At 71.4% G+C, this 114,527-nt stretch carries 103 protein-coding genes, 4 tRNA genes, 3 pseudogenes and 1 CRISPR repeat array (2 of these 111 running past the window's edge); of the genes and pseudogenes, 46 read left to right on the forward strand and 64 right to left on the reverse strand.

The features are described 5' to 3' along the window. The 3 genes from O7629_RS07030 to O7629_RS07040 form a co-directional block, all read right to left on the reverse strand. Positions 1-196, reverse strand: partial view of an L-rhamnose mutarotase gene (locus O7629_RS07030; protein WP_278168227.1) — the beginning only. 263 nt of this gene lie to the left of the window's left edge; only the first 196 of its 459 coding nucleotides appear in the window; it begins with the start codon at positions 194-196; the stop codon falls past the left edge of the window. Positions 197-246: 50 nt separating this feature from the next. Next, on the reverse strand, positions 247-1,290 hold the full coding sequence (locus O7629_RS07035; protein ID WP_278168228.1) for a substrate-binding domain-containing protein: 1,044 nt from the start codon (positions 1,288-1,290) through the stop codon (positions 247-249). Between the two features lie 201 nt (positions 1,291-1,491). Beyond that, positions 1,492-2,094 carry a TetR/AcrR family transcriptional regulator gene (locus tag O7629_RS07040; RefSeq protein WP_278168229.1) on the reverse strand — a complete coding sequence of 201 codons (603 nt, stop codon included), beginning with the start codon at positions 2,092-2,094 and terminating at the stop codon, positions 1,492-1,494. A 253-nt stretch (positions 2,095-2,347) separates the two neighbouring features. On the opposite strand from O7629_RS07040, the gene O7629_RS07045 reads away from it, so the two are divergent. The 3 genes from O7629_RS07045 (at position 2,348) to O7629_RS07055 (ending at position 2,612) form a co-directional block, all read left to right on the forward strand. Then, positions 2,348-2,420 (forward strand) — tRNA-Gly (locus O7629_RS07045). Positions 2,421-2,455: 35 nt separating this feature from the next. Then, positions 2,456-2,526 (forward strand) — tRNA-Cys (locus tag O7629_RS07050). An 11-nt stretch (positions 2,527-2,537) separates the two neighbouring features. Next, positions 2,538-2,612: transfer RNA gene (locus tag O7629_RS07055), tRNA-Val, on the forward strand. A 186-nt stretch (positions 2,613-2,798) separates the two neighbouring features. Here the strand turns inward: O7629_RS07055 and O7629_RS07060 are convergent. After that, positions 2,799-5,957, reverse strand: coding sequence for a WD40 repeat domain-containing protein (locus O7629_RS07060; RefSeq protein WP_278168230.1), 3,159 nt, complete (start codon positions 5,955-5,957; stop codon positions 2,799-2,801). 187 nt (positions 5,958-6,144) lie between these two features. Continuing rightward, complete coding sequence (locus O7629_RS07065; RefSeq protein WP_278168231.1) at positions 6,145-8,691, reverse strand: tetratricopeptide repeat protein; 2,547 nt, start codon at positions 8,689-8,691, stop codon at positions 6,145-6,147. Between the two features lie 143 nt (positions 8,692-8,834). Between O7629_RS07065 and O7629_RS07070 the strand changes: the two genes are divergently transcribed. Next, a complete protein-coding gene (locus O7629_RS07070; RefSeq protein ID WP_278168232.1) occupies positions 8,835-10,178 on the forward strand; it encodes a S1 family peptidase in 1,344 nt (447 codons plus the stop codon). Positions 10,179-10,509: 331 nt separating this feature from the next. Continuing rightward, positions 10,510-11,952, forward strand: coding sequence for a DUF3237 family protein (locus O7629_RS07075; RefSeq protein ID WP_278168234.1), 1,443 nt, complete (start codon positions 10,510-10,512; stop codon positions 11,950-11,952). Positions 11,953-11,967: 15 nt separating this feature from the next. On the opposite strand, the gene O7629_RS07080 is transcribed toward O7629_RS07075, so the two are convergent. After that, on the reverse strand, positions 11,968-12,699 hold the full coding sequence (locus O7629_RS07080; RefSeq protein WP_278168236.1) for a glycoside hydrolase family 11 protein: 732 nt from the start codon (positions 12,697-12,699) through the stop codon (positions 11,968-11,970). A 67-nt stretch (positions 12,700-12,766) separates the two neighbouring features. Further along, positions 12,767-13,147, reverse strand: a complete 381-nt coding sequence (locus O7629_RS07085; RefSeq protein WP_278168237.1) for a hypothetical protein — start codon at positions 13,145-13,147, stop codon at positions 12,767-12,769. Between the two features lie 87 nt (positions 13,148-13,234). Here O7629_RS07085 and O7629_RS07090 point away from each other — a divergent pair, with 87 nt between their 5' ends. Then, entirely contained in the window at positions 13,235-14,770 is a 1,536-nt protein-coding gene (locus tag O7629_RS07090) for a PQQ-dependent sugar dehydrogenase (protein ID WP_278168238.1), read from the forward strand. A 108-nt stretch (positions 14,771-14,878) separates the two neighbouring features. After that, positions 14,879-16,405, forward strand: a complete 1,527-nt coding sequence (locus O7629_RS07095; protein WP_278168239.1) for a family 43 glycosylhydrolase — start codon at positions 14,879-14,881, stop codon at positions 16,403-16,405. 32 nt (positions 16,406-16,437) lie between these two features. Here the strand turns inward: O7629_RS07095 and ribA are convergent, their stop codons facing one another. After that, the gene (gene ribA / locus O7629_RS07100; protein ID WP_278168240.1) at positions 16,438-17,145 is read right to left on the reverse strand and encodes a GTP cyclohydrolase II; all 708 of its coding nucleotides are present in this window, start codon (positions 17,143-17,145) and stop codon (positions 16,438-16,440) included. A 134-nt stretch (positions 17,146-17,279) separates the two neighbouring features. On the opposite strand from ribA, the gene O7629_RS07105 reads away from it, so the two are divergent. Beyond that, complete coding sequence (locus O7629_RS07105) at positions 17,280-17,972, forward strand: dihydrofolate reductase family protein (protein WP_278168241.1); 693 nt, start codon at positions 17,280-17,282, stop codon at positions 17,970-17,972. Positions 17,973-18,007: 35 nt separating this feature from the next. On the opposite strand, the gene O7629_RS07110 is transcribed toward O7629_RS07105, so the two are convergent. From O7629_RS07110 to tnpA, 6 genes are all read right to left on the reverse strand, one after another. Further along, positions 18,008-19,027, reverse strand: coding sequence for a lysylphosphatidylglycerol synthase transmembrane domain-containing protein (locus O7629_RS07110; RefSeq protein WP_278168242.1), 1,020 nt, complete (start codon positions 19,025-19,027; stop codon positions 18,008-18,010). A 146-nt stretch (positions 19,028-19,173) separates the two neighbouring features. Beyond that, a complete protein-coding gene (locus O7629_RS07115; RefSeq protein WP_278168243.1) occupies positions 19,174-20,001 on the reverse strand; it encodes a class I SAM-dependent methyltransferase in 828 nt (275 codons plus the stop codon). A gap of 33 nt (positions 20,002-20,034) precedes the next feature. After that, a complete protein-coding gene (locus tag O7629_RS07120) occupies positions 20,035-21,102 on the reverse strand; it encodes a glycosyltransferase family 4 protein (RefSeq protein WP_278168244.1) in 1,068 nt (355 codons plus the stop codon). Positions 21,103-21,107: 5 nt separating this feature from the next. Then, positions 21,108-21,506 carry a 6-carboxytetrahydropterin synthase gene (locus tag O7629_RS07125; RefSeq protein ID WP_278168245.1) on the reverse strand — a complete coding sequence of 133 codons (399 nt, stop codon included), beginning with the start codon at positions 21,504-21,506 and terminating at the stop codon, positions 21,108-21,110. Positions 21,507-21,509: 3 nt separating this feature from the next. Beyond that, positions 21,510-22,493 carry a zinc-binding alcohol dehydrogenase gene (locus tag O7629_RS07130; RefSeq protein WP_278168246.1) on the reverse strand — a complete coding sequence of 328 codons (984 nt, stop codon included), beginning with the start codon at positions 22,491-22,493 and terminating at the stop codon, positions 21,510-21,512. Positions 22,494-23,150: 657 nt separating this feature from the next. Beyond that, positions 23,151-23,567, reverse strand: a complete 417-nt coding sequence (tnpA, locus tag O7629_RS07135) for an IS200/IS605 family transposase (RefSeq protein ID WP_278168247.1) — start codon at positions 23,565-23,567, stop codon at positions 23,151-23,153. A gap of 25 nt (positions 23,568-23,592) precedes the next feature. On the opposite strand from tnpA, the gene O7629_RS07140 reads away from it, so the two are divergent. The 4 genes from O7629_RS07140 (at position 23,593) to O7629_RS07155 (ending at position 25,967) form a co-directional block, all read left to right on the forward strand. Further along, the gene (locus tag O7629_RS07140) at positions 23,593-24,822 is read left to right on the forward strand and encodes a transposase (RefSeq protein ID WP_278168248.1); all 1,230 of its coding nucleotides are present in this window, start codon (positions 23,593-23,595) and stop codon (positions 24,820-24,822) included. 46 nt (positions 24,823-24,868) lie between these two features. Next, positions 24,869-25,381 (forward strand): Ig-like domain-containing protein, encoded by a 513-nt coding sequence (locus O7629_RS07145; protein WP_278168249.1) that lies wholly within the window; start codon positions 24,869-24,871, stop codon positions 25,379-25,381. Positions 25,382-25,412: 31 nt separating this feature from the next. Beyond that, on the forward strand, positions 25,413-25,562 hold the full coding sequence (locus tag O7629_RS07150) for a hypothetical protein (RefSeq protein ID WP_278168250.1): 150 nt from the start codon (positions 25,413-25,415) through the stop codon (positions 25,560-25,562). Between the two features lie 171 nt (positions 25,563-25,733). Beyond that, positions 25,734-25,967, forward strand: coding sequence for a TM2 domain-containing protein (locus O7629_RS07155; protein WP_278168251.1), 234 nt, complete (start codon positions 25,734-25,736; stop codon positions 25,965-25,967). Positions 25,968-26,021: 54 nt separating this feature from the next. Here O7629_RS07155 and O7629_RS07160 read toward each other — a convergent pair whose 3' ends face one another. Continuing rightward, positions 26,022-30,848, reverse strand: a complete 4,827-nt coding sequence (locus O7629_RS07160; RefSeq protein WP_278168252.1) for a family 43 glycosylhydrolase — start codon at positions 30,846-30,848, stop codon at positions 26,022-26,024. 234 nt (positions 30,849-31,082) lie between these two features. Here O7629_RS07160 and O7629_RS07165 point away from each other — a divergent pair, with 234 nt between their 5' ends. Continuing rightward, positions 31,083-31,553: a DUF4878 domain-containing protein gene (locus O7629_RS07165; RefSeq protein WP_278168253.1), complete on the forward strand. Its 471-nt coding sequence runs from the start codon at positions 31,083-31,085 to the stop codon at positions 31,551-31,553. Between the two features lie 42 nt (positions 31,554-31,595). Continuing rightward, a complete protein-coding gene (locus O7629_RS07170) occupies positions 31,596-32,309 on the forward strand; it encodes a 4'-phosphopantetheinyl transferase superfamily protein (protein ID WP_278168254.1) in 714 nt (237 codons plus the stop codon). Here O7629_RS07170 and O7629_RS07175 read toward each other — a convergent pair. Continuing rightward, positions 32,281-32,895, reverse strand: coding sequence for a DUF1707 domain-containing protein (locus tag O7629_RS07175; RefSeq protein ID WP_278168255.1), 615 nt, complete (start codon positions 32,893-32,895; stop codon positions 32,281-32,283). The two genes, O7629_RS07170 and O7629_RS07175, sit on opposite strands and share 29 nt — an antisense overlap. Further along, complete coding sequence (locus O7629_RS07180) at positions 32,892-33,431, reverse strand: NUDIX domain-containing protein (RefSeq protein WP_278168256.1); 540 nt, start codon at positions 33,429-33,431, stop codon at positions 32,892-32,894. Before O7629_RS07180 ends, O7629_RS07175 begins: the two co-directional genes overlap by 4 nt. Positions 33,432-33,556: 125 nt before the next feature. Here O7629_RS07180 and O7629_RS07185 point away from each other — a divergent pair, with 125 nt between their 5' ends. Beyond that, the gene (locus O7629_RS07185; protein WP_278168257.1) at positions 33,557-34,276 is read left to right on the forward strand and encodes a hypothetical protein; all 720 of its coding nucleotides are present in this window, start codon (positions 33,557-33,559) and stop codon (positions 34,274-34,276) included. Positions 34,277-34,312: 36 nt separating this feature from the next. Continuing rightward, positions 34,313-35,239, forward strand: coding sequence for an acetamidase/formamidase family protein (locus O7629_RS07190; RefSeq protein WP_278168258.1), 927 nt, complete (start codon positions 34,313-34,315; stop codon positions 35,237-35,239). A gap of 16 nt (positions 35,240-35,255) precedes the next feature. On the opposite strand, the gene O7629_RS07195 is transcribed toward O7629_RS07190, so the two are convergent. Further along, positions 35,256-35,888, reverse strand: a complete 633-nt coding sequence (locus tag O7629_RS07195) for an NAD(P)H-binding protein (RefSeq protein WP_278168259.1) — start codon at positions 35,886-35,888, stop codon at positions 35,256-35,258. Positions 35,889-36,064: 176 nt separating this feature from the next. Here O7629_RS07195 and O7629_RS07200 point away from each other — a divergent pair, with 176 nt between their 5' ends. After that, entirely contained in the window at positions 36,065-36,415 is a 351-nt protein-coding gene (locus tag O7629_RS07200) for a helix-turn-helix domain-containing protein (protein WP_278168260.1), read from the forward strand. On the opposite strand, the gene O7629_RS07205 is transcribed toward O7629_RS07200, so the two are convergent. Further along, complete coding sequence (locus O7629_RS07205) at positions 36,369-36,827, reverse strand: hypothetical protein (protein ID WP_278168261.1); 459 nt, start codon at positions 36,825-36,827, stop codon at positions 36,369-36,371. The two genes, O7629_RS07200 and O7629_RS07205, sit on opposite strands and share 47 nt — an antisense overlap. 94 nt (positions 36,828-36,921) lie before the next feature. Between O7629_RS07205 and O7629_RS07210 the strand changes: the two genes are divergently transcribed. The 3 genes from O7629_RS07210 (at position 36,922) to O7629_RS07220 (ending at position 38,954) form a co-directional block, all read left to right on the forward strand. Next, a complete protein-coding gene (locus O7629_RS07210) occupies positions 36,922-37,869 on the forward strand; it encodes a helix-turn-helix domain-containing protein (RefSeq protein ID WP_278174442.1) in 948 nt (315 codons plus the stop codon). A gap of 66 nt (positions 37,870-37,935) precedes the next feature. After that, a complete protein-coding gene (locus O7629_RS07215; protein ID WP_278168262.1) occupies positions 37,936-38,289 on the forward strand; it encodes a hypothetical protein in 354 nt (117 codons plus the stop codon). A 32-nt stretch (positions 38,290-38,321) separates the two neighbouring features. Beyond that, positions 38,322-38,954, forward strand: a complete 633-nt coding sequence (locus O7629_RS07220) for a nucleotidyl transferase AbiEii/AbiGii toxin family protein (RefSeq protein WP_278174443.1) — start codon at positions 38,322-38,324, stop codon at positions 38,952-38,954. A 43-nt stretch (positions 38,955-38,997) separates the two neighbouring features. On the opposite strand, the gene O7629_RS07225 is transcribed toward O7629_RS07220, so the two are convergent. Continuing rightward, complete coding sequence (locus tag O7629_RS07225; RefSeq protein ID WP_278168263.1) at positions 38,998-40,053, reverse strand: acyltransferase; 1,056 nt, start codon at positions 40,051-40,053, stop codon at positions 38,998-39,000. A 173-nt stretch (positions 40,054-40,226) separates the two neighbouring features. Next, positions 40,227-44,282 carry a S8 family serine peptidase gene (locus O7629_RS07230; protein WP_278168264.1) on the reverse strand — a complete coding sequence of 1,352 codons (4,056 nt, stop codon included), beginning with the start codon at positions 44,280-44,282 and terminating at the stop codon, positions 40,227-40,229. 199 nt (positions 44,283-44,481) lie between these two features. On the opposite strand from O7629_RS07230, the gene O7629_RS07235 reads away from it, so the two are divergent. After that, positions 44,482-44,967 (forward strand): winged helix-turn-helix domain-containing protein, encoded by a 486-nt coding sequence (locus tag O7629_RS07235; RefSeq protein WP_278168265.1) that lies wholly within the window; start codon positions 44,482-44,484, stop codon positions 44,965-44,967. A 13-nt stretch (positions 44,968-44,980) separates the two neighbouring features. Here the strand turns inward: O7629_RS07235 and O7629_RS07240 are convergent, their stop codons facing one another. After that, positions 44,981-45,370: a MerR family DNA-binding transcriptional regulator gene (locus O7629_RS07240; protein WP_278168266.1), complete on the reverse strand. Its 390-nt coding sequence runs from the start codon at positions 45,368-45,370 to the stop codon at positions 44,981-44,983. A gap of 100 nt (positions 45,371-45,470) precedes the next feature. On the opposite strand from O7629_RS07240, the gene O7629_RS07245 reads away from it, so the two are divergent. Both O7629_RS07245 and O7629_RS07250 read left to right on the forward strand, forming a co-directional pair. Further along, entirely contained in the window at positions 45,471-46,019 is a 549-nt protein-coding gene (locus O7629_RS07245; protein WP_278168267.1) for an NAD(P)H-dependent oxidoreductase, read from the forward strand. Further along, a complete protein-coding gene (locus O7629_RS07250; protein WP_278168268.1) occupies positions 46,016-47,260 on the forward strand; it encodes an erythromycin esterase family protein in 1,245 nt (414 codons plus the stop codon). The genes O7629_RS07245 and O7629_RS07250 overlap by 4 nt, the downstream gene beginning before the upstream one ends. 5 nt (positions 47,261-47,265) lie before the next feature. Here the strand turns inward: O7629_RS07250 and cpt are convergent, their stop codons facing one another. Together cpt and O7629_RS07260 are read right to left on the reverse strand one after the other, a co-directional pair. Next, positions 47,266-47,796, reverse strand: a complete 531-nt coding sequence (gene cpt, locus O7629_RS07255) for a chloramphenicol phosphotransferase CPT (protein WP_278168269.1) — start codon at positions 47,794-47,796, stop codon at positions 47,266-47,268. A 188-nt stretch (positions 47,797-47,984) separates the two neighbouring features. Further along, a CRISPR array of direct repeats spans positions 47,985-48,383; the repeat unit is 36 nt; unit sequence GTTTCAATCCGGCTCGGTTTTCGTGTGCTCGGGGAC. A gap of 456 nt (positions 48,384-48,839) precedes the next feature. Further along, the gene (locus tag O7629_RS07260; protein ID WP_278168270.1) at positions 48,840-49,628 is read right to left on the reverse strand and encodes a GntR family transcriptional regulator; all 789 of its coding nucleotides are present in this window, start codon (positions 49,626-49,628) and stop codon (positions 48,840-48,842) included. Between the two features lie 26 nt (positions 49,629-49,654). Here O7629_RS07260 and O7629_RS07265 point away from each other — a divergent pair, with 26 nt between their 5' ends. The 4 genes from O7629_RS07265 to O7629_RS07280 all read left to right on the forward strand — a co-directional run bounded on the left by O7629_RS07265 (position 49,655) and on the right by O7629_RS07280 (position 51,449). Further along, entirely contained in the window at positions 49,655-50,140 is a 486-nt protein-coding gene (locus O7629_RS07265) for a hypothetical protein (RefSeq protein ID WP_278168271.1), read from the forward strand. A 416-nt stretch (positions 50,141-50,556) separates the two neighbouring features. Then, positions 50,557-50,943: a hypothetical protein gene (locus O7629_RS07270; RefSeq protein ID WP_278168272.1), complete on the forward strand. Its 387-nt coding sequence runs from the start codon at positions 50,557-50,559 to the stop codon at positions 50,941-50,943. Continuing rightward, entirely contained in the window at positions 50,943-51,227 is a 285-nt protein-coding gene (locus O7629_RS07275) for a hypothetical protein (protein WP_278168273.1), read from the forward strand. Before O7629_RS07270 ends, O7629_RS07275 begins: the two co-directional genes overlap by 1 nt. A gap of 90 nt (positions 51,228-51,317) precedes the next feature. Then, on the forward strand, positions 51,318-51,449 hold the full coding sequence (locus O7629_RS07280) for a hypothetical protein (protein ID WP_278168274.1): 132 nt from the start codon (positions 51,318-51,320) through the stop codon (positions 51,447-51,449). 590 nt (positions 51,450-52,039) lie between these two features. Here O7629_RS07280 and O7629_RS33605 read toward each other — a convergent pair. The 4 genes and pseudogenes from O7629_RS33605 to O7629_RS07295 all read right to left on the reverse strand — a co-directional run. Continuing rightward, a pseudogene (locus O7629_RS33605) lies at positions 52,040-52,279 on the reverse strand (Fic family protein); the annotation flags it as partial. Between the two features lie 71 nt (positions 52,280-52,350). Then, positions 52,351-52,554 (reverse strand): Arc family DNA-binding protein, encoded by a 204-nt coding sequence (locus tag O7629_RS07285; RefSeq protein WP_278168275.1) that lies wholly within the window; start codon positions 52,552-52,554, stop codon positions 52,351-52,353. 167 nt (positions 52,555-52,721) lie between these two features. After that, on the reverse strand, positions 52,722-53,234 hold the full coding sequence (locus O7629_RS07290; protein ID WP_278168276.1) for a hypothetical protein: 513 nt from the start codon (positions 53,232-53,234) through the stop codon (positions 52,722-52,724). Then, positions 53,231-53,989, reverse strand: a complete 759-nt coding sequence (locus tag O7629_RS07295; RefSeq protein ID WP_278168277.1) for a GntR family transcriptional regulator — start codon at positions 53,987-53,989, stop codon at positions 53,231-53,233. Before O7629_RS07295 ends, O7629_RS07290 begins: the two co-directional genes overlap by 4 nt. A 199-nt stretch (positions 53,990-54,188) precedes the next feature. Between O7629_RS07295 and O7629_RS07300 the strand changes: the two genes are divergently transcribed. Then, entirely contained in the window at positions 54,189-55,856 is a 1,668-nt protein-coding gene (locus tag O7629_RS07300; RefSeq protein ID WP_278168278.1) for a tetratricopeptide repeat protein, read from the forward strand. 138 nt (positions 55,857-55,994) lie between these two features. Here O7629_RS07300 and O7629_RS07305 read toward each other — a convergent pair whose 3' ends face one another. The 9 genes from O7629_RS07305 to O7629_RS07345 form a co-directional block, all read right to left on the reverse strand. After that, a complete protein-coding gene (locus O7629_RS07305) occupies positions 55,995-57,134 on the reverse strand; it encodes an ABC transporter substrate-binding protein (protein ID WP_278168279.1) in 1,140 nt (379 codons plus the stop codon). Between the two features lie 76 nt (positions 57,135-57,210). Continuing rightward, positions 57,211-57,975 (reverse strand): ABC transporter permease subunit, encoded by a 765-nt coding sequence (locus O7629_RS07310; protein ID WP_278168280.1) that lies wholly within the window; start codon positions 57,973-57,975, stop codon positions 57,211-57,213. Then, complete coding sequence (locus O7629_RS07315) at positions 57,972-58,802, reverse strand: ABC transporter ATP-binding protein (RefSeq protein ID WP_278168281.1); 831 nt, start codon at positions 58,800-58,802, stop codon at positions 57,972-57,974. The genes O7629_RS07310 and O7629_RS07315 overlap by 4 nt, the downstream gene beginning before the upstream one ends. Continuing rightward, on the reverse strand, positions 58,799-59,716 hold the full coding sequence (locus O7629_RS07320; RefSeq protein WP_278168282.1) for an ABC transporter permease subunit: 918 nt from the start codon (positions 59,714-59,716) through the stop codon (positions 58,799-58,801). Before O7629_RS07320 ends, O7629_RS07315 begins: the two co-directional genes overlap by 4 nt. Next, positions 59,713-60,726 carry a TIGR03842 family LLM class F420-dependent oxidoreductase gene (locus O7629_RS07325; RefSeq protein ID WP_278168283.1) on the reverse strand — a complete coding sequence of 338 codons (1,014 nt, stop codon included), beginning with the start codon at positions 60,724-60,726 and terminating at the stop codon, positions 59,713-59,715. The genes O7629_RS07320 and O7629_RS07325 overlap by 4 nt, the downstream gene beginning before the upstream one ends. Before the next feature lie 41 nt (positions 60,727-60,767). Further along, complete coding sequence (gene hydA, locus O7629_RS07330; protein WP_278168284.1) at positions 60,768-62,174, reverse strand: dihydropyrimidinase; 1,407 nt, start codon at positions 62,172-62,174, stop codon at positions 60,768-60,770. A gap of 32 nt (positions 62,175-62,206) precedes the next feature. Then, a complete protein-coding gene (locus O7629_RS07335) occupies positions 62,207-63,049 on the reverse strand; it encodes a nitrilase-related carbon-nitrogen hydrolase (RefSeq protein WP_278168285.1) in 843 nt (280 codons plus the stop codon). 298 nt (positions 63,050-63,347) lie between these two features. Next, positions 63,348-64,433 carry a lytic polysaccharide monooxygenase gene (locus tag O7629_RS07340; protein ID WP_278168286.1) on the reverse strand — a complete coding sequence of 362 codons (1,086 nt, stop codon included), beginning with the start codon at positions 64,431-64,433 and terminating at the stop codon, positions 63,348-63,350. Between the two features lie 269 nt (positions 64,434-64,702). Beyond that, positions 64,703-66,157, reverse strand: coding sequence for an RICIN domain-containing protein (locus O7629_RS07345; protein WP_278168287.1), 1,455 nt, complete (start codon positions 66,155-66,157; stop codon positions 64,703-64,705). Between the two features lie 242 nt (positions 66,158-66,399). On the opposite strand from O7629_RS07345, the gene O7629_RS07350 reads away from it, so the two are divergent. From O7629_RS07350 to O7629_RS07360, 3 genes are all read left to right on the forward strand, one after another. Beyond that, positions 66,400-66,774: an SCP2 sterol-binding domain-containing protein gene (locus O7629_RS07350; protein ID WP_278168288.1), complete on the forward strand. Its 375-nt coding sequence runs from the start codon at positions 66,400-66,402 to the stop codon at positions 66,772-66,774. Between the two features lie 32 nt (positions 66,775-66,806). Beyond that, positions 66,807-68,804 (forward strand): glycogen debranching N-terminal domain-containing protein, encoded by a 1,998-nt coding sequence (locus O7629_RS07355; protein WP_278174444.1) that lies wholly within the window; start codon positions 66,807-66,809, stop codon positions 68,802-68,804. A 141-nt stretch (positions 68,805-68,945) separates the two neighbouring features. Continuing rightward, positions 68,946-70,037, forward strand: a complete 1,092-nt coding sequence (locus O7629_RS07360; RefSeq protein ID WP_278168289.1) for a Vms1/Ankzf1 family peptidyl-tRNA hydrolase — start codon at positions 68,946-68,948, stop codon at positions 70,035-70,037. A gap of 38 nt (positions 70,038-70,075) precedes the next feature. On the opposite strand, the gene O7629_RS07365 is transcribed toward O7629_RS07360, so the two are convergent. Together O7629_RS07365 and O7629_RS07370 are read right to left on the reverse strand one after the other, a co-directional pair. After that, complete coding sequence (locus O7629_RS07365) at positions 70,076-70,951, reverse strand: universal stress protein (RefSeq protein WP_278168290.1); 876 nt, start codon at positions 70,949-70,951, stop codon at positions 70,076-70,078. After that, on the reverse strand, positions 70,948-71,922 hold the full coding sequence (locus tag O7629_RS07370) for a nitroreductase family protein (protein ID WP_278174445.1): 975 nt from the start codon (positions 71,920-71,922) through the stop codon (positions 70,948-70,950). The genes O7629_RS07365 and O7629_RS07370 overlap by 4 nt, the downstream gene beginning before the upstream one ends. Before the next feature lie 217 nt (positions 71,923-72,139). On the opposite strand from O7629_RS07370, the gene O7629_RS07375 reads away from it, so the two are divergent. After that, positions 72,140-72,778, forward strand: coding sequence for a response regulator transcription factor (locus O7629_RS07375; RefSeq protein WP_123600861.1), 639 nt, complete (start codon positions 72,140-72,142; stop codon positions 72,776-72,778). A 108-nt stretch (positions 72,779-72,886) separates the two neighbouring features. Here O7629_RS07375 and O7629_RS07380 read toward each other — a convergent pair whose 3' ends face one another. The 5 genes from O7629_RS07380 to O7629_RS07400 all read right to left on the reverse strand — a co-directional run bounded on the left by O7629_RS07380 (position 72,887) and on the right by O7629_RS07400 (position 80,454). Beyond that, a complete protein-coding gene (locus tag O7629_RS07380; protein WP_278174446.1) occupies positions 72,887-74,518 on the reverse strand; it encodes a GAF domain-containing protein in 1,632 nt (543 codons plus the stop codon). A 164-nt stretch (positions 74,519-74,682) separates the two neighbouring features. Then, positions 74,683-75,561 (reverse strand): universal stress protein, encoded by an 879-nt coding sequence (locus tag O7629_RS07385; RefSeq protein WP_278168291.1) that lies wholly within the window; start codon positions 75,559-75,561, stop codon positions 74,683-74,685. Then, positions 75,561-76,676, reverse strand: coding sequence for a nitroreductase (locus O7629_RS07390; RefSeq protein ID WP_278168292.1), 1,116 nt, complete (start codon positions 76,674-76,676; stop codon positions 75,561-75,563). The genes O7629_RS07385 and O7629_RS07390 overlap by 1 nt, the downstream gene beginning before the upstream one ends. A 24-nt stretch (positions 76,677-76,700) precedes the next feature. Next, the gene (locus O7629_RS07395; protein WP_278168293.1) at positions 76,701-79,442 is read right to left on the reverse strand and encodes a cation-transporting P-type ATPase; all 2,742 of its coding nucleotides are present in this window, start codon (positions 79,440-79,442) and stop codon (positions 76,701-76,703) included. Then, positions 79,432-80,454 (reverse strand): nitroreductase family protein, encoded by a 1,023-nt coding sequence (locus tag O7629_RS07400; RefSeq protein ID WP_278168294.1) that lies wholly within the window; start codon positions 80,452-80,454, stop codon positions 79,432-79,434. The genes O7629_RS07395 and O7629_RS07400 overlap by 11 nt, the downstream gene beginning before the upstream one ends. A 218-nt stretch (positions 80,455-80,672) precedes the next feature. Between O7629_RS07400 and O7629_RS07405 the strand changes: the two genes are divergently transcribed. Both O7629_RS07405 and O7629_RS07410 read left to right on the forward strand, forming a co-directional pair. Next, complete coding sequence (locus O7629_RS07405; protein WP_278168295.1) at positions 80,673-81,206, forward strand: cyclic nucleotide-binding domain-containing protein; 534 nt, start codon at positions 80,673-80,675, stop codon at positions 81,204-81,206. 242 nt (positions 81,207-81,448) lie between these two features. Next, positions 81,449-82,759: an FAD-dependent oxidoreductase gene (locus O7629_RS07410; RefSeq protein WP_278168296.1), complete on the forward strand. Its 1,311-nt coding sequence runs from the start codon at positions 81,449-81,451 to the stop codon at positions 82,757-82,759. Between the two features lie 65 nt (positions 82,760-82,824). Here O7629_RS07410 and pflA read toward each other — a convergent pair whose 3' ends face one another. From pflA to O7629_RS07450, 8 genes and pseudogenes are all read right to left on the reverse strand, one after another. After that, a complete protein-coding gene (gene pflA / locus O7629_RS07415; RefSeq protein WP_278168297.1) occupies positions 82,825-83,556 on the reverse strand; it encodes a pyruvate formate-lyase-activating protein in 732 nt (243 codons plus the stop codon). A 1-nt stretch (position 83,557) separates the two neighbouring features. Further along, positions 83,558-85,801: a formate C-acetyltransferase gene (gene pflB, locus O7629_RS07420; protein WP_278168298.1), complete on the reverse strand. Its 2,244-nt coding sequence runs from the start codon at positions 85,799-85,801 to the stop codon at positions 83,558-83,560. Between the two features lie 106 nt (positions 85,802-85,907). Next, positions 85,908-86,780, reverse strand: a complete 873-nt coding sequence (locus tag O7629_RS07425; protein WP_278168299.1) for a universal stress protein — start codon at positions 86,778-86,780, stop codon at positions 85,908-85,910. 16 nt (positions 86,781-86,796) lie between these two features. Continuing rightward, positions 86,797-87,246, reverse strand: coding sequence for a universal stress protein (locus O7629_RS07430; RefSeq protein ID WP_278168300.1), 450 nt, complete (start codon positions 87,244-87,246; stop codon positions 86,797-86,799). 224 nt (positions 87,247-87,470) lie between these two features. Next, positions 87,471-87,758 (reverse strand): annotated as a pseudogene (locus tag O7629_RS07435) (winged helix-turn-helix domain-containing protein); the annotation flags it as partial. A gap of 72 nt (positions 87,759-87,830) precedes the next feature. After that, positions 87,831-88,268, reverse strand: a complete 438-nt coding sequence (locus O7629_RS07440; RefSeq protein ID WP_278168301.1) for a hypothetical protein — start codon at positions 88,266-88,268, stop codon at positions 87,831-87,833. Between the two features lie 61 nt (positions 88,269-88,329). Next, positions 88,330-91,023: a pyruvate, phosphate dikinase gene (gene ppdK, locus O7629_RS07445; RefSeq protein ID WP_278168302.1), complete on the reverse strand. Its 2,694-nt coding sequence runs from the start codon at positions 91,021-91,023 to the stop codon at positions 88,330-88,332. Between the two features lie 109 nt (positions 91,024-91,132). Beyond that, positions 91,133-91,993, reverse strand: a complete 861-nt coding sequence (locus O7629_RS07450) for a universal stress protein (RefSeq protein WP_278168303.1) — start codon at positions 91,991-91,993, stop codon at positions 91,133-91,135. 144 nt (positions 91,994-92,137) lie between these two features. On the opposite strand from O7629_RS07450, the gene O7629_RS07455 reads away from it, so the two are divergent. The 4 genes from O7629_RS07455 (at position 92,138) to O7629_RS07470 (ending at position 96,454) form a co-directional block, all read left to right on the forward strand. Continuing rightward, positions 92,138-92,803 (forward strand): HAD family phosphatase, encoded by a 666-nt coding sequence (locus O7629_RS07455; RefSeq protein ID WP_278168304.1) that lies wholly within the window; start codon positions 92,138-92,140, stop codon positions 92,801-92,803. A gap of 149 nt (positions 92,804-92,952) precedes the next feature. Continuing rightward, entirely contained in the window at positions 92,953-93,780 is an 828-nt protein-coding gene (locus tag O7629_RS07460; RefSeq protein WP_278168305.1) for an SAM-dependent methyltransferase, read from the forward strand. Between the two features lie 176 nt (positions 93,781-93,956). Next, positions 93,957-95,495, forward strand: coding sequence for an alpha-N-arabinofuranosidase (locus tag O7629_RS07465; RefSeq protein ID WP_278168306.1), 1,539 nt, complete (start codon positions 93,957-93,959; stop codon positions 95,493-95,495). A gap of 260 nt (positions 95,496-95,755) precedes the next feature. Then, on the forward strand, positions 95,756-96,454 hold the full coding sequence (locus O7629_RS07470) for a DedA family protein (protein ID WP_278168307.1): 699 nt from the start codon (positions 95,756-95,758) through the stop codon (positions 96,452-96,454). 31 nt (positions 96,455-96,485) lie between these two features. On the opposite strand, the gene O7629_RS07475 is transcribed toward O7629_RS07470, so the two are convergent. From O7629_RS07475 to O7629_RS07485, 3 genes are all read right to left on the reverse strand, one after another. Next, positions 96,486-96,926: an NUDIX domain-containing protein gene (locus tag O7629_RS07475; RefSeq protein WP_278168308.1), complete on the reverse strand. Its 441-nt coding sequence runs from the start codon at positions 96,924-96,926 to the stop codon at positions 96,486-96,488. 134 nt (positions 96,927-97,060) lie between these two features. Further along, entirely contained in the window at positions 97,061-98,455 is a 1,395-nt protein-coding gene (locus O7629_RS07480; RefSeq protein WP_278168309.1) for a cellulase family glycosylhydrolase, read from the reverse strand. Positions 98,456-98,712: 257 nt separating this feature from the next. Beyond that, the gene (locus tag O7629_RS07485; protein WP_278168310.1) at positions 98,713-99,924 is read right to left on the reverse strand and encodes a hypothetical protein; all 1,212 of its coding nucleotides are present in this window, start codon (positions 99,922-99,924) and stop codon (positions 98,713-98,715) included. Positions 99,925-100,060: 136 nt separating this feature from the next. Between O7629_RS07485 and O7629_RS07490 the strand changes: the two genes are divergently transcribed. Then, entirely contained in the window at positions 100,061-100,717 is a 657-nt protein-coding gene (locus O7629_RS07490) for a response regulator transcription factor (protein ID WP_278168311.1), read from the forward strand. Positions 100,718-100,764: 47 nt separating this feature from the next. After that, positions 100,765-102,219 carry an ATP-binding protein gene (locus O7629_RS07495; RefSeq protein ID WP_278174447.1) on the forward strand — a complete coding sequence of 485 codons (1,455 nt, stop codon included), beginning with the start codon at positions 100,765-100,767 and terminating at the stop codon, positions 102,217-102,219. 1,974 nt (positions 102,220-104,193) lie between these two features. Here O7629_RS07495 and O7629_RS07500 read toward each other — a convergent pair. Together O7629_RS07500 and O7629_RS07505 are read right to left on the reverse strand one after the other, a co-directional pair. Continuing rightward, positions 104,194-104,892: pseudogene (locus O7629_RS07500) on the reverse strand (tetratricopeptide repeat protein); the annotation flags it as partial. Between the two features lie 58 nt (positions 104,893-104,950). Next, positions 104,951-105,424, reverse strand: a complete 474-nt coding sequence (locus O7629_RS07505) for a MarR family transcriptional regulator (RefSeq protein WP_278174448.1) — start codon at positions 105,422-105,424, stop codon at positions 104,951-104,953. Positions 105,425-105,474: 50 nt separating this feature from the next. Here O7629_RS07505 and O7629_RS07510 point away from each other — a divergent pair, with 50 nt between their 5' ends. After that, positions 105,475-105,996 (forward strand): VOC family protein, encoded by a 522-nt coding sequence (locus O7629_RS07510; protein ID WP_278168312.1) that lies wholly within the window; start codon positions 105,475-105,477, stop codon positions 105,994-105,996. Between the two features lie 90 nt (positions 105,997-106,086). Beyond that, positions 106,087-107,052, forward strand: coding sequence for a hypothetical protein (locus O7629_RS07515; protein ID WP_278168314.1), 966 nt, complete (start codon positions 106,087-106,089; stop codon positions 107,050-107,052). Here O7629_RS07515 and O7629_RS07520 read toward each other — a convergent pair. From O7629_RS07520 to O7629_RS07540, 5 genes are all read right to left on the reverse strand, one after another. Continuing rightward, positions 107,003-107,554 carry a potassium channel family protein gene (locus O7629_RS07520; protein ID WP_278168315.1) on the reverse strand — a complete coding sequence of 184 codons (552 nt, stop codon included), beginning with the start codon at positions 107,552-107,554 and terminating at the stop codon, positions 107,003-107,005. The two genes, O7629_RS07515 and O7629_RS07520, sit on opposite strands and share 50 nt — an antisense overlap. A gap of 74 nt (positions 107,555-107,628) precedes the next feature. After that, the gene (locus tag O7629_RS07525; protein WP_278168316.1) at positions 107,629-107,808 is read right to left on the reverse strand and encodes a DUF4236 domain-containing protein; all 180 of its coding nucleotides are present in this window, start codon (positions 107,806-107,808) and stop codon (positions 107,629-107,631) included. A gap of 89 nt (positions 107,809-107,897) precedes the next feature. Next, positions 107,898-108,353 carry an Rrf2 family transcriptional regulator gene (locus O7629_RS07530; protein WP_123600883.1) on the reverse strand — a complete coding sequence of 152 codons (456 nt, stop codon included), beginning with the start codon at positions 108,351-108,353 and terminating at the stop codon, positions 107,898-107,900. Then, positions 108,308-109,294 (reverse strand): AraC family transcriptional regulator, encoded by a 987-nt coding sequence (locus tag O7629_RS07535; RefSeq protein WP_278168317.1) that lies wholly within the window; start codon positions 109,292-109,294, stop codon positions 108,308-108,310. Before O7629_RS07535 ends, O7629_RS07530 begins: the two co-directional genes overlap by 46 nt. 193 nt (positions 109,295-109,487) lie before the next feature. Next, on the reverse strand, positions 109,488-109,919 hold the full coding sequence (locus O7629_RS07540) for an SsgA family sporulation/cell division regulator (RefSeq protein ID WP_123600885.1): 432 nt from the start codon (positions 109,917-109,919) through the stop codon (positions 109,488-109,490). Between the two features lie 471 nt (positions 109,920-110,390). Between O7629_RS07540 and O7629_RS07545 the strand changes: the two genes are divergently transcribed. Then, positions 110,391-110,789: a TIGR02611 family protein gene (locus tag O7629_RS07545; protein ID WP_278174449.1), complete on the forward strand. Its 399-nt coding sequence runs from the start codon at positions 110,391-110,393 to the stop codon at positions 110,787-110,789. 60 nt (positions 110,790-110,849) lie between these two features. Further along, a tRNA-Val gene (locus tag O7629_RS07550) sits at positions 110,850-110,924 on the forward strand. 364 nt (positions 110,925-111,288) lie between these two features. Here the strand turns inward: O7629_RS07550 and O7629_RS07555 are convergent. Continuing rightward, entirely contained in the window at positions 111,289-111,582 is a 294-nt protein-coding gene (locus tag O7629_RS07555) for a type II toxin-antitoxin system Phd/YefM family antitoxin (protein ID WP_158632051.1), read from the reverse strand. 160 nt (positions 111,583-111,742) lie between these two features. Then, on the reverse strand, positions 111,743-112,594 hold the full coding sequence (locus O7629_RS07560; protein WP_278168318.1) for a hypothetical protein: 852 nt from the start codon (positions 112,592-112,594) through the stop codon (positions 111,743-111,745). A gap of 367 nt (positions 112,595-112,961) precedes the next feature. Here O7629_RS07560 and O7629_RS07565 point away from each other — a divergent pair, with 367 nt between their 5' ends. After that, positions 112,962-113,888: an SAM-dependent methyltransferase gene (locus O7629_RS07565; protein WP_278168319.1), complete on the forward strand. Its 927-nt coding sequence runs from the start codon at positions 112,962-112,964 to the stop codon at positions 113,886-113,888. A 149-nt stretch (positions 113,889-114,037) separates the two neighbouring features. Next, a protein-coding gene (locus tag O7629_RS07570) for a TIM barrel protein (RefSeq protein WP_278168320.1) crosses the window boundary here: on the forward strand, positions 114,038-114,527 show its 5' portion. It continues 299 nt past the right edge of the window; only the first 490 of its 789 coding nucleotides appear in the window; it begins with the start codon at positions 114,038-114,040; its stop codon lies beyond the right edge, outside the window.

The raw sequence follows: 114,527 nt of genomic DNA on the forward strand, positions 1-114,527 counted from the left end.
CCCGGACATGGCCGACCAGCAGGCCGTCGGGGTGCAGGAAGAGCGCGTAGTCATGCCAGCCGGCGGCGCGCAGCGCACGCAGCATCTCCGGCCAGACGGCCGCGTGCCGGGCCCGGTACTCGGCCAGTCGATCCGGTCGGACCCGCAGCACGAAGCAGTACCGCCGCACCGGCACCTCCCGAATGAACCGTTTCAACAGCCGACCCAAACATACGAGCGACCAAACCGGGCTGTCAAGGTCGTGGATCAGCCGTCCAACCGGGTGCCGCGAGTATCCTGACTGGACTCGCGGACCACCAGCTCCGGCTCGAAGACCACCTGCCGGTGGCGGTGCGAGTCCGGGCTGGTCGCCTCCTCCAGCAGCAGCGCCGCTGCGGTCTGCCCGAGCCGCTGCCGGGGCTGGCGTACCGAGGACAGCGGCACCGCCGCCGCCGCGGCGAACTCGATGTCGTCGTAGCCGACCAGCGCGATGTCCTCGGGTACCCGTACCTGCTGACGAGTCAGTCCCTGCAGCACCCCGAGGGCCAGCAGGTCGTTGGCGCAGAACACGGCGGTCACCCGGGAGGTGCGGGGCACACCGAGCATCCGCGCGGCGGCGTCCCTACCGGCGGCCACCGTCAGGCTCGGCGTGTCGAACCGGCGCAGCTGCCGTTCGTCGAGTCCGGCCTCGGTCAGCGCCCGGACCGCCCCGGCGTACCGGTCCCGGACCTGTTCCAGATGCCCGGGCCCGCCGACGTACGCGATCCGTCGGTGTCCGGCGTCGATCAGATGGCGCAGTGCCAGCTCGCCGCCGAGCCGGTCGTCGACCGAGACCGAGCAGAGGTCCGGCCGGCGGGACCGCCGGTCCAGCAGAATCACCAGTACGCCGCGATCGCGTAGCCGCAGCAGCCGGTCGCTGGCGTCGTCGACCGGGGTGATCAGCACCCCCTGCACCCGCTGCTCCTCCAGCAGGTCCAGGTAGGCGCTCTCCTTGCCGGCGTCGCCGTCGCTGTTGCAGAAGATCACCGGCATGCCGGCACCGCTGGTGGCGTCCTCGACGCCCCGGGCCACGTCGGTGAAGAACGGGTTGGCCACGTCCAGCACCACCAGGCCCAACGTGCGGCCCCGGCCCCGGCGTAGTTGCCGGGCCGCGTCGTTGGGGACGAAGCCGAGTTCGTTGATCGCGGCGAGCACCCGGGACCGGGTGCCGGCCGCGACGATGTCCGGCCGGTTGAGCACGTTCGACACGGTGCCGACGGAGACGCCGGCCCGCGAGGCGACGTCCCGGATGCTGATCCCTGCTCCCGGCACCCAGGCCTCCTTCTCTGCGGGCGGCGCGCGGTCACCGGTGGTAGGTCCAGGCCGCTCCCGGGGCGATTATCCGCCTACCGGCCGTCGCCGGACAGTGGCAGGTCGGCCGGTCGCCGGTTGCCGTTCCACCGGCCCGAGCGGGCCGGGTCGCCCGCCCAGCGGGTCAAGCGGCGGTTTGAACCGTTTCGACGCGGCCGACGATCAGGCCAGCTCCTCCGGCTTGCGGCCGATCTCGCGCGCCACGGCCAACCGGATCCACTCGGTGAGCTGCCGGCGGGAAACCACCCGGTCGTGCATCGCGGCCTGCACCGCCAGACCGTCGATCAGCGCGTTGATCCGCCAAGCCGCGCCCTTCGGGTCCGGGCACTGGAAGGTGCCGTCGGCACACCCGGTGGCGATCACCTTGATCAGTGCCTCTTTCCAGCGCAGGTCGAGGTTGCGGCACACCCGGTTCAAGGCGGGGGTACGCAGCGACTCCGACCAACCGTCGATCCATAGCGTCCACGCCTTGGACTTGCCGGTCGGGGCGTACAGCCGAATGATCTTCTTCAGTTTCTCCAGCGGCTCGGCGGACGACCGGACGACCGTGTCGAGCCGGGCCAGGTCCTGCTCGGCGGCGTACGCGAACGCCTCGGCGAGCAGCCGGTCCTTGGTGGAGAAATGGTAGAAGACCAGCGCCTGACTCACCCCGGCGGCTTCCGCCACGTCTGCGGTGCGGGTGTTGGCCAGGCCACGCTCCACGATCACCTCACAGGCGGTGCGCAGCAGCGAGTCAAGGCGTACTTCGGCCGAACGTCTTGTCACGGCGAACACGGTAACGCACTATCATCGATACGATGAGTTACCAGTCAATTTCCTGACTCAGGAAGAGGCTGGGATCAGGTAAGGCGAATCGATTTCACGGAGCCAGGCGGCTCGTGGGGTGATATAAGAACTTTGTCGGGTATCGTGCCGTGGGCGCGCCCGGACACCCCCCGAGTTGGCACTCTCGCGACGGCTGGGCTAAAGTTCTCATCCGTTGGCAGGAACGCCCGAGGGCGGGAAGGCCAGCAGACAAGCGGACGTAGCGCAGTTGGTAGCGCATCACCTTGCCAAGGTGAGGGTCGCGGGTTCGAGTCCCGTCGTCCGCTCGGAGATGCCACCACAGCACGTCGGGGGCAACCTCGGTGGAGTGGCCGAGAGGCGAGGCAACGGCCTGCAAAGCCGTGTACACGGGTTCAAATCCCGTCTCCACCTCGTCACAACGAGGGCGATTGGCGCAGTGGGAGCGCGCTTCCTTGACACGGAAGAGGTCACTGGTTCAAACCCAGTATCGCCCACCAGCTATACAAGCACGTCGCGTGGCCCGCTACCGGACATCCGGTAGCGGGCCTGTTTGCTGTCCCGGCCCTTACCGGGGGGAGCGCTGAGGGAGCGGACCCGCTCCCTCAGCGCTTCTCAGTTACCCCCGCATGGGCGTACTCGAACTGCGACCTGAAGGACCAGGCTGAACCGGAGGGCACTCTCGGTCAGCGGATCGCCCTGCCGGAGACCGCGTTCCAGATCTGTGGCGCAGTGTCCTCGAAGCCGTATCCGGCGACGACCGGTTCCCCGGCGACGACCGCTGCCGCGAGGGAGTACAGCCGCACCTCGGCGATGGGGTTCGGCGGGATCGCCTCACCGGTGCGGGGATCCCATCCCCGCAGGGTGCCAGCGCAGGAGCTGAAGACGACGGGCTGCCCCCGGTGCACCGACGAGGTAACCGCGTCCGCGTACTGCGAGTCGCCGCACTTGTGGTCGCGGAACGTCGCGCCGATCCGCTCGCCGGTGGCGAGGTCACGCACCTGGAGACCGCGCTCCGGTTCCTCCGCCTCATCGTCGGGATCGGAGTAGATGTCCTCGGTGAACACCGCTGCGGCTCGACCGTCCACCAAGGTAACCGCGAAGGCGGGGTGATCCTCCGCCAGGTACCCGTGGGTCGGTCCGACCCGCTGGCGGGTTTCGACGTCCCACGCCCACACGCCGCAGTCGCCCGGGATGTCGACCACGGCCGCCCCGATCAACGTCGCGGCGACGAACCTTCCGTCGACCACCGTCAGCTCCTGACGAACCAGGTGCCAGTACCTGGCGAGCCGCTGCGTCTCGCCGTACGGTTCGCCGGTGCCGAGATCCCAGCAGCGGAACACGGTGACGGGATTGGCGCTGTCGAAGAATTCGCTGTCGAATTCAACCTCGGACGAGATGCCGAAGGCGTCCTCGTCCTGGTCCTCCTCGACGCCAACGCCGATGTCGTCGCGGTGGTCCTCGTCGCTGCCTCCGGCCAGGACGAGGACGCGGCCGTCGTGCCTGGCCACGGACAGCTCATGGACGGGTCCGACGAACCGGCCCAGCGGCGGCAGCCGTTCACCACTGGCGGCGTCCCAGCACAGGATGTCGCCGCTCTTGTCGCCGGCCACGACGACGCTGCGGCCGTCGACTTCGGCCAGGGCCACACAGGTGATCGGAGCGGGGTGCGGGGTGCCTGCGGTGAGCGGCTCGCCGGTGAGCTGCCCCGTGGCCGCGTCCCACCGCAGCAGGCTCCCGTCCACGCTGCCGGTGACGAAGACGGCCCGGCCGGCGACCGTTCCGGCGGCGATGCACGTGATCTCCAGGCGGTGTCCGGTCGGGGCCGGCGGGTCGTTGAGGAACCACAGCACCGGCCCGTCCGTGGCGTGTTGCCGTACCGCCCGGGCCGCCAGCGCCGGCCGTCCGTCCCAGTCGGTGACCACCACGGCGTTGACCGCGTACCTACCGGCGTTGAATATCTCCTCACCCCATCGACCGGTCTGCGGGTCGCGGACCCAGTTGGGGTTGTGTCTGATTACGTACGGCTCGCCCAGCGGCGCTCCGCTCGCCAGGTCCCAGACCCGGGCGGTGCCGTCATGACCGCCGGTGGCGCAGACGGCGCGGGCGCCGACCCGGCCGATGCCGACGGCGGACACCGGTCCCGGATGGCCGGTGACAATGCACAGGTCGTCGCCGGTGGCCGCGTCCCACACCCGCACGCCCCGGCCCTCCTCGGCGGTCGCCACGACCGTCCGCCCGGCGACCATTCCCGCCGTGAGCGCGGTGACCTGGGTCCGATGCCGATCCTCACGGACCTCACCACTGGCCGGATCCCAGCGGATCAGGGGCTCGTCGTAGCTGGGGGCGAGCAGCACCAGCAGGCTATCGCCGACGGCGACGCACGTCAGGTGCCCGTAGGTTCCGGCGACGGTCAGCGGCATGCCGATCGGTGCCCAGGTGGCGAGGTCCCACAGCCGGACCCGCTGGTAGTAGGTGTCGCCCCTCCAGAATGCGTCACCGACGGCCACCACTGTGCGGCCCGACCACCGGGCGGCCGCCAGGTGCATCACGTTCTCGGTGTCGGGCAAGGGCCGGCGCGTCAGCGGTGTGCCGCTCACCGCGTCCCAGAGCCAGACCAGCCCGTCGGAGCCACCGCCGACCAGCGTCGGCCGCGAGTCGACCTCGGTCACGACCATCGGCCCGCTGGTGTCGCAGCCGTGGTAGAGGCTGGGGGACTGCACTCCCGTCGTGAGGTCGAACTGGCGCACGCCACCGTCGACGGCACCGGTGACCACGGTCGGCCGGCCGCCGGCGGCGGCGAGGACAACGTGGCTGGCGTTCGACCCGAACCGGCCGACCAGTTCCGGTGCACCGCCGCACGGAACGGTCCACACCAGTACGGACGCGGAGTACGGATCGTTGTTGTCCTTTGACGCGACCGTGGTGCGTCCGTCGAGGTCCGCCACGACCATCGACGCCACGTGGAGCCCGTCGACCACCGCAACCGGCGCCGGTTCGCCAGTGTCCGGGGTGAAAGCCCGCACGCTCCCTGAGCGGGTCTGGGCGAACACGGTCAGCCGACCCGCCACCGGCCCCAACCACACCTCCCAGAAGGGGTCGTCGGTCGGTGGCTCCAGAGGCGGTCCGACCGGCTCCCCGGTGCGGGCGGACCACACCCGCACACGTCCCTTCTCCAACGTCGCCACCAGGAGCCGGTCGTCGACGGTCGTCGCCGCTGTCCGGAACGGCTCGTCATCGCCGAACACCGGACCGACCGGCGAGCCGGTCTCCGGCTCGCACACGCACAGCCCGGACCCGGCAGCTTCCACCGTGACGATGCGCCCGGCGAACGTGACCAGGGCATGGATGGCGGTCTGCGCGGCCGGCCCGTCAACCAACCGGGCACGGACCGTGGCGTCCTTCGCGTCGCCGTACACGTGCGTGCGTTCACCAGTGTCCGGATCCCACACGGTGAGCATCATCGCGGCATCCGGGCCCCACGGGCTGTCGTTACCGGCCACGAACACGGCCGCCCGCCCCTGGTGGTCGCCGATCGCGAGGGCGGTCACCTTCCCGTCGGTGCGTAACACCTCACCGACGGGGGCGCCGGATACCCCGTCGCGGACCCAGACCGTACCCAGGCGGTCGCCGGACACCACGACGTCCCTGCCATGCAGACGGCCGGCGGCCAGGGCGGTCACCTCCCACCGATGCCGGCCCGAGCGGTCCCGGCCGGCCCGCCCGGTCACCGGGTCGAGGAGCTGTCGGCCATCGACCAGGTCAAGTCGACCGTCCCGGCCGGTCAGCAACTCGACCCAGCCGTGCGCGAAGGTGCGATGCGGCCCCGTTCGCGGACTGTCCATCCACCGGGATTCCTCGACCATCGACATCGCCTCCGGTTCTCGGGTTCGGTGATCAACCTACGGCTGCCAAATGCCTGGCACCATCGCGGACCCAGAGGGCGAATGTTCTTGCCAGGCCCGGCAACGAGCCGGGGGATGAGCGACCACCGGGGACAGCTCATCATCGTCTCGGTGAGCTGAGCGGATGTCATCTAGCCGCGATGCCAGCTGCGGCCAGCTGGCTGTCCACCTCGGTCGTACGGGCGAGCATGCCGCACCGCTCGAACAACCGGCGCGCTTCGCCGAGTAGTCTGCCGGCCGCGTCCCGGTCCCCGCTTGCGAGCTCGGCACGCCCCAGGGCGTACCTGACCTCTGCCTCGATCCGGCTGAAACCGATCCGGCCGATGGTGTTCAGCGCCCGCCGCAACTCGGTGACGGCCCGCTCGTACTCGCCCAGGTCGGTCAGCGCCTCACCGAGGCGCCGCAGAGTCTGGACCTCGCCGATGTCCTCGCCCAGCCGGCGTACCGTGACCAGCACTTCCTGCAGGATCTGTAGCGCGTCGCCGGGGCGGCCGGCGGCGCGGTACGCGTCGGCAAGACCACGCTGACCCTGTATCGCAGCCCGGGTGTCGCCGAGCGAACGGGCGACGGCGACGGCCTGCTGGAAGGACCGGATCGCCGGCTGCGGGCGGCCGGCGAGCAGGTGCGTGTTGCCCAGCGCGCTCAGCGCGTACGGTGCGATCCGGCGGTCCGGGCAGCGGTTGACCACCGCCACGGCACGAGTGAGGGTGCGTACTGCTTCGTCGAACCGGCCGGTGTCGCGTTGCAGCTCGCCGAGGCCACGCAGACAGCGGGCCTCGCTGGCCCGGTGGCCAGCCGCAGTGGCCAGCGCGAGTCCCCGCCGGTAGTGCTCCTCGGCCTGTGAAGGCCGGCTGTCCAGCCAGTGCAGGTCACCCAGAGCGCGTAGCGTCCGTGCCTGCAGACCGATGTCGCGGATTCGTTCGGCCAGCTCGCGGGCACGATCCAGATGCTCCCGGGCTTCGGCGGTCACACCCCGGTCGAGCCCGAGCTGCCCCAGCCCCCAGCGCAGCGCCGCTTCGCCGCGTCGGTCACCCGCCGGGCCGACGGCGGCGAGTGCGACGTCGTGGGTCCGCCGCCAGTCGTCCCAGTCGGCGCGAAGCTCGAAGAACACCGCACTGTTGTGGGCGATCCGCCAGGCGTGACCGGCCAGCCCGACACCTGCCGCGTAGCCGACTGCGGCGGTCAGACTGGTCCGTTCGACGGCGAACCACGCCATGGCGTCGGCGGCGCTCGTGATCACGATCGGGGCGGCGCGGTGACCGTCGGCGGCTGGTGCCGCTCCAGGGAGCTGTTCGGCCGTACCCAGAAGACACCCGGCGGCCCGGTGAACGGCCTGCGCAGAGGCATCGAGGGCGCGTCGGGCGGTCTCGGCGCGTTGAGCGGCGGGCAGGGCGGTGAATCGTTCCCGCGCGACGTCCCGAACCAGGTCGTGGAACCGGTACCGCTGGTGCCCCGGCCCGCCGCCCCCGCAGGCGTCGAGCAGTTGCGCTTCCACCAGCTGTTCGAGGATCTCCTCGGTCTCGGCCGTCGGCCGGTTCACGGCCGCCGCGGCGAGCCAGCCGGTGAACTCCCCGCTCCACAGCCCGCCGAGCAGCGTCAGCGCCTGCCGGCACGGTTCGGCCAGGGCAGTGATGCTCAACCCGAGGCTGGCCCGCACCTCAAGGTCCCCGGCGGCCAGTTCGTCGAGCCGCCGCCGGCTGTCGGCCAGACGCTCGGCGAGCCGGGACAGCGGCCAGTGCGGTCGTCCGGCGAGCCGGGCCCCGGCGATCCGCAGCGCCAACGGGAGCCGGCCGCAGAGGGTGGCGATATGCTCGGCCGCCTCCCGTTGGCCGGTCACCCGGTCCCGGCCGACGATCCTGATCAGTAGTGCCACCGCTTCCCGTTGGGTGAGCAGCTCCAGATTGACGGCGGCGAGGTCCGGCGTGAGTACCGGTAGCGGTCCGCGGCTGGTCACCAGCACCCGGCTGGTTCCACTGCCCGGCAGCAGCGGCCGCACCTGACTGGTGTCGACGGCGTTGTCCAGCAGTACCAGCACCCGGCGGCTGCCGAGCAGGCTCCGGTAGAGCGCGACGCGCTCGTCCACACCGGCCGGTATCTGGGGCGGATTCACCCCGAGTGAGCGCAGGACGTGACCGAGGGCATCGGCGGCCGGCAGCGGCTGTGGATCCATTCCGCGCAGGTTGACCAGTACGAGGCCGTCGCGGAAGTGCTTGGTGACCTGGTGGGCCACGTGTACGGCCAGAGCGGTCTTGCCGACGCCGGCCTGGCCGAAGATGACGACGCCGCGCGGGGGCCCGGAGTCGGTCAGCAACCGGCGCAGTCGCGCCGACCGGGTGCTGCGGCCGGTGAAGTCGGCGACGTCCGGTGGTAGCTGCCGGGGCACCGGCAGTTGCGGTGGCGGGGGTGTTCGGGTCGGGCTAATCCGGCGGTCCTGAGCGGCCTGGGCAGCGGCGACCAACCGACGGCGGTCGGGCTCGGTCAGCGCCAGCGCGTCGGCGAGTAGTCGCACCGAGACCGGCCGTGGCCGACGGATCCGGCCCGACTCCAGCCCGCGTACCGTACCGACGCTCAGCCCCGATCGCTCGGCGAGCTCCTCCTGGGTGAGCAGCGCCCGTTGCCGCAGCAGTCGTAGCAGATCCAGTGGGTGCCCGGCGGCGTCCGGATCCCTGGCCATCAGGCGCAGGCCTCCCAAATTGACGGTGAGTTGACGGTCGATTGCCTGGAGCGGCCCGCGGGACCGACGACAGTCTATGCGTACGGCGCCGGTGGCGTGCCCCCACCGGCTGCCGCCTGCCCGAGATCGACGGAAGGACCAACATGAGACGACGACACGTCAGCCTTGCCATGGCGGCGGTCCTGACGGGGGCCCTGCTCGCCACTGTGGAGCCGGTGTCGGCCGAGCCGCTCCAGGCCGACCGACCGGCACCTGCCGTCGGCCGGCTCGCCGCCGGTCCCGCCGTCGACCCGGCGGCCGCCAGTCTCGCCGCCGACCGGGGGATCGGCCTGGCCGAGGCGACCCGCCGGATCCGGTGGCAGCACGACGCGTCGTCGTTGGCCGCCGAGGCGGCCACGGCGCTGGGCCGGGACACGTTCGGTGGTATGTGGTTCGGTGCCGACGACGACCGGATCAAGATCGGCTACGTCGCCGCCGGTGCCGCAGCCGGGTCGGCCCGGGCCGCCGATGTCGCCGACACCGTGGACGCGGTCGCCGCCGGCCACGATCTCGCCGACGTCACCGACACCGTGCCGGTCCGGCACTCGCTGGCCGACCTGCTCGCCGCTAACGACTGGATCGGCGACCGGTTGGAGCAGGTCGACCAGAATGCGAAATGGCCGATGAAGGGCAGCTACCGTACGGACGGCAACGTCGTGCGACTGGGCGTGCCGGCACCGGACGATCGCACCGCCGCGCAGCAGGCGCTGGTGGACGAGGCCAAGCGTCGGTACGGGTCGATGTTGGATATCTATCCGTACACCGACCGGCCGGTGACCAGTGCCTGTTCCTTCCCGTACTGCGATCCACCGTTGCGGGCCGGCGTCCGGATCGACCCCGCCGGTTGCACACTCGGGTTCCTGGCCCGCAGCCGCAGCAACAACCTGCTGTACGCCTTCACCGCCGGACACTGCGTGGACGACCGGCCGAGTGGGACGGTGTACTACACCCGGTTCCCCAACAACGAGATCCACAACATCGGTCCGGCGCACAACGAGGTCTTCGGCCTCGACGGCGACGCGGCCATCATCCGGGTGGTCAACGAGACCGGCTGGCAGTCCCGAGGACTGGTCTACGTGCTCGCCTCGGCCGCCAACGGCGGCGCGGCCGGCACCACCTACTACCCCGACTACCCGATCTCCGCCGACGGCGGCAGCTCGATGAACATGCGTGTCTGCAAGAGCGGCGCCGTTGGAGGGACGAGCTGCGGTCTGGTCACCGACCTCGGGGTGACCGTCACCTACACCGACGAGGGCGTGACCGTACGCCATCTCGGCGAGGCCAACTACTGCACCTCGCGGGGCGACAGTGGCGGCCCGATCTACGCGCAGCGGACCGCGTACGGCCTGGTGTCCGGTCGTAGCAGCGGGACGAGCCCGTGTGTCTCCTTCTACCAGGGCATCCGTGGCGCCGAGAATCTGCTGAACGTGAACGTGGTGTTCGAGTGAGGGTGGACGTGGACCGTCTCCGCCACACCGGGGCCGACCGGCGTGACCTGGTGTCCCGGCCACGCTGACGGGGGTTCTCGCGCCGCGTATCCATGCTGGCCGCCTGCCACCGACCGGTGGCAGGCGGCCAGCGCGTTGCCGCGCTCCGAACGACTATCGGATGGTGCCGAGCCGGGGGATGAGCGACCACCGGGGACAGCTCGTCACCCGGTCAGTGAGCGGAGCGCGACTCATTCAACTACATCGATTGACAGATTTCCGTTCGACGGAGACACTTTGTGTAACGTAACCCTCGTACCTGGGGTTCGGTCGCCGTCCCCGGGAGGACCAGATGAGGCTCGCTCTTCGTCGGTACCTGATCGCGGGGGCGATCTCCGCTGTTCTCGCCGTCGCGGTCGGCGGCATCGCCACGTCGGCGCACGCCGCCACGGGATGCCGGGTGGCCTACACCGTCTCCAGCCAGTGGCCTGGTGGTTTCGGCGCCAACGTGGCCGTCACCAACCTGGGTGATCCGATCAGCAGCTGGCGGCTGACCTGGTCGTTCGCCGCCGGACAACAGATCACTCAGCTCTGGAACGGATCCGCCAGTCAGACCGGCGCCCAGGTCGCCGTTGCCAACGCCGCTTGGAACGGCTCCCTCGCCACCGGGTCGAGCGCGTCGTTCGGATTCAACGGGACGTGGAACGACGCCACCAATCCGGCCCCGACCGACTTCGCGCTCAACGGCGCCCCCTGCACCGGTAGTACGATTCCGTCCGGATCACCGTCCGCGCCGAACCCGCCGACGCCGAGTGCCACACCCACACCCACCCCGAGTACGACGCCGGGCGACCTGGAGCCGACGATCGTGCCCGACCCGTCCTGGACGTGCAACATGCCCACTGGCATCGTGCCACCGACCCGAGGCCGGCTCGTGCTGCGTGTCGTGGCCCAGTTCGGTGCCATCCGCGAGGTCGGCGCGACCCAGTACGGCCATCGTCGCCTGCTCGACGTGACGGGCGGCTCGTTCGTCGGAGAGCGGCTCAGCGGCACCGTCCTGACCGGCGGACTGGACCTGGAGCTCACCCTCACCAACGGAGCCGTCGAGGTCGAGCAGATCAACGTCCTGCGCGCGGCTGACGGCACCCTCATCTACCTGCGTAGCTGCGGTGTCGCCCCCTCCGGCGACGCCGCCGTCCGGATCGTGCCCGACTTCGAGGCACCGAGCTCCAGCCCGTACGCCTGGCTGAACACGGGCACGTTCGTCGGCACCCGGGTGCTCGACACCGCGACGAACACCGTCGAACTCACCGTCTACGACGTCTCCGGCGTGTCCCCGACCGAGCCTCGGATCCAGCTCACCGACCCCGCCGGCCTGCCCCACCAGCAATGGAACTGCGCCACCGGCAGCGGTACGAGGGGTGCCAGCGTTTTCACCGCATCCGTCACGCTCGGCTCCAGCCTCGCCATCGGTGCCAGCAAGCGCGGCACCCGGACGATCATCCCCATCACCGGCGGGACGATCAGCGGTCGGGTGGCCGGATCGATCCTCGCCGGCGGTGCGGACTACCAGTTGAGTGGCTCGACCACGACGCTGGACGCCCGGTACACCTTGTCGACCAGCGACGGCGAGTTGATCCTGGTCCGCAACTGCGGGGCGTTCGGTCGGCTGGTGCCGACCTTCGAGGCCCGGGCGGCCGGCCCGTACGCCTTCCTCAACGCGAACACCTGGTTGAGCTCCGACCCCGGCTTCGCACCGGGCGGAGTGAGCATTACCTTCTACGAACGCCGGTAGGGGAGGGCGGCGGTGTCACCGGGGCAGCTGAGGCGCCGGAGCGCACCGTCCCGTCGGGACACTGTCCACCGTGACGTGGGACCACCCGCTGCTCTGGTAACCCTCGGTTGCCATGATCATGTAGCCCATGGTGGTGCCGAGGTGCATGCCGGCGCGGGCCCACGCGTCGAAGTGGTCGCCGGTGTCGATGGTCCCGCTGGAGCGCTTCTGCTGACGGACGCTGTAGTACCGGTAGTACGGCGTGCTGCCGACGCCGAGTTGGACCCGGTAGATGTCGTAGGTGCCGCCCTCGCTGAGGACGGTGCCCATCGGCGTACCGGTCGGCCGGTAGGTGCCCCAGTTCTCCACCACGTAGTACTCGGTGAGCGGGTTGGTCGTGTACCCGTACAGCGCCAGATAGGAGTTGCCGCCCGGGTGGAAGGTGCCGCAGTAGTTGACGGTCCGTCGGCCACCGGTAGCCCAGCCCTTGCCGCCGAACCAGTTGTTGATGCCGGTCCACCGGGCGCCGTACTGGCCCTGCGGTCCCAGGACCATGGTGCTGTCGCCCATGTCCTTCCAGTAGGCGTAGAAGTGGCCGTCGTGGGTGCCGGTCTGGTTGGTGGTCACCACCGGGCGGGAATGGGCTTCGTCGGCGTGGGCAGTGCCGGCCGGCACGGTCGCCGTGACCGCAAGAAGTGCGGCGCAGGCGGCGCTGGTCAGTAGTCTGATCCGGCTGCTCGTCGAGTTGGCACCGGGCGTCGCGCTCATTGATCGACCTCTACTTCCGCTCGGTTGGCGCCGACGTCAGCGGCAACCAGTGATTGATATGTATCAATCACTTGTTGAAGTGTCGGCCGGACTTCGGCGGAATGTCAACAGGTGACGGAGCTGGGCCACCACGACCCGTCGTAACTGATCGGCGGCCCGGGACGCAGACCCGGGCCGCGAGCCTGTGCCCCTGCCGGGCAGATTTGCGGGCCTCCTCGTGGAAATCGGGTGCGGCGCAGGCGAACGGCGTCCGGCGGTCGGCGCCACCGAGGGCACAGGCGTAGATGGCGGTGACCCGGTTGCCGAACGTCTCCACCGCCAGCAGGACGCCATCGTCAGTGAGTACGCTGCCATTGGGGAACCACCACAGCTCGTCCGCCACCTGGGTAACGGTGCCATCGGGGTCCACCCGGTGCGGTGCGGCTGGTGCCAGCGGCTCACCGGCCATCAGTCGTCCTGCGTGCCCAGTTCGCCCGACACGGGCAATCTGATTGATACATTGACATGCATCGCTCAATTTTGAGAGGTGTGTGCCATGAAGCTCAGAACCGTGCTGGGGGCCGGCCTCGCCGCCGGCCTCGCCGCGACAGGTGTCGGCGTCGCCGCGGCGGCCGGCGCCGCTCCGGCCGCCGGTGACCGGGCGGCCGACCCGATCGGCACGAACGCCCTCGGCGACTTCGACTTCTCCCGCCCCGCGGTGGCCGCGACCGGACTCCAGGTGCCGTGGGGGATGGACTTCCTGCCCGACGGCAGCGCGCTGGTGGCCCAGCGCGGCACCGGCCAGGTGGTCCGGGTGCGGCCCGGGCAGCAGCCGCAGCCGGTGGTCACGATCCCCGACGCGACCCCGGTCAGTGAGGGCGGTCTGCTCGGACTCGCGGTCTCGCCGACGTTCGCGCAGGACGACTACGTCTACGTCTACTACACCACCTCGACCGACAACCGGATCGTCCGGTTCCGGCTCACCGCACCGCAGAACCGGCAGCCGATCCTCACCGGGCTGGCCCGGTCGGCCATTCACAACGGCGGCCGGATCGCGTTCGGCCCCGACGGCATGCTCTACGCCGGTGTCGGCGACGCCGGGCAGACCTCGCACGCGCAGAATCAGCAGAGCCGCAACGGCAAGATCCTGCGGATGCGCCCGGACGGCGGCGCCCCGGCCGACAACCCCTTCCCGGGATCGCTCGTCTACAGCCTCGGCCACCGGCACGTCCAAGGGCTGGCCTGGGACGCGCAGGGCCGGCTCTACGCCACCGAGTTCGGACAGAATGCCTGGGACGAGATCAACCTGATCATCGCCGGTGGCAACTACGGCTGGCCGATCGTCGAAGGTCGGGCCAACGATCCCCGGTTCCGCGACCCGCTGCTGGTCTGGACCCCCGCTGAGGCCTCGCCGAGCGGCGCCGCGATCGTCGGGAACCGGCTGTACGTCGCCACGCTGCGCGGCAACCGGCTGTGGAACGTGCCGCTCGACGGGTCCGGCGGCGTCGGCACCCCGAGCGCCGAACTGCTCGGCAGTTACGGGCGGCTACGTACCGTCGAGTACGGACCGGACGGCTGGCTCTGGGTGACCACCAGCAACCGGGACGGTCGGGGGCAGCCGGCCGCCGACGACGACCGGATTCTGCGCTTCCCGCCCCTCGACGCCGTGACCCCGCCACCCACCACCGCCCCACCCACCACGGCCCCGCCGACCACCGCACCCCCGACCACGCCACCGCCGCCGACCACGGCCCCGCCGACCACCCCGCCGCCGAGCGGTAGCTGCCAGGTCTCCTACCAGGTCAACCAGTGGGGGAGCGGGTTCACCGCGGACGTCCGGATCACCAACCGCGGCGCGTCGCTGAACGGCTGGACACTGACCTGGACCTTCGCCGGCAACCAGCAGATCACCAACGGATGGAACAGCCAGATCAGCCAGTCCGGTCAGGCGGTGACCGCCCGCAACGCCGCCTGGAACGCCAATCTGCCGACCAACGGCACGGTCAGCTTCGGCTTCCAGGCGACCTACAGCGGCAGCAACCCCGGCCCGACCGACTTCCGACTCGACGGGACCGCGTGTCAGACCGACTGAGTCAGCCGGGTGAGCGACCGGATGCGTCGGCCGTGGCGGGGGAGTCCGCCCGGCCGGCGCGCGGTCAGGGCAGTCGACATTGCGACGGCCACATGAAAGGAAGCTGCCATGCCCACGATCCCCGCACCTCCGGCAGGTCCGGTGCCGGCCACGCCACGGCCACGTCACGCGCCCTTCCGGCGCAGGCGGGCCTCGCTCATCGCCGTCGGGCTGACCGTCGGCGTCCTCCTGGCCGGCGGCGTGATCGCCGCCGCGCCGCCCCCCGCCTCCGCCGCCACCGTCGACACCACCGCCTGGTACGTGCTCGTCGCCCGGCACAGCGGCAAGGCCCTCGACGTGTACGAGCGGGCCACCGGCGACGGTGCCCGGATCGTGCAGTGGTCGCGCAACGACGGTGCCTGGCAGCAGTGGCAGTTCGTCGACGCCGGCAACGGCTACTACCGGCTCCGGTCCCGGCACAGCGGCAAAGTTCTCGACGTGCGCGACTCGTCGACGGCCGACGGCGCGGACGTCGTCCAGTGGAGCGACGTCGACCGGGCCAGCCAGCAGTGGCGGCTCGCCGACTCCGACGCCGGCCACGTACGGCTGATCAACCGCAACAGCGGCAAGGCGCTCGACGTGTGGGAACGCTCGATCGCCGACGGCGCCCGGATCAGCCAGTGGACCGACTGGAACGGCACCAACCAGCAGTGGCAGCTGGTCCGGGTCGACGCTCCCGGCACACCTACCCCCACCCCTGGCGTTCCGCCCGGCTCCTACCCGGACCCGATGCGGGTCACCGGGGACACCGGGGTGCACGACCCGAGCATGATCCGTCGGCCGACCGGTGGCTACCTGATGGCGCACACCGGCAACGACGTGGCGCTGAAGACGTCCACCGACCGGGTCAGCTTCCGCAACGCCGGGTCGGTCTTCCCCGGCGGCGCGCCGTGGACCACCCCGTACACCGGCGGCAGCCGCAACCTGTGGGCGCCGGACCTGTCGTTCCACGACAACCGGTACTACCTGTACTACTCGGCGTCGACGTTCGGGTCGAACCGGTCCGCCATCTTCCTGGCCACCAGCTCCACCGGCGCCTCCGGCAGCTGGACCAACCAGGGGTTGGTCGTCGAGTCGCAGAGCTCGGACACCTTCAACGCCATCGACCCGAACCTGATCGTTGACGACCAGGGCCGCTGGTGGCTGAGCTTCGGATCGTTCTGGTCCGGGATCAAGATGATCGCCATCGACCCCAGCACCGGCCGGCGGTCCGGTTCGGTGATGCACAGCCTCGCCGGCCGTGGCGGCGGGGCGATCGAGGCGCCGACGCTGGTCAGGCGGGGCAGCTACTACTACCTGTACGTCTCCTTCGACCGGTGCTGTCAGGGCGCGGCCAGCACGTACCGGGTGATGGTCGGCCGGTCGACCAGCGTCACCGGTCCGTTCACCGACCGGTCCGGCAACCTGCTCACCGCTGGCGGTGGCACCCAGATCCTGGCCGGCCACGGCGGCGTCAACGGACCCGGTCATCAGGCGGTGCTCGCCGACGCCGACGGCGACTACCTCGTCTACCACTACTACGCGAACAACGGTGCCGCGCTGCTCGGCATCAACCGGATCGGCTACGACGCGGCCGGCTGGCCCTACCTGTACTGACCGCCAGGTCCACGAGTGTCGGGTCGGCTCGGTCAGTCGGTCACCGACAGATCGATGGTGTGCGCGGCGTGGTTCGCCTTGGCGGCCAGGTAGCGGACGTTCGCGGCGGAGACGTGCACGCCGGTGGGGACCTGCTCGGTCACCGTGACGCCGAGCCGGGTGAGCTGCGCCGCCTTGTCCGGATTGTTGCTGAGCAGGGCCACCCGGTGCACGCCGAGCGCGAGCAGCATCTGCGCCGCGACCGTGTAGTCGCGCTCGTCCTCACCCCGGCCCAGCGCCACGTTCGCCTCGAACGTGTCCAGCCCGGCGTCCTGCAGCGCGTAGGCGTCGAGCTTGGCGTACAGCCCGATGCCCCGCCCTTCCTGCCGCAGATAGAGCAGGAAGCCGCCGTGAGCGGCGATCCGCTCCACCGCCTCCCGCAGTTGCGGGCCGCAGTCACACCGCTGACTGCCGAACACGTCGCCGGTCAGGCACTCGCTGTGCGGGCGTACCAGAGGCGGGTCGCCACCGTCGGCGGCCCGGTCCAACGCCCGGTCCCAGTCGCCCAGACCCAGCGCCACGTGCTCGCGTCGGTCGGTCAGGCCGTCGAAGGTGAAGACCCGGGCGCTGGCGGTGTAGCCGTCGGCGAACCGCAGCGGCACCGTCACCTGCCGGCGGACCGTCGCCGTCGGCGCGGGACCCGTCCCGTTGGTGGCGGCGCGCTTACCGTTGACCGGAGCGTGGGGCGGCGGTTCAAGCATCGTACGTCCTATCGGTGATGTGCTGCGCAGAGCGTCGGCACCGGTCCGGCCGGCACCGACACATGAGCCGTACGGGAGAATGTGTGCCGGCCTCGCATGCAGGCTATCTTTCGGTCGTCGAGGAGGTGCCATCAGTGGTTGAGCGACCCTACGTCCTGCTCAGCTGCGGCATGTCGATCGACGGATATCTGGACAACGCGAGCGGGCGGCGCCTGCTGCTGTCCAACGACGCCGACTTCGACCGGGTCGACGCGGTACGCGCCGACTGCGACGCGATCCTGGTCGGGGCCGGCACGGTGCGCCGCGACGACCCTCGGTTGCTGGTCCGGTCGGCGGACCGCCGGCGTCGGCGGGTGGCCGCCGGCCACCCACCCACCCCGATGAAGGTCACCGTCACCGGCAGCGCCGACCTCGACCCGAAGGCGCGGTTCTTCACCGTCGGCGACGTCGACAAGGTCGTGTACTGCGCCACGGCGAGCCTGGGCAGCGCCCGCACCCGGCTCGCCGGGCTCGCCACCGTCGTCGACTGCGGTGACCCGGTCGACCTGCGACGGGTCGTCGGCGACCTGCATGTCCGGGGCGTCGGCCGGTTGATGGTCGAAGGCGGCGGACGGGTGCACACCCAGTTCCTCACCGCCGGCCTGGCCGACGAACTGCACCTGGTGGTCGCCCCGATCTTCGTCGGCGACTCCCGGGCACCCCGGTTCGTCGGCGACGGCAGCTTCCCGTGGCACGCCGACCGGCGGGCGACGCTGGTCGAGGTCCGCCAGATCGGCGACGTGGCCCTGCTGCGCTACGCCCTGTCGTCCCGGTTCGGCGAGCAGTAGCCGACCAGCCCGTCCCGCCATCACGTTGCTGGCCGTCACGTCGCCGGACGTGGTCGCAGGCGTAGCCGCAGCCGCAGCGGCGGCCGTTGCCGGACCGCCGGCAGCCGGCGCACCCAGCGGACCGCCAGCACACCAGCACCCGGCAGGCTCGCCGTCAACGCCAGCAGGCCGTACACCACCGCGACGGTCAACCCGAGGCCCGCGCCGAGCCCGGCCGCACCGAACGCCCACGCGGTCACCCCTTCCCGCGGTCCCCAGCCGCCGACGTTCAACGGCACCGCCATCGCCAACAACGCCAGCACCATCAACGGTGCCAGCTGGTGCAGCGGCGCCGTCGACCCGGCGGCGCGGGCCGCGACCAGGAAGGTGGCGAGGTGACCGGCTAGCGCGGCGACCGACAGCAACGCCACCCCCGGCCAGGTCCGTCGGGCCAGCAGACCGCTGCGCAGGTCGGCGACGGTCCGCCCGACCGCGCGGGTCCACCAGGACCCGCCGGACCCGGCGGCTGCCGTTCGACGGACCCGTGGCCGACGGCGGCGTACCGCCACGAACAGCGCCACCATCAGCGCGGCCGCCGCGACCACGGCCGCTGCGACCTGAGCCGCGGTGACCAGCCGTGCGGGTGCCGGCACCGGCAGCGTCAGCAGCACCCCCGCGGCGACCGCGAACAGCACCAGCTGACCGGCGGTCCGTTCCAGCACCACCGCGCGTACCCCCCGGCCCACGTCGGCCACCTCCCGGCCGTGCCGGACCGCGCGGTGCACGTCACCCAGCACCCCACCGGGCAGCGCGGCGTTGAGGAAAATCGCCCGGTAGTAGTCGGCGACCGCCCCGGCCAGCGGCAGCGCCAGCCCCATCCCCCGGGCGACCAGGCACCACCGCCAAGCGCTGCAGACCGTGGTCAGCAGCCCGATCCCGACCGCCAGCAGCAGCACCCGCGCGTCGATCACCCGCATTCCGTCCAGGAACGCGTTGGTGCCGAGCCGCCAGGCCAGCAGCCCCAGGATGGTCACCCCACCGGTCAGTCGCAGCCAGGCCCAGACCTTGCCCTTCACTGTGCGTCACGGCCGGTGCCGGCCGTGCGCAACGGGCTCTTCGCCCTGTGCATTACGTGCCCCCCTCGATGAGCCTCCGCCGACAGATACGCGGCGGTGTCGCCTCCGGTTCACCTGCCCGGCACCGGAAGTACGCTGTGCAGACCTCAGCCGGGCACGACCAACATGTCCCGGTGTTCCACGGTGACCCCCAGTTCACCGGCGGCGGCAGCGGCGAGCCGGCGGCGCCGGTAGCCCTCCGGCCGGGCGGCCAGCTCCGGCCGCTGCTCGTACGCCGCCGCGATCCAGCCGTCCAGCCACCGTTCGGTCAGCTCGGCCCGCTCGGGGCCGAGCAGCCACGGACTGGGCCGCACCAGCACGGTGGCCCCGTGCCGGGTGAACGCCTCGGTCGCCGCCTCCACCGCCGACGGGCCGAGTAGCGGCCGACCCGCACTGTGCCGCCGCTGATGCTCGTTGAACGCGGCCGTCAGCTCACCGTCGAGCGGGTCGGCGGGATCGAACCGTACCTCACCGACCACGGTCAGGGTCAGCAACGCCGGACAGGCGACCGCCCGGACGGTCGCCGCCAGCCGGTCCACCTCGTCGGCGGTGAGCAGGTCCAGCAGGGCCGACGCGGTGACCAGGTCGGCGCCGGCGAGGTCGTCGACGGTGAGCGCGGTGAGGTCGTCGCGGCGTGCCGTCGCGGTGACCGGTGCGCCGTCGGACGCCGCCGGGGCCATCCGGGCCTCGGCATGGCGCAGCAGTTCGCGGTCGCGGTCGTGCAGCACCCAGCGCTGGGCACCGGGCAGCTGCGGGGCCAGCCACCGGCCCATCGACCCGGTGCCGCAGCCGAGGTCGTGTATCTCGGTGCGGGCGGCGCCGGTCAGCAGCCGGCGTACCTCGGCGACCAGTTCCGCCGAGCGCGCCTGCGCGTCCGCGGGCTCCCGCAGCCCCAACCACGCCGGGCTGTACCCGGCCGACTCGATCGTCTCCATGAAGTCTCCCTCCGCTGGGGCGGGGCGCCGTCGTCAGCGCCGACTCAGTTCGTGTAGTACCGCACCGACTGCGGCGGCCGTGTCCGCCCAGTCGGGCAGCCCGGCCCGGCGCGCGACGGCGGCCGCCCGCAACCGCTCCCGCTCGCCGCCGTCGGTCAGCCAGCGGCGTACCGCCGCACCGAGCGCCGCCGGGTCGGCGGGCGGCACCAGCCGGCCCGGTCGCTCACCCGTGTCGGTGCGACCCAGTGCCTGCGGCACCCCGCCGACGCCGCTGGCCAGCACCGGGATGCCGCAGGCCAGCGCCTCGGTGACCACCATGCCGTACGTCTCGGCATGCGACGGCAGGATCAGCAGATCGGCGTCGGCGTACGTGCCGGCCAACGTCGCCGCCGCGCGGGGCCCGGCCAGCGTGACACGGTCCCCGAGCCGGTGGTACGCGATCCGCTGCCGGACCCGGTCGACGTACGCGGCGGCGGTCAGCGCTCCCACGCAGACACATTCCCAGTCCAGGTCGGTGACGGTGGCGAGCGCCTCGACGAGCACGTCGTGGCCCTTACGGGGGGTGACCGACGCGACGCAGAGCAGCCGTCGGCCGGCCGGGTCCCGGTTCGCCAGGGGCGCCGGTGCGACGCCCGGCACCGCCACCCGGATCCGGTCGGCGGCCAGACCGTGGCGGGCGGCGAGTTGGCGGGCCGTCGCGTCGCTGGTGGCGATCACCGCCGCCGCCGAGCCGAGCGCCGCGCGTTCGGCCAGGTCCAGCTCGGCAGCCTCGGCCGGGTCCAGCCCGGTCTCGTCGGCCAATGGCAGGTGGACCAGCACGGCCAGCCGCAGCCGGTCAGCGTGCGGTCCGATCACCTCGGGCACCCCACAGGCGACCAGACCGTCGATCAGCACCACCGTGCCGTCGGCCAGGGTGGCGAGGAGGTCGGCGAGCGCGGCCCGGCTGGTCCGGTCCGGGCACGGCCAGTCACCGGGGAGAGCGATCTCGCGCGCCGGCCATCCGGCCGCGGCCAGACCGGTGCAGACCTGCCGGTCGTAGACGTTGCCGCCGCTGGGGGCGGTCGGATCGTCCACGTTGCCGGGCAGCACCACGACGACCATCGACGTCAGAGCGCCCGCTCGTAGCTCGCCCAGGCGATGTGCGACTCGTGCAGGGTGACGCCGATTCCGGTCAAACCACGGGCACCGGCACCGAGATCGCCCGCGTGCACCCGGTCGGCCAGCCGGTCGGCGATCAACTTGGCCAGCCATTCGGTGGAGGTGTTGATCCCCGCGAACGCCGGCTCGTCGTCGAGGTTGCGGTAGTTCAACTCGGCCAGTACGGCCTTGAGCTGCTCGGTGGCCAGGCCGATGTCGACGACGATGTTGTCGCTGTCGAGGTCGGTGCGCTTGAACGTGGCGTCGACGACGAAGGTGGCACCGTGCAGCCGTTGCGCCGGCCCGAACACGTCACCGGTGAAGCTGTGGGCGACCATGATGTGGTCACGTACGGTGACGCTGAACATTTCTCATCCTCCAGTCGGGTAACGGATCACGTGGCACAACGCCGGCAACTCGCCGGCCGCCAGCCGGGGCAGCACCTCGGGCAGGTCGGTGAAGTCGCTCTCACCGGTCAGCAGAGCGTCGAACCTCTCGTCGGCGAGCAGCTCCAGGGCGAGAGCCAGCCGTCCGGCGTACCCGTGCCGGTCGCGTCGGGCCGGGGCGACCCGGCCGACCTGGCTGCTGCGCACGGTCAACCGGCGGGAGTGGAAGTGTTCGCCGAGCGGCACGGTGACCGGGCGGTCGCCGTACCAGCTGAGGTCGACCACCGTGCCCTCGACGGCGAGCAACTCCAGCGACCGGGCCAGCCCGGCCGACGTGGCGCTGGCGTGGAACACCAGGTCGCACCCATCGGTGGCGGTGTCCGGGTGGGCGAAGCCGACGCCGAGCGCGGCGGCGGTCACGGCCCGTGCGGGGTCGACGTCGACCAGTTCGACCCGTACGCCGGGGAACCGGGCGGCGAGCGCGGCGACGGCGCTGCCGACCATCCCGGCACCGACCACGGCGATCCGGTCGCCGAGCAGGGGAGCGGCGTCCCACAGGGCGTTGACCGCGGTCTCCACCGTGCCGGCGAGCACGGCGCGGCGGGCCGGCACGGTGTCCGGGACCACGGTGACCGCGTCGGCCGGCACGACGTAGCGGGTCTGATGCGGGTAGAGGCAGAAGACGGTACGTCCGACCAGGTCGGCCGGGCCCTGCTCGACCTGCCCGACGTTGAGGTATCCGTACTTGACCGGGGCGGGGAAGTCGCCGTCCTGGTACGGGGCGCGCATCGCGGCGTGCTGGCTGGGCGGCACCTCGCCCCGGAAGACCAGCGTCTCGGTGCCCCGGCTGAGCCCGGTGAACCGGGTCCGCACCAGGACCTCGCCGGGGCCGGGCGGATTGACCTCGACCGGCCGGATCTCGCCGGTGCCCGGGGTACGCAGCCAGAACGCCTGATCGCGCAGCGTCATCGGCTTGTCTCCCCGTCTGTCAATCGTGCCTCGTCCCGGCGGCCCCGGGTAACCATAGCCGGGCACGGAGGGTGATTCCCCGTGATGGTCAGCGCAAATTGCAGGTGAGTGCAAAAGGTTGACAGATCGATGTATGGCGATTGATTGTGGCGCTGTCGGGGTTGTTCCGAGATCCGGGGGATACACATGCGACGCTCCATCGCGGCGGCGACCGCCTGCCTGCTGGCGGCCACCGGCGGGTTGCTCGGGCTCGTGTCGCGGCCCGCCCACGCGGCGTCTTCCTGCACGGTCGACTACTAGGTGACCAGGGAATGGTCGACCGGGTTCGTCGCCCGGATGACACTGACCAACCTGGGCCCGCCGGTCTCCACCTGGCGACTCACCTTCACCCCGGGCGCCCGACAGACCATCAACTCCGCGTACCGGCAGGTGCCGCCCGGTCTCGTCCTGAGCCCGCTCGCCTGGCCGTACGAGCTGCGCTCCGACGCCGGGGCGTACCACCTGGACACCGGCGACTCGGTGCGGGTGCAGTTCAGTGGCAACTACTCCGTGGCCAACCCGCCACCGACGAGCTACCGGAATGCGGGCCAGTGCTCCGGCCTTCAGGCCGGGGGTGAAGGCCCGCGCTGGGAGGGCCGCCAGGGTCCGAGCAGTGCTCTAAGCTGGCCGGTTTTGCCGCTCGATGTACTGCTGCACGATGCTTGGTGGTGCGCCGCCGACGGAGCCGGCGAAGTACGAGCCCGACCAGAGCTTGTTGGCCCGGTGGTAGTGGCGTGCGAGGTCGGGGAACTCCTGCCGCGGGCGGCGCGACGGGACGCCCTTGAGTGAGTTGACCAGGCGGGAAACGGCGACTTTGGGTGGGTGGTCGACCAGCAGGTGGACGTGGTTGTGGCCGCCGTTGAACTCGACCAGTTCGGCCTCGAAGTCCGTGCATACGTCCCGCATGATCGCCTCCATGCGGGTCAGGTGCCGGTCGGCGAACACCGTGTGCCGGAACTTCGTCACGAAAACCAAGTGAACATGCATCGCGAAAACACGGTGCCTGCCGGTACGGACGTCTTCGACTTCCGCCATAGACCAACGTGATATTGTGTGGTTCGTGCAGCTCCGGTACCAGTTCCGGGTCTATCCGACACCCGGCCAGCAGATCGCGCTGGCCCGGGCGTTCGGATGCGCCCGGGTGGTGTTCAACGACGGGCTGCGCCTCCGGCGGACCGCCCACGAGCAGGGTCTGTCGTACGTGTCGGACGCCGAGTTGTCGAAGCGGGTCATCACGCGGGCCAAGGCGACTCCGGAGCGGGCGTGGCTGGGTGAGGTGTCGGCGGTGGTGTTGCAGCAGGCCCTCGCGGACCTGAACACCGCGTACCGCAACTTCTTCGCCTCGATCACCGGCAGACGCAAGGGCCGCATGGTGGCCCCGCCGAGGTTCCGGTCCCGTAAGGACAACCGGCAGGCCATCCGCTTCACCCGCAATTCCCGGTTCACGGTCCTGGACAACGGTCGTCTGCGGCTGCCGAAGATCGGCGACCTCACGGTCCGCTGGTCCCGGATACTGCCGTCGGACCCGTCGTCCGTGACGGTCATCCGGGACGCCGCCGGGCGGTATTTTGCCTCGTTCGTCGTGCGGGCCACGGACGAGCCGTCGCCGCCGACCGATGCCGAGGTGGGGATCGATCTGGGGCTGACGCACTTCGCGGTCATGTCCGACGGCACGAAGGTGGCCGCGCCCAGGTTCCTGCGCCGCGCGGCCCGCAAGCTCAAACGGCTGCAACAGGCCCTGTCGCGCAAGCAGCGGGGCAGCAACCGCCGTGGGAAGGCCGTCGTGAAGGTCGCCAGGGCACACGCCCGGGTGGCCGACACCCGGCGGGACTGGCAGCACAAGCTGTCCACGACGATCATCCGTGAGAATCAAGCGGTGTACGTCGAGGACCTGTGTGTCGTCGGTCTCGGCCGGACCCGGCTGGCGAAGTCGGTGCACGACGCGGGATGGTCGTCGTTCGTGGGCATGTTGGAGTACAAGGCGGCGAGGTCCGGGCGTACGTTCGCCCGGGTGGACCGGTGGCTCCCGTCCACCCGGATGTGCTCGGACTGCGGCCGGATCAACGAGCGGATGGCGTTGAACGTGCGGTCGTGGGTCTGTCCGTGTGGCAGTCACCACGATCGGGATGTCAACGCCGCGATCAACATCAAGGCCGCCGGGCAGGCGGACTTCAACGACCGTGGAGCGCGGGTAGGACCGGGACCCGTCCCGGCACCGCGCGGTGAAACGGTAACCCACCAGAACACTGCGCGTGTCACGCGCGGCGTGGCTGGAATCGCCGCCGATTAGTTTAGGGCGGCGAGGATGTCAACACCTCAACGGCCAGACCTGCAACATGGACCCCGACCTGCCGCCGAGCCCGAGCGTCCCGCCGAGCCCGAGCCTCCCGCCGGCCGATCCGTTCCCGCCGGTCGTCGCGCTGCGCAGCCCGCAGATGAACCAGATCTTCGCCACGACCGGCCCCATCCCGGTGGCGGTCGACGTCACCGCCGCCGCCGGACGTCGGATCACCCGGGTCGAGTTCCGCTCCGCCGGCACCCTGCTGCACACCGACACCACCGCCCCGTACACCTTCACCTGGCACGGTGCCCAGCCGACCAACGGGACGCGGATCGCGGCGACCGCCCACGACGACGCCGGCGCCCACGCCACCGCCGAGGTCCGCGGCGTCCGGGTGGTGAGCCCAGCGCCGCCCGGTCACGCCCCGGTGCTGACCGTGGCCGGCAACCAACTGGTCACCGTCGACCAGCAGCCCCGGCCGTACCAGCTGCGCGGAGTGGTCCGCGCCGGCGCCGAAACACTGTGCCGCGACGGCTCCGGAATCTTCCACGGCCCGGTCGACGAGTGAGGACACCGGAGGGCACCGGTTCGTCGCCGAGGTGATCGACTGGCTCGACGACCGCCGGCTAGGCTTCCTCGGCTCGGTGTGGCACACCGACGGATACGGCGACGTTCCGCCGTTGATCCGTGGCTACGATGGCCCGCCGACGCCGTACGGTGCCGGGGTGAAGGCCCAGCTGCGCCGTTGACCGTCCACCCAGGCCACCGGAAAGCACCACCTCCGCGCCCGGGACAACACGACACGCTGTTCTGCGGTAACCTGCCCAGTCGTCGTCCAGGCCCGACGGTCCGGGCGACGACCCACCCTCACCTCGGCCCACCCTACGACGGGGCCGAGCGTCTGATCCGGAAGGAAACCGATGTCGCAGACCATGGCAGGACCGGCCACCGAGCAGAAGTCCTGGCTCGTCGCGCTGCTGCTCAGCTTCTTCCTCGGCGGGTTCGGAGCGCACCGGTTCTACGTTGGCAAGATCGGCACCGGCGTTCTGATGCTGGTCACCTTCGGCGGACTGGGCCTCTGGGCGCTGATCGACTTCATCGTCATCCTGATCGGCAAGTTCACCGACAAGCAGGGCCAGCCGCTGGCCAAGTGATCGGCGAAGCCCGCAGGCTGGGGCGCTACCCGTACGGGTAGCGCCCCAGCCGCGTCACGAGACGTCGACGACGACCGCTCCGCCGCCGAGCGCGGTGGTGTCGGCGTTGATCCGGCTGTCGTAGACCACGGTCCCGGTGTCCGCCTCCCGGATCCGGATCCAGAACCGGTCCTTGCCCCGCTCCCGCAGCGCCTCGTCGTTCAACCCGACCAGGTACTCGTAGTCGCCGGCGCCGTTGACCGTGCCCCGGCCGTTGAACCGCACCTGTGGACCGTCGACGACGTACCCCCGGTGGCTGGTGGCGGCGAACTCCCACCCGCCGAGGCGCAGCCGCAGCGCCGCCGGTCCCGGCCCGGTCGTTTCCGGCCCGGTGGCCGCGACGAACCCGAACTCGGCCCGCCCGGCCCGCTCCTCGTCGGCGACGTACGCCCCGGCCGGTGAGCTGACCCAGCCGGAGCCGGCGACGTACCCGCCGCCGGCCCGGTGTACCGCCAGATAGCCACCGGTCAGGGTGTGCGCGGCAGCCCGGTCGTCGATCACCGTGACCGTCGGTCGGTACACCCCCGGTTCGGCGTAGGTGTGCGCCGCGACGCAGGCGGACCCGTCGATCGTGCCGGCGTCCACGGTGTCGTCGCCCCAGACCACCACGCAGCGGTGCGTGTCGTCCGTGCCGGAGTCGGTGAAGGTCGCGGTGACGCTGACCTCGGTGCCGGCCGCGACCGGACCGGCCGGACCGGTGACCGCGATCACCACCGGAGCGGTGTTGACCGGCCGGATCGGCGCGACGCTTTCCAAGGTCGGCACCACCGGGACGATGGAGCCGTCGTCGGCGAATTCCAGTCGGTCGATGGTCGTCTCCCGGTGGGTGCCGTCGCCGTCCGGGATGGCGAACCGGTGGTACGCCACGTACCAGTCGTCGGTGCCGGGGACACGCACCACCGAGTGGTGGCCGGTGCCCTTGATTCCCAACGACAGGTCCTTGCGCAGGATGGTGCCGCGCCGCTCGCTCCACGGCCCTAGCGGCGAGTCACCGACGGCGTACGCCACCTGGTAGTCCTCGCTGCGGGTGTCGTTCTCCGACCACATGAAGTAGTAGCGACCGTCGCGCTTGATCACAAAGGCACCCTCGTTGTACCCGGCCGGCCGGTGCGAGGTCACCTTCGCCGGGTCGAACGACACCATGTCGTCGTTGAGTTCGACCTGGTAGGCGTAGCCGTTGCCCCAGTACAGGTAGGACCGGCCGTCGTCGTCGGTGAAGACCGCCGGGTCGATCATCTGACCGGGGTAGGTGCCCGCCGGCACCAGCGGCTCGCCGAGCGCGTCGCGGAACGGCCCGGTCGGTGAGTCGGCGACGGCGACCCCGAGGTGCTTACCTGTGTCGCCGGTGGCCCTGCCACCGCTGAAGTAGAAGTACCACTTGCCGTCGCGTTCGGCGATGGTCGGCGCCCAGGCGCTGTTGTCCGCCCAGGAGATGTCGGTCGCCAGGTCCAGGATGACCCCGTGGTCGGTCCAGTTCACCAGGTCCACCGAGGAGAACACCGAGAACTTCGTGCCGCTCCAGCCGGCGAAACCGTCAGTGGTGGCGTAGAGGTAGAACCGGTCGCCGAAGACCGCGATGTTCGGGTCGGCGTACAGGCCGGTCAGCACCGGGGAGCGCATCAGCCGGGCCTCGACGGTCCAGGTCGCGGTGGAGCCGTCGGCTCCGGTGACCGTGTACGTCACCGGTGCGCTCAGGTCCCGGACGGTGCCCGACGCCGGTGCGACGCTGGCGCCGGGGGCCAGGGTGAACTCCGGGGCCAGGGCGGTCAGGTCGGTGTCCGGCCGGACCGGCAGGATCACCCGCCGGTCGTCGGCGTCGACGATCGCGTCCACCTTCAGCTGCGGCAGGGTCGCGTCGGTGATCGCCGCCGGGTCGCCGCCGAGGGCGTACACCTCGTCGGCGGTCAACGCCCGGTTGTAGATCCGGAAGTCGTCGACCTCACCGGCGAAGTACGGGTCGGCGCCGTAGAGCGAGCGTCCGATGTATCCGGCGTAGTCGCGGCTCGGGTCGTGCAGGTCAGACGGGCGCACGGCCACGTCGGTGGCCCGGGCGATCTCGACGCCGTCGAGATACATTACGGCGGTACGGGTGACCGAGTCGACGGTCACCGCCAAGTGCTTCCACTCGCCGCCGGTCAGCGCCGACGGTGCCCGCAGCTGCTTCTCCGCCTGCCAGCTGCCGGTGGTGATCGCCGAGAACAGCACCCCGCCGCCGTTGCGCGGGCTGGCGAACAGGTACCGGTTACTGTCCGGGCCGAGGCCGTAGATCCACTGGTTGGCGGTGCTGGACGCGTCCCATTTGACCCAGGTCGCCACGGTGGTGCTGGCGACCCCGGCGTACACGCCGTCGGGGATCGTCACGTACGGCGCGGTGGTCGAGCCGCTGGCCCCGCCGCTCATCTTGAACGAGCCGCCGCCGTCGACGCCGGTGCCGAACGCGGGAGTCCGCTCGTAGCGGCCGTGCCGGCCCTGCCCGGAGGAGTCGGTGGCGACACTGCCGCCGGTTTCCTCGAACTCGTAGTGCAGCAGTAGTCCGTCGGTCGGCTCCGGTCCTGGGTCCGGTCCGTACGCGGCGAGCAGCGCGTCGTATTCGGCCTGGGTGACCGGCAGCACGGTGCCGTGCCGGGGGCTGGTCGGCAGCGCGTAGTCAGTCGACGGCGTCCACTCGCCGGAGGCGAGGTCGGTGGTCTCGAACGGGAGGTAGCCGCGCCCGCCGAACTCGTCGATGAACAGGTACCACTTCTCCTCGGTGTTCGACTTGAAGATGGTGGGCCCTTCACCCTGGGACATCGTGCCCTGACCGATGCAGTCGGCCAGGAAGTCCCAGCCGGTGTCGCGCAGTGACGTCGATGTCTCGGCAAGGATGAACTTGCTGCACGGCGTCGACGACGAGTTGTTGCGTTCGTCCTTGGTGAACCGGTAGTAGACGCCGTCGTGGTCGATCACCGTCGAGTCGATGACCGAGTAGCCGGGGTCGACCCACACCTGCGGCTCGGAGAAGGTGTGGAAGTCGCGGGTGGTGGCGTACAACATCTTGTTGTAGGTGTTCCCGGTGTGGTCCGGGTCGTCGGCCGCGTACAGCTTCGAGGCCCAGAAGACGACGTACGCGCCGATCGTCGGGTCGTAGTAGGTCTCCGGCGCCCAGGTGTTGCCGGCGGTGTCCGGGGAGACCTGGACGAGGCGCTGGTCGGTCCAGTTGACCAGGTCGGTGGACTCCCACACCATGATCGACCTACTGCCGTGGCGTTGCGCGCCGTCCCAGTCGCCGTTGCCGTGGATCCGCAGGTCGGTGGCGATCTGGTAGAACTTGTCGCCGTCCGGGGAGCGGATGATGAACGGGTCCCGCAGGCCCTGCTCGCCCAGCGTGGAGGTGAGCACCGGCCGGCCGTCGTTGAGCTGTTGCCAGCGCAGCGGGTCGTTGCCCTGGCTGAGCGCGAAGTAGACCTGCTCGCCGTCGGCGGTGCCCTCGCCGGTGAAGTAGCTGAACAGGTAGCCGGTGCGGTCCGCCGGTGCCGGCAGTTCGGGGACGCTGGCGGTGAACTCGCGGGTGGCGCTGGCCGCGTTGCGGGTGACGGTGGCGGTCAGGCTGACGGTGGTGCCGCCGGCTCCGGGCGCGGGCCGGTGCACCACTCCGTCGGTGCCGACCACCGTCGGGTCGTCCGATGCCCAGGTCACGGTGGTGCCGTCGGCGCCCGTCGTGGGCAGGGTCAGGTTTCCGCGTACGTCGTCGACGTCGTGTACGGTCAGCGCCGCGGCGGCGTCGGCGACGATCCGGGCGTCGTCGAATTCAGCCAGTACGGTCACCTCGAAGCTCCTGGTGTCGGTGACGGTGCCCCGGCGCAGGGTGGCGGTGAGCGTGGCCTGGGCGTCTGGTTCGCCGACGGCCGGTCGGGTCACCGTACCGTCGGTGGCGACCACCGCCGGGTCGCTGGAGGTCCACTCGATGCCCGAGCCGCCGGGCCCGGTGGCCGGCAGGGTGAGGTCGGCGGTGAGCCGGCTGGTGTCGCCGAGGTCCAGCGCGGCCGCGTCGTGGGCGACGACCGCGGCGGCTGCGCGTTCCCCGAGCTGGGCGGCCTCGTCGGCGGTGACCGCCCGGTCGTAGATGCGGAAGTCACGCACCCGGCCGGCGAGGTGGCGGTCGCCGGTGTAGACCGAGCGTCCGATGTAGTTGGCGGTGGTGGTGCCGCCACCGATCGACGCCGGGGTGATGGTGACCGCGGTGTTGCGGCCGACCTCGACGCCGTCCTCGTAGAGCACTGCGGTGTTGCCGGTCTGGGTGTAGGTCAGGTGTTTCCAGACGCCCCGGGCGAGGTTGCGGGACGGGTTCGGTCGGGTGTTCTGCTCGGTGGACCAGTTGCCGCTGGCGATGGCCGCGCGGAACTGGTCACCGGTGGCGAACAGGTATCCGTCGCCAGTGCCGCCGCTGGTGTTGCCCATTCCGAAGATGAAGTATGGGGTGACCTGGGCCGGGTCGATGAACACGTCCATCGCCACGGTGACCGAGTCGAGGTCGCGCAGCACGTCGTCGGGCAGGTCCACGTACGTGTCACTGCCGTTGAGGCCCAGGCCGTCGGCACCGGACCAGTCGGCGGCACCGTGCACGGTGCCGTGCCGGTCGTTGCCGGACGCGTCGGTGGCGACGGTTCCGGCGGTGGCGTCCAGTTCGTACCACAGGACGAGGCCGTCGGTCGGTCCGGCCGCGGTGGCGGTGGCGGCGGTCGGACCGGCGGCCAGCAGACCGGCGGTAAGGGCGAGGGCGGCGAGCGACGCCAGGGTTGTTCGTCGCGACGCCGGGGCTGTTCGTCGCGGTCCGGCGGTACGCGGTCGATCCCGCTGCGGCATGACTGTCTCCTCCTGGGAGGCGTCCGGTTTGTTGGCAGAGGTTTCGGTATCAGATCTTGTTAGCGTTAACAACGCGCGGCAGGCGACGTCCCGGTTCGCGTTCGCCCGATTCGTCGCCGTGACACGGCGGTTGCGAGAGTGTTATCCGGTTTGTACCTCGTCGTCAAGGGCCGGACTCCGGGGACGCGCCGCCGACGGACGGGCAGGTAGCGGGCGGCCTCTAGCATCCGGATCATGAGTTACCAACCGCCGGGGCCGCCACCACCGCCGTCACCCGCTGGGCCGAGCCGCGGCCGGCGGACCACCGTGATCATCGTCGCTGTCGTGCTCGCCGTCGTCCTGCTCTGCTGCGTCGGCGTCGCCGGGGGTGGATTCTGGCTGTACCGGACCGTGTCCGCAGCCACCGAGCCGGCCCGCGACGCCACCACCGCCCACTTCGACGCGCTGTCCGCCGGAGACTACGCCGGCGCCTACCAACGACTGTGTCAGGACCGCCGGGACACCCTGTCCGAGACGGAGTACGTCCGGCAGGAGTCCGCCGCCGGACAGATCGCCGGGTACGACATCGTCGGCGTCAACGTGTCGACCACCAACGGGCGGACATCCGGCGCCGTCACCGTCGAAGTCACCTACGACGGTGGCGCGCAGCGGCAGGAGACCGTCAGACTGGTCGAGGAGAACGGCGAATGGCGGGTCTGCCAGTGACACCCGACCACCTGCCACGACCGTGACGGAGGGCGGAGCGGGATGATCGAGGCACTGCTGCCAGCCACGGCGGTCGCCCGCGAGGCGTTCGACGACAGCGTCCCGGTCACCCTGTTCCCCGAGGAGACGGCCGTGGTCGGCAACGCGGTGGACAAGCGCCGCCGCGAGTTCGGCACCGCCCGCCGCTGTGCCCACGAAGCCCTCGCCGAGCTGGGCTTCCCCGGCGTACCGGTGCCGTCCGGCGCACGCCGCGAACCCCGCTGGCCGGCCGGGGTGGTCGGCAGCATCACCCACTGCGCCGGCTACCGCGCGGCGGTGGTGGCCCGGTCGGCCGACCTGACCACGGTCGGCATCGATGCCGAACCGCACGAACCACTGCCCTCCGGAGTGCTGAACAGCATCACCGTGCCCGACGAACTCACCTGGCTGACCGCCCGCCGGGACACCCACCCGCAGGTGCACTGGGACCGGCTACTGTTCTGCGCCAAGGAAGCCGTCTACAAGGCGTGGTATCCGCTGGCGGAACGCTGGCTCGGCTTCGAGCAGGCGTACATCGAGGCGACCCCCGGCTCCGGTGGCGCCGCCACCTCCGGCTCCGGTGGCGCCGCCACCGACGGGGACTTCACCGCCCGGCTGCTGGTGCCCGGCCCGGCGCTGCCCGACGGCACGCCGCTGACCGGGTTCACCGGCCGGTGGCTGACCCGCAACGGCCTGATCGTCGCCGCGATCAGCGTCCCGGCCGGCCCCGACGTCTGACCGTCACACCGCCCCAGAACGCCAACCCGTTGATGTGGATCCTCGGCCCACCGGGGCTGCCCAGCCCGGCGGCCCGCTGCCCGAAGTCGCCCATCAGCCCGATCCCGCTGATTGACACCTCGGCGTCGTCCGGCACCACGATCTCGATCCCGCCCATGATCGCCCAGGCCCGGATCCGGATCGCGTTCGCGTCGAACTGCGCCTCCCGCAGGTCGATCCGGCCGCCGCCCCAGAAGGCGATCGCCCGCAGAATGCCCGGTGCCACCCACCGGCCACGCCGGTCGAAACCGCTCATCACCGCGATCGCCCACTGCGACGGCCGCGACGGCGCCAGACCGTGCTCGCCGCGCCGGGCCACCGCGTCGGACACCGCGCGGGGGATGTCCCGGGTCAGCGGTTCCAACTCCGCGTACGTCCGGGCGGCGTACACCCGGCCCAGCCGTTCGTCCAACTCGGGCAGATCGATCCGGCCCTCGGCGGCCGCGGCCCGCAGCACCTCCGCCACCTGCTCGCGGTCGGCGTCGGAGGCCCGCAGCCCGTCGGGAGGCAGGCGGTCAGGTGGCAGCCGGTCAGGAAGGTCGCTCACGCCCACAGGGTACCGAGCGGCGCCGGGTCCGTCGGATCGGTCAGATAGCGCGCCAGCACCTCGGTGTGCAACGGGAACGCGAGCGTGGTTGGCTCGGTCACCACCAGCCACTCGGTGGCCTCCTCGGTCGCCGCCGACACCGGCAACGCCTGCGCCGGTCGGGGCGGCAGCACCCCGAAGATCAGCAGGCTCGCACCGTTGGGCACGCTGCGTACGGCGTACAGCCGCACCTGGTCGGCCCGCCCGGTCAGGCCGGTCTCCTCGTGCAGCTCGCGGACCACCGCGGTACGCCAGTCCTCGCCGTACTCGATGAAGCCGCCCGGCAGCGCCAGTTCGCCGCGCGCCGGCTCGATGTCGCGTCGCTGCACCACCACGCCGATCCCCTGTGGAGTCGTCACCGGCACCACGGCGACCGCCACCGGCGTCGGGTTGCGCCAGACCTGCTGCCCACAGTGGCCACAGGACCGGGGCCAGCCGGCGTCGGCCGGGTAGCGGGTACCGCAGGACGAGCAGAACGAGTAGGGCACGCCAGTCACAGCGCCCGACGATACGCCGGTCACCGGGCCCCGCCCGCTGTCGCCTATCCGACCGCCGCCGGGCACCCGTCGCCGTACCCGGTCGGGGATCCTGACGGCAGCAAACCGTACGGGGAGGTGTGTCGATGCTGTTCAGCGCGGCGTGCCCGGTCCGGGAGACCGAGCGGGACTGGATCGACGAGTCGCTGTCCTGGCTGATCCGCGAGTTCGGCGAGCCGGCGCTGCGCGGACCGGTGGTGCTGCCCACCGACGAGTTCTTCCCCGGCGCCTACCACGGCAGCCGGGCCGACGTGGCGGCGGTGCTGCACCGGGTCGCACGGCACATGGCCGTCGACCCGGACCGGGTCGAGCTGGTCTTCGAGCCGGCCGACGACACCGAAGCCGCGCTACTGGCCAGCCTGCCGGCGTACGCGCAGGCCGCCTCGGGCGCCGCTGGCCACTACGTACGTCGGGGCGGCCGGGGCGTGATCACCATCGCCGGGGCGCAGGCCTGCCAGCCGACGGCGCTGGTCGCCACCGTCGCGCACGAGCTGGCCCACGAACGCCTGATCGGCGAGGGCCGGCACCGCCCCGACGCCGCCGACCACGAGCCGCTCACCGACCTCACCACCGTCTTTTTCGGACTCGGCATCTTCACCGCCAACGCCGCCTTCGACTACCGGGGTCGGGCCGGCGGCTGGCAGTCGAGCCGGCTCGGCTATCTCACCGAGCCGATGTACGGCTACGCGCTGGGCCGGTACGCCTGGCTGCGCGACGACCTGCCGCCCCGCTGGGCCCGGCATCTCGACACTAACCCGCGCAACTACCTGCGCCGGTCGCTGCGTTACCTGGACCGGCGGCGCTAGCTGCGTCACCTGGACCGGCGGCGGTAACCTGCGGCGATGCGGCACACCCTGGAGCCGAACACCCGGACCCTGCACGGCTACTTCTCACCCGGCTATCCGCCGGTGCTCACCATCGACCCCGGCGACACGGTCATCTTCCGTACCCTGGACTGCTGGTGGTCGGCCGGGCCGTACGCCGGCGGGCCGCACGACCAGCGGCCCCGGCACGCGGCGTACCGGCCGGGGTTCGGCCATGCGCTGGTCGGGCCGGTCGCGGTGCGCGGTGCCCGGCCCGGGACGACGCTATCGGTACGGGTCGACGAGGTACTGCCGGCCGAGTGGGGCACCACCCTGGCCGGCAGCGCGTTGACCCCGCACAGCGACCGGTACGGGATCGCCGGCACCGAAACCGTGCACACCTGGCAGCTCGACCCGGCCGCCGGCACCGGCCGCAACCAGCTCGGCCACACCGTGACCCTGCGGCCGTTCCTCGGGGTGCTCGGCATGCCGCCGGCGCAGCCCGGCGAGCATTCGACGATCCCGCCCCGGCGCTGCGGCGGCAACCTGGACTGCAAGGACCTGGTCGCCGGCAGCACCCTGCTGCTGCCGGTCACCGTCGACGGCGCGCTGTTCTCCGTCGGCGACGGCCACGCAGCCCAGGGCGACGGCGAGATCTGCGGTACGGCGATCGAATGCCCGATGGACCGGGTCCAGCTCACCTTCGACCTGGTCGACGACCAGCCGCTGACCGGCCCGGTGGCCCGGGTCGACGGTGCCTGGCTGACCCTCGGCCTGGGCGACACCCTCGACGCCGCTGCGGCCGACGCGCTCGACGCGATGATCACCCTGATGTCCCGCCGGCACGGGCTGTCCCGGGGCGACGCGGTCGCCCTGGCCAGCGTCGTCGTCGACGTACGGGTGACGCAGATCGTCAACGGCGTGGTCGGCGTGCACGCCCGGCTCGCCGACGAGGCCCTCCGCTGAGTGCCGCGACAGGTTGCTAGTAGCCGACGGTGAGCCAGGAGCGGTGCGTCGTGGGAGCCTCGATCTCGTCGGCGAACGCACTGGCGTAGTCCTCGACACCGATCGCCGAACGGCCGTTCGCGTCGGACACCAGCGCGGTCCGGCTCGTCCGGTACGTGCCTCGGCGGGTGCCGGGCGCGTGCGGGCCGAACTCGGCGGCGGGCACCAGCACGAACCAGTCGATCTCGTCGGGGGAGGCCGCCAGTGTGTCGAGTGCCTGCTGGTGGGCGGTGACGCGGGGCCGCAGCGCGGCGGGGAACGAGTCGGTGTCGCCGAGGCGGGGCCCTCCCGCTCGCAGCGGCAGGACGGCCGAGCCACCCACGATGCCCAGCCGGACGCGACGGCTGATAGCGGGAAGCAGCGCTCGCACGCTGGCGACGATTCCACCCTCGGCACTGAGCGCCGGCAGGGCCACGGCGAGGACGTCGGCGTCGCTGGCCATCCGCGACGCGAAAGAGGGATCGTAGACGGTGCCGGGGACGGAGGAGACGCCCGCCGGCCAGGTGCCCGCCGCGCTGCGCGAGACGGCGACGACGTCGTGGCCGCGCGCCGCGAACTCCCGGACGAGGGCGGCACCGGCGAAGCCGGTGCCCACAACGACGATTCTCATCTGACGGTCTCCTGATGGTGATCAGCTGGGACGGGTGCTGCTGCGCAGGTGTGCGACACCCACTGTCGGCGTCGAGACCGCCGTTGCCAAACACCACGTAAGCCGCTTACCTTTTGTTAGTGACGGCATCTCACGACAGGCGGGTCAGCGAAAATGCGTGCGGGGAGTTCCGTCGGGTGGCCGAGTTCGCGGGCCGCAAGTGGAACGCCGCGATCCTGATGAGCCTGCATCGCGGCCATCAACGCTTCTCGGAGCTGCGCGCCAACGTCGACGGCATCTCGGACCGGCTCCTCTCGGCGCGGCTGCAGGAACTGGTCCGGGAAGGGCTCGTCCGCAAGGAGGTGACCCCCACATATCCGGTGCAGGTGCGGTACTCCCTCAGCGACGCCGGCCGGGAGCTGATCCAGGTGCTGCATCCACTGGTCAGCTGGGCACACCGCTGGGGTTGGGGGGCAGCCGCCGCAGCACCAGCAGGCACGCTCACACCCCCGTGGTCGAGCCGGGCCGGACGATCATCAGCACCGTGACGGTCGCCCAGAGCAGGTTGAACACCCCGGTGTACGCCGCCAGCCGCCCCGGGGCCGCCCCGGCTTTCGTCGCGTCGACTCCGGTCAGCAGCGTCGCCTGGCGGGGCAGGACCCGCAGCACCAGCAGCGCGGCGGCGATCGCGGTGAGCGCGATCGACACCAGCAGCCAGGCGTCGGTGAGCACCCCGAGGCTGGTGGCGGTGGCCAGGCCGAAGACCGGCACGACGATCCCGACGGCGGCGTACACCCGGCAGATCCGGTGCAGCGTGCGCAGCCTCGTGCGGGCGGCGGCGTCGTGCGGGTCGGCGATCGCCCGCCGGGCGGCGGCCGGGAACATGCTGGCCGCGACGGTGACCGGGCCGATCGCCACGATCGCCGCCAACACGTGTACGGAGAGCAGGAATTTCGTCACGCGGCGACGGTATGTGCGGTATCGTGCCGCGACGAGTGGCCAGCAGGACATAGGTCGACGGATTCTCGCCACGGCCCGGCGTACCGTCGTCGACGTGCACCGGATCGCGATCCTCGCCCTCGACGGGGTCATCCCCTTCGACCTGTCCACCCCGATCGAGGTGTTCGGCCGGCTGCGGCTGCCCGACGGCCGGGCCGCGTACCAGGTGGTGGTCTGCGCGGCCACCGCCGAGGTGGACGCCGGCGCGTTCACCCTGCGACCCGCCGCCGACCTGACCGCGCTGGCCACCGCCGACACGGTGATCGTCCCCGGCTGCGCCGACCTGTCGGCCCCGGTGCCGCAGCCGGTGCAGGCCGCGCTGCGTGCCACCGCCGACGCCGGCACCCGGATCGCCTCGATCTGCTCCGGCGCGTTCGTCTTGGCCGCCGCCGGCCTGCTCGACGGGCGACCGGCCACCACCCACTGGCGCGCCGCCGCCGACCTGGCCGCCCGCTACCCGGCCGTCCGGGTCGACCCGGACGTGCTCTACGTCGACGACGGGCAGATCCTCACCTCCGCCGGGGCCGCCGCCGGCCTCGACCTGTGTCTGCATCTGGTCCGGCGCGACCACGGCTCGGCGGCGGCGGCCGACGCGGCCCGGCTGTCGGTGATGCCGCTGGAACGCAGCGGCGGGCAGGCCCAGTTCATCCCCGCCCAATCACCACCGGCACCACCCGAGCCGGCGATTGAGCCGCTGCTGAACTGGCTGCGTGAGCAGGCGGCCGAACCGTTGACGCTGGCCCGGATCGCCGACCGGGCCGGCATGAGCCCTCGGACCCTGCACCGACGCTTCCGAGAACACACCGGCGTCCCGCCGCTGCGCTGGCTGCAGGAGGCCCGGATCCGGCAGGCCCAGCACCTGCTGGAAGCCACCGACGACGGGGTCGAGCAGATCAGCCGCCGGGTCGGCTTCGGTTCACCGACCGCGTTCCGGGACAGCTTCAAACGGATCGTCGGCACCAGCCCGTACGCCTACCGGGGCGCCTTTCGTCAGCCTCAGTAACTTATGGTCCGTGGTACGTCGTCAAGAGTCGGGCCGGCCGTAGGATCGGGCTGAGGAGGTGCGGCAATGACGAGGGCAGAAGGCGCGCCGCCTGGTTCGCGGTACGCCGACCAGCGGCACTACGTCATCCCCGCGCGCCTGGCCGATCTGCGAGGGCCGGTGACCGGGGTGGTGACTCTTGATCGCTGGTTGGACTGGTCCGGTGACAGTGACTACGACCTCGACGACGCCGGTGATCTCCAGCTGATGTATCAGACGGTGCTGAACCAGGCTGCCAGCGTTGCTGATTTGAGCCGGTGGCTCGACGCGGACACGTTACGTCAAGTGTGGCCACGCTTGTGGCTGCCAGCGCGGCTGCGTGCGCTGTGGCAGGCGCGGTTCCCTGAACTGGCCGCCCCGCCGCGGACGCTGGCTGGCTGATCATGGAAGAGGGCTACCTCCGGCTGGCGTAGATCGGGCTCCGGGTCGCTGGTCATTATGGTTTCGCCCTAGCGGGCGGTTATGCCGTGCAGGCGCACGGGATCCTCGACCGACCGAGTGAGGACATCGACCTGTTCACCGCCTGGGAACGGCGCGACGACTTCGAGGTCGCGGTCGACGCGGTTGTCGCGGCCTACCGTTCGGGCGGCTACGCCGTCGAGATCACCCAGCAGTTCGAGACCTTCGCTCGGCTGGCGGTTACCGAACCTGTTGAACCTGACCGGCCGTACAAGGTCGAACTTGCCGCGAACTGGCGTGCGTTGCCGCCGGTGACCATGGACATCGGTCCGGTCCTGCACATCGACGATGTCGTCGCAGGAAAAATGTCTGCCCTGTTCACTCGCGCCGAACCGAGAGATTTCCTCGACGTCGATGCTGCCGTGCAGACTGGTCGGTACTCCCGTGAGCGAATCCTCGAACTTGCCGAGCAGGCCGATGCTGGGTTCGACCGACCGATTCTCGCCGATCTGTTCGACATGCTGCCGCGCTACCCGGACCGCCGCTTTGCGGCCTACGGCACTGTTCCACAGGACATCGCAGCGATGCGCGGGCGATTCGCGGACTGGCGCGAGCAACTCCTCGGCGAGCCGCAGGAGCCCACGTAGCAGGAGTCGAGAGAGTTGCCAGTCAGTCGACCGATGAACGGCGTCAACTGGGCGGCAGCAGCGACGGGCGGCGGCGGGCGGCCAGGTCCTCGACCCAGCCGAGGGCCAGTACCACCGCGACCAGCAGTACGGTGCCAACGCCGAGGATGGCCGACTTGCCGGCGTAGAGCCCGGACATGGTGAGCAGCCCACCTGCGGCGTACAGCACCGGCAAATGCCAGACGTAGATGGTCACCGCGCGGGCGTTGACCATGCGGATCAACCGGGCCAGCCACGGCACCTGCGCCAGCCAATCCAGCCGGGGCCGGGCCCGCATCAGCAGCAGCACCACCGCCCAGCCCCACACCAGCGCGCCGAGCCGGTCGTCCTCGCCCCGCTCGGCCAGCCATATCATCGCGCCGAGCGCCAGCGTGCCGACGCCGAGCGCGTACCACCTCAGCGGGACCCGGTCCAGCAGCCCGGTGTGCCGGGCGTAGCCGATCAGCCAGCAGGTGCCGTACGCGGCCATCGACCAGACCACGTCGGTGACCGGGTTGACCGGCAGGTCGACCAGCGGGGAAGAGAGCAGTACGGCGAACGCGGGCAGGGTCAGCAGCGCGCCGACCGGCCAGCGGCGGAACGCCCACCACAGCAGCGGGGAGAGCAGCACCAGCCACAGGTAGGCGCGGATGTACCAGAGTCCGAGGGAGAACGGCCCGCCCCACTCGCTGTTCGGCGGGTTCCGCAGCGGCACCACCCACCAGGTCACGTCCAGCAAGCTGGGCCGCCAGCCGACCAGGACCATCAGCGGTACGGCGACCGCGGCGAGCGCCCACAGTGGCGGCAGTAGCCGGCGCAGCCGCGAGCCGACCACCCGCAGCGGCGCTCCCCGGTCCAGCGACACGGCAGTCAGGTAGCCGGCCAGCGCGAACATCACCGGCATCGCCGGGAACGCCAGCGGCAGCCAGGTCAGCCAGAGGGTGTGCAGCAGGTAGACCCGCAGGATCGCCAACGCCCGCAGCGCGTCGATGTACGGGCTGCGCTCGCGTGTCGGGCGCGGCGAGGCCACCTGGGTAAGCGCCTCCTGCTCGCTGTGGCGCAGGGGCGGGCTGACACGCATGGAGGCGAAAACTATCCGGGGTAGCTGGGTGTTTCCGCAACGTACGGTTGCGGTGCAGCAACAAGCCGGTTAATGGGCGGCGGCGTCTCGTGCCGTACCGGCGACCGGCGGTGCGGGGGTATCCGCTCGGGCACCCCCGCACCAGCTACTCCGGACGACTCACCGGGTACGACCTACCGCTGCCGCACCGTCAACTCCACCGGCACGGTCGGCACCTCGTACGGGGTCAGTGCCCGCAGCGCCAACGTGGCGGTGTACCGGCCGGGCCCGTCGGCTCCGCTCGCGGCGTCAGCGGTGAACCGCAGCGTGACGGCCTTCGACGCACCCGGCGCCAGGGTGAAGCTGGCCGGCCGTACCCGCAGCCAGGGCACCTCGGACTGCGGCGCGCAGCCGTCCGTCGCCCCGGACCACCGGGAGATCGACGGCAGGGCCGCCCACTGCGGCGACATCCCGCCGATCGCCAGCCCGCCGCAGGCCCCGGCACCCCGGGACGCGGCCTGCCCGGTCGGGGCCAGCTCCTGCCAGGCGTCGGCCACCGGGTCGTACCCGATGGTGTGATCGGTGATCTCCCCGTCGGACAGCATGCCGCCGGCCAGCACCAGGCGGCCGGCGGCCACCGAGTACGCCGCGCCGGTCACGTGCTCCGGCATGGCCGCGCGGGCCGACCAGCGGTCGGTGTCCGGGTCGTAGGCGAGGGTGTCGGCGTATTCGCCGTCGTGGCTGTACCCGCCCGCGCAGTAGATCCGCAGGTCGATCGCGCCGCAGGCATGCCACGCCACCTCGTGCGGGTAGTCGGCGCGGGCCCGGAACGTGCCGGTCGTCGGGTCGAACGCCAGCACGTCGGCCGACGCCCGGCACAGGGCGTCCCGGCAGCCGCCGACCAGGTAGGTCAGCCCTTCGACGACCACTGCGGCGGCCGCCGCCCGGGGTGCCGGGTTGGTCACCCCGGCGAGGGTCTGCCACACCCCGGTCGCCGGGTCGAACACGTCGACCGCCGACTGCGGCCGGAACTCGGTGTCCCAGCCGCCGAACACGTACACCTTGCCGTCGACCGCCGCCACCGCCGGTTTGCCCCGGTCCCGGGGCAGGTCCGGCAGCTGCTGCCAGGAGTCGGCGGCCAGGTCGTAGGCCCACGCCTGCTGGGTGGTGCCCAGGTGGGTGCCGCCGCCGATCGAGTAGACGATGCCGTCGAGCACCACGGCGGCGTTGTCGGACAACCCGTCCGGGGCGTCGGCCAACCGCTGCCACGGCGGCTGCCCGGACAGTGGCGGCGTGGCCAACGCGGCGGGCCGCTCCAGCACCGTCACCGTCACCGGGGCGGTCCCGGTGTTACGGACGGTGAACTCGGCGCTGCCGCTGCCGCCGGCCGTCAGCTCCGCCCCGACCGGCGCGCCGGAGACCGCCAACTGCCCGCTGCGCAGGTCGAAGTCGACCCGCCGGGCACCGCCGGCGATCACCGACGCGGTCCGCTTCCGCTGCTGGTACGGGGCCGCCTCGGCGACGAACGACCGCTGCTGCCCGGCCCCGGTGGCGAAGAACCAGTAGAACCCGTCCGGCACCGTCTCGTCGGCCGGGGTGGCCGCCGAGGTGCCGTACTCGTCCGGCCGTTGCGGGTCGGCGACCCGCGCCCCGACGACCGGCTCCCCGGTGTTCGCGTCGCTGGTGAACCCGGCGATCAGCCCGCCGTCGTCCGGCGTGCAGGTCCGGTCGACGATCGCCACGTCGTCGATCTGCCACCACCAGCTGTACCCGCCCCGGTAGCGGAACCGGACCTGCACCTGGTCGGCGCCGGCCACCGGGGCCAGCGGGATCTCCACCAGACGCGGCCCGCGTACGCTCTCGGTCACCTGGGAGACGTTGACCCACTCGGTGCCGTCGGTCGAGACGTCGATCGCGGCGACGTCGCCGTTGCCGGCGATCCGCGCGTCGGTGCGGAACCGCAGCACCGGTGCGGCGATCTGCGAGATGTCGATCATCGGCGTGTGCAGCAGGGTGTCCTGGCTGCGGCCGACGCCGTGGCCGTCGCTGTCGACGATGGCGAACCCGCCGGTACCGCCGGTCAGGTTGCCCCGCTGGTGGTGGTCGGTGAAGGTCCAGCCGCCGCCGTCGGTGCGGTCCACGACCGTCCAGCCGGCCGGCTCGGTGGCGAAGTCGGTGGTGAAGACCGTAGCGCCGGTGTCGGCCGTGTAGCCGGGGGCGGTGCAGGCGATGTGTGCTGCCACCACCAGGTTCGCCCTCCGGGCCTGGCCGCCGACCGCCACCTCGGTGGTCACCGTCCGGTAGCCGGGGTACAACGGCGTCACCGTCAGCTGGTACGTGCCGTGCCGGGGCACCTGGACGGCGTACCGGCCGCTGGTCGGGTCGGTGAAGACCGGGTGGCCGGGCCGGCCGGCGATCTCGATCCGCGCGTACAGCGGCCAGCCCTGCCCGGAGCCGTCGGTGACCCGACCGGAGAGGGTAACCAGCGGCACCGCGTCGAGGGCGACGTCCAGGACCACCGGTACGGTGCCGACGGTCACCGGCAGCGTCCGGGTGGCCCAGCCGAACCCGGACACGGTCACGGTGTGGCTGCCGGCCGCCAGGTACGTCGCGTACGAGCCGGTGGGTCCGGTCTGCACACTGCGCCCGGCGACCGTCACGGTCGCCCCGGCGACCGGGGAGCCGTCCGCCGCGTCGGTCACCGTACCGGTCAGCCGGCCGGTCTGTGCGCGCGGTGACTGCGCCACCACCTGGTACGCGTCCAGCCGGCCCTCGCCGGCCAGGTTGTTGTCCGCCACGGTGCCGCCGCATTCGGTGGCGTCGACGTCGATCGCGGTACGGTCCAGCAACGCGACCGTCGCGTCGTAGTCGTTGCGCAACGCCGGCGCGGCCGACCACAGCAGCGCGATCGTGCCGGCGACGTGCGGCGCCGCCATCGACGTGCCGTCGGCGGTGCCGTACTGGCTGCCCGGCAGCGCCGAGACCGTGCCCACCCCGGGGGCGGCGATGTCCGGCGTGATGTGGCCGTCCACCCCGGACGCGCCCCGGCTGGAGAAGCCGGCGATCGTGCCGTCGACGTCGTGCGCGCCGACGGTGTAGACGCTCGGGTAGTCACCGGGGGAGCTGGCGGTGTTGCACGCCGGTCCGTCGTTGCCGGCGGAGAAGACCGGGAAGATCCCGGCCGCCCGCCACGCGGTGATCACCTGCTCGTACCAGGGGTCGGCCTGGCCGCCGCCCCACGAGTTGTTCACGATGTCCGGCCGCAGGTCCGGGCGTGGGTTCTCGCCGTTGCGGTCGGTCGGCGCCAGCACCCACTGGCCGGCGGCCAGCAGCGCCGGGTCGGAGCAGTTGCGGGACTCGCAGCCCTTCGCCGCGATCCACCGCGCCCCCGGCGCCACCCCGATCCGGGCGCCGGCGCCGTCATCACCGACCATCGTGCCCACGGTGTGGCTGCCGTGCCCCTGGTTGTCGCAGGGCGACCCGTCCCCGCAGATTCCGGTCGGGTCGAACCAGTTGTAGTCGTGGTCGAATGCGCCGTCCCCGAGGTTCCCCCGGTAGCTGGCGGCCAGCGCCGGATGGTCGAACTGGACTCCGGTGTCGATGCTGGCGATCACCACGGTGTCGCCGCGTACGCCGAACTCCGACCAGACCCGGGGCGCGCCGATCTGCTCCACCCCCCACGGGGTCTGCGGGTCGTCGGCGACGGCCGGCTGCGTGACCGGCTCGATCAGCTCGTGGCTGCGCACCGGTTCCACCCGCGCCACCTCCGGCCGGGCGGCGATCGCGTCGACCAGCGTCCGGTCCCCGGTGACCTGCACCGCGTTGGCGATCCAGAAGCTGGTGTACGGCACCTTGCGCCGCGTCAGGTCGGCGGTCAGCCCCTGTTGGCTGCGCTCGGCGACCTCGGTCAACTGCTCGTACGTGGCGACGGAGCGCCGGGCCCGGTCGCTGATCCGGGCCGCGGCGTCCAGGGTGGCCTTCTCCCGCAGGTAGACCATGAAGCTGGTGGTGCCGTCGGCGGCCAGGTCGGCCAGCAACTCGGCACTGACCGCCGCCGGGGCGTCGCCGTTGCCGGCGACCGGGGCCGCCGACGAGGCAGGGGCGGCTGCCGTGGTGACGGCGGTGACGCCGAGCACGACCGCCAGCGTCACGGCGGCGGCCCGGACAGTCACGGCGACGGACCGGACGGTCACGGCGACGGACCGGGCACCCGCTGGTGGCGGGCCGGTCCGTCCAGGTGGATGGATCATCGTTCTCCTCACAGTGGTGACAGGCGGATCCCGCCTGCCGGCCATGCTCGGCGCGCCGATGACCAGGTAAAAGCACCAAGATGGGCAATCGCCGGGCAATACCGGGACAGCGCCCGCCGCTGGGAGGGCTCCCATCGGGACGTTGACGTGGGCCGGTCCGCCCGGTTGGCTGGCCCGGGGACACACTGGGGGAGATGCGGTGACGGGTGGCGAGGTGCCGTTGGTGGTGTGCGTGTCGACGGACCCGGCGGTACGCGAGCGGCTGGTGTCCCGCGTCGACGACCTCGGCGCCGTACTGGTCGTCAACAACCTGACCGAGCTGCGGACCATGCTGCTGTCGACGGCGACCGACGGGCCGACGGCGACCGATAGTCGGTCGCCGGGCGGGCTGACCCGTCTCGGTGACCTGCTGCTCGACCCGGTCTCCACCGAGGTCACCTGGCGCGGCGAGGCACTGGCGCTCACCCCGTTGGAGCGGGAGACGCTGCTGCGGCTGGCCGGTCCACCGCTGCGGCTGTGGACGTACCGGCAGTTGTTCGAGGCGGTCTGGGGCGGCGCCTATCTGGGCGACCGGGCCGCGCTGCACGCCACTGTGAAGCGACTGCGGCGCAAGCTCGCGGCGCTGCCGAACGGGCCACGGGTACGCACCGTCCGAGGCGCCGGCTACCACCTGGTGTCCGGGTAACCGGCTTCTGGAGTCAGCGTGCGCGTCCGCCGGCCGGTAGCTTGCAGAGCGGTTCGCCGGAGGCGATGTCGTCGAGCACGTCGTGCAGTTCGGCGATGCGGCGCTCCGCTTCGGCGACGAGCGCCCGGGTGAGCTGCTGCCAGTCGGCCTCGGTCGAGCTGGCCGGCAGCGCGGCGAACAGGGCGACGATCTCCTGCACGCTGAGCCCGACCCGTTGGGCCACCCGGCAGATCCGCACCACGCACGGGGCGAACTCGTCGTAACGGCGCTGGTTGCCGCTGGTGCGGACCGAGGTGAGCAGTCCCTGGCGTTCGTAGAACCGGATGGCCGAGGTGGCGACTCCGCTGGCCGCCGCGACCTCGCCGACGGTCAGCGTCGCCGGGGAAGTGATGGCGTTGGACATGGGACGCATCGTCGCTTGACTTCAACCAATGTTCAAGTCTTAGCGTCGATGGCATGGAACGGACAACGTCACCGTCCCGAGCGGACCGCTGCGGGTCGGCGTGATCGCCGGCAGCACCCGCCCCACCCGGCGGTCACCCGCCATCGCCCAGTGGGTGGCAGCGGACCGCAGCCAGCCGGAGCTCCGCCTGGAGGTGGTCGACCTGGCCGGCTTCGACCTGCCGATGCTGGGCGAGCCGCTCGCCGCCGTCTTCGGCAGCTACGAACACGAGACCACCCGCCGCTGGGCCGCCGCGATCGCCAGCTACCAGGCGTACGTCATGGTCGTCCCCGAGTACAACGCCTCCTTCCCTGGCGTACTGAAGAACGCCCTCGACCACCTGTACGCCGAGTGGGCCGACAAGCCGGTGGCCTTCGTCGGCTACGGCATGACCGGCGGGGGCCGAGCCGTGGCGCAGCTGCGCCAGGTGGCCGAGGAGCTGCGGATGCGGCCAGTGGGAACGTCGCTGCACCTCTCGCCGCACCAGGTCGCCGACGGCCGGTACGCGGCCAGGGCCGGCGATGTCGAGTCCCGCGCCCGGATGCTGGCCGAGCTGGCCGGGGCACTCAGCGTCGGGCGCACCCCCGCCGCCGAGGGGAGGATCCGATGAGCGTCGGGGCACCGGCGGCGGTCGTCGACTGGCTGTCCACGCACGCCCGACCGATGCAGCCGTACGGCGACCCCCCGTGGCGGGACGTCGTGACCGACATCGCCGACGGCCTGCTGCCGCGTCGGGCAGACCACGAGGCGGCCGATACGCCGACGGTCATCGGACTCGCGCCGACGACCCGGGAGAGCGTCGAGGTCAGCGAACTGCAGGTCGACCTGCTCCAGGCGTTGGTGACCCGAGGCGTGCGTACCGTTGTCCTGCAGGACACCACCGAGATCGGCGAGCGACTCGATCACTGGGCCAGGGCCGGAGACCGGTCAGCGAGCGGTCCCGAGGCGATCCTCGCCGACGCCTGGGGGCCGTGGCGCACCGAGTCGCTGCGCCGCGCACTGATCTGGTTACGTGCCCGCAACGCCACCCACCCGGCGGACCAGGTGGAGATCCGCGGAATCACCCGCCCCGCGGCGGAGCCCGCCGACTACGACCGGGTCCTCGCTCTGACGACGGGCACCCGCGACCACGAGCGGATATCGGCGCTGCTGGCGACGATCCGGGTCGCCCACGACGGCGGCGAACACGTCGAACGCGCCCACGGCAGGTGGACCGGCGAGCCCTTCGTCGATCTGGCCCGGCAGGCCCGTACCGCGACGGCGGCCGTGCTCGACCCCGGCTCCGACGCCGCGACCCGTGCACTCGCGGCGCTCGACCGCATCGTGCGATTCCACGCCGCCCCACTCAGCCGAGGCCGCAGCGGCGAAGACGAAGAGACGGCCGCCGCAGACCAGCTCGTCGAACACCTGCGAGCCACCGGCCGGCGGGCCGTCGTCTGGGATGGGATCGGTCACCTGGCCGCCCGGGGGACCAGCTTCGGCTCCCGGCTCCGCGAGCACCTCGGGACGGGCTACCGCTGCGTGCTGACCACCTTCGGGTCCGGCCGCATCCGGGACTTCCACCTGCCGGCACCACGTCCTGGCAGCCTGGACCAGACGCTCGACCACGTCGCGGCCAAGCTGGGCGCGGGGTACGCGGTCAACCTGACCGCAGCGCCGAAACCCGAAACGGTCGGGCGATGGCTGGCCGGCCGGCACGCCGTACGCCTTATCTCCGGCATGTACCGCCCCGATGAGGACGAGCGGCACTACTTCGCGCTCGACGACCTCGCCGGTTCTGTCGACGTCCTCCTGCACCTGCCGGAGATCAGCCCGGTCAGGTACGTCGAGCCTCCAGAGCCGAAGGGCTGAGCCGGTCAGCCGTCCGGCGTGGCGATCACCCGCGCGGCGATCATCTGGGCACAGTCCAGCGACTCCAGGTGGCTGGTGTCCACCTCGATGTCGTACTCGACTCCCTGATGGACGATCTCGGCCTGTGCTGAAGCCATCCCGATGACCCGGTCACCACGGGCGATCTCCCGCGCCGCCGCGACATCCGCAGCACAACGCACGCCGACCCACAGCACGGTCAGACCGTCCAGATACCGGCGGGCCTGCTCCTGGGAGGCACCGCCGCCGAGGAAGACCTCGTCGATGATGATGTGTGCCCCGGCCCTCGCCATCGCTGCGACGCCCACCCGCCAGGCGTGCTGCAACTCGTCGAAGCCGTCGCCGAGGATGACCTCGCCCTGCGCGCCGAACGTCACCATGGTCGGCGGCAACCGTTCGATCAGGTCGTCGATGCCGAAACTGATCCACGGTTCGGGCAACAGGTGCTTGAGGCACCGGACGATCCCGGACTTGCCAGAGCTGGACCCGCCATTGAGCACGATGACCTGCGTCGCCATGTGATCGGTCACCTTCTCCGTCCGGCTTGGGGGTGTCGTGCTCGACTCTATAGACGGGCCGACCTCCGGCACGGGCGAGATCGTTCGGTGGCATCTGGTCAAATCACTGGGCGATCGATTTCCGTGCCGACCTGGTCGACTGAGTGCCTGTAGGCGTCATCTGACCGTTAGCGGAGTGCAGATCTCGTGCTTCAATCCGGCTCGGTTTTCGTGTGCCCGGGGACGGGATCGACATCCTCTCCGTTCTGAAGGGCGCCGGCGTGTTTCAATCCGGCTCGGTTTTCGTGTGCTCGGGGACGGTCACGAGCGCTTTGGTTGTTGACCTTGGCGGTGAGTTTCAATCCGGCTCGGTTTTCGTGTGCTCGGGGACCCGTTGGAACGGGTATTGGCGTCGCCAGCGCCCTTGTTTCAATCCGGCTCGGTTTTCGTGTGCTCGGGGACCTGAAGGGCTGGAGCATCCAGTCCGGCAACCCCGGGCCGGGTTTCAATCCGGCTCGGTTTTCGTGTGCTCGGGGACCCCCAGGAGGGATCAGCAGGCGGCCGCGGCTCGCGTTTCAATCCGGCTCGGTTTTCGTGTGCTCGGGGACCGTGTCCGAAATGTCGGGCGGTCTGACCTGGGCAAACAGGGGGTCCGGAGGGCAACCTCCTGTTGATCATGATCTTGGTGGCGGCTTAGATGATCTCTGCGGGGCTGGTTTTCGCAGCTCGGGGGCGGTTTGGGATCTTTCCGTCAACCTCCCCCGGATCCCGGGCGTGTCGGAGGTTGTCGCAATCGACATTTCGCCACAACTCTGGCACCTAATCTTGCGTACGTCGATGCGTTGTCTGTCCTCAACGGATGCTGTTGGGTTCGGCGTGGCTATCCCTCCTCCGTTCGGTACCTACCGACAGGCCGATGTGGAAATTGTCGCGTACCCGGTTGGCTCCGGCAAGGGGAACAGTGGTTTGTTGTGCGCCTGCTGCGGTCCGCGAGCGGAGTTGACCGTGGCCACCTCCACTACCTCGGTGGCGGTCTGGTAAGTGTCGCGGGAGGGGCGGTGAGGTCAGGCTTCGTCCGGTCCGGGCAGGAGGTATCTGGCCTTGTGTCGGTGGGCGGCTTTGATCATCTCGGTCACTTCGATGGGTTCGCCGTCGGTGGTGTAGACGGTGCGGAACTGGCGTAGCACGGGCATGTCGTCGGGCATCCGCAGGGCGATGAACTCGTCGATGGTAGGCATGGTGGCTTCGACGTCGTCAACGGCTGGTCCGGCGTGCTTGCCGAGTTCGGCGAGCACGCGCAGCGATCCGCCGCTGATCAGGCGGTGTTCGGTGAGCGGGGTGCCGCGTGCGAGGTCGGTGCGGTAGTAGTTGGTGACCAGTTCGGCGGGGGTGTCGTCGAGCAGGAGCAGAAGCCGCCGGCGGATGACGCGGGTGTCGGGTTCGAGGTCGTACGCCGCGGCGACCGCGACCGGCGGTGTCACCTCGTCGACGGACAGCAGGCGGCTGGTCTTGCGGCGGCCGTGACTGGCGGTCGCACTGATCCACGGATACGGAGTGGCGCTGCTGGCCTGGCTTGGGTAGTGGTTGGCTTCGACGGCGATCGGCTGGTTGGCGGTGACGAACACGCCGACGCCGGATTCGCCACGGACGAATCCTTGCTTCTTGAGGATGGCGAGTGCTCGTTGGGTGGTGAGGTTGGAGACGCCGTACCGTTCGCAGAGTTGGGCCGTGGAGGGCAGCTTGTCGCCGGGTGTGAACTCGCCGGTGAGGATCTGCCGGCGCAGGTCGGCGGCGATCTGGCGTTGGCGGTCGCGTACGTCGTTGGCGGCGGCGGGGTCGGGCTCGTTGGTCATGCGGGTGGGACCTGCATCTGGTAGGTGTGGCCGGTGGAGCGGCTGGTCACGGTGCGCATGACGGCGTACTCGACGGGTTGGCCGGTGGCGGCGCGGCTGATGCGGGTGAGGACGAGGAGTGGTTCGTCGGCGGGGATGTCGAGGAGTTCCTGTTCCTGATCGGTTGGGCGTCGTGCGGTGACGTGTTCGCTGACCTGGCGGGGCGTGAGTCCGAGGTCGGCGAGGACCCGTACCGCTCCGCCTTTGATCTTGCGGTTGTCGGCCAGTGGGGTGCCGGCGACGATGGATTCTGGGTAGTAGGAGTCGGCCAGTTCGACGGGCCGATCGTCTTCGAGGATGAGGCGGCGGCGGACGACGGCTCGTTCGTCGGCGGCGAGTCCGAGCGCGCGTCTGACCTGTGTGTCTGCGTCGATGGTCTCGACGCCGAGGAGCTGTTGGGTGCCGACGCGTCCCCGGCCGGCGGCCTCGGCGGACCATGCGTCGTGCTGCTGCGCGACGAGGTACGGGTCTGAGCTGCTGGTCCAGCCTGGGTTTGTCATGGTTGCCTCCGGTTGCTGCCTCCGATCATGGTGCCGGATGCGTGGCGGTGTGGCTCGCTGACCTCACTGGGGGTGGGGCAACCTCGGGCAGCCAACGCCACTTGCAGCCTTATCACAATCATTATAAGCTCTGCTTGCTTGAGGTTCCTGCGCTGGTCAGTCGACCAAGGATCCCGGCCCCCACGGATCACGGATGCGGAGTCGAGGGCACTGGTGACCCCAGGCTCTTGCCCGCTGTACCCGAATTCGACCCTGTGCCTGCTGCGGACCTCTCAACAGTGCTCCCTGCGAAGGAGAAGCTCTTGACCAGGAACCAAGGTCCCCGCAGTAGGTATGGCGTGCCGCCGTACGTCGTTCGCAATGCAGGTCCGACGCCGGACCGGCCGCCGTTGCCGCGCCGAACGCCGGGGCAGACGGACATCGGGCGGGACCCACGGTTCCGGCTGCTGGCCGCGCGTGGCGTAGCGCCGGCGCCGAATGCCGAGCCGGCCGCCGTCGACGCCGAGCAGGCGGTGCTGGACGAGGTGGCGGCGGCGATACGGAACCGCCCGGGCGTGGACGTGTTGGACCGTGCGCGGGAGACGGTGGCTGAGCACATGCCGAGTCGGTTGGCGGAGTGTCGGGTGTGTGACGTGGCGGCGTTCTGTCGGCCGTTCACCAACGCGTTGGCGGTGCTGGACCGGTGGGACCACAGTCGGGCGCGTCGGGTGCGGGCGGTGTTGCAGTACGCCGGACTCTGGCCGGACGGGTACGTCCACGACGGCCGGGACGACTGATGGCCGACGATGATCTCCTGCGGGTCGGTGACACCCTGCATCTCGGCAAGGCCGACTGGGTGTTCGGCGACCGGTCGATGACGGTCCGGGTATCCGACATCCGTTACGGCCTGGATGACGCCGATTCCCCGGTGATCGGCGTCCTCGCCACGATCACGTTGGCGGGGCGGGACGGGCGGATGGCCGCGATCGGCGTCTACAAGTGCGCGTTGACCCGCCCCGGTGTTTTGCAGCGGCACCGGCCGCCCAACGGTGCCGACCACTTCCCGGCCGCGCACCCGTAGGTGGATTCACCCGCCGATTCTGTGAGCCAGGGTCGGGCTGGTGGCGGCAACCACCAGCCCGACCCCATTTCAAACCCCAGTAGAAGGTGGATGACTGTGGACGTTTGTGCCCTGACCAGTGCCGCGTTGCTTGGCTTCCTCGCCGGGCTGTTCTCGTTCAAGGTGAAGAGTCGCTGGTGCCCCCGCTGCGGCGAACTGACCACCACCCAACTGCCCCACTGACACCGTAGGTCCCAATCCAACGCGGCTTCGTGTGCTCGGGGATAGCGCACCGGCAAGAGCCGGGTATCCATGCTGAGGTTTCAATCCGGCTCGGTTTTCGTGTGCTCGGGGACAGCGGGAGATGGGGGAGCTCACCGAGGAGTTGAAGAAAGTTTCAATCCGGCTCGGTTTTCGTGTGCTCGGGGACCGTGTCCGAAATGTCGGGCGGTCTGACCTGGGCAAACAGGGGGTCTCGGGGGCAACCTCCTGTTGATCATGATCTTGGTGGCGACGTAGATGATCTCCGTTGGGCGAGTTTTCGCAGCTCGGGGGCGGTTTGGGATCTTTCCGCCAACCTCCCCCGGATCCCGGGCGTGTCGGAGGTTGGCGCAATCGACATTTCACCATAACTCCGGCACCTAATCTTGCGCACGTCGATGCACTGTCTGCCCTCAATGGAGGCTGCTGGGTCCGATTTTGCCGTCTCGCCTCCGTCTCGAAGCCACCGACAGGTCGATGTGGAATTCTCGCTCACTCCGGTCGGCTCCGGCAAGGCGTGGCGTACTGCCGGCGTTGAGGGCGGACGAGTCGGCACTGTGCGTCGGGGGCGCTCAGTCGACGACGCCGAGACGTCGTAGCTCGGCGGCGATCGCGTCGACCTCGTGCAGGCTGCCGTCGGCAACCGCGAGCATGAATGCCTCGGCGCGGTCGACGTTGACGTCCGGGATGGGCGTCCCGGTGTTGAGGTTGATGAAGACCAGTGCGGCGGACCAGGCCAGGCGTTTGTTGCCGTCGACGAGTGCGTGGTTGCCGCAGATCGAGTGCAGCAGGCTGGTCGCTTTACCCGCGAGGTCGGGGTAGGCCTCCTACTCGAAGACGATCGAGCCGATCTCCAGCAGGTCTTCGACGTCGAGATAGCTGGTCACTGCGCCAGTCGGTCGAGCAGCTCGCGGTGACGCTCGGTCACATCTGCGGCCAGCCCACGCACCTTGGGCCGCTTGCTGTGTCGAGCGACGTACTCCTCGATGGCGACGACGATGGTGGCGTTGGCTGACCGGTGCTCTGCCTCGGTGATCTGCTTGAGCCGCGCGTGCAGATCGTCCAGCAGGTTGACTGTGACTACCACAGGAGAATCATGCGACATCCAAGCGCCCACTGAGTAACGCGGTGCTGGCCGGAGTGGGGTCAGCAAGATCAGTTGTTGTAAATACGGGCGACACGCCGGCACAATCCCGGTTTTACATCATCTGATCTTGGGGTGTTGGCGGGCAAACGAGGGCGCGGTCGTCGCGTTCAGAGGCCGGCGAATGCGCTGAGGCCGACCAGTACGCCGGCGAGTCCGGTGAGGGCCTGCGCCCAGCGCAGCGTCGGGGAGATGGCGTACCGTGCACCCCAGATGGCGACCACCACAAGGGCGGTGCTGGTGAGGAGCAAGCTCCAGCCCAGGGGTGGTGTCGGACCGGTGTCCGGGCTCAGGTCGTGGAAGCGGCCGGCTGCGACGGTCACCGCCATCACCAGCACCGCCGTGTTGAAGGTGGCGTCCGCCGCGTCCATCCGGTTGGTGAGGCTGTCGAAGACCGTGACCAGCGCGATGACCATGGCGGCGATCGGGGTCACGATCCGCGCCTGGCCGGTCAGCCAGGGCGCCACCACTGCGATGCCGCAACACAACCCGAACGTCGCCATCGCGGCCGCCCCGATCGGCTGGCGTGCGTAACCCCGACGGATGAGGTAGGGCATGCTCAGGAACGACGACAGGGTCACCGCGCCGAGTGTCCACTGCAGCACCCACAGGACGACGTTCATCGCGGTGCGCGCGTAGGGGCCGCGCGGCCGGAGCCGGCCGGGGGAGCGCTGTCGGTCCGCTGTGGCGGGAAAGCGTCCAGGAGTTGGCGTTCGGCGGCGTCGAGGTAGTCGGTCAGGACCCGATGGGCCTCGTCGAACTCACCGGTGACGAGCAGCTGGTGGATCTGCCGGTTGTATCGGATGTAGGGCTGGTGGAACGCCTGCGCGGCCGGGACCACCAGAAACACCAGACGTAGCTCAGCCAGCAGGCGACGCGCGGTCCGGCTGAGACGGCTGTTGCCGGCCAGGTCGGCGACGGCCTGGTGGAACCGCATGTTCGCCGTACCCACCTGGGCCCAGTCGCCGGCTGCGGCGGCGAGCTCGGCCGCCTCGACCGCCTCGTCGAGGCGGTCCAGCGCGCCGGGTGGCGCGTCGGCGGCGGCGAGAATCGCAGCGCCCTCGATGATCCGGCGGAACGCGTAGATGTCTCGTACGTCGGCTGCGGTCAGCTCCCGGATGAAGACGCCCCGGTTGAACTCGTGCGTGAGCAGGCCCTCGTGCGACAGCAGCCGGAACGCTTCACGCAAGGTGTTGCGGGACACGCCGAGGGCCTCGCACAGGGCGTTCTCGCTCAGTCGGACGCCGGGCGGGAAGACGCCCTCGGTGATCCGTTCACGAAGGACGTCCGCCACCCGTTCGCCGTAGCCACCCAGGTCGAGGCGGGTGCGGTCGTCAGTCAGCCGGGCGACCCAGTCGTCACGCATCGCAGATGTCACCACTGGAGGATACAAACGGTCGGATCGTTCAACGATCCAGTCACGCAGGGCATGGGCAACCATGCATGCAGTATTGCAGGATTGTTGAACAATCCGCTACCTTGGTCGTGTCGCAACCGGTGGAGGTAGCGATGTCCACGCACGTGCCCCTACCCGTCGGCCCTGATGACCGTGCAACAGCGACCCGAGGAGGCCGGCGATGAACGGCGAGACCGATCTGCGGGTACGGGCGGCTGCGGGCGATTCCGCCGCGATGGTGGAGCTGGCGCAGTGGCTGTTGGTACGGGGCCGGCGGTCCGAAGCCGAGCAATGGCTGAGCAACGCCGCCGCTGTCGGTGACCTCGTCGGGATGACGCGCCTGGGCGTGCTGCTCGCCCAGACGGGCGAGCTACCCGCCGCTGAAGGCTGGCTTGAGCGGGCCGCCGAAGCCGGGCAGGCCGCCGCCATGGTGAGCCTGGGGATGGTGCGGACCGACATCGACGCGCGCTGGCACGGCCGCCGTGACGGTAGCCTGCTCACCTACCTCGTGCCGGCCAGTGGACCACCGCGTGACCGGCGGGCGAGGGACTTGTGGCGGCGGGCGGCCGAGGCCGGGGACCCGTTGGGGATGTTCCTCTGGTCGGTTGTCTGTGCGGAACGCAACCGCCTCGACGACAGCGTCCGGTGGCGGGAGGCCGCCGCCGACAGCCGGGATCCGGCCGTGTTGCGCACTATCGGCGACTACTGCCGACTGCATAACGTGGACGACCCCGAGCCGTGGTACGACCGGGCGGTCAGCGCCGACGGTGACCCACTCGAACGGTCGACGGCAGCGGCGTGCCTCGGCGAGCTGCTGCCCGCTGACGAGGCAGAGCGGCGGCTTCGCGACGCGGCCACCCTCGTCGGAGCGTACGGCTGGGGGGTTCTGGCCGACTGGCTGGAGCGGCACGGACGGCTCGCGGAGGCCGAGGAGTGCTACCGTACCGCCGCCGAGCAGGGCAGCCACCGGGCGATGAACAACCTGGCCGTCCTCCTGCTGGAGCGGGCCGAGACCGACCCGGCCGAACACTGGCTCCGGCGGGCCGCCGCCGACGGGTTTCCCGAGGCCATGAACAACATCGCGGCCGTTCACCTGCGACGCGGAGATCGACAAGGCGCGGCGTCCTGGCTGATCCGGGCGGTGGGCGCGGAAAATGATGCCGCCTGGCCCGCACTGCGGCAGATGCTCACGGGTGAGGGCCTGGACCTGCTCTCCGCTGCGGTCGCCGGTGACACGCACCAGATGGCACTCGCCGGCACCTGGCTGGCGGCCAGCGGAATGACAGTGGAGGCGGAACCCTGGCTACGGCGCGCGGCCGCCGCCGGCGATCCCGACGGCATGGACAGTCTGGGCTTCATGCTCAGCCAGCGACCCGGTGCCGACACCGAAAGTGAGGTGTGGCTGGGCAGGGCGGTCGACGCGGGCAGCGTCAACGCCAGCGGCAACCTCGGCGCCGTACGCGAACACCAGGGACGCTACGCCGAAGCCGAAGAGCTCTACGAACGTGCCGCACGGGCGGGGCACGTCCGAAGCATGACGAGCCTGGCCTGGCTGCTCGCGCAACGCGACGAGGTGACCGGGGCCGAACACTGGAATCGACAGGCCGCCGCCCATGACGACCCCCGCGCCATGTCCAACCTCGGACAGTTGCTGGAGCTGCGGGGCGATCACGGCGAGGCGGAGCACTGGTTCCAGCGCGCGGCCAGGACCGGTGACGCCGACGCGATGCACAACCTCGGCGCGATGTACGGACGCCGGGGTGACGAGCAACTGGCCCGCCTCTGGTACGTCAAAGCCGCCAAGGCCGGCTCCGACATCGCCAAAGCCAAGATCACCCGCCGATTCTGACCACCACGCGGGCCTGTCCACGTGCGGCATGAAGATCAGTTGACGAAAAACCGGGCGACACGCCGGTGCCGTCCCGGTTTTTCGTCAACTGATCATGGGGAGTGGCCAACCAACCGGAGGCTGGCGGATCGCCTCGGCTCAGGCGCCGCCGGGGTTGAGGGTGACGGTCAGCGGGGTGAAGTCGGCCCCGGTGACGTCGATGCCGTCCGCCTTCGCCGCTTCGAGCGCCTGGGTGATGTAGTCGTTGGTGTAGGCCAACCCCTCCGGCTCGGCGGTCAGCACCGTCTGGCCGTCCTGGTTCTTCGTGGCCAGCGACAACTCGACGGTACGGGCCCAGTCCGCCTCGTCGATCAGCCCGATCCCGCCGGTCGACGGCCAGATCAGCTTGTTGACCTCGTTGACCTGCCACAGCTGGTGGCTGGCACCCAGCGTCGAGCCGGCCGCGACGGACAGGTCCCGGCACTCCTCCGGGTTGTCCCGGCAGTACGCCCAGCCCTTGATGGTGCCGGTGAGGAACTTGACCGTCTGCTCCTGGTACGCCGGGTCGTCGAGCTTGGTCGTGTCGGCCCAGATGGCGTCCTGCAGCATCGCGGTCCCGACCTCGTTCCAGTCGAGCACCGTGAAATCGTCCGGCGTGTACAACTCGCCGGTGTCCGGGTTCTCCGCCTCCAGCAGCTGCGCGTACTCGTTGTAGCTCATCGCCTGGGCGGCGTCGATGTCACCGCGCAGCAGCGCCTGCATGTCGAACTGCTGCTGCACCAGGGTCACATCGGACCCCGGGTCCAGCCCGGCCTGGGTCATGGCGGCGAACAGTTCGAACTCGTTGCCGAAGCCCCAGTTGCCGACCTTCTTGCCGCGCAGGTCCGCCGGTGAGCTGATGCCGGAGTCGGCGAACGCCACCTGGTAGGTGCCGGAGCGGGCGAAGATCTGCCCGACGTCGGTGATCTCGGCGCCCTGCTCCCGCGACGCGAGCGCCTTCGGCACCCAGGCGATCGCGTAGTCGGCCTGCCCCTGGGCGAGCACCGTCTGCGGGACGATGTCCACCCCACCTTCGAGCAGTTCGACGTCGAGGCCTTCCTCCTCATAGAAGCCCTTTTCGACGGCCGCGATGTAGCCGGCGAACTGGGCCTGGAAGAACCACTGCAACTGCACCTTCACCGTGGTGGTGCCGTCGGTGGCACCACCACCGGCGTCCGGTTCGGCGTCCGCCGTACCGCAGGCGCTGATCAGCAGCGCGGCACCCGTCAACGCCGCCGCGGCGGCCAACCGTCTTCTCATTTTCGTCGTTCCTCCTGGTCGCGATGATGGAGCGGGGGACTGCGGCGCGCGGACGGGTGCGCCAGGGGAAGCGGGTTCACGGCGAGGTACGGGTGCGCCAGGGCATCGCGAGGCGTTCCAGAGCCAGGGTCGCCAGGTAGAAGACCAGGCCGAGCAGGCAGGCGCCGACGACGAAGGCCCACGCCCGGGGGTACGCGGTGAGCGACGCCGCCGAGGTGATCCGCGCCCCCAGCCCGTCCTGCAGCCCGCCGAAGTACTCGGCGACCACGGCCGCGATCACCGCCAGCGACGACGCCTGCCGCAGCCCGGTGAAGACGAACGGCAGCGCGCCGGGCAGCCGGACCAGCCGCGCGAACGTCGCGCCGCTGGCGGCGTAGCTGTCCATCAGCTCCCGGTGGATCGGCTGCACCTGGCGCAGCCCGCGCAGCGTGTTGACGAAGACCGGGAAGAACGCGACCAGGCCGACGACGATCCGCCGGGGCACACTGCTGGCCGCGTCGAACATGTTGTTCAGCACCGGGGCGAGCGCGATGATCGGCAGCGCGTTGACCAGCGCCGCCAGCGGCACCGACACCTCGATGAGCAGCCGCAGCCGGCTGACCGCCAACGCCACCAGCACCCCGAGCGTCGCCCCGGCGAGCAGCCCGATCAGCGCGTTGGTGCCGCTGGCCAGCCCGGCGGTCAGCACCACCGTACGGTTGACCCAGAACTGTTCGGCGATCGCCGACGGCGACGGCAGCACGTACGAGGCGACCCGGCCCAGCCGTACCGTCGCTTCCCACAGCGCCAGCCCGGCGAGCCCGACAGCGACCGGCGGCCCGGCCGCCCGCAACGCTTTCACGCCACCGCCGAATCCGCAGCCGGCGCGTCCGTGGCCGGCGCGTCCGCACCCGGCGCGCCGGTGCCGCGCAGCGCCCGGCGGACCTCGGTGACGGCGGCGAAGAACTCCGCCGACTGCCGGGTCTGCTCGGTGCGCTCGCCCAGGTCGACGTTGACGACGGCGGTGATCCGACCCGGCCGGGCCGACATCACCACCACCCGGTCGGACAGGTACACCGCCTCGGAGATCGAATGGGTGACGAAGACGGTGCTGGTCGCGGTGCGGGCGCAGATGCCGAGCAGTTCGTCCTGCAGGCGTTCGCGGGTCATCTCGTCGAGGGCCCCGAACGGTTCGTCCATCAACAGCAACGGCGGGTGTACGGCGAGCGCCCGCGCGATCGCCACCCGCTGCTGCATGCCGCCGGACAGCTGGGCCGGGTAGTGGCCGGCGAAGTCGGCCAGCCCGACCAGGGCCAGCATCTCGTCGACCCGGGCCCGGCGCTGCGCCCGCCGCACCCCGCGCAGCTCCAACGGCAGCTCCACGTTGCGCCGCACCGTCCGCCAGTCGAACAGGCCGGCCTGCTGGAAGGCGATGCCGTACTCCTGATCGAGTCTGGCCTGCCGGGCGGTCTTGCCGTTGACGGTGACGGTTCCGGCGGTCGGGGTGATCAGGTCGGCGATCAGCCGCAGCAGGGTGCTCTTGCCGCAGCCGGACGGCCCGATCAGCGACACGAACTCGCCCCGGCCGATGGTCAGCTCCACCCCGGTCAGCGCGGTGACCGCGTCGGCCCGGCCGGCGTTGAAGACCTTGTCGACTCCGCTGAGAGTGACCGCGTGTTCGGTGCTCATCCGGTCACCGCCACTCGCCGCTGATGCCGGGTCAGCCCGACCTCCAGCAGGGTCACCGTGGCGGCGACGACCAGGCCGAGCGCGGCGGCACCGAGGATCGCCGCGTACACCTTCGCCGGGGCGCTGGTCGCCTGCCGCGAATATTCCAGGATCAGCCGGCCGATGCCGCCCCGGGTGCCGGTGGAGATCTCCCCGACGACCGCGCCGACCACGGCCGCCGCCCCGGCCAGCCGCAGCGCCGGGAACAGGTACGGCAGCGCGGCCGGTGCCCGCAGCTTCCACAGGGTGCGCCACCAGCCGGCCGCGTAGCTGCGCATCAGCTCCACTCCGGCGGCCGGCGGCGACTGCAGGCCGCGCAGCATGCCGACGGCGACCGGGAAGAACGCCAGGTACGCGGCGATCACCGCGACCGACATCCACGGCTGCCACGGGTAGGCACCGATCGACAGCCGCCCACCCCAGCCGGCGATCACCGGGGCGAGGGCGACCAGCGGCACGGTCTGTGACAGCACCACGTACGGCAGCAGTCCCCGTTCGACGATCCGCAGCCGCTGCATGGCCACCGCCAGGATCAGCCCGACCAGGGTGCCGGCGGCGAACCCGACGCCGGTCACCCCGAGGGTGAACAGGCAGGCGTCGACGACGACCCGCCACACCGGCTGCCCGGCGGCGACGTCGACTGCGCCGAGGCCGGCGACCACGTCGGCCAGGTGCGGCATGGCGGCGTCGTCGGCGCGGGGCAGCAGCGGTACGCCGAACAGGTCCGTACCGTCGGGGTCGCCGACCAGTTTGTAGCCCTCCCAGGCCGCAGCGGCGAGGGCGAGCGCACCCAGCGCGGCCCCGGCGACACCGACCCGGCGCGCCCAGCCGCTGGTCCGGCCGCTGGTCGAGCCGCTGGCCGTGCCGCTGGTCAAGACGCGACCACCTGGCGGTACGCGGGGATGATCTGTTCGCCGTACGCGGCCAGGGTCTCCTGCTTGGCGTCGTGTTGCAGGTAGACGGCGAACTGGTCGACGCCGAGCTCACGCAGTTCGGCGAGCCGGCGCAGGTGCTCCTCGGCCGGGCCGAGCAGGCAGAACCGGTCGACGATCTCGTCGGGCACGAAGTCGGTGTGGGTGTTGCCGGCCCGGCCGTGTTCGGCGTAGTCGTAGCCTTGGCGCCCGGCGATGTAGTCGGTGAGCACCTTCGGTACCGCGCTGCCGTCGCCGCCGTAGCGGGCGACGATGTCGGCGATGTGGTTGCCGACCATGCCGCCGAACCAGCGGGTCTGCTCCCGCTGGTGGGCCAGGTCGTCGCCGACGTAGGCGGGGGCGGCCACGCAGAAGGTGACCGCGTCGGGGTCGCGGCCGGCGCGTTCGGCGGCGGCCCGGACCGCGCCGATCATCCAGGCGGCGATGTCCGGGTCGGCGAGCTGCAGGATGTAGCCGTCGCCGACCTCGCCGGCCAGGGCGAGCGCCTTCGGCCCGTACGCGGCGACCCACACCTCCAGCGCCCCGTCGTCGACCCACGGCAGGGTGATGTCCCGGTCGCGGTAGCGTACGGTCCGCCCGGCGGCCAGGTCGCGGATGACGGTGACGCATTCGCGCAGCTCGGCGAGGGTGGTGGGGCGGGCGCCGAGGACCCGGACCGCCGAGTCGCCCCGGCCGATGCCGCAGACCGTACGGTTGCCGTACATCTCGTTGAGGGTGGCGAACGTCGACGCGGTGACGGTCCAGTCCCGGGTGCTGGGGTTGGTCACCATCGGGCCGACCGTCACCGACGAGGTGGCGGCGAGGATCTGGCTGTAGATGACGAACGGCTCCTGCCACAGCACGTGCGAGTCGAACGTCCACACGTGGCTGAAGCCGGCCTGCTCGGCCTGCTGGGCCAGGGACACTAGCTCGCGGCCGGGCGGGTCACACTGGAACACGACGCCGAAGTCCATCTGGCGTACCCCCTTTGAGATCAGGTAGTCCGACAGGCTCGTCAGATCAGGTAGTCCGACAGGCCGCGGCGCAGGTAGCGGCCGTGGCCGGCGTGGCCGTGGTAGGTGCCGTCGCCGCTGACCAGGACGGTGCCGCGCGACAGTACGGTGTCGACCTTGCCGGTGATCTCGAACCCTTCGTACGCCGAGTGGTCCATGTTCATGTGGTGGGTGGCCGCCGAGATGGTGGTCCGCCCGGCCGGGTCGTAGACGACGATGTCGGCGTCGGAGCCGGGGGCGATGACGCCCTTACGGGGGTAGAGGCCGAACATCCGGGCCGGGGTGGTGGCGATCGTCTCCACCCAGCGGGCCAGGGACAGTTGGCCGTCGACGACGCCCTGGTAGACCAGGTCTACCCGGTGTTCGACGCCGCCGATCCCGTTGGGGATCTTGGAGAAGTCGCCGAGGCCGAGTTCCTTCTGGTCCTTGAAGCAGAACGGGCAGTGGTCGGTGGAGACCACCGCCAGGTCGTTGGTGCGCAGCCCCCGCCACAGGTCGGCGCGGTGGGGTTCGTGCTTGCTGCGCAGCGGCGTGGAGCAGACCCATTTGGCGCCTTCGAAGCCGGGCGCGCCGAGCTGGTCCTCCAGGGTCAGGTAGAGGTACTGCGGGCAGGTTTCGGCGAAGACGTTGCGGCCGGTGTCGCGGGCGGACGCGACGGCGGCGAGGGCTTCGCTGGCCGACAGGTGCACGATGTAGAGCGGGCAGTCGGCGGCGACCCCGGCCAGCGCGATGGCCCGGCTGGTCGCCTCGGCCTCCAACGCGGCCGGGCGGGTCAGCCCGTGGTGGATCGGGTCGGTCTCACCCCGGGCGAGGGCCTGGCCGATGAGCACGTCGATGGCGATGCCGTTCTCGGCGTGCATCATGATCATCGCGCCGTTGTCGCGGGCCTTCTGCATGGCCCGCAGGATCTGCCCGTCGTCGCTGTAGAACACCCCCGGGTACGCCATGAACAGCTTGAAGCTGGTGATCCCCTCGGTGGCGACCAGGGAGTCCATCGCCTTGAGTGACTCGTCGTCCACCCCGCCGATGATCATGTGGAAGCCGTAGTCGACGTGGCAGTTGCCGTCGGCCTTGGCGTGCCAGGCGGCCAGCCCGTCGCCGACCACCTCACCGGCGCGCTGCACCGCGAAGTCGATGATCGTGGTGGTGCCGCCGAAGGCGGCGGCCTTCGTACCGGTGTCGAAGGTGTCGGAGGCGAACGTGCCACCGAACGGCAGCTCCATGTGGGTGTGCACGTCGACGCCGCCGGGGATGACGTACTTGCCGCTGGCGTCGAGGACGTCGACGCCGTCGGCCGGCCCGGTGCCGGGGGCGTGGAGGGCGGCGATCGTCTCGCCGTCGACGAGCACGTCGGCGGCGTACGGTCCGGTGGGTCCGACGACGGTGCCGCCGGTGATCAGCAGTGCCATCTGCGTGGTTCCTTCCGCCGGATCAGGGCCGATCAGGGCTGGACCAGGTCGCCGTAGGCGTCCGGGCGGCGGTCGCGGTAGAAGGCCCACCGGTTGCGGACCGTCTCGATCAGGTCGAGGTCGAGGTCGCGGACGATCAATTCCGGCTGGTACGGGTCGCCGGTGTCGCCGACGAACTTGCCTTCCGGGTCGACGAAGTAGGAGGTGCCGTAGAAGTCGTTGTCGCCGTAGTCGGCCTCGACGCCGACCCGGTTGATCGCGGCGATGAAGTACTCGTTGGCCACCGCCGCCGCCGGCTGCTCCAGCTTCCACAGGTACGACGACAGGCTGCGGCTGGTCGCCGACGGGTTGAACACGATCTGCGCGCCGGCCAGGCCCAGTGCCCGCCAGCCTTCCGGGAAGTGCCGGTCGTAGCAGATGTAGACGCCGATCCGTCCGACGGCGGTGTCGAAGACCGGGTAGCCGAGGTTGCCGGGGCGGAAGTAGAACTTCTCCCAGAAGCCCTTGACGTTGGGGATGTGGGTCTTGCGGAACTTGCCCAGGTAGCTGCCGTCGGCGTCGATCACAGCGGCGGTGTTGTAGAGGAGTCCGGCCTGCTCGCGTTCGTACATCGGCAGCACCATCACCATGTTGTGCTCGGCGGCGAGTGCGGCGAACCGTTCGGTGGTCGGCCCGGGGATCGACTCGGCGTAGGCGTAGTACTCGCTCTCCTGGACCTGGCAGAAGTACGGCCCGTAGAACAACTCCTGGAAGCAGATCACCTTCGCGCCCTGGGCGGCGGCCTGCCGGACGTACTCCTCGTGCGCTTTGATCATGGATTCCTTGTCGCCTGTCCACGTGGTCTGGACGATGGCGGCGCGGACGACTCCTGGCATGGCTGATCCTCCCTGCGCTACCGGCTTCCGGCGCGGTCGGGTCCACTCCGGAGCACATGGCTGGTCCGGATGACCGGCGGTGACCTGGTGCTTCCCGGCCTCGGGAAGCTACGACTGTATCGACGCCGACGGTCGCAGACAATCATGCCCGTGTTACCTACTGTTTCCAACGTGTAATGTGGTCAACCTCCCTCGACCGATGTCGATCTTGCCTGAAATGCGGCGACGGCGGTGTGGTGTCGCGGATCCGCGACACCACACCGCCGTCGCCAGTTGACCGTCAGGTCAGGTTGTCAGGTCAGGAGGCGGTGCAGGTCACCGACGGCGTACCGCCGGAGGTCCCGCCGATGAAGCCGAAGTTGGTGCTGGCTCCGGCGGCGAGGCTGCCGTTGTAGCTGACGTTGCGGGCGGTCACCGTCGAGCCGCTGGCCGAGACGGTGGCGTTCCACGCCTGCTGCACGGTCTGCCCACTGGGGTAGTTCAGCGTCACCGTCCAGCCACTGATCGCCGACGAGCCGGCGGTCACCCGTACGTCACCCTGGAAGCCACCGGACCAGGTCGAGGCGACGCTGTAGGTCGCGGTGCAGCCGGCCGAACTGGGCGGCGGCGTGGTCGGCGGTGGGGTCGTCGGCGGAGCGGTGGTCGGCGGCGGCGTGGTCGGTGGGGCGGTGGTCGGCGGCGGGTTGCTGCCGCCGAAGTTCACGTCGCTGCAGAAGTAGTAGGACTGGTCGAAGTGGCTGGCCTGCCAGATGGTGTAGACCATGTGCCGGCCGGAGCGGCCGGGCGCGGTCGCCGGGATGTCGATCTGCACCCCGTCGGGGACGCTCTGCCACTGCGACGCTGGCGTGTTGCCGATCTGGGCGACGAGCTCCAGGTCGCCCCAGCCCAGTGCCTGGCTGATCGGGTTGAAGCCCTGCCGGGTCACGTACACCCGGATGTAGTCGGCACCGTGGCTGGCCCCGTCGAACAGTCGGACGTTGAACGAGTTGTTGATCGACGTGGCCTGCCAGTTGCCGATGGTGTCCATCGCGTTGTAGCGGCCGTTCTGGGTGCGTCCGGCGCTGCAGAGCTGACCGTCCGGAATAGCGCCCTGGTGGTTGCCGCCGACGCCTTCGCGGAAGAGGCCGTTCCAGTTCCACATGGCTTGGGGGTCTGCTTGCCAGGCCTGGTAACACATCGGGTCCTCGGTGGCCATTTCCGGCGCCATGTGGCGGTCGCCCCAGCGCTCGAAGCAGCCGTACGTGCGGGACGCGGGGCTGACGACCGAACCATGCGCCGAGGCGACGTTGGCCAGCGCCGTGGTCAGTAGCAACCCGGCGGTGACGGCGACGACCAGGGCGTACAGCCCCAGCGGTCGGCGACCGGCGGTGGTGAGAGTGGGCATTACGGACTCCAACATCGGTTGGTGCGCGCCGGAGCGGCGCGTTAGGAAAGCACGGATGATTGCCCGCAAGGGGCGCGTGGCCGTCGCTACTCAGCACGGTCCTGCGGAGAGTTGCCCTGCTCCCCGCCGTAGCTGTCGGCTCCCGAAGTCGTCCCACCCGAGGATCACATCGAAACTGATCTTTGTCAATGGGGCTTCGTGGCGCCCTGCCGGTTGCTGGCGGCAGGGACGGTCGGTGGTGCGGACCGGCCGTCCCTGCCGCCGGACGATCAGAGACCGATCTTGCCGGTGCCGGCGCCGTTGGTGACGACGGACTTGACCTGACTCGCGGTGGTCAGCGTGTAGCCGTACGGGATGCCCGCCGTGCTGCCTGCCGACTGCGGGCTACCGGAGTTGACGAAGTGGTTGTTGCGCTGCACGAGGTCGCCGGGGTCCGAGGCGGCGTAGCCGACCAGGGTCGGGTCGTCGACGTTCTCGAAGTAGTTGCCCTCGACGAGGACACCTGCATCCATAGTGGAGGCGACGCCGTACTCGTTGTTGTAGTAGTAGTTGTTGAACACGTGGACGGGGTTGCCGAACCGGACCCGCGGATGACGGGTGCCGGAGCCGTCGAACCAGTTGTGGTGGTAGGTGACGCGCAGGCGGCCGACGTCCTGGCCGGCGTTGCTGTCGGAATGGCCGAGGAGCATGGACTTGTCGTGGCCGAAGACGCGGTTCCAGGAGACGGTGATGAAGTCGGAGCCGCGTTTGATGTCGACGGCGCCGTCGTAGCCGTTGGTGAAGCTGTTGTGGTCGATCCAGATGTTGGTGGCGGATTCCTGGACGTTGATGGCGTCGTCGTTCCAGTTGCGGAAGTTGATGTTGCGGATGATGACGTTGCGGTCGCCGTTGATGTTGAGGCCGCAGCCGGAGATGGTGGCGGAGGTGCCGGCGCCGAGGATGGTCTTGTTGGAGCGGACGCGGAGCATGCCGGAGCAGTTGATGGTGCCGGAGACGCGGATGACGGCGGCGCTGGAGGAGCCGACGGCGGATTCGAGGGCGGCGGCGGTGGTGACGGTGGTGGTGCCGGCGTTGCCGCCGCCGGTGGTGCCGCCGTTCTGGGTGGCCCAGCCGACCATGCCGGTCGGGGTCGGACCCGGCGGCGGGGTCGGGTCGGGGTTGCCGCCGCCGACGGTGTTCAGCTGCCACTGCTGGTTCCAGCCGTTGAGGTCGCTGTATCCGGCGAGGTAGCCGCCGTCGGCGGTGGACCACTCCCAGACGTCGATCACCTTGTTGCTGTGCCGGTTGACGAAGCGGACGTATCCGCTGTCGGAGTCGGCGAGGCGGAAGTGCTGGCGGGTGGTGCCGTTGTCGGAGTTCTGCACCAGCCGGGTGCCGTCGTTGGCGTCGGGTAGTTCGAGGTACTTGCCGCTGTGCACGGAGCGGATCTTGTAGTATCCGCTGCCGGCGTCGACGAAGCGCCACTGCTGGACGGCCTGGTCGTTGCGGGCCCACTGGCGGATCTCGGCGCCGTCGTTGGTGGCCCAGTTGTAGACGTCCATCGCCTTGTTGCTGTGCCGGTTGACGAACACGTAGGTGGCGTTGGTGTCGACGGTGGCGGCCGACGCGGTGGTGACGCCGATCGCGCCGATGGCGGCGGCGGTGATCGCGGCGGTGGCGCCGGCGAGGATCGCCATCCGCCGGCGTTGGCGGGTGCCGACGGGGGCGGCGGTGCTTCTGGTCATCTTGTGCGATACCTCCGGGGACGGACCACGGCAGGTCTGCCGTGGCAGGAGAAAGCGCTTTCCTCGCAGGGTATTGACATGCGCCGATCAAGTCAACATGTCCGCCGGCCGGAACCCGGACACCCGAACGGACTGCGGTGATCTCGGTCCGGCACCCGGCCGGGTGATTCTCGGCGCAACCGCCTGCACCCCGACGGCCCAGCCGGGAAGCTCGCTTAGTAGCGGACGACGGAGGTGGCGGATTGTCAGCGACCACGGAGGCCTTCTTCGCCGGTCTCGACGAACGCGCTCCCCGGATACCGCCGACGATCGACGGCACGGTGCGGTTCGACGTGCGGTACCGCGACCACACCGAGCAGTGGCTGCTGCGCTTCGTGGCCGGCGGCGTACAGGCTGAGCGGTCCGGCGCCGACGCGGACTGCGTCGCCGTCGTCGACGGCCCGCTGTTCGAGCGGCTGCTGCGCGGCGAGGACCGGTTGTCCTCGGCGTTCGTCCGGTACGCGATCACCATCGAAGGCGACTTCACCAAGGTGCCGGCCTTCGAATGGCTGCTGCCCGACACCGTCGGCGCCCGTCACCCCCGGCAGCTGGCCGAGGGCTGGGGGAGAGCACGGTGAAGAACCTGAGCTACACCAGCATCCTCGACGGCATGATGTTCATGATCAGCGACGGTCGGGGGGACATCCTGCCGTCGGCTGAACTGCCGACCGGACTCTTCGCGTTCGACATGCGGGTGCTCTCCACCTGGGATCTCACCGTGAACGGCGAAGGGCTGACCGCCCTGTCGGTCGACGACCTGCAGTACTTCGAGTCGCGGTACTTCCTGGTGCCCGGCGAGCCGACCCACTACGTGGACGCCAACCTCTCGGTGATCCGGCAGCGGTCGGTCGGCGGCGGCCTGTTCCTGGAGCAGCTCACCGTCCTCAACCACCAGGAAGTGCCGGTAGACCTACGGATTCGTCTCGACATCGGCACCGACTTCGCAGACATCACCGAAATCGCCGACGTACAGAAGAAGGGCAAGCTCTCGGTCGCCGTCGAAGAAGGCACGCTGCACCTGCTCTACCAGCGGGACAACCAGCGACGCGAGGTCGTCATCTGCAGCAGCGCCGACGCCGCTATCGACGACCACGGCATGACCTTCGAGATCCAGGTGGGGCCGCACGACGCCTGGAACACCACACTCCAGGTGGTGCTCTGGAGCCGGGGAGCCGAAGGGCGGGACATCCGGGAGGCGGTGCCCACCTACGACACCCCTGCCAAGGTGGAGATGGGCAAGGCGCTCGACGAATGGCTGGCCGACGCGCCGACCCTCACCTGCGACTCGGCGAGCCTCGACCAGGCGTACCGCCGCAGCCTCACCGACCTGGCCGCACTGCGGTTCCGGGGGAACACCCGGGGCGAGATGATCTTCGCCGCCGGGCTGCCCTGGCTGATGGGCAACTTCGGCCGGGACGGGCTCATCACCTGTCTGCAGGCACTGCCCTTCGCCCCGCAGCTCACCCCCGGTGTGCTGCACACCCTCGCCGACGCGCAGGGCAGCCGGCTCGACGACTTCGCCGAGGAGGAACCGGGCAAGATTCTGCAGGAGTTCCGATACGGCGAACGCGCCGGCTACGAGGAAATCGCCGCCTGCCCCTACTACGGCGGCGCCGACACCACCCCGCTGTTCGTCGTCCTGCTCGACGAGTACGAACGGTGGACCGGCGACGCGGACCTGGTCCGGGAACTCGAGTTCCATGCCCGGCTCGCCCTGGACTGGATCGACGCGTACGGCAACATCATGGGCGACGGATACATCTGGTACGCCTGCCGCAACGAACGCCTCGGGGTGCAGAACCAGGGGTGGAAGGACTCCGCCGACGCCATCTCCTACCGCGACGGCCGGCTGCCGGTCGGCCCCCGGGCAACCTGCGAACTGCAGGGCTACGCCTACGACGCGAAACGGCGCGGCGCCCGGCTGGCCCGCCGCTTCTGGGGCGATGCGGCGTACGCCGACCGACTGGAACGCGAGGCGGCCGAGCTCAAGCGTCGGTTCAACCAGGAATTCTGGATCCCCGACGGCCGGTACTACGCGCTCGGCATGGACGCCGACGGCAACCTGATCGACGCCTGCGCCTCGAACATGGGGCACCTGCTGTGGAGCGGCATCGCCGATCGGGACAAGGCCCGGCACGTCGTCGACCACCTGATGAGCCGGCGATTGTTCTCCGGTTGGGGCATCCGTACCCTCGCCGAGGGCGACGGGCGGTACAGCCCGGTCGGCTACCACAACGGCACGATCTGGCCGTTCGACAACTCGCTCATCGCATGCGGGATGCGTCGCTACGGCTTCGACGAGGAGGCGGCCAAGGTCGCCGGAGCCATGATCGAGGCCGCGCAGTTCTTCGACGGCCGGCTGCCCGGCGCGTTCACCGGATACGACCGGGCGTTGACCAAGTACCCGGTGCAGTTTCCGGCTGCCTGCAGCCCGCACGCCTGGTCGGCCGGGGCGGTACTGATGTTCCTGCGCTCCATGCTCGGCCTGGACCCCAAGGGTGAACACCTGATCGTCCGCCCGCACCTACCGCGCGACATCGGCCGGATCGAGCTGCTGGACATCCCCGGCCGCTGGGGCCTGGTCGACGCGTTCGGCCGCGGGCACTGACCCGCGCGGGCACTGACCCATCGGCCACTCACGGTCGCCAGCGGCGCGGCGGGGGAGTAGCCGGGCCGGCGACCGGGTACCGCGAAGTCACGACGTGACCGACCCGTACGACGAAGGGAAGGACCAACGGTGACTTCGACCATGACCCATACCGCCCTTGCCGACCTGGCCACCGCCCCCGGCCCGTTCGTGTCGCTCTACCTGGACACCAGCGGCCGGGCCCCAGACACCCCCGAGCAGGTCCAACTGCGCTGGCGGGCGGCCCGTCGGCGGTTGGCCGAGGCAGGCGCGCCCGACCACCTGCTCGACGTGATCGGTGGGCTGACCGGGCGGGCCCATCCCGACGGCGACACCCTGGTGGTGGTCGCCGACGCCGACCGGGTGCGGCTGGTACGCCAACTGCCGGAACCACCGGAGCGGGAGATCGCCAGCTACGGTCCGGTCGCGCACCTGCTGCCGCTGCTGCGCTGGGAGCAGCGGCAGCTGCCCGTGCTGGTGGTGGCGACCGACCGGGTCGGTGCCGAGATCGTCGCCCTGCAGCCGGACGGTGTGGAGGTGACCGAGACGGTCGCCGGGGAGACGTTGCACATCACCCGGTCGCATCCGGGTGGCTGGTCCCAGCGGCGGTACCAGCAGCGGGCCGAGGACCGGTGGGAGGCCAACGCGACGCTGGTGGCCGAGCGGCTCACCGAACTGGTCGACGAGGTCCGCCCGCGGGCGGTCGTGGTCACCGGGGACGTCCGGGCGGTGCAGTTCCTGCGGGACAAGTCGCCGACCCGGGTCGCCGAACTGCTGCACGAGGTGCAGGGCGCCTACGACACCACCGACGCTGCGGTCGAACAGGCCGTCGACGTGGTGGAAGACATCGCCGACGCGGACGTGGCCGCCGCCGTGGCGGCGTACCGGCGGGAGATCGGCCAGGCCGACCGGGCCGCCGGTGGGGCGTCGGACACCCTCGCGACGCTGGCCCGTCGCCAGGTCGACACCCTGCTGCTGGTCGACGGTCCGCAGCTGACGACCCGTTCGGCGTACGCCGGTCCGCAGCCCGACCAGGTGGGTGCCACGGCCGGCGCGGTGGCCGTCTTCGGAGTGACGGACCCCGTCGAGGTGCCGCTGGGTGACGCCGCCGTGCGGGCCGCCCTCGCCGGCGGCGCCCGACTTGTGGTGGTGCCGGACAAGCTCGCCGACCAGGTGCCCGACGGCATCGGTGCGATCCTGCGTTACACCGTCTGACCGGGCGGCCGGGACATCCGACCCGGCTGGCGGGCCGGTCAGCGGTGCGAATGCGGGCGGGCCACCAGCACCGGGCAGTGCGCGTGGTGCACCAGCGTCTGGCTGACCGAGCCGAGCAGCAGCCCGGTGAAGCCACCCCGACCGCGGGAACCGACCACCACCAGACCTGCCTTGCGGCTCGCCTCGACCATCACCGCGTCCGCCTCGACCCCTTCCAACGGCCGCTGCTCGATAGGCAGGTCCGGATGGCGTCGCCGGACGGCGGCGACCGCGGCGTCGAGCAGTTCGTCGGCCTCCCGGCGGGCACTGTCGGCCGGCGCCGCGACTTCGGTGCTGTCCCGCATCGGACTCGGCCACCACACGTGGAGTACAGCCAGCCCGACCCGGCGCGCGGCGGCTTCGTCGGCCGCGGCGTGCAGGGCCTGCTCCGCGTGCGCCGACCCGTCGACGCCGACCAGCACCGGGCCCTCCGCCTCGACCGGCGCGTCCGGTGGTCGGACCACCAGCACCGGGGAGTGCGCGTGCCCGGCCACCTGTGAACTGACCGAGCCGAGCAGCAGTCCGGTGAAACCGCCGAGGCCCCGACTGCCGACCACCACGAGCTCCGCGTGCCGGGACTCCTCGATCAACGTCGGTGCCCCGCCGGCCGCCACCTGCCGGGTCTGCACCGTGATGCCGGGCCGCTCGGCGCGCAGCTGCGCGGCGGTCTCGGCGAGCATCCGCTCACCTTCCTCGTTCGGCCCGGGCAGTTCGCCGTCGTACGGATTGATCGGGATCCCGTACCCGAAGGCGTGCAGATAGCCGTGGACCAGCACCAACGGCGCGCCGTGCCGGACCGCGGCCTCGGCGGCGTGTCGGGCGGCGCACAGGCTGGCCGGTGATCCGTCCACCCCTGCGACGATCGGGTCACTCATCGTTCCTCCCGGACCGTGTCGATCACGTCGGCCGGATCCCGACGTGGCGTCGGTCGGCCGGGCTGACCGTATCCGATCCTGATGACCATTTGTGGTGTTCCGAACCGTCCGAGCGCCAGCCGGAGCTGCTCGCGGGCCTGAGCGACCTCGATCGGCTGGGACAGCATCGATGCCGCCAGGCCGGCGTCGGTGGCTGCCAACAGCACCCGCTGCAGCGCCTGCCCGGCGGTCAGCTGGTCGCTCGGCGTGTTGCCGGTCGCGCCGAGCACCGCCACCAGCGGTTCGGACTCGAAATCGCGTCCCGGGGCGCGGCGGGTACTGCCGAACGGTCGTCGGGGAAGTAGGTCGTGCGGCTCCGCGACCGGTCCACCGGCGGCCGCCGGCACCCCGTCCGGTGCCGGGAAGTGCCGGGTCCACCGGGCCACTTCCGCCCGGTACCCGGGATCCCGGTCGAGCACCCGGTTGGCGCTGGTGGCGATCTCCGCTACGGCGGTGACGGCGGTTGAGCCGACCACCAGCTCCAGCCAGCCGCCCTCGGCCCGGGCCGCCTCGATCAGCCGCCGCCGCTCCGGCGGCGGCACCGGGTCCGGCCGCAACGGCAGCCGGTTGCTGTGCCGGCGTGGCACCGCGGCGTACAGCCGGGACTCGGCCGGCGTGGCCGGCCGCGGCGGTCCGGGCACCAGCCGGGCCAGCAGCCACGGGTCGGCCGGCTCGGGGCGGAGCCGGACCTCGGCCGGTGTGCCGGCGGCGACCAGGGCGAGCCGTAGATTGAACAGGGCGGCCCCGCAGCCGATCCGGGCGGCCCAGCCGGTCGGATCGCAGGCGGTGAGCAGCCGGTCCGGGTCGAGCCGGAGCTCGATCGCGCCGTCGACCAGCCGGAACCGCCACGGCTGGCTGTTGTGCAGCGACGGGGCGCGGACCGCCGCGGTCACCGCGGTACGCAGCTGGGCCATGGTGAACGTGGTGGTCAGCATGACTACACGGTGCCCGGTCCGGGCCGGCGCCGGCAGGGTCCTACGTCCCGGATCCTCCCGGGCCACCGGGCCCGTCCGTCTCGCCTGCCGCGCCCCACCGTCACCTGCCGGGCCCCACCGCCACCGGCACCCGGTCCCGTCCGGCCCGTCCGGTCCCGGTGCCCGGGACTTTGGTCCCTGGCCGCCGCGCCCCGCGACAGGGTAGAAACAGGGGATGATCCGCGTCTTCCTGCTCGACGACCATGAGGTCGTCCGCCGTGGCCTTGCCGACCTGCTGCAGAGCAGCGGCGACATCGAGGTGATCGGCGAGTCCGGGTCCGCGCAGGAGGCGGCCCGGCGCATCCCGGCGCTGCGCCCGGACGTGGCGATTCTCGACGCTCGACTGCCGGACGGCAACGGCATCGACGTCTGCCGCGACGTGCGGGCCGTCGACTCGTCCATCAACGGGCTCATCCTCACCTCGTACGAGGACGACGAAGCGCTCTTCGCCGCGATCATGGCCGGTGCAGCCGGCTACGTGCTCAAGCAGATCCGGGGCACCGACCTGGTGGACGCGGTGCGCCGGGTGGCGGCCGGCCAGTCGCTGCTCGACCCGGCGGTGACCCGCCGGGTGCTGGAGCGAATCCGCAGCGGGGTCGAGGAGCCGCACGAGCTGAAGTCGCTCACCGAGCAGGAACGCCGGATCCTGGAGTACGTCGCCGAAGGGCTGACCAACCGGGAGATCGCCGGCAAGATGTTCCTTGCCGAGAAGACCGTGAAGAACTACGTCTCCAGTCTGCTCGCCAAGCTCGGCCTGGAACGGCGGACCCAGGCGGCGGTGCTCGCCACCCGGCTGCTCGGCCCGCGTCACTGACCCTCGGCCAGGTCAGTCCCGTAGCGGGACCGTGCCGGGTCAGATCAGTCCCGTAGCGGGACCGTGCCGGGTCAGATCAGTCCCGTAGCGGGACCATGCCGGGTCAGGTCAGTCCCGTAGCGGGACCTTCCAGGTAAGGATGGTGCCGCCGGGATCCCCGGCGGCCACCGAGAAGGCTCCGCCGCGCTGCTCGGCACGTTCTCGCATGTTGACCAGCCCGCCCCGGGCGGCGGCCGGGTCCACCCCGATCCCGTCATCGGTCACCGTCAGCGCGAGTTCACCTTCGAGTGCCGACACCCGTACCGCCACCTGACTCGCCCGGGCATGCCGTACCACATTGGACAGCGCCTCTCGTAGCACCGCCAGCAGGTCCGGACGGATCTGGTCCGGTACGGCGCTGTCCACCGGCCCGTCCAGCTGCAGGGCGGGCCGGAAGCCCAACCCGTCGGCGGCCAGGTCGACCGCCTCGCGCAACTCGGTGCGCAGCGCCGCGCTCATCGGCGTACGCAGCTCGAAGATCGCCCGGCGGATGTCCCGGATGGTGGAGTCCAGATCGTCGACGGCGGTGTTGATCCGTTTTCCGATCTCCGGCCGGCCACTGCACAGCGGCATCGCGCTCTGCAACTGCAGCCCGGTGGCGAACAGCCGCTGGATCACCACGTCGTGCAGGTCGCGGGCAATCCGTTCCCGGTCCTCCAGCACCACCAGCAGCTCGCGTTCCTCCTGCGCCCGGGCCCGCTCGATGGCCAGCGCCGCCTGACCGGCGAAGCTGGCCAGCAGCGGCGCGTCCCCGTCGGTCGGCCCGGCGGCATCTGCCCGGTGCGCCACCACCAGCACGCCGTGCAGCGTCTCCGCGACCGTCAGGGGAGAGATCACCGCCGGTCCGGCGGTGACCGGCACCGGCCACGGCGCGGCCTTAGCCAGGCTTTCCACCATGATCGGATCACCGCTGGTGATCGCGCCGGCGAAGCTGGTTTCACCGGCCGGCAGTACCGCGCCGACCAGCCCGGAGGTCGACCCCTCTGGTACGTCCACCACCTCGACCGTGAACTGGGCCGCCTCGTCGTCGTTGACCAGGACCAGGACCATCTCTGCCTCGGCCACCTCGCGCGCCCGCCGGGCCACCAGGGTCAGCGCGTCGGTGCGCCGCACCGTGCCGAGCAGCACCCCGGTGATCTCCGCGGTGGCGGCCAGCCAACGTTCGCGCCGGTTGGCCAACTCGTACAGCCGGGCGTTCTCGATCGCCACGCCGGCGGCGGCGGCCAGCGCCGTCACGATCTCCTCGTCGTCCTCGGTGAACTCGGCCGCACCCTGCTTCTCGGCCAGGTACAGGTTGCCGAACACCTGGTCGCGGATGCGCAGCGGCACCCCGAGGAAGCTGTGCATCGGCGGATGGTGCGGCGGAAACCCGTACGACCGGGGGTGCTTGGTGATGTCCGGCATCCGGACCGGTGCCGGATCGTCGATGAGCAGGCCGAGAACACCGCGACCGTGCGGCAGGTCACCGATCGCGGCGTGCGTTTGCGGGTCGATGCCGTGGGTGACGAAATCGACCAGCTGGCGGTCCGGGCCGATCACCCCGAGGGCGCCGTACCGCGCGCCGGCCAGCCCGCACGCCGCCTCGATAATGCGCCGCAGAGTGCTGTGCAGCTCCAGGTCGGTGCCGATGCCGACCACCGCGTCGAGCAACGCGCGGAGCCGTTCCCGACTGGTGACGACCTCGCCGACCCGGTCGAGCATCTCCTGCAGCAGCTGGTCCAGTCGGACCCGGGACAGCGGGGTCAGCCCGAGCGACGGCACGTCGCGGTGCTCGTCCGGCGGGGGGATCGCGGCGCTCACAGCGACGATGCTAACCGGCCCGTCGCCGGACCGGCTCGGCTCGCCGCCCGTCGGTCCGGGCCCGCTCAGTGCCGGGCCGGCCGGATGACGACCAGCGGACACTGACTGCGGTACAGCAGGGCGTTGCTCACCGAGCCGAGCAGCAGCCCGGTGAACCCGCCCCGCCCGCGGGCGCCGACCACCAGCAGCTGACCCCGGGCCGACTCCTCGGTCAGCACCTTGGTCGCCCGACCCTGGACCGACAACTGCCGTACGGTCAGGTCGGGATGCCGCTCGCGGACCCCGGCCACCGACTCGGCGAGCAGCGCCTCCTCCTCCGCCTGCAGCGCCGCCGCGTCGTAGACCAGCGGCTGCATGTCACCCGGGCCGATCGACGGCGGGTGGGTCCAGGTGTGGACCGCGAGCAGCTCCGTACCGCGCAGGTCGGCCGCCTCGGCGGCGAACTCGACGGCCTGTGCGGACAGCTCGGAGCCGTCCACCCCGACGATCACCGGACCGCTGCGGTCACAGTCGCCCCGGGCCACCAGCACCGGACCGTCGGCGTGGGTCGCCACCTGGGAGGCGACCGAGCCGATCAGCGCACCGGAGATCGGTCCGAACCCGTGGTCGCCGAGGACGACCAGCGCGGCGGAGCGGGCCTCGGCCAGCAGGACAACGGTGGCGGCCCCGTCGACCACCTGGGTGGCGATCTCGAGCTGCGGCGCTTCGTCGGCCGCCGCCTGGGCCGCCTCGTCGACGATCTCCCGGGTGTACCGTTCGACCTCACCCTCCGGCGGCACCGCTGGCGCCAACGCCATCGGTGCCTGCAACGCCGGCCAGACGAAGGCGTGCACGATCCGCAGCGGGCGCCGTCGCATCGCGGCCTCCCGGGCGGCCAGCCGGGCGGCCTGCACTGCGGCCTTGGAACCGTCGACACCGACCAGTACCGGTCCCTCGGGATTCATCAGCCCTCCTCGGGGTCGGTGGCGTGGGGTTTCGCGGTGTCCACCGCACTGGTGTCCACCAGCTGCGCCGCCGGCATCCTCGGCGGGTGCGGCGGGCCGGCGTGGTCCGGGCTGGCGATGCCGAGCCGTAGCACCAGGTACGGGTAGCCGAGCCCGGCGAGGATGTGCCGCAAGGTCTGCCGGGTGGCGGCCACCTCGACCGCCCCGCTCAGCGGCACCACCGAAATGCCCAGCTCGGTCGCGGTCAGCCAGGCCGAGGAGAGCGCCTCGCCGGCGGCCAGCCAGGACGCCGGTTCGTCGTCGTCACCGAAGAGCAGGGCGTAGACGGCAGCCCGGTCGTGCCCGCCGCCGACCGGCAGAGTGCCGGCCCGGCCGAAGTCGCGTCCGGGCACCGTGGTCTGCGCGGCGCGTTCCGGCAGGACCTCGTCGGGCAGTCCGGTGCCGGGCGGGGTGCCCAGCCCGGTCCAGTAGTCGAGCTCGCTGCGGATCTGCGGGTCCTCCGACTCGACCTCCTCCGCCCGGCTGGCCGCCGCGGCGAGCAGCATCACCTGGTCGGAGGAGAGGATCTGCAGCTGGACGCCGGCTCCGGCGGCGGCGGTGATCGCGGTGACCGCCGCGACCGGCAGCGGCTCGTCGCTGACCGGCCGGCGGTCGGTGTGTCGCACCTGCATCGCCTGGAACATCCGGACGGTGTCGGGCTGGATCGCGATCCGTTCGGTGGGTCGCAGCACCGCCAGCAGATCCTCCTCGGCCGGGTCCGGCAACCGCTGCACCTGGGCCGTCCAACCCTGGGCGGCGAGCGCGATCCTCGCGTGGTGCAGCGCGGCACCGCAGCTGAGGATCAGCAACCGGCGGTCCGGATCGGTGGCCGGCAACTGCCGGTCCCGGGCTGCGCGCAGCTCCAGACTGTCCGGCCGGACCCGCCAGTGCCACGGCTGGGTGTTGTGCACCGACGGCGCGTAGCCGGCGGCCGCGGCGGCCTCGGCCAGCACGGCGGCCAACGGCCGGTCGACGGTCGCGGCGTCGGCGCCGGTCACCGCCGTGTCGACGCTGGTCCCGGTTCCGATCCCGGTCCCGGTCCCGGTGCTGGTCCCCTTGGTGGTCGCCTCGTCCATCTGCTGCCTCCTGGTCAGGGTCTGCTACGCCGCCGGCTCGCGGCCGACGGGACGCGGGGAATCCGGACCCGAACCACGTCCGTTCCCGCTCCGGGACAGATGTAACACCAGTGCGGGCAGTGCCGCGACAGCGGCACAGGCCGCCAACTCGGTCAGGGCCAGCGGCTCGGTGCCCAGCAGCGTGCGCAGCGGGCCGAGGTAGACCCCGGCGAGCTGCAGCAGACCCGCCCCGGCCACCGCGAAAACCAACGCCGGGTTCGCCATCCGCCGCCGGCCGCCGGCCGCCGCCGTACCCCGTTGGAGGCCTTCCGTCGCCGTGCCCCGGCGGGCCCGGACCGCGAGCGCGACGCCCAACTGGGCCAGCCCGAGGGTGACGAACACCATCGTCTGCCAGGGCCGGCCCGCGTGGTACGCGGCGACACCGGCAGCCAGGGTGACCGCTGTGATCAACGCGCCGGTGGTGAGCACCCCGGTGAGCAGGCCGGCGCCGAGCACCGACTCGGTGGGCGGTCTGGGTGGCCGACGCAGCACGTCCGGCTCGGCCGGTTCGGCGCCCAGCGCCACGCCGGGCACACCATGGGTGAGCAGGTTGATCCAGAGAATCTGACCGGGCAGCAGCGGCAGCGCCAGCCCGAACAGCGGGCCGAGCAGCATGACCGCGAGCTCGGCCACCCCACCGGCCAGCGCGTACCGCAGGAACCGCCGGACGTTGTCGTAGATTCGCCGCCCTTCACCGACGGCGGCCGCGACCGTACCGAGGTGGTCGTCGACCAGGACCAGGTCGGCCGCCTGCCGGGCGACGTCGGTACCGCCGCCCATCGCCACCCCGACGTCGGCCCGGCGCAGCGCCGGGCCGTCGTTGACCCCGTCCCCGGTCATCGCCACCACGTGTCCCTGGGCCTGCAGCGCGGCGACCACGTCGAGCTTCTGCTCCGGCTGGATGCGGGCGAACACCCGCGCCTGCTCCGGAGCGGCCGGGTCGGTGGCGACCGGGTCACCGGCGGACCAGATCCCCAACCGGCCGCCGACGGCGGCGGCGGTTCCCGGGTGGTCTCCGGTGACCAGCAGCAGCCGGATCCCGGCGGCGGCGAAGGTCCGGGCCACGTCGGGGGCATCGGCCCGTACCGGGTCACCGATCCCGAGCAGCCCCAGCGGCCGCAACCCGCCGGGGTGGGCCAGGTCGGGCAAGGTCGTAACGACCGACGCCGCGACCGCCAGGGTCCGCAGCCCGGCGTCGGCGAGGCGTCGGGCCTGGTCGAGCAGTACGGTGAGCTGCCCGGGATCGGCGTCGGTGACCTCAGCGGTCAGCACCGTCTCCGGAGCGCCTTTGCAGACGAGCAGGTACCGGCCGTCACAGGTGCGGTGCGCCGTGGTCATCCGACGGTGGGTCTGGTCGAACGGGTGCTCGGCGACCCGGGGCCAGGCCCGGCGGATCTCGTCGGCGTCCAGACCGGTCCGGCCGGCGAAGGCGACCAGCGCGGCCTCCAACGGATCTCCGACGGCCCGCCAGTCCGGGGTGCTGCCGTTCGCCGTGCTGCCGTTCGCCGTGCCGCCGTACTGCGCGTCGCGGTCTGCGGCGTCGCCGTCCCGGTCCGGCGCGGTCAGCTCCGCGTCGTTGCACAGCAGCCCGGCGCGGGCCAGCTGCCGAAGGTCGTCCGGGGCGACACCGACCGGCACGCCGGCGGCGCCGTCGACGCTGCGGCGGACGATCCGCCCGGTCGGCCGGTAGCCGAGCCCGTCCACGGTGTACTCGGCGACCGGGGTGACAACCCGCTGCACGGCCATCCGTCCCTCGGTGACGGTGCCGGTCTTGTCAGCGGCGACGACGGTCACCGAGCCGAGCGCCTCGACCGCCGGCAGCCGCCGTGGCACCGCACGGGCCCGGGCCATCCGGTGCGCGCCGAGCGCCAGAGCGAGGGTGACGACCGCCGGCAACGACTCGGGCACCGCCGCGACGACCAGGCTCACCGCGGTGACCGCCAGCTCGGCGACCGGCCGCCCACCGCCCAGGCCGATCAGGAACACCAGACCGGACAGCAGCACGGCGGTCGCCCCGAGCACCCGGCTCAGCCGGGTCAGCCGCAGCTGCAGCGGCGTCGGCCCGGGGCGGGTACGCCGCATCAACGCCGCGATCCGCCCCAACGCGCTGTCGGCGCCGGTCCGGGTGACGGTGCCGGTCGCCCGGCCGGCGACGACGACGGTGCCGGCGTGGGCCACGTCACCGTCGTCGCGCCGCACCGGCACCGACTCACCGGTCAACGTCGACTCGTCGCAGCGCAGCCGGGTCGCGGCGGTGAGGAGCAGGTCGGCGGGGACGATGTCGCCTGCGGTGATCTTCACCAGGTCGCCCGGCACCAGTTCAGCCGCCGGCACGACCCGGTCGACTCCGTCGCGCAGCACCCGGGCCACCGGTGCCGCCAGCCGGTCCAGGGCAGCGATCGCCCGGTCCGCCCGGACCTCCTGCACCACCCCGATGCCGGTGTTCACCACCACGACGAGCAGGATCACCACCGTGTTCGGGTAGTCGGCGAGTGCCGTGGTGACCACCCCAGCGGCGAGCAGCAGCACGACCAGCGGGTCGCTCAGTTGGCGAACCACCCGCCGGATCAGCCCGGCGCGGCCGGGCCCGCCCGGCACGACGTTCGGCCCGTACTCGATAACCCGCCGGGCGACCTCGGTGGCGTCCAGCCCACCCGGGTCGACCGTTGGCCCGGGATCGGCGGCAGGTACGCCCGGATCGACGATCGGTCGCGTGTCAACTGGCACCGGCCACCCCCACCGCGTCGACCGCCTGGGCCGGCGCGGGTTCGAGCAACTCGGCGAGCGGCCGGCGGGGCACCGGTGGGCTCAGCGGTCCGTAGCCGATCCGGATGATCGCCTGCGCCCGCCGTCCGTCCTGCTGGCGGCCGAGCAGGTCACGCAGCTCGGGAAACTCCAGCGGCTGGGTCAGCAGCGTGGTGGCCAGGCCGCGTACCGTCGCGGTGAGCAGCACCCGCTGCAGCGCCTGCCCGGCCCGCAACCAGTCCCGCGGGCTGTCGCCGACGGTGTACAGAACGGCGAGGACCGGATCCTCCTCGAACGCGGCGACCCGCCGTCGTGGGGCCGGCCAGACCAGTCCGAAGTCGCGCACCGGCACGGTGCGGGGGACCGGCCAGGGCCCGAAGGCCTGCGGCGGTACGCCGTCGAGCCGGCCCGGTCGGTCCCGGGTCCACCGTTCCAGCTCCGCCCAGTACGCCGGGTCGACCCGGCGGCGGTCCTCGGCGGTGCCGATCAGCGCCAGAACCGACGAGCGCATCATCGGGTCGACGACGGCCAGCCAGCCGTGCTCGGTCCGGGCGGCGGCGACGAGTTCGTCGAGCACCTCGCCGGGCACCGCCAGGTCGGCGAACGGGCGTCGGTTGGTGCGCCGGTGCGCTACCGCCCGGGCGAGCAGCCGCACCGTCTCGTCCGTCTCGATCGGCGGTCCTACCGCGATCCGGGCCAGCAGGTCCGGATCGTCGGGTTCGGGCAGCAGCCGCATCACCGGTATCCGACCGTGGGCCAGCATCGCCACCCGCAGGTTGAACACGGCGGCGCCGACGCTGATGGTCAACTCCCGGCCGGCCGGGTCAACCAGGTCGACCTGTCGGCGCCGGTCGGCGAGCACCTCGATGCCGGTCGGGTGCGGTCGGAACCGCCACGGCTGGCTGTTGTGCACCGACGGCGCGGCGGCGGCGGCCTCCAGACAGGCCGCCATCAGCGGACCGGGCCGCCCGTTCCTGATCCATCCGGCGTTCATCGCCGCCCACCACCCTTTCCGCACGTCACGCCTCACTCGGTTCCACTCTCACCCGGTTCCACTCTCGTCCGGATCGGTCCGGCGGGGCAGGGGCGTTGCGCCGCTTACCTACGGGCACTGCGTCCCGCCCGGGCGGGACCTCCGACCCTGTTGCCCAGGGCGGACCGTCGGCTGCGATGGATGTCCGTGGTACGTGTCCGTGAGCGGACGGAGGAGCGATGATCCGGACCATCGATCTGCTCGACGCCCACCCGTTCCTGGCCGACCTGCCCCGGCCCTGGCTGGAGCGGCTGTCGTACCAGGCGCGCCCCGGGGTCCGGCACAGCGGGCAGCAGATCTTCCAGCAGGGGCGGACGGCGGACCGGTTCTGGCTGCTGCGGACCGGGCAGGTGGTGTTGAACTTCCAGGTGCCGGGCCGTGGCGAGATCGACATCGAGACGGTTGCAGCCGGGAGCGTGCTGGGCTGGTCGTGGCTGTTTCCGCCGTACCGCTGGGAGTTCGGGGCGGTGGCGGTGGACCAGACCCTGACGATCGAGTTCGACGCGGCCGGTACCCGTCGGTTGATCAGCCAGGACGACGCCCTGGGCCGGGAGCTGACCACCCGATTCATGCGGGTCGTGGTCGACCGGTTGCACGCCGCCCGGACCCGGCTCACCGAGCTGTACGCCTATCCGCCAGCCATCGACGAGGATCCGTCCCGACCGGCCGCTGACGTGGATCCGGCCGGCCGCCGGCCCGGTCGCGACAGGTGATGGTCGCGACGGGTGATGGTCGCGACGAAGTGACCGGTCGGTAATCGGACCCGGTGTGCGAACGCCTGCGGTGGGGTGGTCGTTGGAAGCGTGTCCGCCTAGCCGGAGCTCAGGGCGCGGTACAGCATGATGCGTTGTCTCGACAGGCATCGATTCAGCTGATGGGGTGACGGGCCGGCTCACGGACGTCCCCGCTGCGTGCTGCCGTCTCGGCTGGCCGCCACCACGTCGAGAGGAGACAGATGAGCATCGAGTACGTCGCCCGGCAACTGCCCGTGGTCGTGATCGGCGCCGGCCCGGTGGGACTGGCCGCCGCCGCCCACCTCGCCGGGCACCGGGTCCCGTCGCTGGTGCTGGAAGCGGGCGCCGCCGCCGGTGCCGCGATCCGCAACTGGCAGCATGTACGGCTGTTCAGCAGCTGGCGGGACAACATCGACCCGGTTGCCGGCCGACTGCTCGACGCCGCCGGCTGGTCGGTACCCGAACCCGGGCACCACCCGACCGGGGCCGAACTGATCGAGGAGTACCTGCTGCCGCTGGCGAAGCTGCCAGTGCTGGCCGACCGGATCCGCTACGGCACCCGGGTCACCGGGATCACCCGGCTCGGCGTCGACCGGCTGCGCGGCCCCGGACGCGTCGACGCGCCGTTCGTGGCCCGCCTGGCCGACGGCACCGAACAGCTCGCCCGCGCCGTCGTCGACGCGTCGGGGACCTGGGACACCCCCAACCATCTGGGTGGCGAGGGCCTGCCGGCGCTCGGCGAGCCGGCCGCAGCCGCACATCTCGACTTCGCCCTGCCCGATGTGCTCGGCGTCGACCGGGCGGCACATGCCGGCCGGCACACCGTCGTGGTGGGCGCCGGACACTCGGCCGCCAACACCCTGCTCGACCTGATCGAGCTGGCCGACCAGCAGCCTGGCACCCGGATCACCTGGGCGGTCCGTCGGGTCACCGCCGATCCGATCTTCGCCCCGGGTGCCGCCGACGCGTTGCCGGCACGCGGGGCGATCGGCACCCGGCTGCGCCAACTGGTCGACGTCGGTCGGATCGCCCTGGAGACCGGATTCGTCACGCACCGGGTGGAGCAGCTGTCCGACCTTGGCCCGGTCCGGCTGTCCAGCCGCGACGGGCGGACCGTCGTCGCCGACCGGGTGGTGGTCGCCACCGGGTTCCGTGCCGACCACCGGCTCGCCGGCGAGCTCCGCCTCGACCTGGACCCGGTGCTCGGCACCAGCCGTGGCCTGGCCACTCTGCTCGACCCCGGGCCGGCCCGGGGGTGGTCGGCGCCGGCACCCGGAGTCGACGAGCTGCGCCATCCCGAGCCGGGCTACTTCGTCGTCGGCATCAAGAGCTACGGCCGGGCGTCGGCCTTCCTGATGGCCACCGGCTACCGCCAGGTCCGGCAGATCGCCGCCGAACTGGCCGCCGCACCGGTCAGGTCGGCGGCCGGCGGCGGCTGGCGTGGCGGCACCCACCGGTTCCGCTGGTCACCGGCGTGGCGGGCCGACCGCCCGGTCGCCGTGGCCTACGGCGACCAGGTCGGAAGCCGGTGAGCCCGGTGGTCGGGTAGCGCCGGTGGCCCGGTCAGTAGCCGGTAGGTCTCAGCGGCCGGTAAGTCTCAGTAGACGGTGAGCCCGTGGTCGCGGAACTGCCCCCGGACCCGGTCCAGCAGCGCGTCGTCCGGCGGTGTCGTCGCCGCCAGCGGAAACTCCAGACCCAGCTCGGCGTACTTGTGCGCGCCCAGCCGGTGGAACGGCAGCACGTCGACCCGCTGCACCGTCGGCAGGCCGGCCGCCACCTCGGCCACCCCGGCCACGTTCGACTCGGCGTCGGTGAGCCCCGGCACCAGCACGAACCGGACCCAGATCGGGGTGCCCCGGTCGGCCAGCCGCCGGGCGAACCGCAGCGTCGGGTCGAGCCGCCCGGTGCGGGTCACCCGGCGGTAGGTCAGCGGATCGGACGACTTGATGTCCAGCAGCACCAGGTCGGTGGCGTCCAGCAGCGCGTCGTCAGCGCGGGCGCCGAGGAACCCGGAAGTGTCCAGCGCGGTGTGCAGCCCGGCGTCGTGGCACCGGCGCAGCACCGCGCGGACGAAGTCCGGCTGCATCAGCGGCTCCCCGCCGCTGAGCGTCACCCCGCCACCGGCGACCGAGATGAACCGCTGGTAGCGCAGTACCTGCGCGACCAGCGCGTCGTCGGTGGTCGGGGTGCCGGCGCGCCGGAACCAGGTGTCCGGGCTGTGGCAGAACTGGCAGCGCAGCGGACAGCCGGCGAGGAACGCGACGAACCGCGTACCGGGGCCGTCCACCCCGATCGACACGTCGTACGAGTGGACCGCCCCGGTGGTCACCTCACAGCCCTCCGTGGAACGTCCGGGAGATGACGTCGCGCTGCTGCTCGGCGGTGAGCCGCACGAAGTTCACCGCGTACCCGCTGACCCGGATGGTCAGCTGCGGGTACCGCTCCGGGTGCGCCATTGCGTCCTCCAGCGTGGCCCGGTCCAACACGTTGACGTTGAGGTGGAAGCCGCCGGCGTCGGTGTAGCCGTCCAGCACGCCGACCAGGTTCGCCACCCGTTCCGCCGGGGTGCGCCCCAGGCCCGCCGGGGTCACCGTGGTGGTCAGCGAGATGCCGTCGCGGGCGCAGTCGTACGGCAGCTTCGCCACCGACATCGCCGCGGCCACCAGCCCGTGCCGGTCCCGGCCGTTCATCGGGTTGGCGCCCGGGGCGAACGGTTCGCCGGCCCGCCGGCCGTCCGGGGTGTGCCCGGTGTGCTTGCCGTACACCACGTTCGAGGTGATGGTCAGCACCGACAGGCTGTGCTCGGCCTCGCGGTAGGCCGGCTGCCGGCGCAGCTTCGCCATGAACGTCTCGACCAGCCAGACCGCGATCTCGTCCACCCGGTCGTCGTTGTTGCCGAAGGCCGGGTAGTCGCCGTCGACCACGTAGTCGACCACCAGTCCGGTTTCGTCACGCAGCACCTTGACCCGGGCGTACCGGATCGCCGACAGGCTGTCGGCGGCCACCGACAGGCCGGCGATCCCGCAGGCCAGGAACCGGTGCACCGGGTAGTCGTGCAGCGCCATCTGCAACCGTTCGTACGCGTACCGGTCGTGCATGTGGTGGATGACGTTGAGCGCGGTGACGTAGGTGGCGGCCAGCCAGTCCAACGTCCGGTCGAAGGCCGCGAGAACCTCGTCGTAGTCGAGGATCTCCCCGCCGACCGGCTGACTCACCGGGGCGATCTGCTCGCCGGTGACCTCGTCGCGGCCGCCGTTGATCGCGTACAGCAGGGCCTTGGCCAGGTTCGCCCGGGCCCCGAAGAACTGCATGTCCCGGCCGAGGCGCATCGCCGACACGCAGCAGGCGATCGCGGTGTCGTCGTCGTACCAGGACCGCAGCGTGTCGTCGTTCTCGTACTGGATGGCGCTGGTGTCCAGCGACACCTGGGCACAGAACTTCTTGAATCCCTCGGGCAGCGCGGGCGACCAGAGCACGGTCAGGTTCGGCTCCGGCGCCGGTCCCAGGTTGTAGAGCGTCTGCAGGTAGCGGAACGTGGTCCGGGTGACCAGGGTCCGCCCGTCGGTGCCGGTCCCGCCGAGGGACTCGGTCACCCAGGTGGGGTCGCCGGAGAAGAGCTCGTCGTACTCGGGGGTGCGCAGGAAGCGGATGATCCGCAACTTGATCACAAAGTCGTCGACCAGCTCCTGCGCGGCCAGCTCGGTCAGCTGCCCGGAGTCGATGTCGCGCTGCAGGTAGACGTCGAGGAACGTGGCGGTCCGGCCGAGCGACATCGCCGCGCCGTTCTGTTCCTTGCAGGCGGCCAGGTAGGCGAAGTAAAGCCATTGGACCGCCTCTCGGGCGTCGGCGGCGGGCCGGGTCACGTCGTAGCCGTACGCCGCGGCCATCTCGACCAGTTCACCGAGCGCCCGGATCTGCTCGGCCAACTCCGCCCGGTCGCGGATCACATCGTCGGTGGACGGGACCAGGTCCAGCGCCTCGCGCTGCGCCCGGCGGTCGGCGATCAGCCGGTCCACCCCGTACAGGGCGACCCGCCGATAGTCACCGATGATCCGCCCCCGCCCGTAGGCGTCCGGCAGCCCGGTGACGATGTGCGAGCGACGGGCCCGCAGCACGTCGGCCGGGTAGGCGTCGAAGACGGCGTCGTTGTGGGTCTTGCGGTACGTGGTGAAGATCCGGTGCACCTGTGGGTCGGCCGGGTAGCCGTACGCCGCGAGGGCGTTCTCCACCATCCGCAGCCCGCCGTGCGGCATGATCGCCCGACGCAGCGGCGCGTCGGTCTGCAGGCCGACGATCAGCTCGCGGTCCTTGTCGATGTAGCCGGGAGCATGCGCGGTGATAGTGGACGGCGTGGTGGCGTCGATGTCGTAGACGCCACGACGGCGTTCCTCGACGAACATGTCCCGTAGCCGGTCCCATACCGCCCGGGTCCGGTCGGTCGGGCCGGTCAGGAACCCGGCGTCGCCGGTGTACGGCGTGTAGTTGGCCTGGACGAAGGCGGCCACGTCGATCGTGTCCCGCCACCGTCGTCCCTGGAAGGTCCGCCACGGATCGTGGATCTGCTCGGCGAACACGTCAGCCTCCAGTGGGTGGAAGGCCCGGCGGGTCGGGGACGGCCCGCCGGGCGGGTGGTCGTCGGCGCGGTAGGCGTCGGCGGGGGGTGGTCGTCGGCGCGCGGGCTCAGGGCACGTCGGCCGGGATGGTGTCGCGGATCACCGCGACCGGGCTGTGACTGTGGTGCAGCAGCTGCTGCGAGACCGAGCCGAGCAGCAGGCCGGTGAACCCGCCCCGGCCGCGCGAGCCGACCACGACCAGGCTGGCGGTACGCGACGCGTCGACCAGGACCCGGCCCGGGTTGTCGCCGACCGCCTCGGCGGTCATCGTGACCTCGGGGTACTTCTCCCGCCACCCGGTCAGCTCGTCGTCGAGCAGGGCGCGCTCGGCGGCGACGATCTCCCGGGGGTCGAAGGCCGGTGGCTGCCACCGCTGTGCCGGTGGGTGCCAGGCACGCAGCACCCGCAGCGGCACCAGCCGGCTGGCGGCCTGCTCGACGGCGAAGCGCAGCGCGGCCAGCGACGGCTCGGAGCCGTCCACGCCGACCACCACCGGGGCGGTGGGGTGTGCCGCACCGCGAACCACCACCACCGGGCAGTGTGCGTGCGCGGAGACGGCCACGCTGGTCGACCCGAGCAGCAGGTCCGCGAAGCCGCCGTGCCCCCGGTTGCCGACCACCAGCAGCGCCGCGTCCCGGGACTTCTCGCGCAGCCGTAGGGCGGCGGGTCCGTCGAGGACGACGGTGCTGATGTCGGCGTCCGGGTGCGTCTCGGCGGCCTCGGCGGCCGCGACCCGCAGCATCGTCTCCGCGTCGCGCCGGGAGGCCGCGTTCGGCCAGCTGGTCGGCACGGGGGCCAGCGGACCGGTCCCGGTCGGCCACTCGAACGCGAACGCGAGGACCACCGGGGTGGCGGTCCGGACGGCTTCGGCGACCGCCCAGCTGACCGCGGCGTCGGCGCTGGACGAGCCGTCGTACCCGACGACGATCGGCCTGATCACGGCGATCACCTCCGGCTCAGCTCGTGGGGTCGGCGGCCGAGGAGACCAGCGCGGGAACGGGGATCACCACGACCGGGCAGGTGGCCTTGCGGATGCACTCCTCGCTGACCGAGCCGAGCACGGTGTGCTGCAGGCGGCCGTGCCCGTGGCTGCCCAGGACCAGCAGGTCCGCGCCGCGGGCGGCGGTGGTCAGCACGTCGGCGGCGCGGCCCTCGACCACCTCGCCGACGACCGGCGTCGCCGATCCGACCCGGGTGGTCAGCGCGGTGATCTCCTGGTCCAGCAGTTCGCTGGCGCGTTGCCGCTCCTCGATGGGGCTGACCGTGGTTCCACCGTCCCACCGCCAGGCGACGACGGCGCGCAGCGCGCCGCCCCGCTCGGCGGCTTCCCGGGCGGCCCAGTCGAGAGCCCGGCGGCTGCCCTCGGAGCCGTCGACACCGACGACGATCAGGTGACTGGCGCTCATGGTCCTCACTCCTTCAGTTGCACCTGACTACAGTCCACCTCCGTCGACGGCTGGGGGACAGGTGCGAAGGACCCGCCGTTGCGGGACTGGGGTCCCGTCGGTCGACCGGCCGGCGTCGGGGGCCCGGCCGGCGTCGGATGCGGACCGGGCGGCGGCGATGCGGCCGGCGGCGATACGGTCGGCGTCGGCGTCGGCGGTCCGGCCGATGCCGGCCGGTCGCCGATGAACAGCGCGAGCAGTTCGCCGACCAGGTGGTCGCATTCGGCCGGATGTCGGAACGGCACGTGCGGATTGACCGTGTACTCGTTGCGCCGGCCGACCCGGTGCCGGGCGAGGTATCCGGCTTCCTCCAGGTCGGCGACGATGGTGTGCGCCGCGCGTTCGGTTATCCCGACCCGCGCCGCCACGTCCCGCAGCCGGGCCCGTGGGTCGCGGGCGATGGCGAGCAGGACGTGTCCGTGGTTGCTGAGCAGGGTCCAGGGCGGAAGGCGCCACGTGTCGGGGGTTGTCACAGCGTAATCATATGATTACCAATACGTGAACATCGTCCACATGGCCGCCCTGTCCCGACCGGGCGGGCCGGCTCACTGACTCAACCGCCGGGCCCTCAGCAGCCGGGCCCACCAGGGACGACGGCTGTCGGCGACGACCCGTGGCGCCGGACCGGGCACTCCTTTGAAGCTGACCCAACCGCCCGGTCCCATGGTGACCGTACCGACGGCGGCGGGACGGCGGCGAGCCGCCGCCGCGACCGCTGCCGCGCTCACCGTCGCGACCACCACCGCCGCGGCCGCCGCGGCGACCCGGTCGGCGGCGACCACCGGCCGGTAGCGGACCCGGCCGGCGGTGCACACGAACGCGCCGAGCGGCCGGCCGCCGCTGCTCACCGGGATGAGCACCGCCGGATCGGGACCTCCGGTGCCGATCACGGGGCCGAACGGACCGGACTGTGGACCGGCGACGACGGCCCCCGGACCGGGCGGGGGAGCTGACCGGGTACGGCTGACCGGGGCTGTGATCATCGTGGACCTCCTCGACGGTGCCCGGTGGGCCGGAGCGCGCTCCGGCCCACCGGACGGTTGATCAACGGGTGTCGGACCGGTGGGCCAGGCGCACCGCCGCACGTCCGGCCTCCAGCCGGGCCAGCGGCACCCGGTACGGCGAGCAGGAGACGTAGTCGAACCCGGCGTCGTGGAAGAACCGCACCGAGTCCGGGTCGCCGCCGTGCTCGCCGCAGACGCCGATCTCCAGGTCCGGCCGGGTGGCCCGGGCGTCCGCGACCGCGATCTGGATCAGCCGTCCGATACCGGCGGTGTCGATCGACTCGAACGGCGACACCGGGAAGATGCCGAGCTCCAGGTAGCGGCCGAAGAACACCCCTTCGACGTCGTCGCGGGAGAAGCCCCAACCCAGCTGGGTGAGGTCGTTGGTGCCGAACGAGAAGAAGTCCGCCACCTCGGCGATCGCGCTGGCCGTCAGGGCCGCTCGCGGCACCTCGATCATGGTGCCGATCGGGATCGGCGGCAGACCGTCGAAGTCGGCGAGCAGCGCCTCGGCCTGGTCCCGTACCGCCTCCAGCTCCTGTACCGCGCCGACCAGCGGCACCATGATCTGCGGACGGGGGTCGCCGCCGGCCCGTAGCCGGGCGACGGTCGCCTCCGCGATCGCCCGCACCTGGGTGGCGAAAAGACCCGGCACCATCAGTCCGAGCCGGACACCGCGTAGGCCGAGCATCGGGTTGGCCTCGTGCATCCGGCGGACCGCCGCGAGCAGCTGCCCGTCGTGCCCCGGGTCCTCGCCGAGCGCCTCGGCACGGGCTACCCGGGCGGTCAGCTCGTCGAGGGCGGGCAGGAACTCGTGCAGCGGCGGATCCAGCAACCGGATGGTGACCGGCTGGCCGTCGGTCTCGGCCAGCAACGCCTCGAAGTCCTGCCGCTGCAGCGGGCGCAGCGCGGCCAGCGCCGCATCGCGGTCGGCGTCGGTCTCGGCGAGGATCAGCCGTTCGACCAGTTCCCGCCGGTCGCCGAGGAACATGTGCTCGGTCCGGCACAGGCCGATGCCGGCGGCACCGAACGCCCGGGCCCGGTGGGCGTCGGCGGCGGTGTCCGCGTTGGCCCGCACCGCGAGCCGGCGCACCACGTCCGCGTGGCCCAGCAACCGGTGCACCGCCGACACCAGCGGATCCGCCTCCGGCGCCAGCTCGCCTTCGATGTAGCGCAACACCGGTGACGGGTGGACCGGGACGGCGCCGGCGTACACGGCGCCGGTCGCCCCGTCGATCGAGATCAGGTCCCCGGCGTGCAGCACGGTCGGTGCCGCCCCGGTACCGTCGGCGACGGTGAGCTGGCCGGCCGCCGTGTCGACGGTCAACGCCTCGGCGCCGCAGACGCAGGTGCGGCCCATGCCCCGGGCGACCACGGCGGCGTGCGAGGTCTTGCCACCCCGGCTGGTCAGAATCCCGGCGGCGGCGATCATCCCGGGCAGGTCGTCCGGGTTGGTTTCCCGACGCACCAGGATGACCCGCTCGCCCCGACCGGCGGCGGCGACCGCCGACTCGGAGTCGAACACCACCCGGCCGACGGCCGCGCCCGGAGCGGCCGGTACGCCGACCGCCAGCGGCGTGGGCGCGCTGGCCGGGTCGAACCGGGGGAACATCAGCTGACCGAGCTGGGCCCCGGTGACCCGGTCGAGTGCCTCGTCGAGATCGATGACGCCCTCGTCGACCAGTTGCGCGGCGATGACGAAGGCGGCCTCGGCGGTCCGCTTGCCGACCCGCGTCTGCAGCATCCACAGGGTGCCGCGTTCGATGGTGAACTCGACGTCACACAGGTCACGGTAGTGGTGCTCCAGGGTGTCCATGATCGTCATCAGCCGGTGGAAGCTGCGCGGGTCGATCCGCTCCAGTTCCTGCAACGGGACCGTGTTGCGGACCCCGGACACGACGTCCTCGCCCTGGGCGTTGGCCAGGTAGTCCCCGTACACGCCGCGCGCACCGGTCGCCGGGTCGCGGGTGAACGCCACCCCGGTGCCGGAGTCCGGGCCCCGGTTGCCGAACACCATCGCCATCACGTTGACCGCGGTGCCCAGCTCGGCCGGGATCCGTTCCTGTCGGCGGTAGAGCACCGCGCGTTCGGCGTTCCACGACTCGAAGACCGCCCGGATCGCCAGGTCAAGCTGTTCGTGCGGCGACTGCGGGAAGTCCCGGCCGGTGTGCTGGTGGAAGACCTTCTGGTAAGCCTCGACCAGGGCGCGCAGGTCGTCGGCGTCGAGCGCCGAGTCGGCAGTGACCCCGGCGGTCCGTTTGACCGTTTCCAACTCGGCGGTGAACAGCTCGTCGGGCACGCCGAACACGGTCCGGCCGAACATCTGCACCAGCCGGCGGTAGGAGTCCCAGGCGAAGCGATCGTCGCCGCTCTGCGCGGCGAGGCCGTGCACGGTGGTGTCGGTGAGCCCGATGTCCAGGACGGTCTCCATCATGCCCGGCATGGAGTAGCGGGCACCGGACCGTACGGCGAGCAGCAGCGGGTCGTGCCGGTCGCCGAGCCGCTTGCCCAACCGTGCCTCGATGCCCCGGAGGTGGCGGTTGACCTCGTCGAACATGCCGGCCGGCGGTGCGCCCGCGGCGAGGTAGGCGCGGCAGGCGACGGTGGTGACGGTGAAGCCGGGCGGCACCGGCAGGCCGAGCCGGGTCATCTCCGCCAGGTTGGCGCCCTTGCCGCCGAGCAGGTCGGTGAGTTCGCGGTTACCTTCGATGAAGTCGTAGACGAATTTCGGCATGGCGCCCGCCTCCTGCACTGGTCGGCGAATCCTTCTCCTTCCGTGGTAGCAGCGGCGGGTGCAGGCGGGGCAGGGCCGGTCGGGCCACCTCCCAGGGCATAGGTCCCGGTCAGTCGCCGGCGGGCGGCCGGGGGCCACCTTCGCGGACGATCGCCGTCGCGCACCCGGCATGGTGCAGCACCGCCTGGCTGACCGCGCCGAGCGGAACCCGCAGCGGATGGTCGCCACGGGCTCCGACGACCACCAGCCCGGCCTGGGTGGAACGCTCGATCAGCACCCGGGCCGGCGGGCCGTTCACCACCTGCTGGCGGACCGCGACGTCGGGATGCTTCTCCTGCCACGGGGTCACCGCCGCGGCGAGTTCGTCGGCGGTCGCCGCCGAGGCGTCTGCCCAGCTCGACTCGCTCTCCCAACTGCGCACGACGATCAGGTCGCTGCCCCGTTGCGCGGCGGCGTCGAAGGCGAAGCCGAGCGCCCGCTCCGAGCCGGCCGAGCCGTCCACGCCGACCAGCACCGGCGCGGCCGGTTCGGGGGCCGGCTCGGAGCCGGCCCGGGCGACCAGCACCGAGCAGTCGGCGCGGGCAGCGATCTGTACGGCGAGTGCGTCCAGCGGCAGGCAGGTCCACCGGGCCAGATCCCCGTCGCCGATCACGATCAACGACGCCATCCGGGACTCCCGCAGCAGCGCGGTGGCCGGGGCGTTCTCGGACACCTCGGTGGTGACGTCGATTCCGGGGGCGGTCCGGGTGGCGATCTCCACAGCGCGTTCGACGAGCTGGTAGGCGTCCGGCTGGGGTTCGTCGCCGCCGGACAGGTCGTCCGGGATCCAGTTGAGGGCGTGCACCAGCCGCAGCGGCCGGTGCGCGGTGGCGGCTTCCCGGGCGGCCAGGGCGACGGCGGCCCAGCTGGATGCCGAGTCGTGGACGCCGGCCACGATCCGGTCGCGGGCCGGTGCGGCGTGCTCCGACATCACTGCTCCTTTCACCGCTTCTGTTCCGGTGCATGGGCCGCTGCAGCGACCCGGGTCGGATCGAGAAAGGGGAGCTCACCTGCGAGGATAGCGCTCAGTGACCCCGCTCCGGGTCGATTCCGGTCGACCGGGCAGGATGGGGTCATGATCTCGGCGGTGGTGTTCGACATGGACGGCGTACTCATCGATACCGAGCCGGTCTGGGAGCAGGTCCGGCGCGACTACGTGGCCGGCGCCGGTGGTCGGTGGCTGCCGGACGCCCAGCAGCGGTTGATGGGGATGAGTACCCCGGAGTGGGCCGGCTACCTGGACGCGGACCTCGGCGTCGGGCGCGGCGCCGACCGGGTCGCCGACGAGGTGATCGACGCCATGGCGGCGCGGTACCGGGCCGAGCTGCCGCTGATCCCGGGCGCGATCGAGGTGGTCCGCGACCTCGCCGGGCGGTTCCCGCTCGCGCTGGCCAGCTCCTCACCCCGCCGCCTGATCGAACAGGTGCTGGCCACGGCAGGGCTCACCGAGGCGTTCCAGGCGACCGTGTCGACCGAGGAGTGCGCGGCCGGCAAGCCGGACCCCGAGGTCTACCAGGTGGCGGCACGGCTGCTCGGCGTACCGCCGCAGCGGTGCCTGGCGGTGGAGGATTCGAGCAACGGGCTGCGGTCCGCCGTGGCCGCCGGTCTGGTGGTGGTCGCGGTGCCGCACCCCGGGTACCCGCCGGCGGCCGACGCCCTGGCCGGCGCGACGCTCGTCGTCGACCGCCTCGACGAGCTGACGGTCGACCGGGTGCTCGCCCTCGCCGTCGACAGGGGATAGATGCCACCGACGGTTCCAGCCCGGCGCGGGTGAGCCGGGTCCGCCGGGGGAGTCCCCGGGCGCCGGGCCGGATCCTCTAAACTGCGCCTGGCAGCGCTCCCAGCCGACCACGAGGTCCTGGTCGGCCGCACCCCCCGGAGGTCTCCGCCGTGAGCATTGAGGAACGAGCCCCGGTCGGGGTGGACACCACCCGCCCCAGCGTCGCCCGCGTGTACGACTACATGCTCGGCGGCAAGGACAACTTCGCGGTCGATCGCCAGGCCGGCGAGATGGCGCTGCAGGTCACCCCCGACGGTCCGCTGGCCGCCCGGGCCAACCGCGGCTTCCTGCGCCGCGCGGTGCGGCACCTGGTCGCCGAGGCCGGCGTGCGGCAGTTCCTCGACATCGGCTCGGGCCTGCCGACCCAGGGCAACGTGCACGAGATCGCCCACCAGGTCGACCCGCAGGTGCGGGTGGTGTACGTGGACAGTGACCCGATGGTGCTGGCACACGGTCGGGCGCTGCTCGACAGCTCTCCGATGACCACCGTCGTCCAGGCGGACACCCGCGACCCGGAGCAGATCCTGGCCAACCCCGACGTACAGTCGATGATCGACCTGGATCAGCCGGTCGGTCTGCTGATGCTCGGCATCCTGCACCATCTCGGTGACGACGAGGATCCAGCCGGGGTGGCGACGGTCTACCGGGACGCGGTCCCGAGCGGGAGCTACCTGGCCCTGTCCCACTTCCACAACCCAGGTGACAGCCAGCCGGAGGCCGCCCGCAAGGCGCTCGTGGTCGAGAAGATCTTCAACCAGACGTTGGGTACCGGTCGGTGGCGCCAACGCGACGAGATCCTTGGGTACTTCGGCGACTTCGAGATGCTCGAACCGGGCCTGGTGCCCCTTGCGGAGTGGCGTCCGGACCCTGACGACGAGCCGTCGGAGCAGACCGACACCTACTACACCTTCGTCGGCGGCGTCGCCCGCAAGCCCTGACCCGCCGCGCCCGTCCCGTACGCCGTCGTACCGCCGCACCCTTGCCGTAGCCGGATCTGCTGGCAGACAGGGCCACACCGCGCGTGTTAGCGTCCGACAGCTGCGGGTGACCGTCGATGCCCGTGGCCGGTCGCCCTACGACCGCACCCGTGCACCTTCTGCGGAGGTACGCCCCGATGACGATGGTCGACCCGGCAATGCCCCGCCCGGTGACGGTGCACATCGACCCGGCGTTCGTGGTCGCACCGGTCCGGCGCCGTACCTTCGGATCCTTCGTCGAACACATGGGCCGGTGCGTGTACACCGGGCTCTACGAGCCCGACCATCCGACCGCCGACGAGCGTGGACTGCGCCGTGACGTGCTCGACCTGGTCCGGGAACAGGGCGTTTCGGTGGTCCGCTACCCCGGGGGCAACTTCGTCTCGGGCTACCGCTGGGAGGACGGGGTGGGGCCCCGGGACCAGCGTCCCACCCGGCTCGACCCGGCCTGGCACAGCATCGAGACCAACGCTTTCGGGCTGGACGAGTTCGTCAGCTGGGCGCGGTCCGCCGGGGTCGAGCCAATGTTGGCGGTCAACCTGGGCACCCGGGGTCCGCGCGAGGCGATGGACCTGCTGGAGTACGCCAACCATCCGGGCGGCACCCAGCTGTCCGATCTGCGCCGGGCGCACGGCCGGCAGGCCCCGTACGACATCCGGATGTGGTGTCTCGGCAACGAGATGGACGGGCCGTGGCAGCTGGGCCATCAGACCGCCGACGAGTACGGGCGACGGGCCGCCGAGACGGCCCGGGGGATGCGGATGATCGACCCCGATCTGGAGCTGGTCGTCTGTGGCAGCTCCGGTCCCGCCATGCCGACCTTCGCGGCCTGGGAGGCGACCGTCCTGGAACACACCTACGACCAGGTCGACTACGTCTCCGCCCATCTCTACTTCGAGGAGCAGGACGGGGACCTGACCAGTTTCCTGGCGTCGTCGGTGGAGATGGACCGATTCATCGGGGACATCGTGGCCACCTGTGACCACGTCCGGGCCAAGACCCGGAGCAGCAAGCGGATGCAGATCTCGTTCGACGAGTGGAACGTCTGGTACATGCGCCGGTTCCTTGCCGAGGGGGTGCCGACCGAGTGGGTGCGGGCGCCGTCGCTCAGCGAGGACGACTACACCGTCGCCGACGCCGTGGTGGTGGGCTCCTCGCTGATCACCCTGTTGCGCAACAGCGACCGGGTGACCGCCGCCTGTCAGGCTCAGCTGGTCAACACGATCGCGGCCATCCGCGCGGAGCCGGGCGGTCCGGCCTGGCGGCAGACGATCTTCTACCCCTTCGCGTACACCGCCCGCCACGCCCGAGGGACGGTGCTGCGGGTCGAGTGTGGCAGCGGGCCGGTCGTGGAGACTGCGCGGTACGGCGAGGTGCCGCTGCTGGATGTCGTGGCCACCCACGACGACGACGCGGATCAGCTGGTGATCTTCGCTGTCAACCGTGGGCAGCGGGAGTCCCTCGTGCTCGACATCGACCTGCGGGCATTCCCCGGCTACCGGGTCGTTGAGCAGTGCGTGCTGACCGACCCGGACGTGCGGGCCGCCAACACGTCGGCGCAGCCGGACCGGGTCCGTCCCCAGACCCTTCCCGGCCCGGCGGTCGACCAGGGGCGGCTGTCGGTGATGCTGCCGTCCGTCTCCTGGACGATGGTGCGTCTGGCGACGTCAGGCTGATCCGCCGACCGGGTTCGGGTGGCGGCGTCGGTGTTGCGCCGCCCCGCGACTGTCTGTGGTCTGACGACGACGTGTGTGCTTGACGGCGTTCGCCGGACGCGCGTAGCGTAGTGCTTAACCGGTTAAGAGATCGGGGTGACACCTCTCTGTGGTGGGGAGTACGCCCGTGACGCCCCGGTGCCGCATCCGTCGGACCGTCACGGGCACCGCCCCGCAACTGCTAACGTCGGCTCCGCAGCCCCCCGCGAGCGGGGGGTGCTGTGCTGAGCGACTGGCTGCAGCGGTTGCTGTCGATGGACAGTGCGTTGATCTACCTGCTGGTCGGGCTGTTGGTCTTCGCCGAGGACGCGCTGTTCGTCGGCTTCGTGTTCCCCGGCGAGACCGCCGCGGTGCTCGGCGGCGTCGCCGCCAGCCTCGGCACCATCTCCCTGCCCGGAATCACCGTGGTCGTGGTCAGTGCGGCCGTGGCCGGCGATACCACCAGCTATCTGATCGGCCGGGCCCTGGGGCCCCGGCTGCTGCGGATGCGCTTCCTGCGCAAGCGGCAGGCCTGGGTGCGGCGGGCGCAGCACCAGTTGGCGGTACGGGGCGGTACCGCGGTCTTCGTCGGCCGGTTCGTGACCTTCTTCCACGCGGTGATGCCCGCCCTGGCCGGCGCGGCACACATGCCGTACCGGCGGTTCTTTCTCTACAACGTCGCGGGTGCGTTGGTCTGGGGGATCGGCACGGTGCTGATCGGCTACCTGGCCGGCAGCTCGTACGCCGCGATCGAGGAGGTCGCCGGCCGGGCGGCTGCCGTCGTGGTCGCGGTGCTGGCGCTCGGGGCGCTCGTCGTCTGGCGGCTACGGGCCGCCCGTCGCGAATGTGCACCCGACGCGGCGGCTGGCCAGCCGACATCCGGCCGTCACCGGCCCGGCCGAGGCCGTGACGGCTGCGACCGGTCCGGTGACCATGCCTGACGACCAACCGGTAACGCCCGGCGACGAACTCCTACGCCGGCACCGGTAGCAGCTCCGCCATCCGCAGCCCGTCTGCGGTCGGCGGCGACAGCGGCAGCCGGTCGATCTCGTCGATCGGCACCCACCGGATGGCGTCCGCACTGCCGCCGACCTCGGTGACCACCGGCTCGCCCGGCCCCACCCGCGCGCTGTGCAGCAGCCCGACCACGTGCCAGTCGGTGCCGTTGCGGTGCGCCAGGTACGACCGCACGTCCAGCAACCGCGACGACATCACCTCCAGCCCGGCCTCCTCCTGCAGCTCCCGGGTGAGCGCCTCGCCGGGCTGTTCGCCCGGATCGAGACCACCTCCCGGCAGATGCCAGGCACCCGGCTCGAACACCGGGGACGCCTCGGACAACCGGCTCAGCAGCACCGCCGAGTCCCGGACGATCACCGCGTACGCGCCCACCCGTAGACGAGGACCTTCGCTCACCGTAAACCTCCAGCTCGTAGCGACTTGCCAGGGCCCACACCAGCTGCCAGCCGGCTCAGCGAACGACGCCGGTGTGCCGGTGGCCGGACGGATACCCGCCCGGCCACCGGTCACACCTGTGGTGGCGGCTGCGGCTACCGCGCGGCGCAGGACAGCGTCGGCACCGGGTTGCTGCCGGTCCAACTGCCGATGAAGCCGAAGGTCGTGCTCTGTCCGGCGCCGAGGTTGCCGTTGTAGCTGACGTTGGTCGCCGAGACACTCGCCCCGGTGCTGGTGACGGTGGCGTTCCACGCCTGGTTGACCGACTGACCGCTGGCGAACGTCCAGCTCACCCGCCAGCCGCTGAGCGCCGAACCGCCGGCGGTCACCCGGACCTCACCCTGGAAACCGCCCTGCCACTGACCGATCACCGCGTACGTCGCGGTGCACGCCCCTGACGGCGGCGGTGTGGTCGGGGGCGCGGTGGTGGGCGCAGCGGTAGTGGGCGGCGGGGTGGTCGGGGGCGCGGTGGTGGGCGCAGCGGTGGTCGGCGGTGGCGTCCCGCCGCTGTAGACGGTCGCCTCCCGTGCGGTCTCCCGAATCCCGTTGGTGCCGTTGAACAGCCGTTGGCCCCACGAGGTGAGGCTGTTGACGTTGAAGTTGTTCACCATGTCGAGGTATTCGACGCCGCCGCTGTTGCCGCTCCACGACCAACCGAGCCAGCCGATGCCGTGCTGCCGGGTGTAGGACAGGATCGAATCCTCGTCCGGGTTGCCGTCGGAATGGTCGTGCCCGAACTCGCCGACCGCGATCGGCAGCCCGGCCGAGCGGAACCGCCCGAGGTAGTCGCTGATCTCGGCGGCGGTGTCGAACACGCCGTACATGTGGATCGAGAAGAGCAGGTTCCGGGCCGGGTCGGCGTTCCACACCGACTGCGCGTTGTCGCGCATCGTGAAGGTCCAGTCCTGTCCCCAGTTCGGTGCGTCGACCATGATCGCGTGCTCGAAACCGGCGGCACGCAGCCGCTGCACGGCGCTCGTGGTGTGACTGGTCCAGTTCTGGTAGCCGCTGTTGCCGAACGGTTCGTTGCCGATGTTGATGACCACGTAGTTCTCCTGGCCGCGCAGCACGCTGGCCAGGCTGATCCAGTAGTCGGCGGCGGACGCCAGGGTCGCGGCGGCCCCCTCCTCGCCGTACCCGGTGGTGTCGTGCACCTCCAGGACGCAGATCAGCCGGTTGGCCTTGCACAGCGAAATGACGTTGGCGACGTCGCTGGCATCGTTGCGGGTCCACCGATGGCCGTTGCTGAGCACCACCCGGACGGCGTTCGCGCCCAGGGACTTGATGTTGGCGAAGGAAGTGGTCTGGCTGGGGTACCAGGTGTGTGCGTGGTTGACCCCGCGCAGGACGAACGGAGTGCCGTTCGCCTCGACCAGCCGGCCGTCGCTGACGTGCAGACCGACGGCGGCGTGTGCGGGCTGGACCAGCACCACGACGGAGGTGACCAGGGCGAGCAGCGCCGCGGCCGCGACGCTCAGACGTGTCTTCATGACCTACCTCGGGTAGCGACCCGTGGGTGACCCACGGGGACGAAAGACACCGGCTGACCTGGCCAGCACGGTGTCGGCGACTACCCGGCCCTTCGCGCAGGCATCAGCGTAGACCGGCGCGTTCCGGCTACGCAACCGGTTAAGTTGATTCGTCACTGGTATCGGTCTGCACCGCTGGCTGATCTAGCCCGGTAAACGCCGCTACCGGCGTCGACGCCCGGTGATCCGGGGTCGACGCCGGTAGTGGACCGGTCAAGTCAGCGGGTCTCGGTAGCCACCTCGTACAGCCGCTCCGGCGTCACCGCGCCGGCGAACAGCCGGCCGTCGTCGGCGATCAACGCGGTGAACAGCGCACTGGAGAACAGCCGGCCGCTGCCCCACGGCCCGTTGACCGCCGGCAGATCACCCAGCATCTGCATGACCTGGGCGCCCTCGGCGGACTCACCGGCGTGCTCCTCGGCCGCGGCCGCCGCCTCGGCCGGCGGTGTGACCACCAGGACGGTGCCCCAGCCGCTGCCGACCGTCCGGACCGCGTCCTCGCTGTCCGCCCAGCCCTGCGCCAGCTCCTCCAGCATGCCGTCGGTCTCGGCGTCGCCCGGCAGCTGGTCCGGACCCCGGGAACCGGCACCCGGCGCCGCGACATCGTCCTCGCCCGCCTCGACGACCTCGGTGCCCGGCGGTGGGTTGAAGACGAACTGCTCCTCATCCGGTGTGTCGAAGCTGACCTGGGTGAACGCCGTCTCGATGGCGGCCCGGTCGGCGCCGACCGGATAGACCGCGAACCGCAGCGGCACGTACTCCACCGAGTCGATCGCGATCCGGATCTCCTCGACCAGCGAGTCCTCGTCGCGCGGGGTGAGCACCAGCTCGTACGCGGTCCGCCCGGCGAGCTCCGCCGAGCGGCCCACCGACACCTCGGTGCTCGGGTCGATCGCCTCCAGCACCTCGTCGGCCGCCGCCTGCGGGGTGATGGGCAGCTCCGGCGTCGGATCGGCTCCGGCCCGCTCGCCCGCCGCGTCGGCGTGATCGCCCTCGGCCGGCAACTCGAAGTGGGTGGCCTGCTGCTGCTGGCTGGACCAGATCCAGACATCCTGCCCGTTGCGGATGACGTCGGTCTCGCCCAGCGTGCGGACCATCGCCAACCGGGCCTGGTCCGGACCGGCATACCAGACGCGCAGGGTCTGCGTACCGTTGATCAGCGAGCCGAGCCCGTTGCCGGCACCGATCTGACCGGCCAGGTTGAGCGCCGCCGGCAGGCCCAGCTCGGCGCGGTGCACGACCGTCCCGGACATGCCGTCGACCTCGGCGGTCTGCAGGTCGACCAGCAGTTGCTCGGCGCTGCGCGGCGGCAGGACCGGGTCAGCGGACGCGGCGAGCGCCCCCACGGCAACGCCGCCGCCGACGAGCACCGCCGCCGACGCGGCGGGGACCAGCCAGCGCATCGCCGGCCGGGATGTGAATACCGACATCTTCGTACCTCCTGCCACCCATCGTGCGTCGGGTGTACTGAGACGTTGCTGAGAGCCGGTGGACAAGCTGAGAGCACGCTCAGCGACGACGGGCACGGGTGACCCGGTTGCCCGCCCATGATGGCACCCTTGACCGGTGCGGGTGCTGGTGGTGGAGGACGAGGTCCGGTTGGCCGACGCCCTGCGGCGCGGCCTGCAGGAGGAAGGCTTCGTCGTGGACGTCGCCGCGAGCGGGCCGGCCGGGCTGGAGCTGGCCCGGCACGGGGGGTACGACGCGATGATCCTCGACGTGATGCTGCCCGGACTGTCCGGCTACCGGGTGGTGCGCCAGCTGCGGGCCGAGCAGAACTGGCTGCCGGTGCTGATCCTGTCCGCGAAGGACGGCGAGTACGACCAGGCGGACGGCCTCGACTGCGGTGCCGACGACTACCTGACCAAGCCCTTCTCGTACGTCGTGCTGCTGGCCCGGCTGCGCGCGCTGCTACGGCGCGGCGCGCCGCAGCGGCCGGCTGTGCTCACCGCCGGTGATCTGAGCCTCGACCCGGCCCGGCGGCGGGTCACCCGGGCCGATGCCGAGGTGGCGCTCACCGCCCGTGAGTACGCCCTGCTGGAGTACCTGATGCGGCGCGCCGGCGAGGTGGTCTCCAAGATCGAACTGCTCGACCACGTCTGGGACGCCAGCGTCGACACCGCGCCGAACGCCGTCGAGGTGTACATCGGGTATCTGCGCCGCAAGGTCGGCCGGGAGCGGCTGGAGACCGTCCGGGGCGCCGGTTACCGGCTGGTCCCGTGACCGGCCGACGGCTTTCGGTGGCGCATCCCGGACGGTGGCGGGCGTACCTGCGGGTCCGGCTCAGCCTGCGCACCCGGCTGACCGCGATCAGCGTGCTGGGTCTCACCGCCGGCCTGGCCGCTGGGGCGATCGGGCTCACCGTCGTCCTCGCGCTGGCGTTGGAACGCAGCGCCGACGCCGACGCCCGGACCACCGCAGACGCGATCGCCCAGCTGGTGGCCGCCGACGCGGTGCCTGACCCGTTGCCGGTGGCCGGCAACGACGTACGGGTGCAGATCGTCGACGAACGGGGACGGATACGCGCCGCGTCCATTGGCGCCGACCGACTCGTCCCGATGCTCTACGCGGGCGAGCGGGAACAGCTCGCCGCCGAACCGACCGGGGCGGTCACCGTGCCGGGTGCCCGGCTCGGTCTGCGCGGCCCGGTTCGGGTGATCGCCCAACCGGCCGGCGGGCCGGCGCAGCCGCGTACCGTGCTGGTCGCCCGGTCGATGGCCGACATCAACCGCAGCCTCGCCCTGGTCCGGGTGATTCTGCTGATGACGTTTCCACTGTTGGTGGCAGCGGTCACGGTCATCGTCTGGCGGGCCGTCGGGGCGACGCTGCGGCCGGTGGAGAAACTGCGGGCCGGCGCGGCCGAGATCACCGGTGGCGACCAGGCCGGCCACCTGCCGGTGCCGGGCGGTGGCGACGAGATTCACCGGCTGGCGGTCACCCTCAACGACATGCTCGACCGGTTGGAGGCCGCGCGGGCCCGGCAACGTGCGTTCGTCGCCGACGCCGCCCACGAGCTGCGCAGTCCGCTGACCAGTCTGCGTACGCAGCTTGAGGTGGCGCAGCGACTCGGTAGCCGCACGGACTGGTTGGCGGTCGCCGACGACCTGCTGGCGGACAGTGAACGGCTCAGCCGACTGGTCGACGACCTGCTGCTGCTGGCCCGCGCCGACCAGCAGGCCGGCCAGTCCGGTGTGGTGCTCGGCCCGGTCGGTCCGGTGGAACTGGGCGAGCTGGCCACCACGGTGGCCGCCCGGTATCCACGGCCGCCGGTGCGGGTGGTGCCGCCGGACCGGCCGCTGTGGATCGCCGGTGACCCGGACGCGCTGGTCCGGGTGCTGGCCAACCTGCTGGACAACGCGGTCCGGCACGCCCGATCCGAGGTGCTGGTGACCGCCCGACCCGCCGGGCCGCACTGGCACGAGCTGCTGGTCACCGATGACGGTCCGGGTGTCCCACCGGCCGACCGGCAACGGGTCTTCGACCGGTTCACCCGGCTCGACGACGCGCGGGCCCGCGACGCCGGTGGCGCCGGGCTCGGACTGGCCATCGTCGCGCAGTTGGTCCGCCGGCACGGCGGCACTGTCGAGCTGGCCGATGCGGGGCGGGCGGACGACGTGACGGGACGCGACGGTGATGCGGCAGGGCCCGACGGTGCCGGTACCGGACTTCAGGTTCGGGTCCGGCTTCCGGCAGACCCGGTGGACGACGAGCCCGGCCCGGCATAGACCGGACAGGTCACCGGGCGTTCGCTGCCCGGTCCGTGCAGACCGGGTCGGTTACCGGGCGTTCGCTGCCCGGTCCGTGCAGACCGGGTCGGCCTGCCCGATCACGTCGGCCGAGTAGACCACGGCGACCGTGAAGCAGTAGTCGATCGACTCGTCCAGCCCGTACGCGACGAAGCTGTCCGCACCCGCCGGCAACGTCATGAAGGCCCGGGGCTGCTGATCGCTGCTTCCCCCGGAAATCAGCACCTGTCCCTCGGCACCCGCCGGATAGGTCCAGGTCAACGTCACGCTGTCCCGGTTGTCGCGCAGGCCCACGCCGCCCGGCGCGGTACCCGGTGCGGCCGGCGGCGCAGCGCTGGTCGGTGTCCCGGCCGGGGGGGTGACCTCGGCTGGTGCCCCGGTCGGCCCGGAGGGCGTCTCGTCGACCAGACTGACGCCGGCCACCACCGCCGCAGCGCCGAGCAGAACCACCACCACGCCGGTGAACACCAGCATCGGTCCGCGCGGGCGGGCAGCGGTCGCCACCGGCTTGGGTACCGGGACCAACTGTCCTCGCTGCCGTCGGACCGGAAGATTCCTGCGACGGTCGGGTATCCGGCTGAGTTCGCGCCGTGGCAGTCGGGACAGCGTCCCGGTGCTCCGGCCCGTGCCGGTGGTGCCGGTTCCGATGGTCGCGCTGGCTCCACCGGCTGCGACGCTCGCGGCCGGCCCGTCCGTGGCTCCGGTGCCCGGCCCGTCCGTGACCTCGACGTGGCGGACCGCAGAGTCGGCATCGACCGAGGCGTCCGACCTCGCGTAGCCGTCGTCGGCCACCGGTGGTGCCGGCTCCGGTCGAGTGCCTGCCCCGTCGGGCACCCGTGGGTTGGGTACGAAGGCAGGGGTCTCCGGCGGCACCGGCTCGCCGGGTACCGCCGCCGGGTCGCTCATGGAGCTGTCGGCTGGGAAGCTGTCGGCCGCTGACGGGCCGGTCGCTTGCCGGAACCGGACCGGCCCGAACGGGCTGACCGGGCCGGCGGCGTCTGGTGCATCTGGGCGCTCTGGTGCGTCCGGGCGCTCTGGTCCGTCTGGGCGATCCGCAGCGGCCGGATCGGAGCCGTCGCCGGCACCGGACTGCTCGGGCGGCCACCACGGTTCGTCGAAGAGCCAGATGCCAGGTGACCCGTCATGGTTGGTGGAGCCGGACGGCGGCAGATCGACCGGCACCCGGGGCGGTGGGATGCTCGCTGGCCGGCCGTCGGCCGGGTCGGGTTCGTCCGGTTGGTGCTGGTCGCCTCCCTGCTCCTGCCCGGTCGTGTTCCGCCAGGCAGGGGAGGGGTCGTCGGTCAGCCAACCACTGGGCGACCAGAGCGGGTCGTCGGCGTCGCCGTCCGACGGTTCCCGTTCGATCCAGCCGTGCTGGGTCCATGGCCGGCCGCTGTCCAGCTCAGCCGCCGGGTCGGGCACCGATTGGTCCACCGGCTGGTCCAGCGGGTCGAGCCAGGGCGGGTCGGCGCGGTGCCGTCCGTCCCGATGGCCGTCCGTCTCGTCGTCGCTTGACCGGTCGGTGGTCGGCGTCGCCGACGGCGCGCTCGGTTCCGTCCAAAACGCCGCCGACCAGCGTGGGTCGGCTACCTCAGTGACCGGGGGTTCCGGCTCGATCCAGCCGGGCTCGGCCCAGGCCGGACCGGTGAGCCGGTCGCGCCCAGCGGGATCGGCCGCCGGAGCCGCCGGAGCCGCCGGAGCCGCTGGCCCACCGGCTGGCCTGGTGCCGGGCGGCCAGCCGCCCTGGTCCAGACCGCCGTCGTGGCCTGGGCCGCCGTTGTCGTCCGGCCGAAGATTCGGGCCTGGGCCGCCGTTGTCGTCCGGCCGGAGGATCGGGCCTGGGCCGCCGTTGTCGTCCGGCCGGAGGATCGGGCCCGGGCTGTCGGTGTCGTCCGGACTGCGGTCGGGATCCGGGACGCCGGTGTCGTCCGGCCCGTCGCCGACCGGCCCCTGCCCGCCACAGCGGTGCGCCGGATCAGCGGACGCCTCGGCCAGCGCGGCGACCTGCCCGACCAGCGGATGGTCGGCCGGCAGGCGGGTGCGGCACAGGTCGATGGCGAGCGACAGGCTGACGTCGGACTCGGCGAGCCGGCCGCAGTCGCGCTGCATCGCGCCGAGCCGGGCCAGCATCTTGATCCCGGCCGGATGCCCCTCGCCGTACACCTCGCGGTGCAGTTCCCAGGCATCCTCCAGACGATCCCGGGCGATGTCGCACTCGCCGCGGGCGAACTCGACGGTGGCGAGGTCCGCGTGGGCGGCCAGGACCCGGAGCGACTCGGGGCCGTCGATGGCGCAGAGCTCGTCGATCACCTCGCGGTACAGGTGCGCGGCGCGGGCGTCGCTGCCCACCCGGTGCAGTACGGCGGCGAGGGTGGCGGCGGCCCCGATGGTCCGTTCATCCGCCGTTCCATGCAGCCGCTGGTTCGCCGAGTACGCGTACGCCGCCCACGCCCGAGCCGCCGGTGCCTCGCCGAGCGCGACCGTCACCCGGGCGAGTAGTCCGGCGGCCTCCGCCTGCTCGGTGCTGGCATGTGCGGGACGCGGGTCGGTGTCGGCCAACGCCGTGGCCAGCAAGTCGCGCGCGCCCGGCAGGTCGCCGACGCTGATCAGGCCGTGCGCCTGCGTGGTGATTTCGCCCAGGCCGAGAGACACGTCCCATCGTGCGTGTCCGACGACGGTCTGTACAAGGGTCTGATGTGGGACAGTTCGCTCATGATGGCGGATTGTTACCGGCCAGATGCTTGACTAACGCTTCGCTGATGATCCGCAGTTGATCGACCTGTTCCGGGGTCAGCTGGTCGAACAGGTGTCGCCGAACCGCGTCGACGTGGCCGGGTGCGGCGGCGGTGAGGGCAGTGAAGCCGGGTTCGGTGAGCACCGCGAACTGACCGCGCCGGTCGGTCGGACACTCCTCGCGGCGGACCCAGCCGAACTGTTCCAGCCGGGACACGGCGTGCGACAACCGACTACGGGAGGAGTCGGTGGCGTCGGCGAGCTCGCTCATCCGCAGGGTGCGCTGGGGCGCCTCGGAGAGCCGGACCAGGATCTCGTAGTACGCGTGCGGTATCCCCGCGCTCGCCTGCAGTTCGCGGTCCAGGGTCGCGGCCAGCGTCCTGGTGGCGAAGAGATACGCGCGCCAGGTGCGCTGTTCGTCGTCGTCGAGCCAGCGGGTCATGACCACCATCATACCGGCAGTTGTTGAGCGTTAAACTAACTCGCGCTAACCTTCACGACATGGGAATCCACCGTCTCAACCACGCCGTGCTGTACATCTCGAGCCTCGACCGGAGCCTGGCCTTCTACCGGGACGTGCTCGGGTTCTCCGTCGTGCCGATGACCCCCGACGGCTTCTCCGGCGCGGCCTTCCTGCAGGCCCCCGGCTCCACCAACGATCACGACCTCGGCCTGTTCGAGATCGGTGGGCACGCCGCGCCGTCCGGCGCCGGTCGCGGCACCGTCGGCCTCTACCACCTGGCCTGGGAGGTGGACACGCTCGACGAGCTCGAGGTGCTCGCCACCCGGCTCGCCGCCGCTGGCGCCCTGGTCGGGACCTCTGACCACGGGACCACCAAGAGCCTGTACGGCCGGGACCCGGACGGGCTGGAGTTCGAGGTCGTCTGGCTGGTTCCCGCCGACCGCCTCGACGAGCAGACGCTCGTCGCCCGCAAGCGGATCCGGCCGCTCGACCTGGCCCGCGAGAAGCAGCGGTACGGCGCCCGGACCCGCGGGGGCGTCGGCGTCTCGGTGCCGGGCTGACCCCGTGGCCGCCGGGCCGACAGCGGCCCGCCAACGGGTCGGTCGGCCCCGCCCGTGCGGGCCGTGACCCGGGCCGGTAGAACGGACGCCATGACAGCCGAGCCGGCGGGCCGGGTCCCGCGTGACCTGTTGCTCCGCCACCTGAGCACCTGGGTTCCCGCCGCGCTGCGCCAGGCCCGCCGTGCCACCTTCGTTCAGGCGTACCAGGGCCCGCCGGGGGCCACCGCGGACGCTGCGCTGCGTGTCGTCGCCGACCACCCGGAACTGGTCACCGGCCGGCATCTGACGGTCGTCACCGTTACGTCCTCCGGTGCCGAGGCGGACCCGACCGGGCTGCCGGCAGCGGTGACGGCACATCTGCTGCCCGGCGGTCCGGAGTTGCTCCCGGTGGCCGTGACCGCCGCCGCGGCCGCCAACGCGCCGCTGTTGTGCCACCTCGACCTGGCCGGTGGCCCGTTGCCCGGACCCGCCGTGTGGCGCGCGTCGACGGCCGGCCGCCCGGCCGAGCTGCTGGTGGTCGGAGCGGCTTCATCAGCTGAACTGCGCCCGGTGTTGACCACAGCCGGCTTTCCGCTGGTCAGCGTCGTCGAGCTGGTGCCGGGCGGCGGGGTCGGGCAGGTCGACGGTGGTACGGCGTACCCGGTCGCCTTCGCCACCGGGTCCGGCAAACGCATCGAGGCGTTCAAGGAGGCGCTCTGGGAGGTCGGTCCGGCGGGGTGGGGGCTGCGTGCCGCCGACGATCCGCGGGCGACGGCCGTCCCCGGGCCTAAGCCGGACACGGCCGTCGCCGGGCAGGAGCCGGACCACGGGCTCGCGACGTTGCGCGACCGGCTGTACGCCCATCTCGTCGAGTGCGGCTCTCGGACCGTCGCTGAGCTGCGCAGCTTCACGGTGACCGGGACGGTCCACCGGGCTGCCGACGCCAACCGGGCACTGGCCGGTATGCTCGCCGCCGACCAGGTGCGGCGCCGGCCGGCGGACGGCCGGTTGGCCGGCGACGTGGAGATCACCCCGACCGCCCCGGCTGCCGGCGGGCGTACTCCGTCCACCGCCTGACCAGCAGCGACGCGCCGGTGGCGAGCACTCCGACGCTGAACACCATCTGGACGCAGACCGCCGCGCGGGCGAGTTGGCCCTCGGCGTGCACGTCGCCGTAGCCGACGGTGGTGAGCGTGCCGATCGCGAAGTAGAGCGCGTCGGTCTTCGTCGTCATGTTGACGAACTGGTCCGGGTCGCTGAACGAGATGACCAGGTCGGCCAGCGCGAACACGACCACTCCGCCGACCAGCGCGATCGCCAGCCGGGTGAGGCGTACGTCGGACGGATCGGCGGTGATCTGGTCGCGGATCTGCTGTAGCACCAGCGCGGCCACCAGAGCCACGCCGACGACGGTGACCACAGCGCGGACCGCGAGATGCATCCCCGTCACCCCCGGCTCCACCGGGACCAGGTAGTAGAGCAGGACCATCAGCAGGCAGATGGCAGTGGTACGCCGTACCTCGGCCCGGCGGGGACTCCGGGTACGGGACAGAGCATCATCTCCAGCTATATCGGACATAAAGTTATTATTCCTACAGAGCAAAGGCCCGGCGGGGCGATCCCGCCGAGCCTTCGACCGCTGTCCTGCGCCGCTCAGCTACGCGACTTGTCCTGCTTCCACGAGAACGGGCCAGGCAGGTCGTACCGGTGCCGCCTGGCTCGCGAGTTCCACGACCATCGGCCGATCCGGATGGTCCAGGACGAAAACCCGTTCTCGGTAAAGTTCAACTGGAGCGGGCCGAACCGCTTCCGCTTGCGGAACATGACGCCCATCGCTTGCGCTCCCTCCATCGGCCGTCAGCAGGTGGGCTGGTCAGTTCCCTGCCGCATCGATCGGCAAACCCCACCGTCCACATGCCTGACTAGCGGGACTCCCAGGCATCCGGCTTCAGCGTCAATTTGCGTACGTGCGCCGGCATCCGGCCGGTGAGTACCTCGGCGAGGCTGACCTCGTCGACCACCTCGCGCAACGCGGCGCGTACCGCGATCCAGAGCCGGGGCAGGTTCTCCGCGGCACCGGCGTACCGGGTCTCCTCCGGACGCAGTCCGCGCACCCCGGCCAGCGGCCCGTCCACCGCCCGCAGGATCATGCCGATGGTGACGTCCCCGGGTGGCTGGCTCAGCGTGTAGCCACCCTCCGCACCGCGCTGCGCCCGGACCACCCCGCCGCGGCGCAGGTCGGCCAGCACCGCCTCGAGGAATTTGCGCGGCATGTCCTGCTCGGCGGCGATCGCCTGGGTGGACATCAGCGTCGGGTACGCGGCAGCCAGGATCAGCGCTGCTCGTACCGCGTAGTCGCCGCGCGCGGAGATCTGCACGCCACCATCATGCCGGTTGCCGCGACCCGGTCGGTCACCGGTGGGCGTTCCCGCAGGTCGGCGCGGAAGCTACCCGGGCTGCACCCCACCTCGCGCTGAAAGAAACGGCCGAAGTTCGTCGGCTCGGGGAAGCCGAGCCGCGCACCGATCTGGGCCACCGGCAGGTCGGTCGCCGCGAGCAACCGCTTGGCCTGTAGGGCCACCCGGTCGTCGATCACCTGTTTGGCGGTCCGCCCGGCCACGGTCAGACTGGCCCGGGTGAGGGTCCGGACCGCGCAGGACAGCCGTTCGGCGTACTCCTCGACCCGTCGGCTGCGCGCGTGGTCGCGCTCCACCTCGGCCCGGAACCGCCGGAAGGTGTCCCACCTCGACGAGCCGGCCCCGGTGGCCCCGTCCGCCCATGTGGGATCGTCACCGGGACGGTCATCTGCGGTGGCGGCATCGAGCGCCGGCGGGGAGTCGTACGGCAGCAGGGCGATCCGCAGCAGCAGGACCCGCAGCTCATGGCGGAGGAGTTCGTCGACGAGCGTCGTCCGCCGGGGCCGCTGGCTGTCCACGACGAGTTGGCTGACCTCGTTGATGATGGCGTCGGCGTCCTCACCGGTGAGCTGCCAGTGGGCGCGGGAGGTGGGCCGGTCCGGCATGCCTGGTGCCGCGGTCCACCGCACCAGGATCGCGTCCAGACCGTGCTGTCCGCCGGCCCGGACCACCTGCCCGGCATGGGCCCACAGCAAGGTGCCGGGTCGGCAAGGGTACGCGACAAAGTCGATCTCGTAGCTGCCGTGACCGGCGGTGACCAGTAGCAGCTCGTCGTGGGGGAGTAGCCGTGGTCGGGGTGGTGCGTCAGCAGTCAGGCTGTCACTGAGAGTAGTCGCGCTGATCGCTGGCCCGTGGGGATCCGGGTCGGACATCCGGCGGGCGAGCTGATCGGGCTGAACCATCGTTCTCGACGGTAACCGCAGTACGCCGCAACCGCATCCCGACCACCGGGCGGATCGTCGCGTCGTCCCAGCGCGGAGGTGCCGGGGCGCACCGGCGGCGGCACCAGCGGCGGGAGTACGGCGCATCGCCGTACTCCCGTCACGCGAAACAGCCGCAATCCCCGCCGGGTCGGGCGGAGTCGGGCCGTTCCGATCAGCGCCCGGCCAGCAGCCGGTTCACCGCGGTGTCCACGTCCAGGTGGTCGGACTCGCGGCCGCGGGGCACCACCACGTAGGTGCGGCGCAGAAAGCGGACCAGGACGCTGCGCGGCACCTCGAACAGCGCGTTACCGTCCGGGGAGCTCAGCGCGAGCGCCACGAAATCGCCCCGGGGAGTCGCCCAGGGCCAGACCCGGACGTCGCCGATCCCGGCCGGTTCGTCGAGACCGGTCACCAGAAGCTCTCGGGCGAACGACCAGCTGACCGCTTCACCGCCGGCCGACTCCGCGTGGAAGAGCACGTGGACCGCGTACGGATCACTCGGTTCGTAACGCAGGCTGGCTCGTACCGGCAGCGCAGTAGCGTCAGGCGCGATGAGCCGTAGTGACGTCTCGACCTCGACGGTCGTTGGTCGGATGACACTCATGGACGTTCTCCCCCCGGCACCGCTGCGGGACGCCCGCCCCGCTTTCCCCATACTCCGGCCTTGCATTTGACTACGCTCCGTCTATCGCTGATCTCACCCAGTAGAGGGAAGCGGTTCCGGGATGCACTAAAAAAGTCCTTTTTAGGTGGCTTGTCCGGCTCTGCTTGGGTACTGGGACGTGCCCGGCGTCGGGTGGTTCAGACGTCGACTCACTCCGGTAACGTCCAGTGGTGCCCTGTGGTGACGGGGCAGGCGACAATGAGGGGCAAAATGGCCATAAAACCCTCCTCCGCCAAGCGGATGACCGAGAATTCAACACCGGGTCATGCGCCGTACGACCCGGCGGATGAGACTGTCGGACACGCCGAGTCGGGGGGAGACCAGGTGGGCAGTGACCCGATCGGACGTCAGGATGGGAGCGGCGCTCCGGTCGCCGTCACCGATCGTCCCGAACCGGAGGCACCGCGTACGTTGTCCGGGCTGCGCCAACGGATCCGGGTGACCCTCGCCCTGATCCGCTCAAATCCCACCGGCCGGATCGCCCTGAAGGTCGGCGTCGGCCTGCTCGGCGCCCTGATCGTGGTCCTCGGCCTGGTGCTGATCCCACTACCCGGGCCGGGCTGGCTGATCGTCTTCGGCGGACTGGCGGTCTGGGGCGTGGAGTTCCACTGGGCCAAGCGGCTGCTCGCCTTCGCCCGCCGCCACGTCCAGGGGTGGACCCGGTGGGCGACCCGGCAGAGCTGGCCGGTGCGGCTCGGCATCGCCGGGGTGGGCCTGGTCTTCGTCGCGGCCGTGGTGATCGTCTCGCTGAAGGTCGGCCTCGGCATCGACGTGATCGCCAGCTTCCTGCGCTACCTCGCCACCACCTGAGCCGACCGCGACCCGGATGTGCGCCCGGGCGGGACGATCGGGTACAGTCATGCGCGCTGAGGGCGATTAGCTCAGCGGGAGAGCGCTTCGTTCACACCGAAGAGGTCACTGGTTCGATCCCAGTATCGCCCACCATCTATGCAGCCAGTAGAGGCATCCCGGACCGGGGGGCCTCTACCGCTGACTGGCCTACCAGGTTGGTCTGGGGCGGTGTTCAACCGCTATCGGTAGATGTTCGTGCGGTGGTCGATCCGGACGACGTTGACGATCCTGTGTTCCTCGTCGACGGAAAGGACGACACGGTATTCACCCCGACGTGCTCCTCGAAAGCCGTCTAGTTCGTCTCGTAGAGGCTTGGACACGCGCCACGGGTCCTCCCGCAGTGGCCCGTCAAGGAATTCATATACAGCGAAGGCGGCGGCCTCCGGGAGACCTCGAGGTGGTCCAACCGGCAACGCGCGGGACGCCCCTGGTGACAGCCGTACGTCATAGCGATCGCTCACAACTCGTCAGCCTCGTCGCGGCGCCGAGCCTCAAGCGCTACCCGAGCATCGGCGAGTGTGTGGTAGCGACCCTCCTCGATGTCCCTCGCGCCTTCCCTGATGTCCTCGAGCGCGCCAGGTGTCGCGAGGATCTCGCGGGTCATCTGGAGAGACTCGAACTCGTCTACGGAGATCACCATGACGTGGGGCTTGCCGTTCCGGGTCACCACGACTCGATCGTGGGTGGCCGCGACCTCGTCGGCGATCGCGGAGAACCGGGTCTTGACCTCGTTGAGCGGAAGAATCGTCATGACCTGAATTCTAGTTGACCAGAATCTTGACCACGAGGCTCCGGTGCTGCTTCCGGTGCTGCGTTCCCGGTGCCGGAACCCGCCGCCCGGGCGCTGCGGCAGGTGAGGTGCGGCCGACCCGTCCGGGTCGGCCGCACCGATGATCATCGACGTTGTCGGTTCAGGTCGCGCAGATCGCGTACGCGCGGGTGTACCAGTTGCCGGGGATGCCGGTCGGGTCCTCCAGCGAGATGTCGACGGCGCTGGTCAGCGCGGCGTCCGGGTAGACGCCAGCGTGGATCGCCTGGCCCACCCCGCCGGTGATCTCGGCACCCAACCCGTGCAGCCGCTTGCCGGCCGGGCACGAGGCGCCGACCACCTTGTCGGTGGAGTTGACCGCCGAGGTCGCGGTGACCAGTTGGAGTCCGGGCAGCGGGTTGGCGCAGACACCGTACGACCAGAGGCTCCAGCTGCCGGCGTAGCCGGCCTCGTCCTCGTAGCCGGTGACCGTGGCGCTGGTCAGCGCCCCGTTCGGTCGCAGATCGTCGATCACCACGTTGCCGGCACCGTTCAGGGTGCGGGCACCGACGCTGATCAACTGCTTGCCGGCCGGGCAGGTCGCCGTTGCGGCCTTGTAGCTGTCGGAGTTGCTGGCCGTCTGGAAGCTGACGTACTGCAGCCCGGCCGGCGCCCGGCCGCAGATGCCGTACGCGTACACCCGCCAGTTGCCGGCGTAGGCGCCGTTCTCCGCGGCACCGGCGGCGAACCGGTCGCTGCTACCGAGTGCCTGCAGTCGGGTGAACCCGACCTGCCGGCCGCCGCCGCTGACGTAGCCGCCGCCACCGAGGATCCGGGTGCCGGCCGGGCAGACCGCGAGGGCTTCCTTGCTGCTGGTCGAATCGAGCGCGCTGACGCCGCTGACGAAGACCAGGCCGGGCACCGCCGACGCCGGAGCGGCCACCGCCACCCCGACCAGGGTGCTACCCGCCGCCACCAGTGCGGCCAGCGCCAGACGTACCAGTCGATTGTTCACTGTGCTCTCCCTACTCGTGGGATCTGACACAGCTGTGAGCACGGCGCTGCCCGGCCACCAACAACTTTCCTGCAAGATCCTTTGTGGGTGGCCGAGAACCTGTCGCTGTGGCTGGGCGTCGTCGCGGTGAGCATGCTGTTCGTCTGCCCTACCGCGGGCGCCGGCGCGACGGCTGCTCAACCTACGCGTTACCGCGACGGCGGGCGGTGCCCTCCTCGCGCTGGGCGGGAGCCGCGATCCCTGGTCCGCCTACGGTTGGAGTAGACGGACAACTGCACCGAGCCGGCGGGCGGACCGGCCCGCCGGCTCGGATCGCCCGGTACCGTGCACCGACAGGGCGTCCTGACAAGGCCGGTAGACCTTCTCGGTGGCAGCTGGCCACAGTGGCCACAGCATCTCGCTATGCTGTTCTCCCTGTCACGACCGTGCCACCCTCGGGAGTCTCTTAGTGGATAGGCGAGCCGAAAGTTCCAACGTCGACGAGGTCCAGCACTCAGAGTCCGGGCCCCCGATCGGGGTGGATATGACGGTCCCGAGCGTGGCCCGGGTCTACGACGCGCTGCTGGGCGGCAAGGACAACTTCGCTGTCGACCGGGCCGTCCGCGACAAGCTGATGGAGATCACCCCCGGTGGTGCCGACGTGCCGCTCTACAACCGGGCCGTGCTGGGCCGGGGCGTTCGGTACCTGGCCAGCCAGGGCATCGATCAATTCATCGACCTCGGCGCCGGCCTGCCGACGGTACAGAACACCCACGAGGTCGCGCAGAGCGTGAATCCGCAGGCCCGGGTCGTCTATGTCGACATCGATCCGATGGTTCTGGCCCACGGCCGCGCGTTGCTGGCCGAGAACCAGAACACCACGGTGATCACAGCCGATTTCTGCGACCCCGACTCGGTGCTGAACCATCCCGATCTGCGGGCCGTGATCGATCTCGACCGACCGGTCGGACTGCTCATGGTGGCCGTGCTTCACCACCTCGACGATTCGCAGCACCCCGGCCAGCTGGTCGCGCGTTACCGGGACGCCGTCGTGTCGGGCAGCTACCTGTTCATCACCCATTTCATCGACGGCGGCGATGAGACCGCCGAGATCGAGCGGGTGATGCTCACTGACCTGGGCAGCGGTCGGTTCCGCAGCTTCGATGAGGTCCGCGGCTTCTTCACCGGCATGGAGCTGGTGGAGCCAGGCGTTGTCTACAACCCGCTCTGGCGTCCGGACCCGACCAGCGTCGTGCCGGACCCGATGACCCTCGCCGGGAAGATCATCGGTGCCGGGTTGGGACGTAAGCCTTGACCCAGGGCAGATGGCCGGTAGGTGCATCGTCCAGGTGACCCCCGGGCGGGCGATCGCCCCGGACCCGGTCGACCCGCTGTGGTTGCACTCGCCCGGCGGCTGATCTAGGGTCTCGCGGAAAGCGCTTGCCGATCCCGCCAGGAGGGCACGTGACAGCCACCGACCAGGTGCTCCACAGTGGCATGTGCTCGGTGACCCTCCGGCGGGAACCGGCGCTCACCGTGCTGGACGTCGCCGCACGGGCAGGCCTGCGTCGCGTCGAATGGGGCGGCGACGTGCACGTGCCGCCCGGCGACACCCGGGCCGCCGCCCTGGTCCGCGCGGCCAGCCAGGACCGGGGCGTCGAGGTCGCCTCCTACGGCTCCTACTTCCGCGCCGGGGCCGACCCGGACGAGGACTTCGCGCCTGTACTCGCCAGCGCGGTCGCGCTCGGCGCACCCCGGATCCGGATCTGGGCCGGCACCCTAGGCTCGGCCGAGGCCAGCGCCGAGCAGCGTCGGGCAGTGGTCCGGTCCAGCCGGGCCGCCGCCGAACAGGCCGCCGCCGTCGGGGTCGAGCTCGCGTTCGAATACCACTCCGGCACGTTGACCGACACCGCCGAGTCGACGCTGCGGCTGCTCGCCGACGTCGACCATCCGG

This window comes from Solwaraspora sp. WMMD792, assembly GCF_029626105.1.
Lineage (GTDB): Bacteria > Actinomycetota > Actinomycetes > Mycobacteriales > Micromonosporaceae > Micromonospora_E.

Coding starts and splice junctions, on each gene's coding strand:
- O7629_RS07075 (WP_278168234.1), top strand. CDS start 10,510: ATGAGGCTCGCTCTTCGTCGGTACCTGATCGCGGGGGCGATCTCCGCT.
- hydA (WP_278168284.1), bottom strand. CDS start 62,174: ATGGCACTGCTGATCACCGGCGGCACCGTCGTCGGACCCACCGGACCG.
- O7629_RS07275 (WP_278168273.1), top strand. CDS start 50,943: ATGGCCGACGATGATCTCCTGCGGGTCGGTGACACCCTGCATCTCGGC.
- O7629_RS07160 (WP_278168252.1), bottom strand. CDS start 30,848: ATGCCGCAGCGGGATCGACCGCGTACCGCCGGACCGCGACGAACAGCC.
- O7629_RS07120 (WP_278168244.1), bottom strand. CDS start 21,102: ATGGTCGTCGTGGTGCTGCCCGGCAACGTGGACGATCCGACCGCCCCC.
- O7629_RS07430 (WP_278168300.1), bottom strand. CDS start 87,246: ATGAGCGCCAGTCACCTGATCGTCGTCGGTGTCGACGGCTCCGAGGGC.
- O7629_RS07345 (WP_278168287.1), bottom strand. CDS start 66,157: ATGACCAGAAGCACCGCCGCCCCCGTCGGCACCCGCCAACGCCGGCGG.
- ppdK (WP_278168302.1), bottom strand. CDS start 91,023: ATGCCGAAATTCGTCTACGACTTCATCGAAGGTAACCGCGAACTCACC.
- O7629_RS07340 (WP_278168286.1), bottom strand. CDS start 64,433: ATGCCCACTCTCACCACCGCCGGTCGCCGACCGCTGGGGCTGTACGCC.
- O7629_RS07525 (WP_278168316.1), bottom strand. CDS start 107,808: ATGGGCGTCATGTTCCGCAAGCGGAAGCGGTTCGGCCCGCTCCAGTTG.
- O7629_RS07070 (WP_278168232.1), top strand. CDS start 8,835: ATGAGACGACGACACGTCAGCCTTGCCATGGCGGCGGTCCTGACGGGG.
- O7629_RS07215 (WP_278168262.1), top strand. CDS start 37,936: ATGACGAGGGCAGAAGGCGCGCCGCCTGGTTCGCGGTACGCCGACCAG.
- cpt (WP_278168269.1), bottom strand. CDS start 47,796: ATGGCGACGCAGGTCATCGTGCTCAATGGCGGGTCCAGCTCTGGCAAG.
- O7629_RS07290 (WP_278168276.1), bottom strand. CDS start 53,234: ATGAACGTCGTCCTGTGGGTGCTGCAGTGGACACTCGGCGCGGTGACC.
- O7629_RS07520 (WP_278168315.1), bottom strand. CDS start 107,554: ATGTCCGATATAGCTGGAGATGATGCTCTGTCCCGTACCCGGAGTCCC.
- O7629_RS07485 (WP_278168310.1), bottom strand. CDS start 99,924: ATGTCGGTATTCACATCCCGGCCGGCGATGCGCTGGCTGGTCCCCGCC.
- O7629_RS07515 (WP_278168314.1), top strand. CDS start 106,087: ATGACAGCCGAGCCGGCGGGCCGGGTCCCGCGTGACCTGTTGCTCCGC.
- O7629_RS07170 (WP_278168254.1), top strand. CDS start 31,596: ATGATCGAGGCACTGCTGCCAGCCACGGCGGTCGCCCGCGAGGCGTTC.
- O7629_RS07325 (WP_278168283.1), bottom strand. CDS start 60,726: ATGGACTTCGGCGTCGTGTTCCAGTGTGACCCGCCCGGCCGCGAGCTA.
- O7629_RS07155 (WP_278168251.1), top strand. CDS start 25,734: ATGTCGCAGACCATGGCAGGACCGGCCACCGAGCAGAAGTCCTGGCTC.
- O7629_RS07185 (WP_278168257.1), top strand. CDS start 33,557: ATGCTGTTCAGCGCGGCGTGCCCGGTCCGGGAGACCGAGCGGGACTGG.
- O7629_RS07380 (WP_278174446.1), bottom strand. CDS start 74,518: ATGCTCGACCGGGTCGGCGAGGTCGTCACCAGTCGGGAACGGCTCCGC.
- O7629_RS07145 (WP_278168249.1), top strand. CDS start 24,869: ATGGACCCCGACCTGCCGCCGAGCCCGAGCGTCCCGCCGAGCCCGAGC.
- O7629_RS07300 (WP_278168278.1), top strand. CDS start 54,189: ATGAACGGCGAGACCGATCTGCGGGTACGGGCGGCTGCGGGCGATTCC.
- O7629_RS07315 (WP_278168281.1), bottom strand. CDS start 58,802: ATGAGCACCGAACACGCGGTCACTCTCAGCGGAGTCGACAAGGTCTTC.
- O7629_RS07390 (WP_278168292.1), bottom strand. CDS start 76,676: ATGGACGAGGCGACCACCAAGGGGACCAGCACCGGGACCGGGACCGGG.
- O7629_RS07465 (WP_278168306.1), top strand. CDS start 93,957: ATGACGATGGTCGACCCGGCAATGCCCCGCCCGGTGACGGTGCACATC.
- O7629_RS07240 (WP_278168266.1), bottom strand. CDS start 45,370: ATGTCCAACGCCATCACTTCCCCGGCGACGCTGACCGTCGGCGAGGTC.
- O7629_RS07230 (WP_278168264.1), bottom strand. CDS start 44,282: ATGATCCATCCACCTGGACGGACCGGCCCGCCACCAGCGGGTGCCCGG.
- O7629_RS07385 (WP_278168291.1), bottom strand. CDS start 75,561: ATGAATCCCGAGGGACCGGTACTGGTCGGTGTCGACGGTTCCAAGGCC.
- O7629_RS07130 (WP_278168246.1), bottom strand. CDS start 22,493: ATGACGCTGCGCGATCAGGCGTTCTGGCTGCGTACCCCGGGCACCGGC.
- O7629_RS07260 (WP_278168270.1), bottom strand. CDS start 49,628: ATGACCAACGAGCCCGACCCCGCCGCCGCCAACGACGTACGCGACCGC.
- O7629_RS07555 (WP_158632051.1), bottom strand. CDS start 111,582: ATGACGATTCTTCCGCTCAACGAGGTCAAGACCCGGTTCTCCGCGATC.
- O7629_RS07400 (WP_278168294.1), bottom strand. CDS start 80,454: ATGAACGCCGGATGGATCAGGAACGGGCGGCCCGGTCCGCTGATGGCG.
- O7629_RS07250 (WP_278168268.1), top strand. CDS start 46,016: ATGAGCGTCGGGGCACCGGCGGCGGTCGTCGACTGGCTGTCCACGCAC.
- O7629_RS07365 (WP_278168290.1), bottom strand. CDS start 70,951: ATGAGTGACCCGATCGTCGCAGGGGTGGACGGATCACCGGCCAGCCTG.
- O7629_RS07440 (WP_278168301.1), bottom strand. CDS start 88,268: ATGATCACAGCCCCGGTCAGCCGTACCCGGTCAGCTCCCCCGCCCGGT.
- O7629_RS07115 (WP_278168243.1), bottom strand. CDS start 20,001: ATGGAGACGATCGAGTCGGCCGGGTACAGCCCGGCGTGGTTGGGGCTG.
- O7629_RS07280 (WP_278168274.1), top strand. CDS start 51,318: ATGACTGTGGACGTTTGTGCCCTGACCAGTGCCGCGTTGCTTGGCTTC.
- O7629_RS07190 (WP_278168258.1), top strand. CDS start 34,313: ATGCGGCACACCCTGGAGCCGAACACCCGGACCCTGCACGGCTACTTC.
- O7629_RS07360 (WP_278168289.1), top strand. CDS start 68,946: ATGACCCATACCGCCCTTGCCGACCTGGCCACCGCCCCCGGCCCGTTC.
- O7629_RS07410 (WP_278168296.1), top strand. CDS start 81,449: ATGAGCATCGAGTACGTCGCCCGGCAACTGCCCGTGGTCGTGATCGGC.
- O7629_RS07080 (WP_278168236.1), bottom strand. CDS start 12,699: ATGAGCGCGACGCCCGGTGCCAACTCGACGAGCAGCCGGATCAGACTA.
- O7629_RS07450 (WP_278168303.1), bottom strand. CDS start 91,993: ATGTCGGAGCACGCCGCACCGGCCCGCGACCGGATCGTGGCCGGCGTC.
- O7629_RS07535 (WP_278168317.1), bottom strand. CDS start 109,294: ATGGTTCAGCCCGATCAGCTCGCCCGCCGGATGTCCGACCCGGATCCC.
- O7629_RS07060 (WP_278168230.1), bottom strand. CDS start 5,957: ATGGACAGTCCGCGAACGGGGCCGCATCGCACCTTCGCGCACGGCTGG.
- O7629_RS07085 (WP_278168237.1), bottom strand. CDS start 13,147: ATGGCCGGTGAGCCGCTGGCACCAGCCGCACCGCACCGGGTGGACCCC.
- O7629_RS07455 (WP_278168304.1), top strand. CDS start 92,138: ATGATCTCGGCGGTGGTGTTCGACATGGACGGCGTACTCATCGATACC.
- O7629_RS07165 (WP_278168253.1), top strand. CDS start 31,083: ATGAGTTACCAACCGCCGGGGCCGCCACCACCGCCGTCACCCGCTGGG.
- O7629_RS07510 (WP_278168312.1), top strand. CDS start 105,475: ATGGGAATCCACCGTCTCAACCACGCCGTGCTGTACATCTCGAGCCTC.
- O7629_RS07125 (WP_278168245.1), bottom strand. CDS start 21,506: ATGTTCAGCGTCACCGTACGTGACCACATCATGGTCGCCCACAGCTTC.
- ribA (WP_278168240.1), bottom strand. CDS start 17,145: ATGCTTGAACCGCCGCCCCACGCTCCGGTCAACGGTAAGCGCGCCGCC.
- O7629_RS07355 (WP_278174444.1), top strand. CDS start 66,807: ATGATGTTCATGATCAGCGACGGTCGGGGGGACATCCTGCCGTCGGCT.
- O7629_RS07375 (WP_123600861.1), top strand. CDS start 72,140: ATGATCCGCGTCTTCCTGCTCGACGACCATGAGGTCGTCCGCCGTGGC.
- O7629_RS07065 (WP_278168231.1), bottom strand. CDS start 8,691: ATGGCCAGGGATCCGGACGCCGCCGGGCACCCACTGGATCTGCTACGA.
- O7629_RS07195 (WP_278168259.1), bottom strand. CDS start 35,888: ATGAGAATCGTCGTTGTGGGCACCGGCTTCGCCGGTGCCGCCCTCGTC.
- O7629_RS07405 (WP_278168295.1), top strand. CDS start 80,673: ATGATCCGGACCATCGATCTGCTCGACGCCCACCCGTTCCTGGCCGAC.
- O7629_RS07225 (WP_278168263.1), bottom strand. CDS start 40,053: ATGCGTGTCAGCCCGCCCCTGCGCCACAGCGAGCAGGAGGCGCTTACC.
- O7629_RS07090 (WP_278168238.1), top strand. CDS start 13,235: ATGAAGCTCAGAACCGTGCTGGGGGCCGGCCTCGCCGCCGGCCTCGCC.
- O7629_RS07095 (WP_278168239.1), top strand. CDS start 14,879: ATGCCCACGATCCCCGCACCTCCGGCAGGTCCGGTGCCGGCCACGCCA.
- O7629_RS07305 (WP_278168279.1), bottom strand. CDS start 57,134: ATGAGAAGACGGTTGGCCGCCGCGGCGGCGTTGACGGGTGCCGCGCTG.
- O7629_RS07335 (WP_278168285.1), bottom strand. CDS start 63,049: ATGCCAGGAGTCGTCCGCGCCGCCATCGTCCAGACCACGTGGACAGGC.
- O7629_RS07540 (WP_123600885.1), bottom strand. CDS start 109,919: ATGAGTGTCATCCGACCAACGACCGTCGAGGTCGAGACGTCACTACGG.
- O7629_RS07505 (WP_278174448.1), bottom strand. CDS start 105,424: ATGGTGGTCATGACCCGCTGGCTCGACGACGACGAACAGCGCACCTGG.
- O7629_RS07480 (WP_278168309.1), bottom strand. CDS start 98,455: ATGAAGACACGTCTGAGCGTCGCGGCCGCGGCGCTGCTCGCCCTGGTC.
- tnpA (WP_278168247.1), bottom strand. CDS start 23,567: ATGGCGGAAGTCGAAGACGTCCGTACCGGCAGGCACCGTGTTTTCGCG.